Raw genomic sequence first — 111,557 nt, forward strand, 5'->3', positions numbered from 1 at the left:
GATGCCCCTCGGCAGCTCGGGGATCGGGAACACCTTCGGCGGCAACCAGCGGTGCACGCGCACGTGCACCGCGTCGTCGACGAGGAACACGTTGAGCGGCAGCCACTTCCACCGCTGCAACGCGGGCACGTCCGAAGCGGCGACCTTGCACGTGAACTCGACCGGCGACGCGACGATCGTCGCGGGCGGGTTCACGTGCACGTCGTGGAACACGAGCGTCGCGGACAAGGCCCGGTAGGACGCCCACCGGATGTCCTCCAACTCGACGCGGACGTCGTCGAACTGGCCGAGCGCCACACCCACGGCACCCAGCCGGGCGTCGAGCCCGACGACGGTCATGGAGGCGTCGTGTTCGCCGACCCGAACCGTTAAGGCGTATCTCACTCGGCAGAGAGTGCCACGAGTTCGTCGAAGCCGGTGCGGACACCATCCGCTAGCACCTGCACGTCCGGCACGCCGTCGAAGTCCGCGTTGATGCCGAAGGTGAACTTGTCCAGGTAGGAGAAGATGCCGACGGTGATCCGGACGGTCGAGGCGACCGGCACGTACGGGAACATCTCCACCAGCGGACGGCCGAGCATGTAGAGCGGCACGCGCGGGCCGGGCACGTTCGTCGTGATGGTCTGCAGGACCTGCTGTGGGAACCGCATCGCGGTGCGCGAGCCCAGCGCCATCAGCGTGGGGGCGGCGAAGTTGCTGAGGTTGGTCAGCACGTCCGCGCCCGCGGCCTGGCGCGACGACTTCAGGTCGTCCATCTGCTCGCGGATGATCCGCAGCCGCTCGACGGGGTTCGACTCGCCGACCGGCAGGTTGACGAGGACCGCGCTGACCCGGTTGTTCAGCTCGTTGTGCTGGTCCGCCTTGCGCATCGACACCGGCACCATGGTGCGCACGACCATGTCGTCGGCGAGCTCGCCGCGCTTCTCCAGCAGGTCGCGGAAGCCGCGGGTGATGGCGGCCAGGATGACGTCGTTGACCGTGCCGCCGGTGACCTTGCGGATCTGCTTGATCTCGGCGAGGTTCGCGCGGGCCCAGACCCAGCGGCGGTGCGGGCCGATCGGGCCGTTCAGCGACGTCGCGGCGCGCGTGAACAGGCGGCGCGCGGTGCCGGGGAGGCTGCCGAGCACGGACTTGCCGAAGTCCAGGATCTCGCTAAAGCTGCGCAGGTTGCGGGCCAGCGCGGGCAGCGCGGACAGGTGCTGGACGGGCGTCAGCACGGCGTCGCGCACGCCGTCGACCATCAGGTCGAGCGTGCTGGGCGTCGGCGCGGGCGTCCACTCCTTCGGCTCCGGCAGCTTGCTCTCCTGCTCGGTGCCCAGCAGGAGCTGCAGCATGTCCGTGCCGGAGACGCCGTCGATCATGCAGTGGTGGACCTTCGAGATGATGGCCCAGCGGCCGCCCTCGAGGCCCTCGACGAGCCACGCCTCCCACATCGGCTTCTTGTCGTCCAGCTTCTGGGCGAAGATGCGGCCCGCGAGGTTGCGCAGCTGGTCCTCACCGCCCGGCGAGGGAACGGCGGTGTGCCGCACGTGGTAGAGGATCTGGAAGTGGTCGTCGTCCACCCACACCGGACGTCCGACGTGGAACGGCAGGGCCTTCACCTTCTGCCGGTAGCGGGGAACCTGCTCCAGGCGCGACACGAAGAGACGGATCACGTCCCCGTACGACGGCGCCGGACCGTCGAAAACCAGAACCGAGCCCACGTGCATGGGCACGTTCTCGTCCTCGATGAAGTAGAAACCTGCGTCCAAAGAACTCATCCGATCCACCCACCAAGGGTAGGGCACAGATTGGTTCTGAATCGACGTCCATGCAGGTGAGAGGCAGTGCACACCTGTGAGGTTGCCAACGTGTTACCGGACACATGCGAATCGAGACATGAAAACGCTGGCGAAATGATCGTCCGCGAAACATCATGGATACATCTGGACAACGTGGTCCAGGCGCCGGCTCGGGGTTGTCGACGTTGCGGGGAGGCTCTCATGTCTGCCGTTCCTTCAGAGTTCCGTGAAACGCCTCCCACACGCTTGCACTTGGTCAGAGGGTCGGCGCCGAGCCTCTTCTGGCACCTCACCGAGCCCACCCGCTGCGCGGTCGACGTCGCCCAGTTCGTGGCCTCGCGGGCCATGCTGCGCGGAGCTCCCGCGGGTGACGAGCATCCGGTGCTGGTCCTGCCCGGCCTCGGCGCGGCCGACAGCTCGACGGCGCTGCTGCGGCGGTTCCTGACCGGCCTGGGCTACCAGGTCCACAAGTGGGGCCTCGGCCGCAACATCGGCCCGACGCGCAAGGCCGTCGACGGCATCCACTCGCTGATCCAGCGCGTCTCGGACGCCTACGGCGGGCCGGTCAGCCTGGTCGGCTGGTCGCTCGGCGGCATCTTCGCCCGCGAGCTCGCGCGTGACCACCCGCACCGCGTGCGCCAGGTGATCACGCTGGGCAGCCCGTACAACATGACGGACCCCAGGCAGTCCCGCGCGCTGCCGGCGTTCGAGCTGTTCTCGCGGCTGCACATCCCGAAGGACGAGTTCCCGCCGCCGGAGCACATGCGGCCACCGATCCCGGTGCCCGCGACGTCGATCTACTCCAAGACCGACGGCATCGTGGCGTGGGAGTCGTGTGTGGAGGAACCGGGTCACCGCCGGGAGAACGTCCAGGTGTCCTCTTCGCACCTCGGTTACGGCTACAACGCCACCGTGCTGTGGGTGGTCGCGGACCGGCTGGCGCAGGCGGAGGGCACGTGGCGGCCGTTCGTGGCGCCGCCCGGCATGGCCGCGATGTTCCCCAAAGCTGCGTGAACGGTTAACTCCGCTCGGTAGCGCCCGAGGGACGGTGATCCCTACCGTCCCTCGGTATGAAAATTGTTCACGCGGTACTCGCCGCTGTCGTTACCACCGTGCTAGTGGCGCCGCCGGCCTCGGCCGCCACGGATGCCGAGCTCGCCGCGCACTGGGCTCCGGTGCACATGCAGGACACCGACTCGTCCGACTACGACGCCGACTATCTGTCCACAGTGGACTTCGACGGCGACTGGAACGCGCTCAACAACTGGGAGTCCGAATCCGGGCCGCTCTCCCGGTTAACGGGTGCCGCCTACTACTCCGTGGTGGAGACGTCCACGCACTGGTTCCTCGTCTACAGCTTCTACCACCCGCGCGACTGGGAGGACTTCCCCGACCCGTTCGGCCAGTACACGCACGAGAACGACATGGAGGGCGTGCTCTTCGCCGTGCGCCGGGACGGCTCGGCGTTCGGCAAGCTCGAGGCCGCGGTCACCGTGGCGCACAACGACTTCTACTCCTACGTGCCGGCCGGGTCGCCGTACACGGGCGGTCAGGAGAACGTCGACGGCACGCTGGCGCTCGTCGACGGCCACCCCGCCACGCGGCAGGAGGCCAAGGGGCACGGGCTCTACAACTGGGACACGGTGACCTTCCCGGGTGGTGATGGCGTCGTGTACTTCCCGACCGGGGTCGGCGAGGTGCCTTCGTCGGGCAACGACCGCTCGGTCGGGTACCGGCTCGTGAACACCTTCGCCACCGGCGGATTGTGGGCGCGGCGCAACAACTCCGAGACCTACGCGTCGTTCGGCACGTTCCGCGGCGACAACGGCAAGGACAACGCGGCGAACACGGCGTGGGGCTGGGACGACCAGAACGACGGGTCGATCCTGCGCGGGTACATGGCGACCGACCCGGCGTTGCTGATCAACACCTACTTCTCGAACAAGGGCACCTTCAGCCTGCAATACACCCGCAACGCCTATCGGTGATCTCTAGGATCCGCCTCATGGGGGGATCCAGAGTTCTTGTGCTGTGCGCGCTTCTGGCTGTGGGCGGGTGTACCGCGGAGCCCGGTGCACCCGTTCATGGCCCGCGGCAGCAGATTCCGCGCACCAAGGTGTTCCTAGAGGTGCCCGCGGGCATGCAGGTCGACGAGAACCTGCCCGGCCTGACCAGGCCAGGCACCCGGACGAACGTGCTGGTCAGCATGGTGCGCGCCCTCGGGATGCCGCCCGACGTGCGGATCGACGGCGCGGCGTCCGAGTACGACAGCGTCAACGCCCCGCGGTACGGCCTGGAGGTCCGGGAGACGCAGCGGCTGACCGTGGCGGGCAGCCCGGCGGTCGCGGCGAGCGGACGCCGGACCCAGGACAACACCTCGTTCGTCTCCGTCTCCGTGGCGGTGGACGACTACACGGTGCTGATGAAGGGGACGCTCGAGCCGAACGACCCGGTCTCGGTCGACGACCTGCGGGCTCTGCTTCTCGACGTCGTGTGGAAAGCCGATGCGGATCCCGGCGGTCGCGGCCTCGACATCACCCCGGCAGCGGGGTACCAACGGGCCGGCGGGCTGGTGTTCACGCTGGGCGGCAAGCCCGGTCCGGGAGTGCCCGAACTGGTCGTCACCACGACCGACGACAAGGTGTACACGCCTGCGTTCGAGAGCTTCGCCGTCGACCGGTTCCAGAAGCTCGCCTCGAAGCCGGTGGTGGACAAGGTGACGATGGTGGACCTGGCGGCATTGAACGGATACGAGGTCACCGGTGGCGGGAGCTACCTGATGGTCCTGTTCAAGGACGACGGGTGCATCATGATCGCCGGGACCTCCGACCCGGTGAAGTACCCCGACCAGGTGCCGGCCTTCCGCGAGATGGCGCGTTCGCTGAAGATCTCGTAGCCGCCCTGGACGAGGACAGCGAAAACGTTTACGGTCTTTTCTGTAACACAGCTCACAAACCCGCCGCCGCCCACGTTTTCCTTCACTGCGGAAGAGGAACGTCCATGGACGGCAGGATCAACCGGCGGCTGTTGCTGAAGTCAACCCTGGTCGCGGCGGTCGGGACCCCGCTGCTCGCGCAGGCGGCCGTCGCCGTACCCAAGGCACGCGTCCAGGCGGTGCCGACGCTGCCGTGGCCGGAAGCCAACGAGATCGTCAAGAACACGAAGCTCCCGTCGTTCCCGGACAAGAACTTCAACGTCATGCAGTACGGCGCGAAGAACGACGGGAAGACCGACAACACCGACGCGTTCCGCAAGGCCATCGGCGCGTGCAACGAGGCGGGCGGCGGACACGTGATCGTGCCGTCGGGCACCTACGTGACGGGTGCGGTGCACCTGCTGAGCAACGTCGACTTCCACCTCGAGGCCGGCGCGGTGCTCAAGTTCTCCGGCGACGCCTCGAAGTTCCCGGTCGTGCTGACGCGGTACGAGGGCATCGAGTGCATGAACCGCTCGCCGATGGTCTACGCGTACAAGCAGACCAACATCGCGATCACCGGCAAGGGCACCCTCGACGCGGGCGCGACCGGCAGCTGGAACAAGGGCAGCGACCGGAAGTGGCTGGAAGGTCAGGTGTCCAAGCCGCCGCAGCAGCGGGTCGTGCCGGGCAACGCGCAGATGCGGTCCACGTTCGTCGAGCCGTACAGCTGCGACACCGTGCTGATCCAGGGCATCACGCTGAAGAACCCGAAGTTCTGGCAGATCCACCCCACGCTGTGCAAGAACGTCACGGTCGACGACGTGCACACCGACCCGTCGACGGCGTCGTCCAACACCGACGCGTGCGACCCCGAGTCGTGCGACCACGTCGTCATCTCCAACTCGGACCTCGGCGCACACGACGACAACGTGGCGATCAAGTCCGGGCGCGACGAGGACGGGCGGCGGATCAACGTGCCGTGCCAGAACCTCGTCGTGGTCAACTGCCGGATGAACGGCAACTGGGGCGCCATCACGTGCGGCTCCGAGCAGACCGGCGGCATCCGCAACGTCTACGCGTACAAGCTGAACTGCGTCGGTGCCACGAAGTTCGCGCTCTACGTCAAGTCGAACACCAAGCGCGGCGGGTTCTCCGAGAACATCAACCTGGACAGCGTGTCCGGGGTGTTCGAGCGGTCGATCATCTACGTCACGACGACCTACAACAGCCAGACCGGCAACTACGTGCCGAAGTTCGGGCCGTTCACGCTGTCGAACTCCAGCTGTACCAAGGCTTCGAAGGTGCTGGACGTCAGCGGGCTGTCCAACTCGCACGTCAAGGGGCTGGCGCTGAGCAACTGCAAGTTCACCGGTGTCGGCAGCACGTCCAACACCGTGAAGAACGTCGACGGGCTGAAGTTCACCAACGTGACCGTGAACGGAAAACCCGTTCAGGCGTAGACCGTGACTGACAGCCGCGGGTTGGTTCGCCAGTCCACTGGCTCGTAGGCGATCCGGGCCAGCGGCATCGAACCGGCCGCGGCTGTCAGCGTGGTCTCGATCTCGTCGCGTTCGGAGTCGGTCAGGTAGTTCCAGAACGAGCTGTGCCAGACGACCGTGAGCGTCGCCGGGTTCTCCGGCGGGACGAGCATCTCCCGCAACCAGCGGCCCGCCGGGGAGCACTGCACCGGCACGCCGACCTTCGCGGCGAGCGCGATGGCGTCGTCGAGGTCCCAGCGCAGCGCGTCGTGTTCGGGCGGAATGAAGCTGCGCAGGATCATCGCGTGCCGCGGGTCCTTCGGGTCGCGCGGCTGCAGGTCGCAGCCCGCCCGTTCGATGATCTCCAGCTGGTGCGGGCGCGGTCCGACGGCGGCCAGGCGCACGGGTGAGGCGATGTCGCCCCACTCCCAGCCGAGCCCGAACCAGCGGTACCGGTCGAGGATCAGGTTGAGCCCCGCGCACGCGCCGAGCTCCAGCAACCGGATGCGGGGCGCGCCCAGCATGGTCAGGCCGCGCAGCAGGAACCCGGCGGTCTTCGGCTGGTGCTGCTGCACGGTCCGGTCGAGCGCGGCGAGGATGTCGCCTGGGTTGTCCACGATCGCGCGGCGCGCGGCGAGCCACGCCAGCAGTGACGTGCTGTCGCCCTCACCGGACATGGCGGCGGCGTGCGCGGCGTTGAAGCGGTCGGTGAGCTCGGGAGCCTTGCCGTTGAGCATCAGCAGCCGCACGCCGGCCAGCGCCTGGATGCCGAACAACGGGCTGTGCACGGCGTGATGCGAGCACAGCAGGTCGGCCACCGGGCCGCCGCGGTCGATCTCGCCGGCGAGCTCGGACAGGATCCGCGCCGACACCGGCGCGCTGTTGCGCAGCCGCACCGCGAAGGTCCGCAACGTCGACGCACCGCTCCTCGGCCCGGTCACGCACGGCTCCCTTCACAGGTTCGTAAAAGAACTTTACAAGCAGGTGGCCTGCCCGAGGCCCATTTGAGATCGGTCTCTTGTTGACCCCGGCCACGCCGGTCGGGCGTTAGCGTGTTCGCCGTGAGCGAGTTCCTCGAACTGACGACCGCGGGCCCGGTCGCGACCGTGACGATCAACCGGCCGGCCAAGCGCAACGCGATGAGCCACGAGATGTGGTCCGCGCTGCCGGGCCTGATGGACGCCGTGGCGCAGGACGACTCCGTGCGCGTCCTGGTGATCCGTGGCGGCGACCACTTCTCGGCGGGCGCCGACATCGCCGAGTTCTCCACGTTGCGGCGCGGCGCGGAGGGCGCGGCGAAGTACGGCGCGGCCGTGCACGCGGGGGAGCGGGCCATCGCCGAGCTGGGGAAGCCGACGATCGCGGCGGTGCACGGGTTCTGCGTCGGCGGCGGCTGCGAGATCGCGCTCGCGTGCGACCTGCGGCTCGCGGCGGACGACGCGCGGTTCGGGATCACGCCCGCGAAGCTCGGGATCGTCTACAACTTCACGTCCACCAAGCAGCTGGTCGACGTCGTGGGACCGGCGTGGGCCAAGCAGATCCTGTTCAGCGCGGACCTGATCGACGCGGCGACCGCGCTGCGGATCGGGCTGGTGAACGAGGTGCACCCGCCGGCCGAGCTGGACGGGCGGGTGAAGGAGCTGGCCGAGACGATCGCGTCGCGCGCGCAGGTGTCCGTGCGCGGGGCCAAGGAGATCGTCAACCGGATCACCGACGGCGGGCACGAGGACCTGGCCGTGGAGGCGCTCTACGCGGAGGCGGCTCATAGTGCGGACTACGCGGAGGGCGTGACCGCGTTCCTGGAGAAGCGGCCGCCGCGGTTCTAATTCGGTCGTCGCCCGAGCGCGGCGCCGCTAGCATCCGGGAAAACGCGAAAGGAGAACGGTGTGAGGTGCGCTGTCGAGTTCCCCAGCCCTGTGGACCTCTTGACAGCCCTGGAGCCGTTCTCCCTTGGAACACTTGAACATCGGCATTCTCGCGCACGTAGACGCGGGTAAGACCAGCCTCACCGAGCAGCTGCTGCACCACGCCGGGGTGATAGACCGGGTCGGCCGGGTCGACACCGGCGACACCCAGACCGACTCGCTGGCGACCGAACGCCGGCGCGGCATCACCATCCGGTCGGCCGTCGTGTCGTTCGTCGTCGGCGACACGCGGATCAACCTCATCGACACCCCCGGCCACCCCGACTTCATCTCCGAGGTCGAACGCGCCCTGCGCGTGCTCGACGGCGTGGTGCTGGTCGTCTCGGCCGTCGAGGGCGTGCAGGCGCAGACGCGGGTGCTGATGCGTGCCCTGGCGCGTGAACGCATCCCGGTCGTGCTGTTCGCGAACAAGATCGATCGGGCGGGCGCCCGGTACGACGGGCTATTCACCGAGCTGGCCGACCGGCTCGGCGTGGCGTGCGTACCCCTGTCGGACGTCGACGACATCGGTACCGCGGCCGCGCGGAGCAGGCCGGTCGAACCGTCCGCCGAACTGCTCGCCGAACACGACGATGAGTTCCTCGCGGCGTACCTGGACGACGCGGCGGACTGCCGTGCCGAACTGGTGCGGCAGACCCGCCGCGGCGTCGTCTCACCGGTGTTCTTCGGCTCCGCGCGGACCGGTGACGGCGTCGCCGAACTGGCCGCCGGCCTGAGCGATTTCCTCGGTGGCACAAGGGAGAACACGAACGAGCTGTGCGCGAGCGTGTTCAAGATCGAGCGCGGTCCCGCTCGCGAGAAGATCGCCTACGTGCGGGTGTTCTCGGGTGAGATCGGAGCACGTGACCAGGTCGAGGTGCACGGCGTCACCGCGAAGGTGACCGCGGTGCGCGTCTTCCACCACGGCGTGGACACCGTCGAGGCGCGCGCGTCGGCCGGGCAGATCGCCAAGGTCACGGGACTGAGGAGATCCGGATCGGTGACCACATCGGTGTGCGCGACCAGCCCGCCGACACCGCTCACTTCCCACCGCCCGCTCTGGAAACGGTGGTGCGCCCGGTGAGAACCACTGACGCGCCGGCGTTGTTCGCGGCACTGCAGGAGCTTGCCGAGCAGGATCCGCTGATCACCGTGCGGCAGGACGAGACCCGCCGGATCACCGTGCGCCTCTACGGCGAGGTGCAGAAGGAGGTGCTGCAGGAGACGCTCACCGACCAGCACGGCATCGCGGTGGAGTTCAGCGGCACGCAGACCGTCTGCGTCGAGCGGCCGGTCGGCACCGGCGAGTCGGTGTGGGAGATCGGCGACGGCCACAACCCGTTCTGCGCCACGCTCGGCCTGCGTGTCTCGCCCGGTGTGCCGGGCTCCGGGCTGACGTTCGGCCTGGAGGTCGAGCTGGGCTCGTTGCCGCTGGCGTTCCACAAGGCGATCGAGGAGACCGTCGAAGCCGCTCTGGCACGGGGTCTGTCCGGCTGGGAGGTCGTGGACGTCGCGGTCACGGTGACGCGGACCGGCTACTCGAGTCCGGTCACCGTGGCCGGCGACTTCCGCGGCGTCACCCCGCTCGTCCTGCGCAAGGCACTGCGGCAGGCGGGCACGGAGGTGCTCGAGCCGGTCAGCGGTTTCGAGCTGGAACTGCCCGCCGACGCGGTCAGCGCGACCCTGTCCCGCCTGGTCGAGCTGGGCGCCCTGGTCACCGAGTCGGCCATCTGCGGCGACCGGGCCGAGCTAGGCGGCACCCTTCCAACCGCGCGCGTGCACGGATTCGACCAGCAACTCCCCGCCCTGTCCCACGGCGAGGGCCTCCTGACCACCCGCCCCTCCGGCTACCAGCCGATCTAGTGCCGTTAAGGCCACCTTTGCTGCGTCCTGCGCAGTGAAGGTGGCCTTAACGGTCGTTCTAGAAGAGCTCGGCGCCGATCGTCGTGCTCGGGCCGTGTCCGGTGTGGACGATGGTGTCGTGGGGGAGCGTGAACAGGCGCTCCTTGATCGACTTCTCGATCGTCGAGCGGTCGGAGTACGACCGTCCGGTCGCGCCCGGTCCGCCCTGGAACAGGGTGTCGCCGGTGAACACGATCCCCATCTCGGGCACGTGGAAACAGCACGCGCCGGGTGCGTGGCCCGGCGTGTGCAGCACGTGGACCTCGGTCGACCCCACCGGGATGACCTGGCCGTCGGACAGTTCACCCGGCTGCTCGCCGGGATGCGTCATCGTCCACAGCACGAGGTCGTCGGGGTGCAGCAGGATCGGCGCCCCGGTCGCGTCGGACAACGCCGGCGCCACGCGCACGTGGTCGTCGTGCGCGTGGGTGGCCAGGATGGCGACGACCCGGCGGTCGCCGACCACCTCGAGGATCGCGGCGACCGAGTGCGGCGCGTCGATCACGACGCACTCGTGGTCGTCGCCGAGCACCCAGACGTTGTTGTCCACGTCGAAGGTCTCGCCGTCCAGCGAGAACGTGCCGGACGTGACGGTGTGATCCACTCTCATCAGAAGACCACTACGGACCGCAGCACGTCGCCGTGGTGCATCTTCTCGAACGCCGCCTCGACCCCTTCCAGCGCGATCTCCTCGCTGACGAACGCGTCGAGGTCGAACCGGCCCTGCCGGTACAGGTCGACGAGCATCGGGAAGTCGCGCGTGGGCAGGCAGTCGCCGTACCAGGACGACTTCAAAGAGCCGCCGCGGCTGAAGAAGTCGATCAGCGGCATCTCCAGCTTCATGTCCGGAGTCGGCACGCCGACGAGCACGACCGTGCCCGCGAGGTCGCGGGCGTAGAAGGCCTGCTTCCAGGTCTCCGGGCGGCCGACCGCGTCGATCACGACGTCCGCGCCGAAGCCGTCGGTCAGCTCCTGGATGGCCTCGACGACGTCACCCTCACGCGCGTTGATCGTGTGCGTCGCGCCGAAACCCTTGGCCCACTCCAGCTTCCGCGGGTCGGTGTCCACCGCGATGATCTTCGAGGCGCCGACGATCCGGGCGCCCGCGATGGCGCCGTCACCCACGCCGCCGCAGCCGATCACGGCCACGGAGTCGCCGCGCGCCACGCCACCGGTGTTGATCGCGGCGCCGACGCCCGCCATGACGCCGCAGCCGAGCAGGCCGACCGCGGCCGCGCGCGCGGCCGGGTCGACCTTCGTGCACTGTCCCGAGTGGACCAGCGTCTTCTCGGCGAACGCGCCGATTCCCAGCGCGGGGGAGAGTTTCGTGCCGTCCTGCAACGTCATCGGCTGCGCGGCGTTGAACGTCGAGAAGCAGTACCAGGGCTTGCCGCGACGGCACGCGCGGCAGGAGCCGCACACGGCGCGCCAGTTCAGCACCACGAAGTCACCGGGGGCCAGGTCGGTCACGCCGGCACCGACGGACTCGACGACGCCCGCGGCCTCGTGGCCCAGCAGGAAGGGGAACTCGTCGTTGATGCCGCCCTCGCGGTAGTGGAGGTCGGTGTGGCAGACCCCGCAGGCCTGGATCTTCACCACGGCCTCGCCCGGCCCGGGATCCGGCACGACCACCGTGGTGAGCTCGACCGGCTGCCCCTTGCCACGGGCGATGACGCCCTTGACCTCCTGCGCCACGTGCGACTCCGTTCAGTTGGTCAGGTGCTCGCCTTCGAACACCCCGAGCTCCTCGCGGTAGAACTCAACACCTACACCGTTGGGGTCGCGGATGTACAGGCTGTCCTCGACGCCCCGATCGGGGCCCAGGTAGTCGATGCCCGCTTCGTCCAACTTCTTCTTGATCTCGGCGAAACTCTCGGGCGTTACCGACAGCGCGAGGTGCTGCACGGCGCCGATCGTCTCGGTGAAGTCGGGGTGGTCGTGGCCGGGGAAGTCGAAGAACCCCAGCAGGTTCCGGTTGCCGATGTCGAAGAAGAAGTGGCTGGAACCCTGGTAGTCGCGGTTCTCCACCAGCTCGACCAGCGGGAAGCCGAGGAACTCGTGGTAGAACCGGATGGTCTGCTCCACGTCGCGGCAGATCAGCGCGAGGTGGTGCACGCCCCGGACCGGCGTCGCGGGCCGGTCGGCGCGGGGCTTCAAGTACTTGTCCTTGAGCTCGGCGCGGCGGGCCCGGATGGCGTCGAGGTCAGCACCCTCTGGCTGTGGCATGGCACCACATTAGTTGCACTTTCAACCGGCCACACCTTCGAACTCAGCCGTCCGGTTGGAATGCAGCAGTCCTGCGTGGAGATATGCGACGTCGGTCTCGGCGAGCAGCCGCGACTCGCAGTCGTACTGCACCGAGGCCATCAGCCCGGGGTGGCGCACATAGACCTTCAACGACGTCAGGTCGCTCAGCTCGTACCCGCGGTCGATGCCCCAGTCGGCGAGGTTCGCCTTGCTGATGAGGTGCTCGACGTCGTCCAGCGACGAGGCCGAGAAGTACAACCGGTCGTGCAGGAACGTGCCGCGCGCCCCGGTCGGCGCGATGATCGTGACCGGCACACCGGTGCGGCACGCGAGCAGGTGGAACGCCGTGCCACCACCGCGTGACTTGATCGCGGTCGCGGTCGGCAGCCCGCTCCACGTGACGGGCCGCTTGGCGAACGCCTCGGCCTGGCCGAGCAGGAACTCCTGGTACGTGCGGGGCGTCAGGTCCTCGAGGAAGTTCCACATCCGGAACACGTGGTGGTAGCCGAGCGTGCCGGCGAGCTCCAGCGCGGCGCGGAAGGCGAGGCGCCCGGCGTAGGTGTGCTCGGTGCAGGGCGGGATGCGCCCGGCGCAGAACAGGTACTCGCCGTCGTGGGAGTACGCGATCGCCTTGTGTTCACCGGACTCCACCAGCCGGGGACTGGTCCACACCTCCGCGAACCCGCTCGCGGCGTCGTCGACCAGGTGCACGTTGAGCACCGCGTGGCCGCCGCGCGAATCGGGGTTGAAAGTCGTGTTCGTGTAGTTGACGACACCCAATGCGCCGGGAACGGTGACGGAAAGCGGCTCGAATCTCGAGGACAGCGCGCGAGCGTTCAGTTGACGCGTCATCACTGGCCTCCCGGACGTCGGTGAGAGCAGCGTATGTCGCGAAACGATTGGTGTGTACCTTTGCGTCTCGTTTGGCCGCCGTCCGCCCCGGACTCAATCCTCCTCGTCGCCCGGCCACTCGCCTGTCAACTTGTTGAAACCCTTGGCCCCACCACGATCAATCGCGGCCTTGACCAGGCCGAATATCGCTCCCTGCAACGTCGCGGCGAACAGCACCTCGCTCCAGCGGCGGTTACGCATCGTGGCGCTCGGCGCTTCTTTTTCACCGGTTATGAATTTCCACACCTGCCCGAAAAGGGCGGACGCGACAAGGCCGCCGAGTGCGCCGAACAACAGACCAAGCGGTCGGTACAACAGCTTCGTCATCGAGTCCTCCTGGAATAGATCCAGAGAAGTGCGACGAGCGCGGCGAGGATCGCCCCGACGGTCGCCGGATGCCTGCGCGCCTTCTCCACTTGCTTCGCGACGGGCACCGGCAGCGCCTGCACGGCGTGGTCGGTGGCTTCCGTGAGCCGGACGGTCGTCTCGTGCGCCTTGTCCTTGACGCGGCCGGGCACGTCCAGCTTGTGCGTCAGTGCCTCGACCGTCTCGCCGAGCTCCCGGCGGGTCCGTTCGATGTCCTCGCGGAGCTCGTTCTCCGGTGTCGTCATCGGTGTGCTCCCTCGCGGATCGTGGCGATGTCCTGTTTCACGCTCGCCATCGCCTGCTCCGGCACCGGCGGCACGCCCCGCTTGATCTGGGCGCGCCCGATCAACGCGAGGATCCCGGCGATGACCAGGAGTGCGGCGGCGATGATGAACGCCGCGGCCCACGGTTCCAGCACCTGGGCCAGCAGCAGAATGAGTCCGGCGACCACGCTGAGGCCGCCCCACCACGCGAAGACGCCGGCACCGCCGAAGAGACCTGCGCCGACGCCCGCGTGTTTGCCCTTGTCGCGCAGCTCGGCGGAGGCGAGCCGCATCTCGTCGCGGACGAGGTGACTGACCTGCTCGGACAGCCGGCTGACGAGCTGCGCGGTCGACGGTTCGTTGTCCATGTTCACCGGCTACCCCCGGTAGCCGACGTTTACTCAGCCCGGCCGGGGGCTAGCGAACGTGACGTTCATGGACATCTATGTCCCCGAACGTCACGTTCGCTAGCCCGAAACAGCGCAGGGGCACCCCCTGGTCTCCCGAGGGGTGCCCCTGAACCTTTGGTTACTGGGCCTCTTGGGCCTGCTTGACCTTTTCGTGGACCTCAGTCATGTCCACGTCACGGGCCTGCTTGATCAGATCCTCCAGCGCGGGCGCGGGCAACGCACCAGGCTGCGAGTAGAGCACAACACCCTCGCGCACGATCATCAGCGTGGGGATCGAGCGGATGCCGAAGGCCGCCGCGAGCTGCTGCTGGTCCTCGGTGTCGACCTTGCCGAACACCAGGTCCTCGTGCTGCTCCGACGCGTCCTCGAAGACGGGCGCGAACGCACGGCACGGACCGCACCACGACGCCCAGAAGTCGACCAGGACGATGCCGGACCCGCCGACCACCTCGTCGAAGTTCTCCGTGGTCAGCTCGACCGTGGCCATCTGCACTCCTTCACGTTTGGGGCTGTCCGGTCCAACGCACAGCCTCCGGAAGGAATTCCCCGGAGTCACGCGCTCGAAGCCATGTCGGTCGGAAGATCGGTGCGATCCTTCACGTTGAGCTTGCGATACACGCGCGTGAGGTGCTGTTCGACGGTGCTGGGCGTGATGAACAGCTTGTCCGCGATCTCCCGGTTGGTGTGGCCGGTCGCGGCGAGCGCGGCGACCCGGCGTTCGGCCCCGGAGAGCGCGTCCGTGTGGCACGGCGAGTGCGGGTGTTCGTCGGGGAGGAGTTCGCGGCACAACGGCAGGGCGTCGCACTCGCGGGCGACGTGCCAGGCGCGGCGCAGGACCATGCGGGCCCGGCGCTGGTCGCCGAGGGCGTGCTGGGCCCGCGACAGCTCGCCCAGCGCCTTGGCCAGCTCGTACCGGTCGCCGCAGCGTTCCAGCACCTCGGTGGCCTCGGCCAGCAGCGCCAGCCGGCGCGGGGGTTCCTCGCACGCCGCGAGGATGCGCAGCGCGATGCCGCGGGCGCGGCCGTCGGGGGTCAGCGACAGCTGTTCCTCGGCCAAAAACCGGGCCCGTTCCGGCGAGCACTGGCGCAGCCACGCCTCCGCCGCGCCGGTGCGCCACGGCACGAACGCGGGCGCGTCGAGCCGCCACGACGTGACCAGCTCGCCGATCACCAGGAAGTCGGCGAGCGCGGCGTGGTGGCGGCCGGTGGCGAGGTGGTGCTGGCCGCGCGCGTAGAGGTAGTGGACGCCCGCGCGGGTTTCGAACATCGCTTCCGGGACCGGCAGTTCGACCAGGCGGGCCGCGTCGTCGAGGCGGCCCGACAACGTCGCGGCCTGCAGGGCGCAGGACAGGGGAAAGCCGAGGTTGGTGCCCCAGCCCTGGTGGGCCAGCAGCCCGAGTGCCGTGTCGGCGCGCTGGGCGGCGTCGCGCAGGTCGCCCTGCCGCAGCGAGATCTCGGCGCGGGTGCCGGCCAGCAGGGCGAGCAACGTCTCCGCGCGCCGGCCCGACGCCGCGGCGAGCAGGCGGTCGCACCACGTGGCCGCGGTGTCGAGGTGGTCGGCGTAGACCAGGGCCAGCAGGGCGGCGACGCGGTAGTCGGACACGCCGTTGGCCCGTGCGCCCTGCAGGATCTGCTCGGCCGTCACGACCGCCTCGCCGCTGCAGCGCCCGGTGAGCACCTGCGCCAGCGCGGTCGTCGCGCGCGCCCACGGGTCGGCGGTCAGCGTGCTCGGTGTATCCAAAGGACAACCGTCCTCGGCCAGCCGCGGGTAGCAGGTGGCCAGCCACAGCTCGACCGTCCGCGGAAGTGACCCGGACGCACGAACCCGTTCGAGTGCTTCTTCCGCTTCGTCGAGCCGGCCGTGCCACAACAGCTGCCGCAGCAACGAAACGTTGTCCCAGCACCCCAGCAACCCCTCACGAGAGGCGGTGAGCAGCGCCGGGAAGTGCCGCGCCGCGGTCGCCGGGCTGGTGCGCCACTCCACCCTGGCCAGCCGCGACCGGGTCGCGGCGCGCCGCCGGTCGTCCGCGCCCGTGCGCACGGCCCGTTCGAGGTGCCGCACGGCCTCGTCGACGTCACCCTCACGCAGCGCGTGTTCGGCCGCGTCGTGCAGCACTGGCGCCGCCCACGCGGCGAGCGGACGGTCTGCGGCGGCCAGGTGCCGGGCCACGTCGACCGCGGGGGCGCCCTGGTCGTGCAGCAGCCGCGCGGCCCGCAGGTGCAGCTCGCCGAGGTCGCGCTGGGGCAGGTCGTCGCGGATCACCGACGCCGCGGCCGGGTGCCGGAACCAGCCGTCGCACAACAGGCCCGCGTTCTCCATGCCGCGCAACAGGTACGGCACGTCCACGCCGGTCAACCGGCCGAGCAGCGCTGGGGAGGTGTCCTCGCCGAGCACGGCGAGCCCGGCGGCGAGCGCCGCGACTCCGGGATCGGCGCGTTGCAGGCACGCCAGCAGGACCTCACGGAACGCGGGCCCGGTGAGCCCGCCGGTCGCCGCGTGATCTTCCAGCAACGCGTGGGCCAGCAACGGGTTTCCGCCGCTCAACCGGTGCAGGTCCTCGCCGAGCGCGCCGGACAGGACGCCGATCTCGCGGCGCGTCAGCGTGCCGAGGCGGACCCGCCGGCAATGTCGTTCCCGCAGCAGCTCGCCGTGGAACGGCGACCGCGGCCGGTCGTTCTCCGAGAGCACCAGCAGGATCCGGGCCGTCCCGATGCGGCGAGCCAGGAACAGCAGGCAGTCCAACGACGGGGCGTCGGCGTGCTGGAGGTCGTCCACGCCAACGAGCAGCGGTCCCTCGGCGGCGAGGTCGGTGAAGGCGTGGCACACGTCGTTCAACATCATCACGTGCTCGGGCACGCGCGGATCGATCACGGAGAGCCCGCTGGCGACGAGCCGGGCCATCCGCCCTGGTGCGGAGGGGAGGAGCTGGCCGATGACCCCGAACGGGAGCAACCGCTCGGCCGGTGCGCAGGTGGCCTTGAGAAACCGAACGCCCGCCTTTGACGCTATCTCCGCAAAGATGTGAATCAACTCGGTCTTTCCGCAACCGACCGGGCCGCTCACGAGAGCGACCCGGCCGTTTCCGGAAAGGCTGTCCGCCAGCATGCGGTCAAGTTGGGCAAGTTGGTCCGCTCGTCCGATCAAGGTCACGCAGTTGCGCACGGACAATCACCGACCGCGGGTTCGAACGGGTATCCGAGTTCACTCGATCGGACGCGGCCGGAATCTGTTGTGGAATAGCTGTTCACGGAGGTCATCCACCAGTTCGGCGAGATCGTGCGGATCGTGTGCGGTGCCGAACAGGTAGAAGTCGGGACGAACGAGTGCGCCGATCTCGCCGGCCGCCGCGAAGTACGGCAGATACACGTCGTCGACGTCCACGACCGCGTCTTCGCCCACCGTGTCGAGCGGTGTCCCCGCTGGTAGCAACTGCACCATGTGCGCGTCGATGTCCTCGAGGAACGCGCGCAGCCGGTCGCTCAGCACCCGGCGCGGTTCCTCGGTCGACACGAGCACGAATCCGCGCCCGACGACGTCGTCGAACGGGCCGCGCTCGTCGGTGCTCGCGACGCTGGCCTGCGGCAACAGGTGCCCGGTGTGGCTGCATCGGCGGCCCTCGCTCCGGTGCAGCACCCCGGCGGAGAGCCGGCGCGGGGTCTGGCGTTCGAGCGCGTAGCTGTCCAGCAGCGTCTCGCCCGCCCGGCCACGTAACACCAGGTCGAGCTTCCACGCGAGGTTCGCGGCGTCCCGGATGCCGCCGCACAGACCGGGCCCGCCGAACACCGACACCGGCTGCATCGCGTCCCCGACCAGCAGGATCCGGCCGGACCGCCAGCGGCTGGCCTCGTGGTGGAAGCTGTGCATCCCGTCGCACCCGACGACCCAGGACGACGTGACCACGTCGCCGCCCGCGACGACCTCGGCGTGCAGCCCGCGGTCCACCAGCAGTGTCGCGTCGACCCCGCGCAGCACGTTGAGGTTCGGCAGCCGCGTGGCGCGGTCGGCGAGCGCGGCTTCCAGCGCGCCCTGGTGCAACATCGTCAACTCCGGCCAGCACTTCTGCCTGGAGAATCGCAGGGTTTCATTCTCGAATTCAAGACTGGTGCCGGGTACACCAATTTGCCGCAACTTTTGTCCTAATCCTGCGGTGGTGAGCACGCGCATCGTCTCCGCATCGAACCCGACCACTCTCGGAATGCTGGTGGAGCGTGGTGTCGGGTCGACGACGGTGGTGAGCCAGCCCCGTTGTGCGAGAAGTGTGCCGAGCACCTGTCCTACTGGCCCGTGGCCCACGACCAGCACATCGGTGTCAGGACAGGAGTGCGCGGAGGGTGTGGGCATCGCCATCGCCTACTTCCCCTTCTCGTTTGGCGGTTTTCTCCATTTCTGCATCGGCCGCGATGTGCGACAACCCGTGTTGACTGAAAAAGCTTTCAAGGCGAAGTTAGGGAGGGGGTAGGGGCTGCCGTAGGGGGTCGGTTCAACTTTTTGTGGACTCCTTCAACGTCCTGTTGTAGCGTCCGCGCCATGCAGCCCCGCTCGCTCATCGCGACCGTGCTCGCCGCGGCGTCACTGCTCGTCGCCTGCGGCTCGAAGCAGGAGAACTCCGCCGCGCCCACGTCGGCACCGGCTCAGGTCGTCGCCAAGGACGACGCGCTCGCGGCCAAGGTGCCGCCCGCCATCGCATCGACCGGCAAGCTGCGGGTCGGGTCGAACATCCAGAACCCGCCGAACAACTTCTACGACAAGGACGGCCGGACCCCGATGGGGTCCGAGGTCGACCTGGCGAACGCGATCGCGGGCAAGCTCGGCCTGAAGACCGACTACTCGGACATGGCGTTCAGCTCGCTGATCACGTCACTGCAGTCCGGGCGCATCGACATCACGATGGCCGCGATGAACGACACCGCGGAACGCCAGCAGAAGATCGACTTCGTCGACTACTTCACGTCCGGCATCACGATCATGGTGCAGAAGGGCAACCCGTCGGGCGTCAAGGGCCCGGACGACCTGTGCGGCAAGAGCGTCGCGGTCAACCTCGGCACCAGCCAGGAGGCGTTCGCCAAGGAGCAGAGCGGCAAGTGCACCGCGGCCGGCAAGGGCGAGGTCACGTTGACCGTCACGGACAACGACACCGGCAACCAGACCCAGCTGCGCACCGGCCGTGTCGCCGCGATCCTCAACGACCTGCCGACCGCCGTGTACCTGGCGAAGACCGCGGGTGACGGCAAGTACTTCGAGGTCGTGCCCGGTGCGCCGATCAACGGCGGCCCGTACGGCATCGGCGTCAACAAGGACAACGCCCAGCTCAGGGACGCGATCGCGGCCGCGTTGCAGGCGCTGATCGACGACGGCACGTACGGCAAGATCATGAAGAACTGGGACGTCGAGCAGGGTGCGATCAAGAAGGCCACGGTCAATGGCAAGTAGTGACCTGGAGGTCGTCCCGCTGCGGCACTGGGGCCGCTGGGTCGGCGCGGCGGCGATCGTCGCGGTGCTCGGCGGCCTGTTCGCCGCCTTCGTCGACGCGAAGATCATCTGGGCGGACGTCCCGGAGTTCTTCCTGCACGAGACGATGCTGGAGGGCCTGCTCAACACGATCGTGCTCGCCGTCTGCGCGCAGGCGGGCGCGATCGTGCTCGGTGTGGTCATCGCGCTGATGCGGCTGTCGGCCAACCCGGTGGCCCGCTGGTTCGCGGTCGGCTACATCTGGCTGTTCCGCGGGCTGCCGGTGCTGCTGCAGATCCTCGTGTGGTTCAACCTCGCGCTGGTGTTCGAGCACATCTCGATCCCGATGCTGTTCGAGGCGAAGACGAACGTGCTGGTCACGGCGTTCGTCGCGGCCCTGCTCGGCCTCGGGCTCAACGAGAGCGCCTACATGGCCGAGATCGTCCGCGCCGGCCTGACCAGCGTCGACCCCGGCCAGGTGGAGGCGGCGAAGTCGATCGGCATGACGCCGTCGCTGACCCTGCGGCGCGTGGTGCTGCCGCAGGCCATGCGCGTGATCATCCCGCCGACGGGCAACAACTTCATCAACATGCTCAAGGGCACCTCGATGGCCTCGGTGATCGGGTTCCTGGAGCTGGTGCACGCGGCGAACAACATCGCGTCGCGCAACCTCGAGGTGATGGAGACCCTGCTCGCCGCGGCCGCCTGGTACATGGTGCTGGTCAGCATCGCGTCCGTCGGACAGCACTACCTGGAGCGACGTTATGGCCGTGGTTGAGGCGATCGGTGTCCGCAAGTCGTTCGGGCACACCGAGGTGCTGCGCGGCGTCGACCTGACGGTCGAGCAGGGGCAGGTGGTGTGCATGCTCGGTCCGTCCGGCGCGGGGAAGAGCACGTTCCTGAGGTGCGTGAACCACCTGGAGACGATCGACTCCGGCCGCATCTGGGTCGACGGCGTGCCCGTCGGGTTCCGGCAGCACAACGGCAAGCTCCACGAGCTGCGCGAGAAGGACGTCGCCGCGCAGCGACGGCACATCGGCATGGTGTTCCAGCGGTTCAACCTGTTCCCGCACCGCACGGCGCTGGAGAACATCGTCGAGGGACCGGTGCAGGTGCTCGGTGTTCCGGTCGCCAAGGCGCGTGCGGACGCGCTGGCGTTGCTGGAACGCGTGGGGCTGGCCGAGAAGGCGTCGGCGTACCCGCGCCAACTCTCCGGCGGCCAGCAGCAACGCGTCGCGATCGCGCGTTCGCTCGCGATGAAGCCCAAGCTGATGCTGTTCGACGAACCGACGTCCGCGCTCGACCCCGAGCTGGTCGGCGAGGTGCTCGACGTGATGGTGTCGCTCGCCCGCGAGGGGATGACCATGATCGTGGTGACACACGAGGTCGGGTTCGCCCGCTCGGTCGCGGACCAGGTGGTGTTCATGGTGGACGGCGCGATCGTCGAGTCCGGGCCGCCCGAGCAGGTGTTGGACAATCCACAGCAGCCGCGCACCCGACAGTTCCTCGCAAAGGTGTTCTGAGTTGATCCCACCGTCCTACCTCGGCCAGTTCCGCGAACCCGAGGGATACCTGGACTTCGCCCGCTTCGGCCCGCCGTCGCACGCCGTCGTCTCGACCACCGCCCGGCTGCTGGAACAGGCCTCGCTCGCCGGTCCGTCCACTGTGGACACTCTGATGCGCGAGGAGCAGCGGGTCAAGGCGGCGGTGGCGCGACTGTGCGCGACCGACACCGACCACGTGGTGCTGACACCGAACACCAGCACCGGCCTCTTCCAGGCCGCGCTGGGCCTGACCGGCACGGTCATGTACTCGGTCGGCGAGTTCCCCTCGAACACCTACCCGTGGGTGCGCGCGGGCCTGCCGTCCGTCCGGCTGCCCGCGGGCCCGGTGACGGCGGACGTGGTGCGTTCGGCGTTGACCCCCGCGGTGACCGCGCTCTCGGTGTCCGCCGTCGACTTCCGCACCGGCTACCGCGCGGACCTGGCGGCACTGCGCGAGGCGGTCGGTGACCGGCTGCTGATCGTGGACGGCATCCAGGGCTTCGGCGTGGTCGACGAGCCGTGGGACGTGGCCGACGTACTGGTCGTCGGCGGTCAGAAGTGGCTGCGCGGCGGCTGGTCCACCGGGTTCGTCGTGCTGTCCGACCGCGCTCTGGAACGCCTCACGCCCACGTTGTCCGGGTGGACGGGCGCGGTCGACGCCGGTCTGTTCGACAACTCCGTGCACGCCGCGGCGCCGGACGCCGCGTCGTGGTCGATCACGAACCTCTCGCCGATCGCCTCCGCGGCCTTCGCGCAGGCCCTGGAGCTCGTCGAACTGGCGGGCGTGCCCGCGCTGGAGTCGCGGATCGCGGAGCACGTGGGGGAGCTGGGCGAGATTGTCCGGTCGTGCGGCGGCGTCGTCGAGTCACTCGGCGGCTCCGGCATCTTCACGTTCTCCATCCCCGGCGTGTCGTCGTCTCTGGTCGGCACCGCGCTGGCCGACGAGGGCGTGACCGCCACCGTCCGGCCGGAACACGTCCGCCTGTCGCCCCACGCGTCGACGACCGTGGCGACCCTGGAACGCGTGCGCACGGCGTTGCGCTCGCTCGTCCCGAAACCAGCGGTCTCGGGCGCGCTGTCGGCGTTGATCCCGACGGTGAACTCGCTGGCCGCGGCGTTGGGACCGGGCACCGAGGTCGTGCTGCACGACCTGTCGCGCCTGCCGAACTCGATCGTCGCGATCGCCGGGGCGCTGACCGGCCGTGAGGTCGACGGCCCGATGACCGACCTGCTGCTCGGCCTCGTCCGCCGCGGCACCACCCAGGACCTGACCGACTACGAGACCTACGCGCCGGACGGCCGGGCGATCCGCTCCTCGACGGTGTTCGTGCGCGACTCCGCCGGTGTAGCGGTGGGGTGTCTCTGCGTGAACCGGCTCGCCGAGCACTCGGTGTCCGAGCCCGTCGAGTCGTTCCCGCAGGACGTCGACACGCTGCAACGGGTGCTCGTCGAGAAGGCGATCGCCGACGTGGGCGTGCCGGTGCCGTTGATGAAGAAGGTGCACAAGTCGCAGGTGGTGCGGGTGCTGGACGAGGCGGGGTTCTTCCTGATCCGTGACTCGGTCGACCACCTCGCGGGTGTGTTGGACGTGACGCGCTACACGATCTACAACTACCTCAACGAGGTGCGAGACTCGTCCGCGTGATCGATCGCGGCCCCGAGTTCGGCTCGTTCTGGACGGAACGGCATCTGTGCACCCTGACCACGCTGCGTCCGGACGGGACGCCGCACGTCGTGCCCGTCGGCGTGACGCTCGACCAGGTGGACGGGGTCGCGCGCATCATCACCGACGCCTCGTCGTCGAAGGTGCGCAACGTGCGGGCGTCCGGGTACGCGTCGGTGTGCCAGGTGGACGGTCGCCGGTGGTCGACCCTGGAGGGGCCCGCGATCGTGACGGACGAACCGGGTGCCGTGCGCTCGGCAGAGGCCCGGTACGCGGCCCGGTACCGGACGCCTCGGGTGAACCCCACCCGCGTGGTCATCGAGATCAAGGTGCAGCGTGTCCTCGGCACCGTCTGAGCTGCTGGTCGTCGGCATCGGGGCGGACGGGTGGGCCGGCCTGTCACCTCTGGCCCAGCAGGCGGTGTCCGCTCACCGCGTGCTGATGGGGGCGCGGCGACAGCTCGACCTGGTGCCGGGCGACTTCGTCCGCGTGGAGTGGCCCTCACCGTTGCTGCCCGCGCTGCCTTCGTTGCTGGAGCGGTATCCGGATGCTTGTGTGCTGGCCAGCGGCGATCCCATGTTCCATGGCATCGGGTCCACTTTGGTCCGGTTGGTCGGCCCCGACCGGGTGCGGGTGATTCCGCATCCGTCGTCGGTGTCGCTCGCCTGTGCCCGCCTCGGGTGGGCCTTGAACGACGTCGAGGTCGTCTCGCTGGTCGGCCGCCCGGCCGACCTCCTGCGCGCGGCTCTGCAGCCGGGCCGCAGGATTCTGGTGCTCGGCGGCGACCCGGCCGAGGTGGCGGCGCTGGCGGGTGAGATCACCGTGCTCGAACAGCTCGGCGGTCCGGCGGAACGCGTCGGCCCGTGGACCGGTGCCCCCGTCGACCCGTTGAACGTCATCGCGATCGACTACCGGGGTACCGGCCTGCCACGGGTCCCCGGTCTGCCGGACGAGGTGTTCGAGCACGACGGTCAGCTCACCAAACGTGAGATCCGCGCCGTGTCCCTGTCGGCGCTCGCGCCACTGCCCGGCCAGTTGCTGTGGGACGTCGGCGGGGGAGCGGGCTCGATCGCGATCGAGTGGGCCCGCACGCACCCGTCGTGCCGGGCGATCACCATCGAACAGCACGCCGAACGGGCCGCCCGGATCACTACGAACGCCGCCGCCTTGGGTGTGCCCGGTGTCGTTGTCCACATCGGACGCGCACCGGAGGCGTTGGCGGGACTGGAAACGCCGGACGCGGTGTTCATCGGTGGCGGCGTGACCGTGCCGGGTGTGGTGGAAACCTGTTGGGAAGCCTTGTCCTCCGGCGGACGGCTGGTGGTGAACGCCGTGACGCTGGAGTCCGAAGCCGTGGTCGCCGCGTGGTACGCGAAGCTCGGCGGTGAGCTGACCCGGATCTCGGTGTCGCGCGGCTCGCCGGTCGGTGGGTTCACCGGGTGGCGGACGGCGATGCCCGTGACGACTTGGAGCGTGGTCAAGTGACGGTCCACTTCATCGGCGCCGGACCGGGTGCCGCCGACCTGATCACGGTGCGGGGGCGCGACATCATCGCGTCTTCGCCGGTGTGCCTGTACGCGGGCGCGCTGGTGCCCGCCGAGGTGCTGACCTGGTGTCCCGCGGGTGCGCGGCTCGTCGACACGGCGTCGCTCACGTTGGACGAGATCCTTGCGGAGATCGTCACGGCCCATTCGGCGGGGCACGACGTGGCGCGGCTGCACTCCGGCGACCCGTCGGTGTTCAGTGCGATGGCCGAGCAGATGCGTCGGCTGGAAGCCCTGGGGATTCCCTACGACGTGACGCCCGGCGTGCCCGCTTTCGCGGCGGCCGCGGCGTCGTTGAAACGCGAACTGACCGTGCCCGGTGTCGGGCAGACCGTCGTGCTGACGCGGACCTCGCAGCGCGCCACGCCCATGCCGCCGGGTGAGGATCTCGGCACGCTGGGCGCGTCGCGATCGACGATGGTGCTGCACCTGGCCGTGCAGCGGATCGCGTCGGTCGTGGAGGAGCTGATCCCGAACTACGGCGCTGACTGCCCGGTGGCCGTGGTCGCGTACGCCAGCCGTGCGGACGAGGTGATCCTGCGCGGGACGCTCGCGGACATCGCCTCGCAGGTGAACGCCGCCGGGATCAAGCGGACCGCGGTGATCGTCGTCGGGAAGGTGCTGACCGCGCACGACTTCCCGGACAGCCACCTGTACTCGGCCGACCGATGCCGGGCTCACGACTGACGCGGACGGACCTTCCAGTCGCCGGTGTTCCCCACGCGGGTCTGCATCGGCACCACGTCCTCGATCTTCGCCACCTCGGTGGCCAGCGTGTCCATGGTCTTCTTGAACTCCCGGAGCTTGTCCATGCACGTGGCGATCAGCTGACCCGCCTCGGTGAGGAAAACGCCCAGCAGCCGGTACATCTCCTTCTTGATGGCGCCGGCCGCCGCCGCGGCCGCGCCGTCGGCACCGGCCAGGCCGCCGACGATGATGTCGGTGATGTTCGACTCGATGACGGCCCAGGTGTTGGTGAGCTCGGCCGCGATCCGGGTGATCAGCTTGATGAGCTCCCCGTAGCTGTTCGTGATGTTGCTCGCGCACTCGGACAGGGCCACCTGTGCCTTGCCGAACGTCTCCTTGAACTGGCCGACGCCGCCCTTGTACTTGGTCAGCCAGTCCTGGTAGCCCGAGGCGGCGTCGCCGGTCCAGTAGTTGTCGACGTCGCTCGCCTGTTTCGTGAGCATTTCGTCCACATCGGACAGAGTTCGGATCGATGTGGGTGCCCACACCTCGGCGTACCGGTCCAGGGACGTGACGTCACCGACGATCATCTGGCGGATCCGGTCGAGCGTGGCGACGGGTTCGCTGAGGCCCAGAATGCTCGACCACTTGCGGATCTCGCCGTCCTGTTCCTGCGGATAGGGCACGGTGTCCATGGGATCCTCAGTAGTCGGCTTTCGGGTTGGGACGGGGTAGCGGCGCGCCCCGCGGAGCCTCGCGTTGGGCGTCGATGTGCCCGAACTGCCGGTACTGCTCGTCGTCGGCGTTGACGTAGTGCTGAGCGACCGACTGCATGATCACCGCGGCGTCCTCGGCGGCCTGGACCAGCTTGTCGAGGTGGTCGAGCACCTGGGTCACGCTGTCGTTGTAGCTGCCGCGCGCACCCGACTCCTCGCCGAGGATGCCCATCCCGTAGTTGTTGAGGAACGTGCGGGAGAGCCCTTGTTTCGTCTGCCGGATCTCGATCGCCGCGTCCTGCAGGCCGTTGGCGGTGAGATACAGCTGTCTGGGCACCACGTGGTAGGTGCCGGCGTTGTGGGCGCGTTCGCGAGCCTTGCGCTGCGCCGGGTTGTCGGGGTTGATGAAACCGCTTGTCATCGCATCGATTCCTGGAATGCCCTGCGTTGTTGTTCGACCGCGTCGCGGACGCGGTGTTCGGCTTCGCGCACGGCGGCCACGATCTTGTCCGCGAGCGCGCGTTCGCTGAGGAACCGCACGTCGTCGTTCAGCTGAACGCCGACGACCTGCCCGGAGGGCGTGATGGTGACCGAGCCGTAGCGTTCGATCTCGACGGTGAACCGCTGTCTGCCGAGGGCCTCGACGCGGGACTTGTGCGCCCGGTACTTGTGGTTCAGGTCGGCGACGAGGTTCTCGAGCTCACTCGAGGACGCCACGGCTGTTCATCCTGTCGAAGTACTCCTCGTCGTCGGGGTCCGCGGCACGTCTCGCAGGTTCGTCGCCGGGCAGCCGGGCCAGGGCCGTGCGGGCCACGCCGATCGCCTCCACCAGATCGCGCTCGACCTGGCGCAGCACATGACCGCGCTGCCGCAGCGCGCCGTCGGCGATCCGCAGGCTCAGCAGCTCGCCGGTCCCGCTCACCACGGCGTGGACGCCGCCGTTGCCGGACGTGCCGGACGCCGTCCGCGGCCGCAGCTCCTCCTCGGCTCTGGTCAGCTCGTCGATCGCCGTGCTGATCCGCACCATGTCGCTCGTCATCCATTCCCCCTCGCCGACGAGTGTGTTGGGACGCCCCGGTCGCATCCAGCCTTTCGTTCGATTTGGAAACGTCTAGGTTGGGCGGTGTGACTGTGCTGGTACTCGGCGGAACGGGCGAGGCCCGGCGCCTGGCTGCGCTGGTTCCCGTGATCTCGTCGCTCGCCGGGCGGGTGAGCGATCCACGCCTGCCCGACGGTGACGTGCGCGTCGGCGGGTTCGGCGGCGTCGACGGACTCGTGACCTGGTTGCGCGACAACGACATCAGCGCGGTCGTCGACGCCACGCACCCGTTCGCCCGCAAGATCACCGCGAACGCCTTCGAGGCCACCTCACGGTTGGGTCTGCCGTTCCTGATCCTGCGCCGGCCGGGGTTCGTCCAGGAGCCGGGTGACGACTGGCGGTGGGTGTCCTCCGTTGCCGAAGCCGCCGCTTCCCTGCCGGGCGAGCGCGTCTTTCTCACGACCGGGCGTCAGGACATCTCGGCGTTCGCCTCGTGCTCGCAGTGGTTCCTGGCGCGCATGGTCGAGCCGCCTGCTTCGCCGCTGCCGCAACGGATCCAGGTGCTGCTCGACCGCGGGCCGTTCACCGTGGACGGTGAGCTGGCGTTGCTGCGCGAGCACCGGATCGACGTGCTCGTCACCAAGGACAGCGGCGGCGAGATGACGTCCGCGAAGCTCGTCGCCGCTCGGAGGCTCGGGGTTCCGGTCGTGATCGTGCGACGGCCGCCACTGCCGGACGCGCCCGTGGTGGCGACCGTCGAGGAGGCCGTCAGCTGGCTGGGTACCGCCGGGGCGTGAACACGACGCCCTGATCGGTCACCTGCGTCTGTGACGACCCGATGATCAGCAGGCACCGCATGTCGACCGTGCCCGGATCCAGCGACCCGAGCGTGACCACCCGGACCTCTTCCTGCTCCGATCCGACCGCGCGACCGACCACCACGGTGGTGTCCGGAGAGCGGTGGCGCAGCAACAGGTCGCGCATCTCGGCGACCTGGGTCGTGCGGACCGTGGACGCCGGGTTGTAGATCGCGATCACGAGGTCGGCGCGAGCCGCCGCTTCCAGCCGGTCGGCGATGACGTCCCACGGCTTCAGGCGATCGGAGAGCGACAGCACGCAGTAGTCATGCCCGAGCGGCGCGCCCACGCGGCTGGCCACGGCGTTGGCGGCGGTCACGCCCGGCAGGACGCGCACCCTGATGTCCGGGAACGCGGCGGCGACTTCGAGGACCGCGGTGGCCATCGCGAACACGCCCGGATCGCCCGATGACACCACGGCGACCTTCTGGCCGCGTCGCGCCAGGTCGAGCGCGAACTCGGCCCGCTCGGACTCGACCTGGTTGTGCGACGCGTGCCGTGCCTGACCGGGCTTTGCCGGAACGCGCTTCAGATAGGTGGTGTAGCCGACGAGCGTGTCCGCTTCGTCGAGCGCTTGGCGCGCTTCGGGGGTGAGCCACTCCGGCCCGCCCGGTCCGAGACCCACCACCACAACGGAACCCGGCTGGTCGCACACCAACTCCACCATGTGCGGCAGTTCACGCGACCGGCTCGGCACCATCGCCAGCGAGAAGTAAGGCACGGATTCGGCATCGACTTCGGCGAGCGGTGATGTCCGCTGCTTGCCGGTCGTGGCGCGCTCGACGTACCACGCCTCGTCCAACCGCCCGGCTTCGTCGAGCGCGGCGCGCACACCCTCGAAAGTGCGGCCCAGCTTGAGGATCGCGGCCGAGTCGGTCTGCCGCAGCCGGCTCGCCAACTGCTCCTTCGGCAGCGTGCCCGGCAGGATCGTGAGCACCTCGTCGCGTTCGACCAACGGTGTGCCCAGCACGGCCGACGCGCCGCTCACCGACGTCACACCCGGCACGACCTCCCAGGGATACTTGTCCGCCAGGCGCTTGTGCATGTGCATGTACGAGCCGTAGAAGAACGGGTCGCCCGCGGCGAGCACGACGACGTCGCGGCCCGCGTCGAGGTGCGCGGCCAACCGGCCGGCCGCCTCCTCGTAGAAGGCGTCGATCTCGCCCTGGTAGTCGTCGGTGTCCTCGGTCGTCACCGGGTAGACGAGCTGTTCCTCGATCACCCCGTCGCGGAAGTACTGCGCCGCAATGGATCGCGCCACCGAACGCCCGTGGCGCGCCGAATGGTAGGCGACCACGGAAGCCGAGGAGATGAGCCGGGCCGCCTTGACGGTCACCAGTTCCGGATCGCCCGGACCGAGGCCGACCCCGTACAACTTGCCCGTCATTCGTCCTCGCTCGCGATCGCGTTGATGGCGGCGACCGTCATGGCGCTGCCGCCCCGACGGCCGTGCACGACCAGGTACTCCAAGCCCAAATCGTTGGCGGCCAGGGCTTCCTTCGACTCCGCCGCGCCGATGAAGCCGACCGGGATGCCGAGCACAGCGGCCGGTTTCGGCGCTCCACCGGCGATCAGGTCGAGCAGGTGGAACAACGCGGTCGGCGCGTTGCCGATCGCGACCACGGCCCCCTCGAACCGATCGGCCAGCAACTCCAGTGCCGCAGCGCTCCGGGTGTTACCCAAAGCGGAAGCCAGCGACGACGTGCGCGGATCACCAAGGAAACAGAGGACTTCGTTGTCCGCGGGCAGCCGGCGGCGCGTCACACCGGCCGCGACCATGTTGGCGTCACAGAGGATCGGGGCGCCGTCGAGCAACGCCTTGCGGGCGTTGCGCACGACGTCGGGGGAGTACGCGATGTCGCGCACCAGGTCGACCATGCCGCACGAGTGGATCATCCGCACGGCGACCCGCGCGACGTCGGTGGGCAGGCCGGACAGGTCCGCCTCCGCGCGGATGGTGGCGAAGGACTGGCGGTAGATCTCCTGCCCGTCCTTGATGTACTCCGTCACCTGATCTCCTCGTAGCCGTCGCCGGTCGCGACGAACTCCACCACATCGCCGGCCGGGCGTCCGCATCGGCGCGAACATCCCGACCAGTGCACGAGCCCCTCATGCGGGGTTCCGATCCAGGCCGCGGCGTCCGCACGGACGTCCGACAACGACTTCGCGCATCCCGGCATTCCGGTGCACGCCGACACACCGTGCCAGGGCGAGTCGGGCGACGTGAAGAGGCCAGTGGTGTCCGTTCCGGGGGGCACCACGAGGCTCCGCCATGGCGTGATCCGCACCGGAACGCCTGGCAGCAGCCGGGCGTCCAGCCGACCCAGCGGCACCCCGGCGACCGTCGGGCCGGGTATGGCGGGTGTCACACCAACGGCGAGGCGCTCGTCCGCGGGAGTGCCGAGCGCCTCGGTGATCTTGCGCACACCGTCGTCCACTTCGGACAGCCGCCACGCGCTGCCGCGGATGCGCTGGAACAACAGCGCGGCCTCGATCACGGCGCCGACCGGGTCCGTCACGCGCAGTCCGGAGTCCCGCCCGGCCAGCAACAACGCGTCGCCGACGAGACCGATGTCGGCACCCAGCCCGCTCACCGCGGCGCCGACCGTGACCAGGAACCGTCCGGGCAGGTCGGCGAGCTCCGGACGCGCGCAGATGGCCTGGTCGATGGCGTCGACGAGCGCCTGGTTGTCCTCCAGGGGAGCGGCCACGATGTTGCGCACCCGTTCGTGCGTGTCGGACGGCAGCAACCCCGCGGCCCGGAGTCGCCCGCTCAGTTCCAAGCCCGACGAAAGGCCTCTGATCTGCAGGTTCGCTCGCGAAGTGAGTTCCAGGAACCCGCTGCCGAGCTCCAAAGCAGCGTTACGCAGGACGTCCCACTGAGCACCGGTCAACGTGCCACCGGGGACCCGGATGCGCGCCAGCCCGCCGTCCGCCGCCTGGTGCAGGTCGACGGCGCCGGGGCAGGCATCCGGGTGAGCGCGCATGGCCACACACTAAACGCCGGTTAGGGTGTCCTCCGAACGGCGAAGCATGGGAGGAAGCCGGTGTGAATCCGGCGCGGTCCCGCCACTGTGACCAGGCATGCCCTGGGAGTCAGGAACTCCGCGATGCCGTGCCCAACAACAGGGGCGAGGACCCCCGAGGGATGGAGCCCGCGCGTGATCCTGCTGCTGTCGACCTCCGACACAGACCTGCTGTCCGCCCGTTCCAGCGGCGCCGAGTTCCGGCTCGGCAACCCCGCGCGGCTCACGGCCGAGGACCTGCCCGAGCTGGTGGAGGGCACCGACCTGGTGGTCGTCCGCATCCTCGGCGGCCGCCGGATGTGGGAAGAGGGCCTCGACCACCTGCTCGCCGGGCCCCGCCCGGTCGTCGTGCTCGGTGGTGAGCAGGCGCCGGACGCGCAGCTCATGGAGCTCTCGACGGTGCCGAAGGGCGTGGTCTCCGAGGCGCACGCCTACCTCGCGCACGGCGGCCCGGCGAACCTCGAGCAGCTGCACAAGTTCCTCAGCGACACCGTCCTGCTGACCGGCGAGGGCTTCGAACCGCCCAAGCCGACGCCCACCTGGGGCCTGCTCGAACGCGAGCCCAAGGACGGGCCGACCGTCGCCGTTCTCTACTACCGCGCGCACCACGTCGCCGGGAACACCGCGTTCGTGCACGCGCTGTGCGATGCGATCGAGGAACGCGGCGGCAACCCGCTGCCCGTCTACTGCTCCAGCCTGCGCACCGCCGAGCCCGAGCTGCTGGAGACCCTCGAGCAGGCCGACGCGTTGATCGTCACGGTCCTCGCCGCGGGCGGCACCACGCCGTCCCAGGCGAGCGCCGGCGGCGACGAGGACGCATGGGACGTGGCCGCGCTCGCCGCGCTGGACGTGCCGATCCTGCAGGGCCTGTGCCTGACCAGCAGCCGCGAGTCGTGGGACGAGAACGACGACGGCCTCAGCCCGCTCGACACGGCGACGCAGGTCGCGATCCCCGAGTTCGACGGCCGGATCATCACGGTTCCGTTCTCCTTCAAGGAGATCGACGCCGACGGCCTCACGGTCTACGTCGCCGACCCCGAACGCGCCCTGCGCGTCGCGGGCATCGCGGTCCGGCACGCGCGGCTCAGCCACATTCCGACGAAGGACCGCCGGATCGTCGTGATGCTGAGCGCGTACCCGACGAAGCACTCGCGCATCGGCAACGCCGTCGGCCTCGACACCCCGGCGAGCACCGTGCGCCTGCTGCGGGCGATGCAGGACCGCGGTTACGACATCGGCGACGCGCTGCCGGGCGTATCCACTTTGGATGGTGATGCGCTCATTCACGCGCTGATCGCCGCCGGTGGCCAGGACGCGGACTGGCTGACGCAGGAGCAGTTCGAGACGAACCCCGTGCGGATCAGTGCCGCGAAGTACCGGGAGTTCTACGAGACGCTGCCGGACGACTTCCGTGAGGCGATGGAGCAGCACTGGGGTCCCGCACCCGGTGAGCTGTTCGTCGATCGCTCGCAGAACCCCGAGGGCGACATCGTGCTGGCCGCGCTGCGGTCCGGCAACGTCGTCGTCGTGGTCCAGCCGCCGCGCGGGTTCGGCGAGAACCCGATCGCGATCTACCACGACCCGGACCTGCCGCCGTCGCACCACTACCTGGCCGCGTACCAGTGGCTGCAGGCCGAGTTCCGGGCGGACGCGGTCGTGCACGTCGGCAAGCACGGCAACCTGGAATGGCTGCCCGGCAAGACGGTCGGCATGTCCGCGTCGTGCGGCACCGACGCGGCGCTCGGCGACCTGCCGCTGATCTACCCGTTCCTGGTCAACGACCCCGGTGAGGGCACGCAGGCCAAACGACGTGCGCACGCCACGCTCGTCGACCACCTCGTGCCGCCGATGTCGCGCGCCGACAGCTACGGCGACATCGCGCGCCTGGAGCAGCTGCTGGACGAGTACGGCAACATCTCCGCGATGGACCCGGCCAAGCTGCCGGCCATCCGCGCGCAGATCTGGACCCTGATCCAGGCCGCCAAGCTCGACCACGACCTCGGCCTGGACGACCGCCCGCACGACGCCGAATTCGACGAGTTCCTGCTGCACGTCGACGGCTGGCTGTGCGAGGTCAAGGACGTCCAGATCCGCGACGGCCTGCACATCCTCGGCGAGGCCCCGACCGGCGAGGCGCGGGTGAACCTCGTGCTCGCCATGCTGCAGGCCCGCCAGATGTGGGGCGGCCAGGTCGCCGCACTGCCCGGCCTGCGGGAGGCCCTGGGTCTGAATGACGGGTCTCGAGTCGCCACCGACGACATCGAGGCTCAGGCGCGCACTCTCGTGCAGGCCATGGAGGACGCGGGCTGGGACGCCGGGCACGCGAAGTCGTTGAGCTCGAACGCCGACGTGGTCAAGATCCTGGAGTTCGCGGCAACCGAGGTCGTTCCGCGTCTCGCCCGCACGACCGACGAGATGACGAACCTGCTGCACGCCCTCGACGGCGGTTATGTGCCCGCGGGCCCGTCCGGCTCGCCGTTGCGCGGCCTGGTGAACGTCCTGCCGACCGGCCGCAACTTCTACTCGGTCGACCCGAAGGCGATCCCGTCGCGCCTCGCATGGGAGACCGGCCAGGCGATGGCCGACTCGCTGCTGCAGCGCTACCGCGACGACAACGACGGCGAGTGGCCGCCTTCGGTGGGGCTCTCGGTGTGGGGCACGTCCGCCATGCGCACCGCGGGTGACGACATCGCCGAAGTGCTGGCGTTGCTGGGTGTTCGCCCGGTGTGGGACGACCAGTCCCGCCGCGTGACGGGCCTGGAGGTCATCTCCACCGAGGAACTCGGCCGACCGCGCATCGACGTGACGGTCCGCATCTCCGGCTTCTTCCGCGACGCCTTCCCGCACGTCGTGGCGTTGATCGACGACGCCGTACAGCTCGTGGCGAAGCTCGACGAACCGGACAACTTCGTGCGCGCCCACGCGGTTTCCGACTCGTCGTCGCATGTGCGGCGGATCTTCGGCTCCAAGCCCGGCGCGTACGGCGCGGGCGTGCTGCCGTTGATCGACAGCCGGAACTGGCGTGACGACAAGGACATCGCCGAGGTCTACGCGGTCTGGGGCGGCTACGCCTACGGTCGTGGCCTGGACGGCGTCGAGGCACGCGCCGACATGGAGTCCGCGTACCGCCGCATCGCCGTGGCCGCCAAGAACATCGACACGCGTGAGCACGACATCATCGACTCCGACGACTACTACCAGTACCACGGTGGCATGGTCACGATGGTGAAGGCGTTGACGGGCAAGGCCCCCGCGGCCTACGTCGGCGACAGCACGCGCCCCGAGGCCGTCCGCACGCGAACGCTGACCGAGGAGACCTCGCGCATCTTCCGCGCCCGCGTGGTGAACCCGCGCTGGATCAACGCCATGCGCAGGCACGGCTACAAGGGCGCCTTCGAGCTCGCCGCGACGGTCGACTACCTGTTCGGCATCGACGCCACGACCGGGGTCGTGCACGATTGGATGTACGAGGAGCTGACGGCGAAGTACGTGCTGGATCCCGAGACCCGCAAGTTCCTCTCGGAGTCCAACCCTTGGGCGTTGCACGGGATTGCTGAGCGGTTGCTCGAGGCTGCCAACCGTAGTCTTTGGGAGCACCCGGAGCCCGAGACCCTGGACGCGCTCAAGGCCGCCTACCTGGAAACGGAAGGCGACCTCGAAGACGGTCGCTGAGGTTGCGGTCTTTGGTTGGCTGCCGGTTTCGTGCGTGGTCGCCCTTTTGTTGGCTGCTGGTGTCGTGGGGCGCTGCGTCTTCCGGGGGCGCCTTCGGCGCCGCGATTGGGGCTTGACTTGGGACTTCAGGGGCGCTGTGTTCGATCCCTCCGGGCGGCGTGGTGGGCCGGCTCCGCCGGCAGATCACGATCTGCCGGCCCAACAAGGGCTACCACGCCGCACCCCAAGTCAAGCCCCAATCGCGTTCCGTACGTGGTCACCAGACGCGCCCCACTCTGGGTGCGTGGTCGCTTCGTTAGCTGCCGGTTCCGTGCGTGGTTGCTTGGTTGGCTGCCGGTCCCGTGCGTGGTCGGCAGCGTCGCTCGCTTGCCTGGCGGTCCCGTGCGCGCTTGCCAGCCCGGTTGTCGGTGCCCCTCGTTAGCCTGGATACGGGGGCAGCTCACAACCACCGCGCGCCGACACACCCCCAGCCGACCGTAGCGCCAGCCCCCGACAATCCCAGCCGTGCGTGAGCCAGCATCGGCGAGAGCGTCAGTCCGCCACATCCAGAACCTCAGGCAGCTGCAACCGACCCGCCACCCCAAGCTTCCGGCACGCGCCGAGCAACAGCCCTTCGATGGTGTGTGCGGGCACGAGCAACGTCGTCGCGATCTCCTCGTTGGACCGCCCCCGAGCGGCCAGGTTCGCCACCTGGTGCTCGGTGGGCGTCAACGCGGTGGGCCCGGTCTGCCGCATCCGGCGCGGCCCGGACCCGGTCGCGACCAGTTCCGCGTAGGCCCGAGCGGACAACGCCTCCGAGCCGGACTTCTGCGCCAGGTCCAGCGCGTCGCGCAAATGTGTGCGCGCCAACGAGGTGTCGCCCTGGCGCCGCAGCGTGACGCCGAGATCGGTCAACGCCCGAGCCAGCTCCAGCCGGGCCGACGACGCCCGCAGCACCACGACCGCGGCCTCCAGCAACGCCCGGCCCGCGGAACCGGAGTAGACGCGCCCGCCGGCCCGCAACGTCATGCCCAGCAACCGCGGCGCACCCCAGGCGCGGGCGTTCGCCAGCTCCTCGTCGGCGAACTGGCGGGCGCGTTGCCCGTCACTCAGTGCGGCACAGGCCAGTGCGGCGCCGGCGCGCCACGGCAGCAGCGCGGGGTTGCGGAACGGCCAGCGCTGCTCGTGATCACGGGCGGCCAGGAAGTCCTCCAGCGCGGCGGCCGGGTCGCCGCGCACGATGTTCACGCGGCCGCGCGCGGCGTAAAGGGCGGCCATCGACCACGTCGAGCGCAGCCGTTCGTCGGCGCACGCGGACTCGAGCAGTGCGTGCGCGTCGTCGACGCGGCTCGCCTCCATCAGCAGGTCGACGCGCAGCGCGGTGTAGATGGCGGTGATGAGCGGCCAGCGGGTCTCGTTGCGCAGGAACGACTCCGCGGCGTCGGCGTCGGCACGCGCGGCGGTGAGATCGCCCCGGCGGCGCAGGGCGTTGGAGCGCAGCACGAACGCCAGGCCGCGCGTGGCCGGTGTGTGCTTGGTCTGCAGCAGGCGGTCGGTCAGCGCGATGGCTTCGTCGTGGTGGTCGGCGACGCACAACGTGAGCGCGCCCGCGACGCAGCCCAGCGTGTCCGATCGGTTCGCCATCACGCGTGACGTGAGCGCGGCGGCGCTGTGCGCGTCGATCCGGCCGATCGCGGCCTGGTAGAGGATGTTGACCGGCTGGTCCTCGGAGACGAAGTCGCTCGGCACCGCCTCGGCGAACCCGAAGGCGTGCATCAGCCGGTGTTCCCGCACGCGGACCGTCAGCGGACCGGTCACCGTGTTCGAGTCGAGCACCGAGACCAGCTCCGCGGGCCGGCCGTCGGCATGCAATGCCATGGCGAGTGGAATAGCGGTTTGGGCACGTTCCACGGGATCACCGGCCGCTGCCAGCGCCTCACGGAGCCGGGCCGTCGCGCCGGGCAGGCCGCCGGTCAGTTCGGCGACCCCGAGCAGGCGGAACGCGCGGGCCGGGTTGGCGAGCGGTTCGCGCAGTGAGCGCCACAGCAGCCGGGCGGCGGCATCCGGATCACCCCGGCTCACCGCGTCGCGCGCCGCCCGGTCGAGCACCTCGCACGCCCACGCGTCGGCGCCGGGCGGGGTCTCCAGCAGCTGTTCGGCCACGGCGCGGTCGTCGGCGCCGTGGTTGCGCAAGGACCGGGCGGCGCGCGCGTGCAGGTCGGCGCGGGAGGCGGCGGGCATGTCGTCGAGTACGGCCGAACGGACCTGCGGGCCCAGTGCGCCGATGCCGTTCAGGGTGCGCAGCGCGTCGGTGAGCTCGATCGCGCTCATGCCGGTGAGCTCGGCCAGCACGCCCGGATGGGGTTGTGGACCAAGCACCGCCGCGCACTGCGCCGCCGTCACGACGCGCGGAGGTCTTCGCCGCAGCCGGCCGAGCACCACCTGGCCGCGGACGAACGTCCCGTGCTCGGCCGCCTGCCAGGCCGACGCCGCCTCGGGTGGCACCTGGTCGTCCGCCAGCGCGCGGAACAGCCGTGCGGTGAGCTGCGGGTTGCCGTCGGCGGCTTCGAGACACGCCTCGACGAACACCCGGTCCACCGCGCCGCCGAACACGCGCTCGGCCAGTTCGGTCGCCGTGCCGAGGTCCATCTCGCCGAGCACGATCCGTTCGCTCAACGGTTGTGCCACCACCTCGCAGAACGACGGGTCGTCGCACCGCTCGTCCGCGCCGATCGACAGCACCAGGGAGATGGGCTGGCGGCGCATCCGCAACGCGAGGTAGGCGAGCCAGCGCAACGACGGCGCGTCCGCCCAGTGCACGTCGTCCACGACGATGAGCAGTCCGGTGTCGCCGGCGAGCCGCACGGCCAGCCGATATAGGCCCTGCAACACGATGAAGTCCGGTTCGGTCGACGTCAGCCGCAGCGCGCCGAGCGCCTCGGGCGGCACCTCGAGATCGTCGTCGAGCACCGGCTCGAAGAGCTGCGCGACGATGCCGAAGGGCAGCGACCGGTCCAGCTCGCTGCCGTGCGCGCGGATCACTTTGTGCCCGCGTTTTTCCCAGAACCGCGCCGCCTCGTCGAGCGCGGACGTCTTTCCGGTCCCCGCGGCGCCCTCCACGAGGGTCGTACCGCCTGCGCTGATTGACGCGCACCACACTTTTCGCGGGTGTTTCAAGATCTCTCCGCAATCCGTGGGGGAACTGTCCGCGATTTTTATGCTACTGAATGGTCGCCACTTGCTCAGGTAAAGGTAGTTACGCTATGGCGCGTCTCAACAGGGCTGTTCCGCCTATGATCTGCGCGGCAACTACCCAGGTGGGTAGTGCCAATGCTTCGAGGTGCTCACTACGGTCATCCGATTGGCCGAGCTGATCAACGTCGAAGGAAAGGGAAAAATAGTGTCGGGGAATCACGACGGAACGTTCCACGGCCGTGCCGCAGAACGGGACGTCCTGGCGAAGGTGCTGGACGCGGGCTCGGGCGTCGTGCACGTCGAGGGTGACGCGGGCGTCGGCAAGACGTGCCTGCTCACCTGGGCGGCGCGTGACGCCGCGCGCCGCGGGTACGCCGTCGAGACCGCCGCCGACGTGCTCGACCAACCGTTTCTGCTGGCCCGCCTCGCGCAGGACGGGCCCGTCGAGCCGACGGTCATCGTGCTCGACGATCTGCATCTCGCGGATCCGGGCACGCTCGCGGCGTTGCGTTCGTTGCTACCCGGCTGCCACGAGCGGCGCGTCGTCTGGCTGCTCGCCGGTGATCGTGCCGACGACCGGCTGCTGCCCCAGCACGCGACGAGGATCACGCTCGAGCCATTGCCGGACAACGTTGTCTCCGATCTCGTCACCGATTTTCTCGGCGGCAAGCCGGATACCGGTCTGCGCGCCCTCGCGAGCCTCGCACAAGGCAATCCCGCGCGGCTCGTCGCGTTGCTCACGGCGCTGCGCGAGGACGGTCAGGTGCACCTCGAACGCGGCCGCGCGGCGCTGCGCACGGAGGTGCCGCCACGTCGCGTGGAAAAACTGCTGCGCGAGCGCCTCGACCGGTTGTCGGAAAGGGCGCGGCACCTGCTGCAGGTCGCTTCCGTGCTCGGGCAGGCCTTCGAACCCGGTGACGTGGCGCAGATGCTCGGCACGAGCACGGCGATCCTCTTACCCGTGCTCGACGAGACGATCGGCGCGGGCGTCGTCACGTCCGTCGAAGATCGCCTCGCGTTCGGGCACGAGCTGATCTGGCGGCTCGTCTCGGACTCGGTGCCCGCGCCGGTGCGCCGGGCGCTGCACCGCGAGGCGGGGGAGATGCTGCTGGCCCGCGGCGACTCGGCCGTCACCGCCGCGCAGCACCTGCTGCACGGCGCGCAACGCGGTGATGTGCGGTCGATCGAGGGACTCGTGTCCGCGGCGACCGCCGTGCTGCGCCAGGCGCCGGACGCGTCGGCCGAGCTCGCCGTCCGTGCGCTGGAGCTGACCGATCAGACCAGCGAGGCGTTGATCCCGCGCACGGTCGTCGCGGTCCGCGCGCTGGCGGCGTCGGGCAAGCTCACCGCGGCGCAGGCGCTGGCACAGGACGTGCTGGGCCGCCAGGTGCCCGCGCAGGCGTCCGTGCAGCTGCGGCACGTCGTGGCGTTGACGCTGGGCTTGAGCGCCCAGCACGCCGAGGCGATCGCGATCCTCGACGAGCTGCTCGACGAGCCGGACCTGCCCGAGGAAGTGGCCACGTGGGTGGAGATCACGCGACTGCTGAGCCTGCTCGGCCACGACGCCGCGCGCGCCGGTGAGGTCGCCGAGACCGTGGCGCGCGCGCATCGCGGCCCTGCCAACGACCTGCTGGCCAACGCGCTCGCGGTGCTGTCGGTCGTCACGCGCGACACCGGACAGCCGGGTCCGGCCGCCGAACTCGCCAAGGAGGCCGCCAACTCCGCGTCCGGCACCGAGCTGTGCGCGTACCCGCAGGTGCTGTACGCCTCGCAGCTCGGCAGCCTGCGCGAGTTCGCCGAGGCGGACGCCATGGTGCGCCGGGTGCGCAGCACGCCGTGGCGCAACGCCCCGAAGGACACGCACACCGCCGTCGTCCAGTCGCGGATCCTGTTGCAGGCCGGGCGGTTGGAGGACGCGGTCGCCGAGGCGCGCGGCGCGCTGGCGGCCGCCGAGGAGTCCGCGCTGATGTTGTTCGTGCCGCCGGCGCTCGCGGTGCTCGCGACGGCGGCGGTCCACACCGGCGACCTGCCGTCCGCCATCGACCACGTGGATCGCTTCCGCACCAAGCTGCCGCCCGACGGCATCGTCTTCTCCCCGGCGTACTACCAGTGGACCGACCTGCTGGTGTCGTTCGTCGGCTTCGGGCTGGACCGCGTTCTCGGCCTGCTGTCGGACTCCTACGGCGACTTGATCGAAGGTTCGTCGTTGTTGGTGGAGGAACCCCGCTCCGCGGCGTGGTTCGTGCGGCGCGCCCAGGAGGCCGGGGACATCGCGCTGGCGGAGCACACCGTGCGCCGGGTGGAGCAGCTCGCCGACGACAACCCGTCGTTCCGCGCGGTCGCCGTCGCCGCGATCCACGCGCGTGGCCTCATCGACGGCGATGCGAAGCTGCTGGAGCAGGCGGCGGCCCAGCACCGCGACCTGTGGGCGCGTGCGAACGCGGCCGAGGACCTCGGCGCGCTGCTCGCGGCGTCCGACCGGGCGGCCTCGGTGAAGGCACTGGAGAACGCGCTCGGGTTCTACCGGGAGATCGGCGCGATCCGCGACAGCGCGCGCGTCATGGGGCGGCTGCGCAAGCTCGGCCGGCGCAGGCGCACCCAGCCGGTCCGCCCGCTGTCGGGATGGTCCAGTTTGGACGACACGGAACAGGCGATCGCCAACCTGGTGGCGAAGGGGCAGACGAACCGGCAGATCTCCGCGCAGCTGTTCATGTCACCCCACACGGTGAACTTCCACCTGCGCAAGATCTTCCGCAAGCTCGGGATCAGCTCGCGGGTGGAGTTGGTGATGCGGACTCGTCCGGAACAGTAGGGGCGGTCGTCTTCTGCTTCCGTTTGGTATGCCGCCGCAGCTGCATGATGCGCGCGGCGCCGACGAGCGCGACGGTCACGGCACCGGCGATGGCGCCGAAGAGCAGTGCCACGCCGAGGGGGAGCGTCGCCTCGATCCACAGGAAGTGGACCGTCACGTCGGCGAGGTTCTGCAGGATGAAGACGAGAAGGAAGATCAACAGGACGATCGCGACGAGCACCGCGACCCAGGTTCCGCTGATGCGCGTCGGCCGTTGCTTCTCCGGCGTGGTCACGCACCGATTATGGGGTGCGGCTACAGGCGGTGCAGCCCGGCGAGCACCCGTTCGAGCAATCCCATGTCAGGTGCTTCGCGTTCGTGGACGGCGACGAGCCCCGCACCGATGAGGTCGCTCAGCAGGATGCGCGCGACGCCGAGCGGAACGTCCGACAGTGCCGCGATCTCCGCGACCGACCGGGGCTGCATGCACAGCCGCACCATCGGCAGCTGTTCGCTGGTCGCGAAGTGGAACCTGTGCTCGTCGGCCGAGATCAGCGTCTCCAGACCGAGGTCGATCGCGGCCGTGGTGCGGCCGCCGGTACGCGCGTACGGCCGGACCAGCGCGCCGCGTTCCTCGAACACCGGCCACTCGGGGTCGAGGTCGAGCACCACCGTCGGCTCCGGATCGGGCTCCGGCACCGGTTCCGGCTCGGGCTCGGGTTGCTCGCGCAGGCGTTTGCGCAACGAGGGCGGGCCGAACCGCGCGCCCGTCAACGCCGGGAGTTCGTGTTCCGGTTCCGGCTCTGGTTGGACCGCAGGCTCGGGCCGGTGTCTCTGCTTGCGCAGGCGTTTGCGCGTCGACGGCGAACCGAAGCGCGCTCCCGTCAACCCGACCTCGATCTCCTCGTCGTCCACCGGATCACGCTATAACGTCACGACGTTCATTTATTGCGATCAGGTTTCCAGTTCGTTGTTGGCCTGTGACCACGCGAACCTGAGCTGCACCGTCGTGCCGTTCGGTGACGTGTGCAGCCGGACCAGGTCGGCCAGATGGTTGACCACGAGCAGCCCGCGCCCACCCGGCCGGTCCGGCCCGACGGGCAGCCGCCCGGCCAGCGGATCCGAGATGTAGCCGGTGTCCGACACCTGGCACAGATAGCCGTTGTCGTCCGACCACAGGTGCAGCGTGCTCGTGCCGCCGCCGTGCTCGACGCTGTTGGTGACGAGCTCGGTGACCGCGAGCACGAGGTCGTCCAGCCGCCGCGGGTCGAACCCGGCGCGCAGCGCGTGCTCCTTGGTGAACTTCCGGGCGTTCGCGACGGTCCCGGTGATCGTCGTGCTCGCCGCGCCCTCAGGTGGTGGGTTCAGCGGCCGGTTGTACCTGCTGATCAGGCCGTCCGGTCCGAAGTGCTCACTCGGGCGCGGCCCGTGCTCGTCGACGACCAGCGGGTGCGCCGCCTCGGCGTCGCGCAGCACCTCGGCGCTGAGCCGATAGGCATTGAATGGACACAGGATCGTCGCGTCCCGCCCGAGGAACGCGTGGTTGACCAGCGCCTCGTGGATCGCGCACGCCGGGTACTCCTCGTCGGTGCGGCTGGGCCACATCGGCTCGCCGATGATCCGCACGTGCCGGCCGGGGTGCGAGTCGGCGAACCGCCGCAACACACCTGGGATGATCCGCCCGGGGTTGCGCCCCACCAGCGACATGTCGTGGAACACGATCCGATCGGCGAACGTGGCCAGCGCGTCGCGCAGCAGCGCCAGGTTCGGCGGCGGCACGGCGACAGCCACCGGTTCGCCCTCGGCCAGCCCCTCCACGACGAACGGAACCGTCGCGGAGAGGTAGTCCTCGGCGTCGCGGTAGAACAGCGCCGGGTGCACGAATGATTCGGTCATCGGGTTCGCACTTCTGTCGAAGGACTCCCCCCAGCACGATACGTCCCGCTGGAGGCACGCCCCATGGGGTCGGCTCAGTTCGTTGGTGCTAAACATCCAATTTGACCCTCACACGGTGTCAGCCCCTACACAGGACCACGCCATGTTCACCATCGGAGACTTCGCCCAGCTGGGGCTCGTGTCGGTCCGCATGCTGCGTCACTACGACGCCATCGGCCTGCTCCGCCCCGCGCACGTCGACCCGGCCACCGGCTACCGGTTCTACGAGGCCACGCAGCTGGCCAGGCTGAACCGTCTGGTCGCGTTGAAGGACCTAGGGCTCACCCTGGACCAGGTCGGCGTCGTCCTCGACGACAAGATCGGCCTGTCGGAGCTGCAGGGCATGCTGCTGCTCCGGCGCCTGGAACTGCAACAGGAGCTCCAGGCCTCGGCCGACCGGCTGCGCCGGGTCGAGGCGCGTCTCCGTGCGATCGAGAGGGAGGGCGCCGTGCCCGACGTCATCGTGAAACAACTGGGGGCCGTCCGGATCGCCTGTCTGTCGGCGGTCGCGGACTCCTACGAGTCGGCCGACATCAGTCCCGTCATCCAGCCGCTGTACCCGGACATCTGCGCGCGCCTGGAACGCGCCGGCGTGCCGATCGTCGGGCCCGGTGTCGCGTACTACGAGCCTGTCGAGGGCGACCGGGTGCGGGTGTACGCCGGGATGCAGGTCAACGTGTCGCCTTCGTCGTCTTACGACTTCTCGGTGATGGACCTGCCGCCGGTCTCCGAGGCGGCGACCATGATTCACCGCGGGGCGATGGCGCACATCGGATCGTCCTACCAGTCGCTGGCCACGTGGATCGAGGACAACGGGTACCGGCAGAACGGGTTCGCCCGCGAGGTCTACCTCTCCTGCCCTGACAACGAGGACGACTGGGTCACCGAGCTGCAGGTCGCGCTAGTGCATTCGGGTTCGAGTCAAACGAAGTAGCTGTCGCGCGGGGGCAGCGTCGGCTTCGATGTTCCGATGTCCGTCGAAGTGGCGCTGTTCTCGCTCGGCACGGTCGCCGTGCGGACCGCGACGAAGCTGTGGCTGGGTGACAACAAGATCGCCGCCGAGGTCGGCGCGAGCGCGGTCGACGTGGTGTCGGGCAAGCTGGCTTCGTCGCGCGACAAACGCAAGCTCAACCGCCTGCTCGAGAACTTCGCCGAGGCCGTCGCTCTTCGCCTGGAGCCGATCATCGACGCGGAGTTCCGCTCGTTGCCGGAGCACGAGCGACTGGCGGCCCTCACCGCCGTGTCCGACACCTTCGAGCAGGCTTCGTTGCGGGACAAGGACCTCTTCGCCGCCGACCTCGACGCGGGCCACCTCGACCGCTCGATCCGCAAGCGCGTGCCATCCCAGACCTCCCTGCTGTCCGCGGACGGCACGGCGTTGTACGACCTGCTGTTGAAGGAGTGTTGCGGGTACGTCATCGAGATCTCGCGCGGCCTGCCCACGTTCTCCCCGGACGCGTTGACCGAGTTGTTACGCCGCGACCGGGAGATCCTCGACGGCATCCGCGAGGTCCTGGCCCGCCTGCCGCAACGCGACCGCAGCGCCGGCTTCGAGTACGACTACCGCCAGCTCGTGGCCCGCAAGCTCGACCACGTCGAGATGTTCGGCGTGACACTCACCGACGCGTCCCGCCGCTACCCCTTGTCCGTCGCCTACATCAGCCTCACCGCGTCGTCCGACGAGCTCGGCCCCGTGCGCCGCGTCGAGGACCTGCTCGCCGGTTCGCGCAGGCTCTTCATTCGTGGCGAGGCGGGACTCGGCAAGACGACGCTGCTGCACTGGATCGCCGTGCGCAGCGCGTTGGGGGACTTTCCTCCGGCTTTGTCCGACTGGAACTCCACCGTGCCCTTCTTCGTGCCGCTGCGCCGGTACGCGTCGCGCGAACTGCCTTCGCCCGCTGCGTTTCTCGATGAGGTGGGCAGGCACATTTCCGACGACATGCCCCGCGCGTGGGTCGCGGACAAGCTCCGTTCCGGCTCCGGGGTCGTCCTGGTCGACGGTGTGGATGAGCTGGCGCTCGACCGCCGCGACGAGGTACGGACCTGGCTGCGCGACCTCACGGATGCCTTTCCCTCAGCGCGCTTCGTCGTCACGTCACGGCCTGGGGCGGCGCAGCCGGAGTGGTTGAGCGGCTCAGACTTTGCCGTCCTCGATCTGCAGGCGATGGGGCGTGCCGACGTGCGCGAGTTCGTCCGCCGCTGGCACGACGCCATGCGCTCGGTGTGTGCTTCCGACGACGAGCGCGCCGAGATCGACTCGTTCGAAGAGGGCTTGATCGCCCAGCTCAACACCCGCGGGCACCTGCGCAAGCTGGCCGGATATCCGTTGCTGTGCGCGCTTTTGTGCGCGTTGCACAAGGATCGACGGGCTGTGCTGCCCAACAACCGCATGGAGTTGTACGAGGTCGCGCTCCAGATGCTGCTCGAACGCCGCGATGCCGAGCGCCGCATCGCGCCGGTGGCGGGACTCGAACGCACCGAGAAGATCCTGTTGCTGGGGGACTTGGCTTATTGGCTGATCCGCAACGGCAACAGTGATGTCGAGATCCCGCGCGCGATCGCGCGGTTCGAGGAACGTCTCGCAACGATGCCCCAGGTGAAGGCCAGTGGTGCGGATGTGTACCGACACCTGCTCGAACGGTCGGGGTTGTTGCGCGAGCCCGTGGAAGGCCGGATCGACTTCATCCACCGCACCTTTCAGGAGTTCCTGGCCGCCGGTGCCGCGATGAACAACGACGATGTCGGGGTGGTCGTCGAGAACGCTCACCTCGATCAGTGGCACCAGGTCGTCGTCATGGCGGTCGGGCACTCCTCCCGCAGCCAGCGGGAGGAGCTGCTCTCTCGGATGTTGGAGCGGGGAGACCTCGACCTGCTCGCGTTGGCGTGCCTCGAAACCGCGGCCGAGTTGAACTTCCCGCTGCGTCGTGAGATCCAACTGCGGGCCGCGAAGCTACTCCCGCCCAAGTCGGTGACCGCGGCGAAGGTATTCGCATCGGCTGGGGAATTCGTGCTGGATCTACTCGCGAACTGCGAGCCCCGCACGGTGAAGGGGACGGCAGCCACCATCCGCGCGCTCGCCGAGACAGAACTCGAGGAGGCGCTGCCGATCATCGCCAAGTACACGGAGGACCAGCGGATCGGTGTGCTGGAGGAACTGTTCCGCAGCTGGTCACACTTCGACGACCGGATGTACGTGGACGCTGTGCTCAGCAAGCTGAACGTCGACACGATTCGATTCGGCGACACGTACACCCTTGTCCAGTGCGAGTCGGGGTGGCTCTCCGTGCCGCCGATCATGCGCGTTGCAGGGCGTCTGCTCCCCACCATTCGCCACGTGTTGGCGATCATCAACCTCTGGTTCGACCTCGATACCCTCGACGGCTTCCCCGAACTCGAATCACTCGTGCTCGACTTCTGCCCCAAGGTGCGCTCGCTGGCCGGAATCGAGCGCTGGGGTAAGAGCTTGCGCCACCTCACCGTCGCCCAATGTCCGGTCCGGGACCTGGATCGGGTGCGTGACCTGCCGCATCTCGAGCGGCTGACCGTGTCACCGGACCTGATGCCGCAGACCGTCTCGATCCAGCGGCCAGGTTTGGAGATCTTGCGGTATCACGGGTGAACGCGGCGGTGCAGCGACTCCATCCGCTCGTCCAGCTGCGCCGCGATCGCCGCCGTACTCGACAACTCCTCGGCGAAGTCAGCGGGAATCTGGTCGTCGTACTTGTAGAAGAGCTTGTGCTCCAACGTGGCCCAGAAGTCCATGGCGATCGTCCGCAGCTGCACCTCGACCTTGACGTTCTCCACCCGATCGGACAGAAACACGGGAATCGACACGATCAGGTGAAGGCTGCGGTACCCGTTGGGCTTCGGCGAGGCGATGTAGTCCTTCTTGCGCACGATCTCCACGTCGTGCTGGCGGCTGAGCATCTTCTCGACGCGGTACACGTCCGAGACGAACGGGCAGATGACGCGCACACCGGCGACGTCGTCGAGCGTGTCGATGAGGGACGCGTCGGCCGGCAGTCCCTTGCGGCGCAGCTTCTCGAGGATGCCCTCGGGCTTCTTGATGCGGTTGGTGATGTGCTCGATCGGGTCGTGGCGGTGGACGGAGTCGAACTCCTCGCTGAGGATCCGGAGCTTGGTCATCAGCTCCTCGACGGCGAACCTGTAGATCAGCAGACGCCGTTCGAGCTGCCTGAACACACCGAGATCGTCGACAACGTCCGTCACGAGATCCAGGGTAGCTTGGTCGCGTGATCGGCCTCCGGGAGATCCAGACCGCGGCGCAGCGCATCGAGCCGTACGTGCGGCGCACGCCGTTGCTGGAGTGCGCGGAGCTCGGCGTGACCGTCAAGGCGGAGAACCTGCAGCCCACCGGCAGTTTCAAGGTGCGCGGTGTGTTCAACGCGCTGCTGTGTCACGAAGAGCTGCCGCGCGGCGTGGCCACGTTCAGCGCGGGCAACGCGGGCGCGGCCGTCGCGTATGCCGCCAAGCGGCTCGGAATTCCCTCGATCGTGGTCATGCGGCCAGGTTCGGTGCCGGAGAAGGTCGCCGCGATCCGGTCGCACGGCGGCGAGATCGTCTTCACGGAGGACCTGTTCGGCACGTGCTCGGCGTTGTGCGAGGAGCGCGGTTTCGCGCTGCTGCACCCGTTCGACGACCTGGACCTCATCGCCGGGCACGGCACGATCGGCCTGGAGATCGGCGCGGCGGACCTGGTGGTCGTACCGGTGGGCGGGGGCGGGCTGATCAGCGGTATCGCCGCCGCGATGCCCGGCACGCGGGTCGTCGGCGTCGAGCCCGCCACGGCGAACAACATGACGTACGCGCTCGCGGCCGGGCGGCCCGATCCGTTGCCGCACAAGCCTGTGTCCATCGCCGACGGCCTCACGCCGCCGTTCTCCGGCGAGCACACGCTGGAGCATGTGCGTGCGCTCGTGGCGGACGTCGTCGAGGTGAGCGAGCAGAGCATTCGCGACGCGTGGTGGCCGTTGATGCGGGCGACGCGCCTGCTGCTCGAACCGTCGGCCGTGGTCGGGCTGGCCGCGTTGCGGGACGGGCTGATCGAGCCGGGGGAGCGCACGGTGCTGGTGCTGTCCGGCGGCAACTCGGCCGAGCTCAGCCCACGAGCATCGCTCTGACCGCGGCCAGCGCGTCCGGTGCCGCGTTGTAGCGCAGGATCACCTGGTCGACTCCGGTCACGCTGAGTGGTCGCAGGATTGCGCGTTGTGCTGCCGCGACCACGAAGACGGTGCCGTTGCGTTCCGCCGCCTGTTGGGTCTCGACCAGTAGCGCGAGGCCCGCGGAACCGAAGAACGTCACCGCACATAGGTCGAGGACGACGGCCGGGCGGCTGAGGTCGAGTGCGGACTTGATCGGGTCGATGTTGTACTCGTCGATCTCGCCGGCGACAGTGACCACCTGCACGCCGTCGCAGACGGTGACCGTGACGGAGTCCGGCAGATCGGGAAGTAGGTAGCTCATCGCTTCCTCGGTGCGCGATATGAGTGTCGAGCACACTGCTGAACTCGTTGGCATCCTCACCGTAGGTCCGATGCTTCGCAATGACAAGCGGGACTCACCCGGTCGTCGGCAACCAGAACTCGACCGTGGTTCCGGTCTCACCCGATGAGATGGTCCACCAGCCGCCCGCGGTCTCCGCGCGTTCCCGCATCTCGATCAAGCCGAAGTGGTCGCGGCCGCTCGACCAGTCGAGCGTCGTGACGGCGAATCCGGTGCCGTCGTCCGTGATGCGCACCCGGACGCCTTCGTCCATTGTGGACAGATCGATGTGAACTGCCTTCGCGTTGGCGTGTTTGAGGACGTTGGTGAGTGCCTCCTGGCAGATGCGGAAGATCGTCGTGGCGGTCTCGGGTTCCGGCTCGTGATCGAGCTCCGGCCGGAGGGTCACGTCCAGTCCGCGGCGGGGCAGCACCACGCCGGCGTAGCTGGAAAGCGCTTCCACCAGTCCGCGCTGGTCGATGCCGGGCGGTCGGAGGCGGAAGACCAGGTCGCGCAGCCGGTTGACGGTGCCGTTGACCGCCTCGTCGAGCTCACGCGCCACCGACGCGTACTTCGGAGGCAGCTCGTCGGCGAGCAGCTGCAGCCGCATCCCCAGGGCGATCATCGACTGCAGGGAGTCATCGTGGACGTCCCAGGCGATGCGTCGCCGTTCGATCTCCTGTGCCTCCACCAGGTGCGATAGCAGCCGGCGGCGTTCGGACAGGCGCAGCTCGGCGTTGCGCCGCTCGGTCAGGTCGCGGGTGACCTTGCCGAATCCGCGCAGCTCGCCGGAGCTGTCGTACAGGGCGGTGATGACGACGTTGGCCCAGAACCGGGTGCCGTCCTTGCGAAGCCGCCAGCCCTCGTCCTCCAGGCGTCCGTCGACGGCCGCGACTTCCAGCTCACGGGCCGGTTTGTCGGCGTCCTCCGGCGGATAGAAGATCGAGAAGTGCTTGCCGATGATCTCGTCGGCGGAGTAGCCCTTGATCCGTTCGGCGCCGATGTTCCAGGTGGTGATGCGCCCCTGCGGATCGAGCATGAAGATCGCGTAGTCGATGACGCTCTGCACCAGCAGCCGGAAGTGTTCCTCGCTGGCGTGTTCGGGAGTCGAGCGGTCGGTCACGTCTCCGTGACTAGCACGTCTCCGGGCATCGCGCGCAGTTCGGACCACAGGACCTTGCCGGTGTCGCGGTCGTCGACGCCCCAGACGGTGCTCAACGCGGCGATCAGCTTCATGCCCCAGCCGCCGTGCCGCCGCTCGCCGGCGCCGGTCACCTCGATCCGCACCCGGCTCGCGTCGCCCGCGATCCGGAGCACGACGTCACCGTGCTGCAGGGCGTTGGCGACCAGCTCGGAGGCGACGAGAATGACGTCCTCGCGCGACCCCGTGTAGCCGCTCCTGGTGAGGAACATGTGAGCGAACTCCCTGGCCAGGCCGACGCCACCCGCGTCGCGGGCCACGCTGAATTCGCCCTGGATGCTCACGATCGCACTGTGCGACATTCGCCGACGGCTCGCGAGACACAGGAACACCACTCCATCTAGTGCAATTGCACTAGTCGATCACGCCCTGGCGCCGTGCGATGGAGACGGCCTCGAGCTTCGACCGGGCGCCCAGCTTCTGCAGCAGGTTGCGGATGTGGTTGCGCACGGTGTTGTGCGCGATGCCGAGCCTGGCGCCGATGTCGCGGGTGCTCGCACCGTCCGCGAGCAGGGACAACGTCTGCTGCTCGCGTTCGGTGAGCGCGGGCCCGCGGCCGGTGAGCTGGTCGAGCACGCCGGCGAGCAGCCGTGAGTCGAACACCGCTTCGCCGTCGGCCACGCGCTGCACCGCGAGCACGAGTTCGGTGAGCTTCGACGACTTGAGCAGCAAGCCAGAACCACCCACCTCAGCGACCCTGGTGGCCACCGCGGGAGTCGCCTCGGCGGTGAGCACGAGGACCCTCGCGTCGAGCGCGGCGAGCTCCGCGATCAGCTCGACGCCGTCGCCATCGGGCAGCCTGCGGTCCAGGACGACGACGTCCGGCCGATGCTTGCGCACCTCGACAAGTGCCATCGCGACGGAGTTGGCGCGCGCGGCGACGTGGACCCGGTCCGACCGCTCGAGCGCGAGGGCGATCGCCTCGGCCACCATGTCGTGATCTTCGACGATGACCACCCGTATCGGCGGTTCGGTCATACGATCAAGAGTAGTCCGGTGGCAGCGCCGCGCGACTTTGGGCAGCACCACCACCGGCTTCTCAGATCGCGATGACACTGCCCTGATGGTCGACGTAGTCGGCCGTAGCGTCATCCAGCCACCTGCCGTGCTCGGCGAGGTAGCGGAACTTGTGCTCGCCCGGCGGCAATGTCACCGACACCGTGCGCCTGCCACCCCGTCGGGGCAGCAGTTCGTGCACTCCAGGCACCCACCCGTTGAAACTGCCGACAACGCTCACCCGGCCGGGCGGCTCGTCGTGCGGCAGCTCGAACGTGATCCTCATTTTCGTACCGAAGAGTCGTGTTCGCCGAAGCATCGATCTCCTCACTCGGATCGGTTGCAGCGAGCAGGGTAGTGCGCGGGACCTGTCAGGCGGCGGAGGCGCGACGACAGCAAATTGTCAGACCCCCTGCGTAACGTCGAACCCACTCGAACAAGGGGAGACCAATGACGTTGGACCGCAGGAAAATGCTCGCGCTCGGAGCCGGAGCGGCGGTGTTCGTCACCACCACCGCTGGCGTCGCCTCCGCCGCTTCCGTTCCGTCCGATGAGGAACTGGCCCGTTCGCTGGGCTTCCGCAGTGCCTACGCGCGAGTCAACGGAGTGCGCCTGCACTACGTGATCGGCGGCAAGGGCGCGCCCCTGTTGCTGTTGCCGGGCTGGCCGCAAACATGGTGGCAGTACAACAAGATCCTGCCGGCGCTGGCGCGCCGCTATCGGGTGATCGTGCCGGACCTGCGCGGCATGAACCTGTCGGAGAAGCCTCTTGCCGGCTTCGACAAGAAAACCATGGCCCGCGATGTCCTGGAGCTGACCCGAGCCCTGGGGCACCAGTCCGTCTTCGTGGCGGGCCACGACATCGGCTCGCAGGTGGCGTTCAGCTTCGCCGCGAACCACCCCACGGCCACCCGCAAAGTCGCTCTCCTGGACATCGCGCACCCGGACGACGACTACTACAAGCTCCCACTGTTACCCCCGCCGGGCGGCTTCGCGTTGTGGTGGTTCGCGTTCAACCAGGTGCGCGGCCTACCGGAACAGCTGCTGGCGGGCCGATTCCGCCACCTGCACGACTGGCTGTTCGACAACTCCCTGGCCGACCCGGCGTCCATCCCGGACCGAGACCGTGCCATCTACGCGCGCGCCTACAACGCCCCCGAAGCCATCCGCGCGAGCAACGGCTGGTACCAGAGCTTCCACCAGGACATCGCCGACCTGAAGACGTACGCCAAAATCCCGTCACCCCTGCTAGCCATCGCCACCGACTTCTCCTACGACGGCTTCCTGCAGAAGCTGCCCTCACAGGCGATCGACTTCAGGGTCGAGAAGGTGCAGTCCGGCCACTGGCTGGCGGAGGAGAAGCCGGAGGAGGTGACGCGCCTACTGACGGACTTCTTCGCGTGACCCGCCGCCGGGTCTGACCATGCCTGGGGCGGGGTCCGCCACGGATTCCGCCCCGTGGTCCGCATGCGCTCGCTCCGAGTCCGACGTTCCGGGCGAGCAATTCAAGGCTGAGCTCCGCTGAGCGCTGCTCGGGGCTGGGGCTTGCTTGCTGGCTGCCGCGTACTGCCCGCTACCCGCGGCCCCCGCCGATGCGCCCGAACCGCCGATGTGTGCTCCAGAACTGTCGGACCGCTTCGCTAGCCTGGATGCGGGGGCAGCTGGCCGCGGCGCCGCATCGACGGGCCCCCAGCCGACCGTAGCGCGCGGGTCTGACAATCCACGGGCCCGATCAATCCCGAACCCCGATCCGGTTTTCGCCGCCCCAACGTGTGCACCCCCAACCCATGCGCCGGAACCGCCGACGCGCTCCCAACCGCCGACGCGAACCCCGAAACTGCCGACGCGAACCCAGAACTGCCGACGCGAACCCCAGAACTGTCGGACCGCTTCGCTAGCCTGGATACGGGGGCCAGCTCGCCGCGGCGACGCATCGACGGGCCCCCAGCCGACCGTAGCGCCCAGGTCTGACAATCCCCGTCAGTCCTCCGCAACCGAGAGCCGCGCCAAAGACCGCTCCAAAGCCTTGGCGACATCCCGAGACCCGGCCTTCATCAGCCATCCCTTGAACCGGCTGGCAGGTTCCTGCCGCGACCGCAACCGCACAATCGTCCCACCGCCATCAGCCTCGAGCTCAATGCTGAACTCGGTCGAAGCCGCGAACTTAGGCGCCGGCCGACCGTTCAACCGCTCCTCGACGTGCCGCCACCGCAGCAGCCGCCCAGGCTCGAACGCGATGACCTCCTGGTCGACCTCGGCCGCCTTGCCGCCCCACCGCCCGTGCTGGGTGCGCAGCTCCCCAAGGCCCGAGCCCGAGCGCACCTCGACCCGTTCCGCGAAGGCGAACCACGAAGGCGTCCGCGCCGCGTCCGACACCCGCGCCCACACGGCATCGACCGGCGCGTCGACGTGTGCCTGCCGCACGATCTCGATCACGACGACCACCTCGCGCTATGATGTTCATATCATGAACAGTTCAGACGCTGAACGGTTCGAGCAACTGTACCGCCGCATCTGGGGTGCGCTCAACCGTCAGGACGACCCGGAGCTGAGCCAGCACGAACGCCAGCTGCTGCACCACATCGCCCCCGCAGAGGGCGTCGCCCTGACGTGGCTGGCCAACCACCTGGGCCTGCCGAAAAGCACCACCTCGGTCATGGTGAAGGCGCTAGCCGCCCGCGGCTTCGTCGAACGAACCCGCGACCCGTCAGACGAACGCCGCCTGGCGCTCCGCCTGACCGAGCAGGGCCGCGAGGTCGTAGCCGCAGACACAGTGCTCCGCCCAACCGACCTGGCAAAAGCAATGTCACAACTAGACCCAGCCACGCGAAAGGCAATGCTCGAGGGCCTAACCCAATTGGCGAACGCAGCAGAAAGCTGAAAGCGAAGCCCCGGTTACATCAAAGCGGGTTGCCCATTCCAACCACGGTCCACTGGAAGCCAACGTTTCGTGCAACCACGGACGGGGTCCGGGGCGGTGAGCCGACCCCCACAAACACGTGGAGCGGGGTGTGTCTGCGCTTTCCGCAGACACACCCCGCCCCAAGCGGAACCATGGACGATACTGGGATTGAACCAGTGACCCCTACCGTGTCAAGGTAGTGCTCTCCCGCTGAGCTAATCGTCCGAGGCGGAGACGGGAATCGAACCCGTGTACAGGGCTTTGCAGGCCCTTGCCTAAGCCACTCGGCCACTCCGCCAGATCATGAGCCGTTGGCTCATTCAGAGCGGATGACGAGACTCGAACTCGCGACCCTCACCTTGGCAAGGTGATGCGCTACCAACTGCGCTACATCCGCATGCATCACGTTTGTGTTCGTGATGTTGGAAACCCTATACGACCGGTTCAACCCGGTTCAAACCGGGGGTCCCCCACCGCCACGTGGGCCCCCGGACCTCGGGTTTCTCAGCTCAGGTCGTTCGAGATGAGGTGCGTGAGTGCCTCGTCCACGTTGACCCAGAGGTGCTCGTTGCCGGGAACGACGACGTCGTAGGTCCGGTCGAGGAAGTCGGCGAGCTCCTGTGCGGACGCTTCGAACATCGCGTGGCCGGAGGGAGAGCTCAGCTCGATGACGACGACTTCGGGGTCGTCGGCGGCAGGACGGATCCGGACGTCGCCATCGCCGGCGTCGGCGATGAGCCCGTCGGCGAGCAGGTCGCGGGCGAACACCCACTCGACCCAGCCGGCGCGTCCGGTGCGGAACGCGGCGACGACCGCGTACGGGTCCTTCGTGTCGTATCGAAGCTCCACCTGGACCGGGACCGCCGGTGTCCTCGGCGCCAGCAGGTCGAAGACCGCTGTCGAGCGGAGCGTCACGTGGTCGTTGCGCATCGTCGTTACCCTCTTCTCCCTTCCCGGTCATGGAAACGACCGAGCACCTTAGTTGTGACGTGCATGTGGCGAGGAACGCTCAAGATTAGGTCGCAGATCACCCGTCCGGGCCATCATGACTTCGTACGGCGATCGATCGTGCGCGTTCCGTGTCCACGACGCTCCTTCCACGTTTCTCCGGCAACCCACATCTTGCTGGGTCTAACCTGAACCCGGTACCGGCTGTTGCGCGAATGTTGGACGTGAGGACATCTCTGGTGGCTGACTCGCCTGCCCAACCCGGTGCGCCGAGCGACGACAGACCGACCGATGCCGAGCTGGTCAACCGGCTCGCGATGGGCGATCGTGGCGCGTTCGGCGAGCTGTATGACAGGTACGGCACGCCAGCTTATTCGCTGGCCCGGCGCATCTGCGTCGACCCCGAGCTGGCGGAGGACGTCGTCCAGGAGGCGTTCCTCGCGTTGTGGCGTCATCCCAGCAGGTTCGACCCCGCCCGCGGCGGTTTCGGCAGCTGGCTGATGACCGTGGTGCATCACCGTGCCGTCGACACCGTCCGCAGGGAGAACACCCAGCGCAGGCGGAATGTTCCGCTCACGGACGAGGTGTCCGAGCGCACAGTTCCGCCCGCGGAGGGATCCGACCACGAGGCCCTGACGAACGTTGTCGGGGCGGAGGTCAGGGCGGCGCTGCGGACGTTGCCCGAGGAGCAACGGCAGGTGATCGCGCTCGCCTACCTCGGCGGCTACACGCAGTGCGAGGTGGCGAAGCTGACGGGCGTCCCGCTGGGCACTGTGAAATCGCGCACGTTCGCGGCGATCAGGCGGCTGCGCGGCACGCTCGGTGGATTGTGGGCCGGCGAGACCGGTGAGACGACAGGAGCGCAACGGTGACCGGGGAGCGGAGGGGCGAGATGTGCCCCTATGACGAGCTCGCGGTCGGGTGGGCGATGCACGCGCTGGAGCCGGACGAGGAAGCGCAAGTGCGCGACCATCTGCCCGGCTGCGCGCGTTGCCAGCGGACCGTGCGCTCAACGCACGAGGTGATGGCCGTCATGGGCGGGTCCGTCCGGCGCGAGGAGCCACCGCCGCGACTGCGGGCGCGGCTGATGGACGCGATCGAGCACACGCCGCAGGAACCGTTGCCGCGCAACCGAAGTCCCCGCCACGCCCGGCCGGACGACGAGCCGATCCAGCTGGCGCCGCGCAGGCGCCGAGCCAAGATCCTGCTGGCGGCCGCCGCGATCTTCGCGGTGCTGGGGCTGGGCGGAGCGGCCGGCATCTGGATCAACCAGCTGTCCAACGAACGAGCCCAGTACGCCTACGCGTTGCAACTGCAGGCCGACCCGAACGCGAGCGTCGCGCTGCTCCGCAACGAGGCCAACGAGCCCGTCGCAATGGTCGTCCAAACCGAGAAGGACGCGGCAGTCGTGCCGATGAACCTGTCGCCCAACGACTCCGGGCACATCTACACCCTGTGGGGCACCAGCGGCGACAAGCCGGTGGCGCTGGCCACGTTCGACGTGGGCAAGGGCGCCGTTCCCAGCAAGCTGGCCTGGTCGGCCGACGCCCACAAGCACCTCGGCTTCGCGGTGTCGATCGAACCCGGACGCACCGCTCCCACCAAACCTTCCACGGTGCTGGGCAGTGGCCAGGTAGCGTAGAGACGTGGTCCAACAGGATGATTCGGCCAAGACGGAACACCACCACGGCCCCCGTCACTGGTTCCGCCGCAACCCGGCCCTGAACCTCGCCTACCGCATCGGCGTGGGCGTGGTCGGCGGCCTCGTGCTGATCGCGGGCATCCTGATGATCCCGTACCCCGGCCCAGGCTGGCTGGTGGTGTTCTTCGGCCTGGCGATCCTCGCCACGGAGTTCGAGTGGGCCGGCCGAGTCCTGAAGTTCGCCAAGCGCTACTACGACGCCTGGGTCGACTGGCTGAAGCGCCAGCCGTTGTGGCTGCGCCTGGTCGTGCTGGCGGGCACCGGCCTCGTCGTACTGGCAACCCTCTACCTGCTGAACGTGTTCTCGCTGGTGGGCGGCTGGTTCGGCGTCCACGAACCCTGGTTGGAGAGCCCGATTTTTGGGTCGCGTACGTGATGTTGTAAGCTATGACCACACCGCGAGAGCGGGTAGCAAGAACAACAGAACAAGGGCGTTTAGCTCAGCGGGAGAGCGCTTCGTTCACACCGAAGAGGTCACTGGTTCGATCCCAGTATCGCCCATTTCAGCCGGAGAGCCCCTGACCAGCAAAGGTCAGGGGCTCTCCGGTTTTTCGCGCACGCCAACGACTCCGGAAGCCGCCGGTGACTTACCGGGGCACGTGGACTGGTGTCTGCCTTCGGCAGGAATAGGCCACCGATGTCCTCTGCGGCTTGCAGATCAAGCTCACCTTCAAGGGTGTGGTTACGGCGTCAACGCGGTCCGCGCCAGATCGCGTAGCCAGACGTGTGCGGGATCGGTGTCATAGCGCTGATGCCATGACAGGTACACCGCGGCCGGCGGCAGTTCGAACGGCAGGGGGAGCAGGGTCAGACCGAGAACCGTGGCCGCTGAACGCGTCGTGGACTCGGGGGCTGTGACGAGGAGGTCGGAGCCGCGCACGAACTCGAACGCGGCGGCTTCGGTGGGCACGGTTGCCACTACCCGGCGCGTGAGGCCGAGCCGCGCGAGAGCGTCGTCGAGGGCGTTGCCGAGCCTTCCGCGCCGCGACACGGTGATGTGCTCGGCCGCGGCGTACTGCGCGGCGGTGACTGCCTTGACTTGGGTGAGTGGGTGCCCCCGCCGCACGACGATGACGTGCTGGGTCTCTGTTACCCGATCGGCGCGGATGTCGGGTGCGGTCGGGCGGTTCGCGTTCGCCTCCAGGTCGACCTCGCCGCGACGCAGCTCGGGCGTGTCGATGCTCGATTCCGCGATGAAGCGCAGACGCACACCCGGCGCCTGCTTGCGCACGGCCGCGAGAAGCGTGGGGCCGCCGAGGGCGACCAGTGAGTCGTGCCAGCGGAGTGTGAAGGTGCGCTCCAGCGTCGTGAGGTCGAGTTCGCGGCTCGGTGCCAGCACGGCCTGGACCTGCTGCAGCAGCTCGTGCACCTGTTCCCGGACGGCGATCGCGTACGGCGTCGGCGTCATCGTGCGCCCGGTACGCACCAGGATCTGATCTCCCGTCGTGCGCCGGATCCGGCCGAGGCTTCGGCTCATCGCTGGGGCGGTGACGTGCAGGCGCTCAGCGGCTCCGGCCACGCTGCCTTCCTCCAGGAGCGCGTCGAGCGCGGCGAGCAGGTTCAGGTCCAATTGCATGTGAGTCATCCTAGGCGTGCTTTACATGCACTTGCTGTTAATGATCGGCCTCCCTACCTTCGAGATGCGGGACGCGAAAGAACGCCTCATCACCCCCTCCTCGAATGGGAGCACTGCCATGCCCGAGACCGGAATTGCTGCAACCGACACCGACCTGCTCGCGCAGACCGAGATCGCCGTGCGCGCGGCGGGTTCGGTGCTGCGGGAGCGGTTCGGCGAGGTGGTCCGCTACCAGACCCGCGAAGAGCTGATGCGCGCGCTCGCCGCCAACGACGACGCGGCCCTCGACGTCCTGCGCCCCCGCCTCGCCTTACTGCGCCCGCATGCCCGCTTCGTGGAGGACGAACTCGCGGGCGGGGCGCTGCCCTCCGGCGAATGGTGGGTGCTGGATCCGGCCGAGGGCAACGTCAACCACCTGCACGCCCTGCCGGAGTGGGCGGTGACGGCCACTCTCGTGCGCGACAACCAGCCGGTGCTCACCGCGGTTCACGTGCCGTTGACCGGTGAGACGTACACCGCGCTCGCCGGCGGCGGCGCTCACCTCGATGGCCGCCCGCTGCACGTGTCCGGGACCGCGGACCTCGGCCTGAGCCTCGTGGCCACGAGTCAGGCCAGGCCGGACGAGGACGAGAAGGTCGTGCGGCGCATCGGTTCCTCGATCACCGCGATGCTCTCCGATGCGCTCGTGGTGCGGACATCGGTGCCCGCCACCCTGCACCTGCTGAACGTGGCCGCCGGCCGGATCGACGCCTTCTGGCAGTTCGCGGGGGCCCGCGCGGACCTGCTTCCCGGGGCGCTGCTCGTCGCCGAGGCCGGCGGGCGGATATCCGACGCCGCGGGTCGCCCCTGGACCCCGGAGAGCGAGAGCTTCCTGGCCGCCGCGCCCGGCGTGCACGCCGAAGCCGTCACCACGCTCTCCCGCTGACTCCCACGAGAACCACCAGCACCGGAAGGACCACACCATGATCGCCGTTCTCGGAAACGGCCGCGTCGGCGGCAGCCTCGCCCTGGCCCTCACCAGGGCCGGGCATGAGGTAACCGTGGCGGACCGCGCACCAGGCTCTGCCGCCGACGCCGCCCGGACAGCGCAGATCGTCGTCAACGCCACCCCGGGCGCCGGCTCGCTGGAGCGGCTCAGCGCGCTGCGCGAGGAACTGCGGGGCAAGATCCTCGTCGACGTCTCCAACGCCACCGTCGACGGACCGGACGGACTGCCGGCCGACCTGCTCTACCCCGGCTCGAGCCTCGCGGAGCAACTGCAAAATGCGCTCCCCGACACGCGCGTCGTCAAGACGCTCAACACGATGCTCTACACGGTGATGACCGCGCCCTCCGCGCTCACCCAGACACCGACCGTTTTCCTCTCCGGCGAGGACCCGCAGGCCAAGCAGGTGGTACGCGGGCTGCTCGCCGACCTCGGCTGGCACCAGGAGTGGATCACGGACCTCGGCGGGATCGAGACCGCGCGGGCCGCCGAGGCCGCGGTCCTGTTCGTACCGCACGTGATCCGATCCGGCGGATTAGCGCCCTTCGCAATCTCGATCACCCGCTGAGAGCCCGACCGCCGCATTGATCGTTGCATGATGCAAGATTTATTGCCGAATGGTGTTTGGAATTCGCCTTCTCCGGATATCTGTGGAGGGGCGAGCGAGAGCCGGAACCCGCTCACTTCGACCGGACTAGCTCCACACGGGAGCTACATCGGCGGGGAGGTGACCGGGAATGAAGATCGCGATGGTGTCGGTGCACGCCAGTCCGCTCACGCCGGACAGTGGTCAGAGCCTGCACGTCGCTTCATTGTCCGCCGCCCTGGTGCGGCTCGGGCACGAAGTGACCGTGTACACCCGGCGCGACGCCGAGGGGTTGCTCTCCGAAATCACTACACCGGACGGTTACCAGGTGGTGCATGTGCCCGCCGGGCCGGCGCGGCAGGTGAAGCCGGACGCGCGGATGGGCGATTTCGCCCAGTTCCTCCTTGACGACTGGGGTGTGCGGCGGCCGGATCTGGTGCACGCGCATTACTGGACGTCCGGGCTCGTCTCGCTGCTTGCGGCGCAGCGTCACGGCATTCCCGTCGTGCAGTCATATCACGGGCTCGGCGCCAGGTCGCGCGGCGAGGAGATGGTGCGGCGCATCAGCACCGAGCGGCTGGTTGGGCGTGAGGCCGAGTTGGTCGTGGCCACCTGCGAGGACGAGGTGCACGAGCTCGTCGGGATGGGGATCGCCCGCGCGAAGATCGAGATTGTGCCTCGCGGAGTCGACCCCGAGTTGTTCGGATCACGTGGGGCCGCGGCCCAGAAGACTGCTCCGCAGCGGATTGTGTCGGTGGGAAAACTGTTGCCGCACAACGGGTTTGCGGACCTTGTCGCCGCCCTCCCCAGGCTGCTCGACACCGAGTTGGTGATTGCCGGGCGCGGGACCAGGGCTGAAGAGCGCAGGTTGCAGGGGTGGGCGCGCAAGCTCGGGGTGGCGGATCGGATGATGCTCGCCGGACATGTGGCCAGGAAGGACATGCCCGCGTTGTTGCGGTCCGCGGACGTCGTGGCCTGCGTGCCGTGGGTCGAGTCGTACGGCGTGGTGCCGTTGGAAGCCATGGCTTGTGGCGTGCCGGTGGTGGCCTCCGCCGTTGGCGGGCTTACGGACATCGTCATCGACCACGTGACCGGTGTGCTCGTGCCGCCACGTGACCTGAAGCGGTTGATCCGGGCTCTGCGGGTGATGCTGAGCGACTCGACGTTGCGGGGCACCTGTGGCGTCGCGGGCGAGGATCGGATCAGGGCTCGGCACACGTGGAGCGAGGTCGCCAAACGCGTCGAGCGGCTGTACCAGCGCGTGGAACAGCCGGTGGCGGCCCGATCATGACGATGAAGGTGACTTCTGCGGTCGCGGAACAAGCCTTGGTGCTCAGGCTGTCGGGCGTGTTCGAGCCGGACGCCGCCGGCACGCTGGCGGACGCCACCGCGACGCTTCCGCCACCCGCGCTGGTGGTGCTGGACCTGCGGGAGCTCGAGCAGCTTCCGGCCGCGGGGGTTCGGACTCTCGACGCGTTCGTCCAGTCGCACCTGACCCGTGGCGTGCGGTGCGCGCTTGTGGTCGAACCCGTGGGTGCGGTGGCGTGTGTCCTCGACACCGCGGATCCCGGCGGCGCCCTGCCGCGGTACGCCGACCTCGAATCGGCGCTCATCGCACGGGCTGAACGGGCCACAGTGGACGCCGACGAGCTCGTGGCACAGTTCGAGTCGTTGACGCGCACGCTGTTGACCGCCACGACCGTCGCCGACGCACTGGACCAGATCGTGACCGCCGCCTTGCACGTGGTGCCCGCGGCGGAGGTGGTCAGCGTGACGTTGCGCGCCCCGGACGGCACGTTCACCACGCCGGTCGAGACCCACCACATCGCCAGCGAGCTCGACCAGGTGCAGTACCGCAGCGGGCTGGGGCCGTGCATCGACGCCGCCCATCCCTCCGGTCCCGGTTACACGATCAGCATCGACCTGCGCGCCGAACGGAGGTGGCCGCAGTTCGCCGAGGCGGCCGTCGCCCACGGGCTGCGCGCGGTCCTGTCGACCGAGCTCATCCCGGCGAGCGGGCGGCATCTCGTCACCGGCGCGCTCAACATGTACGCGCGCACGTCGCTCGGCTTCACCGACGCCGATCGGCACGCCGCGCTGCTGCTGGCCACGCACGCGTCGCTCGCGCTGGCGCACATGCAGACCGCGGAGATCGCCACCCTGCACCGCGCCCAGCTGCGGCGCGCGATCGACTCACGCGACATCATCGGCCAGGCCAAGGGCATTCTGATGAACCGCCAGGGCATCACCGCCGACGAGGCGTTCGACCTGCTCAGGCGCACTTCGCAGGAGCTCAACGTCAAGCTCGTGGACGTCGCCGCCGAGCTCATCACCAGGCGCACCGACCCCGAGCCGATTTAAGGGTTTGGCGCCGTGACACGATCGGGTACCTGACGCCAATGCGACTTCGCAGGCCGGTGTTCAGTCATCCGGCCTTGCTCTACCACGACACCGACGAGTACGTGTCCGCGATCCTGCCGTTCATCACCGTCGGCCTGGCCGCCGGAGAACCCGTGGCCGTGGCCGTTCCCGACCACAACGGCGTGCTGCTGCGGGCCGCGCTCGGCCGCGCCTCCGAACGGGTGCAGTGGGCCGACATGACCGTGGTGGGCCGCAATCCCGGCCGGATCATCCCCTTCGTCCTGCGGGCGTTCGCCGACCGGTACACCTCACGCCGGGTGCGCATCGTCGGCGAACCGATCTGGGCCGGTCGCAGCGAGGAGGAGTACCCGGCCTGCGCGCAGCACGAGGCGTTGATCAATCTGGCGTTCGTGGGGCGTGCGGTGACCATCCTGTGTCCGTACGACGCGACGCGGCTCCCCAAGGACGTGCTGCTCGATGCCGAGATCACGCACCCGGTCGTGACCGACGGCCCGACCACGCGGATCAGTGCGCCGTACGCGCCGGATGCCGTGGTGCGCAAGTACAACCGCGCGCTGGCCGCCGCGCCCGCCGCGGGCCGTGAGGTCCGGCTGGCCGGTCTGCCCGGAGCCCGGCATCAGGTCACGGCACAGGCCGCCGCCGCGGGGTTCTCGGCGGCGCGGACGGCGGAGATCGCGCTCGTGGTGACCGAACTGCTGTCGAACCCGATCGAGCACGACCGCGGCGTCGCGACGCTGCGCACCTGGTTCACCGGGGGTGTGTTCCACTGCGAGGTCGAGAACACCGGCCGGCTCACCGATCCGCTCGCCGGACGCATCCCGGCGCCCGTGCGTCAGCACCGCGGCCGGGGCCTGTTGCTCGTCAACCACTTCGCCGACCTGGTGCGCACCCACACCGGCGACCACGGCACCACCATCCGGGCGTACTTCTACCGGTGAGCCACAGGGTTTGATCGACGTGGCGGTGGGTAGACAAATCTGAAGGCCGACCGTCGGGAGGAATGGCCGTCAGATGTCAGACCGGTCAGACGACGATCTGGTGCGGCGGGCGGGAGACCCGTCGGTGATCTACCAGGTGTTCGAGCAGATGCCCCTGATGGTGTGTGCGCTGGAGGGCCCAGACCATCGGTTCGTGGCGGCCAGCCACCAGTACCGGGCGTTCACCGCTCGGGAGAACGTTGTCGGGATGCTGCTCGCGGAAGCGTTTCCCGAGGCGATGGGGCAGCAGATCAAGCCGATCTTGGACCGGGTCTACGCGACGGGACAGCCCGAGCACCTGCGGGACTTCCGGGCCCAGATGGACCTGCCGGACCAGGGCGGCTACACCGAGGTCTTCGTCGAGTTCACCGCGGACCCGCGCCGGGGGCACGACGGCGAGATCGTCGGGGTGACGGTGACCGCGGTGGACGTGACCGAGCAGGTGCGCGACCGGAGGACGGCGCAGCGACGGACGGCCGAGGCCGAGCTGCGCTACGAGCAGGCCCGCGACGTGATCGACGCGCTGCAGCGTGAGCTGCTGCCGGACGGGGTGCCGGTGTTGCCGCGGATGCAGATCGCGGCGAGCTACCTGCTGGCCGATGCCGACACCGCCGCCGGCGGCGACTGGTTCGACGCGCTGCACCTCTCCGACGGCCGGGTCGCCCTGGTCGTCGGGGACGTGGTCGGGCACGGCGTGACCGCGTCGGCCACGATGGGACAGCTGCGGATCCTGCTGCACGAGTGGCTGGCGACCACCCGCGACATCGTCGCCGCGCTCAGGGCGCTCGACGCGGCCGCCGACCGGATCCGCGGCGCCCGTGCGGCGACCGTGTGCGTGGTGATGGTGGACCCGGCGACCGGCGCTTTGGAGTACTGCACCGCCGGTCATCCACCGCCGCTCGTGCTGTCCACGGCGGGTGAAGGTCGTTATCTGGCAGCCACCGCGGCCGGTCCGGTCGGGGTCGGCGGCGAGTTCACGGCCGAGTCGGTCCGTGCGGACCGGCTGGCGCCGGACGAGCTCGTGCTGCTGTACACCGACGGGATCCTGGAGCGGCCGGGACGCGAGCTGGCGGAGTGCTCGGTCGAGCTGTTGCAGGCCGCGGCCGACATCGCCGCCGACCGCGCGCTGCGGGGTGACAGCGCGTTCCCGGCCGAACGGGTGTGCACGCAGACACTGGAGCTGCTGACCAGGGTCACCGGGCACGACGACGACATCACCCTGCTCGCCGGTCAACGCCTCGCACCACCGCCGGACCTGGAGTTGCGGCTCGAGGCCGTCCCCGAGGCACTCGCCCTCGTCCACGAACGCCTGGAGGCCTGGCTGGCCGACGCGCGGATCTTCCAGCACGACGCCGAGGCGGTGCGGCACGCGGCCGGTGAACTGGCCACCAACGCGATCGAACACGCCTACATCGACTCCGCCGACCCGCATTCGTTCACCGTCGCCGCGACCCTCGACGACACCGGCCACGTGCGCATCCAGGTCAGCGACCAGGGCCGCTGGCGGGAACCTGCGCCGTCGGCCGATCGCGGACTCGGGCTGCAGGTCGCCGAGCACATGGTCGACACGCTGCGCATCGAACACGACGGGCACGGCACCACCGCCACCGCGTCGCTCCGGCTGAGCGGTCCGGCCAGGCTGCTGACCAAGGAGGACCTGATCTGGACGCCGATGGTCCGGCCAACGGCACTGACCGTTCCCCTGGTGGTCCGCAACGAACGGTCGGAGTCGTCTCCGCGCATCCGCGTCGAGGGACCGGTGCACGCGGGTACGGCGGCCGAGTTCGACCGAGCCGTCCGCACCGCCGGCTCCACGGGCACCAGCCCGCTGACCGTGGACCTGACCGGGGTGACGCATCTGGCCAGTGCCGGCGTCGCGGCCCTGCACGAGCTGACCGCCCTGCACCGCGGCAACGACACCGAACTCCGGCTGTACGCGCCGGCCGGGACACCGGCCGACGTGATCATGTCGCTGGTCCGGCTTCCGCATGACACGTGATCAGGCTCGTGCGGGCCCTTATGGTTGATCCATGTCTCTGGTGAGCCACCTTTTCCACGGCGAGTTGGGCGACTGGTGCGCGGACCGGCTCACCGGTTCGGCGTCCGTCGCGGACGACCTGTTCGCGCTGATCAAGGACCGGTCGCCCATCCGCCCGGCCGGGACGGTGGACCGGCAGCACTGGGATCGGGCGAGCCGCACGTTCGCGATCCGATTAGCCACCGCGGTACAGGCCGCCCCGCCGTACTCGTCGTTGCTCGGCCTGGTGCGCACCGGATTCGTGACCAGGGCCTGGGCGGACGAGCAGGCGATCCGTTACCCGACCCACGCACGGCTTTCCGCGGCACAGCGCGGCCGGGCGCTGGACCTGCGGCCGGCGATCGACGGCTGGGTGGACCTCGGGGCCGCCCGCGAGCGTGGATCGGCGGTCATGCCCGCGGGCTCGCTGGAACAGGCCGAGCGCTGGAAGATGCGGCCCGGCCTGCCGGACCAGCCGGTGCTGGCCGAGTTGTTCGACCGCATGCGCGCCTACTTCTGGGCGCACGCACCGCACGGGCAGCTCGGTGAGATCGGCCCGGAGACGGGCCTGGCGCGGTTGTGCTGGCTGCTGGCGGCGTTCGAGTACGTCTACCGCAACGACAGCTCGCGCCACCCGCTGTTCCAGCTCTTCCGCGACGAGCCGCCGACCGTGCGCCAACTGCACGCGGCGGCGGACGACGAGGCGATCGCCGACCCCGTCGCACTCGTGCGGCACGTACGGGAGTGTGGTGCCTTCGACGAGCTGCGACGCCTGGCGGGCGACCCGCCGGTGGGCACGCCGCTGGGCATCGCCGCGCCCGCCATTTTCGACCACTGGGACGACGCGACGTTCGTGCTCGGCGGCCCCGACGGCACGACGCTCGCGGAGGTGACCGCGGCCGTCGCGGTCGACAAGGGGGACCGGAGCACCAGGCGGATCTGGAAACTGCTCGCGAGCGCGTGGCTGGACACCGACGACGCGTACCGGATCCGCAATGTCGCCATCTACTTCGCCCGGTACGGCGCGCTCGTCACGTGGCCCGTCGAGGAGCTCGAACAGCGGCTGCTGGAGAACGGCCACGCTGGCGACGCGCGGCGGGCGTTCGTCGAGCTCGCGAAGCGGCTGCGGGCCGACGACTACGCCCGGCGGCTCGCGTACCGGGAGACGGTCGAGGCTTGACCTGCGTTGTTCGTGGGTAACCGGAGTGCATGGCCAGGGCGATCTGGAGCGGGTCGATCAGTTTCGGGCTGGTGAACATCCCGGTGGAGCTCTACAGCGCCACCGAGGACCACACCGTGCACTTCAACCAGTTCCAACGCGGCACGTCCGACCGCATCCGGTACAAGCGCGTCAACGAGCGCACCGGGCGTGAGGTGCCCTACGAGAAGATCGTCAAGGGGCACGAGGTGTCCGGCGGCGAATACGTCGTGCTCGAACCGGAGGAGCTCGACGACATCGCGCCCGGCCGGTCGAAGACGATCGAGATCGAGGCGTTCGTCGACCTCGACGAGATCGACCCGATCTACTTCCAGAAGACCTACTGGCTCGGCCCGGCGAAGCCGGAGTTCAGCCGGCCGTATCTGCTGCTCGCGCAGGCGATGAAGAAGACGAACCGCGCGGGCGTCGCCATGTTCGTCATGCGCGGCAAGCAGTACCTCACCGCGGTGCGGCCGGACAACGGGGTGCTCGCGCTGGAGACGATGTTCTTCGCCGACGAGATCCGCGACCCCGCCGACGTGCTGCGCGAGATGCCCGAGGGCCGGGCGCCGCGCGGCAAGGAGCTCGACATGGCCGTGTCGCTGGTCGAGTCGATGGCCGACGACTGGCGGCCGAAGGACTATCGCGACACCTACACCGAGCGGGTCAACAAGCTCATCGAGGACAAGCGCAAGGGGCGCGAGATCGTCTACGAGGAGCAGGCGCCGGAGGCGACCGAGGTCGTCGACCTCATGGACGCGCTGGAGCGCAGCGTGCAGGCCAAGAAGAAGGGGCGTCGCAAGAAGGCCTCCTGATCTACCGTTGCGCAATGGTCTCGCTCGCACCCCGCCCGTGGGTTCCGGAAGCGTCTGAGCAGCGGGTTCGTTCGATCGCCTCGGCCACGGCCGGTGCCACGCCGCCGGCGCTGCTCGCCGAGCTGGACCGGCTCGTCGCCGAGAACCGGCGGATCCACGACGCCGACTGCGTCAACCTCAACCCCGCGACCAACGTCATGAACCCGAGGGCCGAGGCGATGCTGTCGGCGAACCTCGGGTCGCGGCCGTCGCTCGGGTATCCGGGGGACAAGTACGAGATGGGGCTCGAGGCGATCGAGCAGATCGAGGTCATCGCGGCCGAGCTGGTCGCTTCGGTGTTCGGTGCGAGGTACGCCGAGGTGCGGGTGCCGTCCGGCGCCATCGCGAACCTGTACGCGTTCATGGCCACGTGCGAGCCCGGCGACACGATCATCGCGCCGCCGCCGGCCATCGGCGGGCACGTCACCCACCACGCGGGCGGGTCGGCCGGGCGGTTCCGGCTCACCACCGTGCCCGCGCCGGTGCGGGGCTACACGGTCGACGTCGAGGCGCTGCGGTCACTCGCGCACGAGGTCCGCCCGAAGCTGATCACGCTCGGTTCGAGCCTGAACCTGCATCCGCACCCGGTCGGGCAGGTCCGGGAGATCGCGGACGAGGTGGGCGCGAAGGTGCTGTTCGACGCCGCCCACCTCTGCGGCCTCATCGCGGGCAAGGCGTGGCCGCACCCGCTCGACGAGGGCGCGCACCTCATGACGTTCAGCACCTACAAGAGCCTCGGCGGCCCGCCTGGTGGCGTGGTCGTCACCAACGACGCGGCGCTCGCCGAGCGGATCGACCGGATCGCCTTTCCCGGGCTCACCGCGAACTTCGACGCGGGCAAGGTGGCCGCTCTGGCGGTGACCATGGTCGACTGGAAGGTTGCTGGTGCGGAGTATGCGGCCGCGATGGTCGAGACGGCCCGGACGCTGGCCTCCGAGTTGGCACGTCTCGGCCTTCCGCTCTTCGCGCCGACCGAGTCGCACCAGTTCGCGTTGCGCGCCGAACAGTGGGGTGGCGGGCAGGCCGCCGCGAAACTGTTGCGGCGGGCCAACTTGCTCGCGTGCGGTATCGGACTGCCGGACGCTCCCGTGGATGGCGGGCTGCGCATCGGCACGCCCGAGCTGGTGCGGCTGGGCATGGGGCCGGGCGACATGGCCGACCTGGCCGGGTTGATCAGCCGGGGGTTCACCGATCCGGGTGTCGCGGCCGAGGTCTCCGCGTGGCGCAAGGGGTTCAGCGGCGTGCACTACACGGCGGATCAGCGGTGAACCCGCGTAGTTGTGCCGACGCGGCGACGTTCGCGGCCGACGTTGCGCTCGAAGGGCCGCCCGAGGTCGAGTTCAACCCCGGCATCGCCGGGCGCATCGCGGCGAAACCCGTCGCGGCCGGGGTGCTGCTGCGCGACGGGCGCGGGCACGTCGCGTTCGTCGTGCCGCGGTACAAGCCGTTCCTGGAGATCCCCGGCGGCATGGTCGACGCCAACGAGTCGCCCAAGGCCGCGTGCGTGCGTGAGGTGCGCGAGGAGCTCGGCCTGGACCTCGCGGTCGGCGCGCTGCTCGTCGTCGACTGGGTGCCGCGCAACGGTGTGTGGCGCGACAGCCAGCAGTTCGTGTTCGACGGCGGGGTGCTCGACCAGCCGCTGACCGCGCGCGACTCGGAGTTGAGCGGGGTCGACTTCTTGTCGTTGGACGCGGCCGAACCTCGGATCCACCCGTCGCTGCACCGCAGGCTGCTGCTCGCCGTGCGCGCGGCTTCGTCGGGGGAGACCGTGTACGCGGAGTTCGGGCGACCGGTCTAGCGGAACTGCTGGGCGGTGTCCTCGAGCCGCTCGCGGTAGTCGGCCCAATACCGCTGGTCGTCGGTCGGCATGTTGTCGTTGCCGTTCTGCATGCCGACGGCGCCGTCGATGGTCTCGCGGACGATGTCGGCCTGGCCCGCGTGCCGGTGGGTCTCGGCGATCATGTGCACGAGGATGCGATGCAGCGTCACCTCATCGCGGCCCTCCGGCCACCATTCGACCCGGCCGAGGGCGTCGAGGTCGAGCGCCTCGATCGTGGCGTCGGCGTGCGCGCAGGCCCGGTGGTAGAGGCCGATGATGTGCTCGCGCGACTCGTCGGCCGTCGCCCACATGTCGGCGTTGCGGTCCGCGTCACCGTCGGGCAGCTCGTCCTGGCCTGGGAACGGCCGGCCGAAAGTGTCGCCGAAGTAACCCGCCTCCATGGCCGCCAGGTGCTTCACCAGTCCGAGCAGGTTCGTGCCGGTGGGCGTCATCGGGCGGCGGATGTCGTACTCGGAGAGGCCCTCGAGCTTCCAGAGGATCGCGTCCCGGCCGGCCTTCAGGTACCGCTGAAGATCTGCTTTCACGCAGGCAGCTTGCCACGTGGTCTCGGCTCGGTCTTACCGATTTGGAGCTTGGCGCGACCGTCCGTTAAAGTTCCGTCTGCGCCTGGGAAACCGGGAGCACGCGGATGTAGCGCAGTTGGTAGCGCATCACCTTGCCAAGGTGAGGGTCGCGAGTTCGAGTCTCGTCATCCGCTCGGACGATTAGCTCAGCGGGAGAGCACTACCTTGACACGGTAGGGGTCACTGGTTCAATCCCAGTATCGTCCATATCCGAAAGAAGCCCGGCGGCAGCGCTGGGCTTCTTTTGTTTTATCGGGCGCGGCGTGCCTGTGTCGAGACTGTGTAGCGGTCCGCCCGGTACAGCGAACGCCCGGACTCGATCACGCCGCCCTCGGTGTCGTGCAGGGTGCCCTGCAGCACCAGACACGGTTGGGTGGCCTGGATCTCCAGCAGCGCGGCGTCCTGTGGCTCCGGCAGCACGGCTGTGATCAACATGTCGTTCCACTCAGGACGGACGCCCCAGCGCTCCTCGAGCGTCTTGTGCAGTGAACGGGTCTCCCAGTCGTACTCGTCGAGTCCGGGAAAACGGTCCACCGAAAGGTTCGTGCGTTCGATCGCGAGCGGTTCGTCCTCGACCAGGCGGAGGCGTTCCAGGTGGAACATGCGCGCACCGGGTGGAATGTTCAGCTTGGCGGCGATGCGCGGGCCCGCCGATTCCACGCTCGCGTGCAGCACTTTCGTCTTCGGCTGTACGCCGCGGCCGCGCATGTCCTCGGTGAACGACGTCAGCATGTCGATGTGACTCGCCGGCCGCTGCGCCGCGAACGTGGCGTTTCCGTGCTGCCGGTACAGGATCCCGTCCGACACCAGGCGGTTGATCTCGGCCCGCACGGTGCCGCGCGCGACGCCGAAGTGCTCGGCCAGGAAACGTTCGGACGGCATCAGCCTGCCGGGACCCGCGTCGCCCGCCGCGTTCTCCAGGATCTCGCGCAGCTGGTCGCCCTTCGGCCGGTCCGGGTCCAGCGCGTCGGGCAGCTTGAGGTCGGCCGCCGGGACGTGTTTGGGACGAGGCACCAGCCAAGTATGTCAGGGTTGCGGGCTGCGCCTCTTGCGGCGCACCAGCACCACGATCAGCACGATGCCGCCGAGCAGCAACAGCATGACGCCCGCGATGATGCCCGCGACGAGCATGACGACGCGCTTCGCGGCGGCCGCGTCGTCGTCCGGCTTCAACGCGATCTTGCGCTCGCCGTACGCCTCCTTGAGCTGCGCCTCGGTCGCCACGGCGGACTTTCCGTTGAGCACCAGGCGAAGCTCGTCGATGTGCTCGGGGTAGTTGTCCCAGACGATGCGGCCGATGTCGTCCGGCTTGGCGTCGGCGGGGCCGTTCGCGGAGATGCTCAGCGAGTCGAACTCGTTGCTGGTGTTGTGGTTGACCGACACGTCCGTGAAGCCGGCGTGCTTGATCTTGCCGGACAGGCTCATCACGTCGCCCAGCGACGCGCAGCCGCCGACCAGCAGCAGGCTCAGCAGGACGGCCAGCAGGCCCCGGTCAGCAGCCCTGTTCACGAACGCTCCCCTTCGGCGAGAACTCCAGCCGCACGTCGGCGGACTTGGGCAGCAGCACGGCGACCCCGTCCTGCCGGTTCCACTCACGCGGCAGCAGCAGGTAGGACCCGCCCGACTGGAGCACCAGGACCAGACCGTCGTACCGGAAGCGGTACGCGGCCGCCTCGTCACACATGGTGGACGTTACTCCGCGTGCGCGCAGCCCGAGATCCTTTCCGGCGAACACGACGGCGTCCGGTTGGCCCGCCAGCTCGGTCTCGTACTGGTAGCCGCGGTTCTCGCCGACCGCGGCCGAGTAGTCCGTGACCGCCCAGAACAACCCGATCGTGACGAGCACGAACGTGAACGTCCATTGGGCGACCGCGTGCTGCTGCTTCTCGTTGTGCAGGCGATCGGCCAGCGGGAACAGCAGGAATCCCGCCGCCAGGCACAGGCCGGGCAGGCCGGCCAGGTCGTACAGCCACCTCGGCGCGACGAACGCGCTCACGGCGAGACCGACGAGGGTGATACCGGTCGCGGTCGCCGCGGGCACGGCGCGTCTCCGCAGCGTGCGCCAGCTCCTCGGGGACAGCCTGGCTTTCAGCAGCCGCGTTCCCCACAGCGCCGCGAGCCCGGCCGCCGCTACCGCGATGATCGGCACGAACATGCCGTCCGACGCGCGGATCAGGTAGTCGGACGCGGTCAGGCCGAGCGTCGTGTACTCGACGCCGAACCAGCGGCAGAACCAGTTCGCGTGCTGGGTGCCGAAGTAGAACAGCAGGGCGGTCAGCACCGTGGTCGGGGCGAGGATCGACCCGAAGATCCGCAGCGCCCGTGAGACGGCGTCAGGTGGTGGGTTCGGCATTGCTCTTGAACACGTACGTGACCGTGCCGCCGACGAGCAGCGGGTCCGGGATGACGACCTCGGCGATGTAGCCGTTGCGCACGTCGTCGAGGCCGGGGGACAGCTGGTAGGCGATCCGCACGCACGGTGGTGACTCCAGGCAGAACCGCGTCCAGTACGCCTCCGGATCGAAGGTCTCCAGCGTGGTGCCCAGGACGGACTTGGCGTCGCGGCGGTCCTGGGCGCTCAGGGCGATGCGGTCCGGCGGCTTCGGTGGCGGCGGTGGTTTCGTCGTGGTCGTGGTCATCCGGACAGGTGGCGGGGGAGCGGGTGGCTGCGTGGTCACCGGTGGCGGTGCAACCGAAGTCGTCGTGGTCGCGTCGACAGATGTGGTGACGTTGTCGAGGGCCACGGGTGCGCCGGGGGTCGGGTGCGCGCAGGCCGCGGTGGTCAGCAGCATCAGCAGGATTCGGGCCTTCATCCGAATCACCTCCGGTATGTCGAGGAGGCGGTCCGGTGCTGAGATACGGGGGACGACGAAGTGCGGCCGTTGGTGTTGCTCGACGTGGACGGCCCGCTCAACCCGTGGGCGGGTGAGGCGAGGCCGCCCGGCTACGTGCCGCACGACCTGCGGCTGAGCGGCCGCTGGTGGGCATGTCGCACGCTGCGGGTTCACCTCAACCCCGAGCACGGGCGGCGGTTGCTGGACTTCGCCGCGCGCACGGGCGCCGAGCTGGCGTGGGCGAGCACGTGGGAGCACCGCGCGAACACGATGATCGGGCCCGCGCTGGGCCTGCCGACGCTCGAGGTCGTCGAGTTCGCCGCGTCGGACACCTGGAAGTACGGCCCGGTCGCCCGCTACGCGTACGGCCGCCCGCTGGCCTGGTTCGACGACGACTTCGCGCTGCACGAAACGGCCCGCGAGGCGTTCCTCGAACGGCGCCGCGGCCTGCCCACCGAGCTGATCCACGTCGACCCGGCGACGGGTCTCACCGAGGCCCACTGGGCGGCGCTGGAGGCGTTCGCAGGCCACCTCCGGATCACCTGATATTCACCCGAAGAGTCGAACCGGTCACGGTCGGCGCGCCCAGCTTGACAGGGATCTTCCACAGCGCGAAAGCTCCCGTTTCGTGCTTCGAGGAGGAAGGTGCGGCCAGTGACACGTGTTGGCAGGCTGATCGGTATCGGTGCTCTGGCTGTGGCGCTCGCCGCGTGCGGCACGCCGCCCGCCAAGGACGGCGGCTCGACCGGCGCCGCCGCGACCGCCAAGTCGGCGGCCGACTTCGGCGGTATGGACAAGCTCGTCGAGGCGGCCAAGAAGGAGGGCAAGCTCAACGTCATCGCCCTCCCGCCGGACTGGGCCAACTACGGCGAGATCATCAAGAAGTTCGAGGAGAAGTACTCCATCAAGATCGACTCCGCGCAGCCGGACGGCTCCAGCCAGGACGAGATCAACGCCGCCAAGCAGCTCAAGGGGCAGGACCGCGCGCCGGACGTGTTCGACCTCGGGTTGAACGTCGCCGCGGCCAACAAGGACCTCTTCGCGCCCTACAAGGTCAGCACGTGGGGCGACATCCCCGACGCGCTGAAGGACGCCGATGGCGCCTACTACGGCGACTACGGCGGCTTCATGTCGATCGGCTACGACGCGGGCAAGGTGCCGGCTCCGACCAGCGTGAAGGACCTGCTCAAGCCCGAGTACAAGGGCAAGGTCGCGCTCAACGGCGACCCGACGCAGGCCGGTGCCGCCTACAACGGCGTGGTCATGGCGTCGCTCGGCAACGGCGGTAGCGCCGACGACATCGCGCCCGGCGTCGAGTTCTTCAAGCAGCTCAAGCAGGCCGGCAACTTCCTGCCGGTCGACCCGTCGCCCGCGACGATCGAGTCCGGTCAGACGCCCGTCGTGATCGACTGGGACTACACCAACGCCGCGCAGACCGACAAGCTCAAGGGCAAGCTCGACTGGAAGGTCGTCGTGCCGCAGGAGGCCCAGATCGGCGGCTACTACAACCAGGCGATCAACAAGGAAGCCCCGCACCCGGCCGCCGCGCGGCTGTGGCAGGAGTTCCTCTACTCCGACGAGGGCCAGAACCTGTACCTGAAGGGGCTGTCCCGCCCGGTGCGCCTGGACAAGATGGGTGACAAGGCCGACAAGGACGCAAAGGCCAAGCTGCCCAAGACCGAGGGCAAGCAGGTGTTCCAGACCCTGGCGCAGGCCGACAAGGCCAAGCAGGTCCTGACCGCCACGTGGGCACAGGCAGTGGGATGACCGCTGTAGCACCCATTTCGACCAAGCCCGGCGGTCCCACCAGGGGTGGGGCCGCCGGCCGGTCTTCGGCGCTGTCGTACCTCGTCGCCGTGCCGTTCCTGGCGTTCGTCGGGATCTTCCTGGTATATCCCACGATTCTCGTGCTGGCGGGGTCCTTTCAGGACTCGAACGGCGCCTTCACGCTGGGCAACCTGACGGACCTGACCAAGGGCGTCTACCTGCAGGCGTTCATCCGCAGCGTCGAGCTGTCCGCGCTCACCGCGGTGATCGGTGCCGTGTTCGGCGCCCTGCTCGCGTGGGCCGTGGCCGTCGGCAAGCCGGAAGGGTTGCTGCGCCGCGTCGTCGTCGCGGCGTCCGGTGTGCTCGCGCAGTTCGGTGGTGTGCCGCTGGCGTTCGCCTTCCTGGCGACGGTCGGCTTCCAGGGGTTCGTGACGCAGTTCCTGCGTGACAACGTTGGCATCGACCTGTTCGCGGGCAGCGCGTGGCTGTTCGAGCTGCCGGGCCTGACGTTGGTGTACACGTTCTTCCAGATCCCGTTGATGGTCATCGTCTTCCTGCCCGCGCTGGACGGTCTTCGTCCACAGTGGAGGGAAGCGACCGCGAGCCTCGGCGGCACCAGCTGGACGTACTGGCGGCACGTCGGCGGACCGATCCTGGTGCCGCCGTTCCTCGGCGCGCTGCTTCTGTTGTTCGCCAACGCCTTCAGCGCGTACGCGACGGCGGCGGCGCTGGTGTCGCAGGGCAGCCCGATCGTGCCGCTGCAGATCCGCGGGTTCCTCACCGGTGAGGTCGTGCTCGGTCAGGAGAACCTCGGCAAGGCGCTCGGCCTGGGCATGGTCGTGATCGTCAGCATCGCGATGGGCGTCAACGTCCTCATGCAGCGAAGGATGTCGAAGTGGGTTCGGTAGTCAAACGCCGCGTCCTGCGGACGATCATCCTGCTGGTGCTGGGGTTCTACTTCGTCCTGCCGCTGTTCGCGATGGGCGAGTTCTCCACCCGTGGCGTGAACGACACGCGCAGCTTCGACTCGTGGACGCAGATCGTCAGCGACCCGGACCTGGTCGACGCGATCCTCGTGTCGGTCGAGCTCGCGATCACCAGCTCGGTGCTGATGCTCGTGCTGCTGGTGCCGACGATGGCGTGGATCCGGCTCAGGTTGCCGAAGCTGCAACGGCTCGTCGAGTTCCTGTGCCTGCTGCCGCTGGCGATCCCGGCGATCGTGCTGGTGGTCGGCATGGCGCCGCTGTACGCGTGGGTGAACTACTTCTTCGGCGACTCGCCGCTGACGCTCACCTTCGCCTACACGATCCTCGTGCTGCCGTTCGCGTACCGCGCGATCGACGCCGGCTTGTCGGCGATCGACCTGAAGACGCTGGCGGAGGCGGCACGCAGCCTCGGCGCGTCGTGGGCGACCGTGCTGTGGCGGGTCGTCGTGCCGAACATCCGCACGGCGCTGATCGGCGCCTCGCTGTTGTCGGTCGCGTTGGTGCTCGGCGAGTTCACCATCGCGTCACTGCTGAACTTCGACACGTTGCAGGTGCAGGTGAACCTGCTCGGCAAGCGCAACGCCGGTGTCTCGATCGCGGTGTCGTTGCTGGTGCTCGTGTTCGCGTTCGTTCTGTTGTTCGCTTTGTCTTATGTCGGCCAGCGGCGCCGTCAGACCGTGGTCGAGGAGTAGGTCATGGGCTATCTGGAACTCAAGGGGCTGCGCAAGTCGTTCGGCGGCAACGTCGCCCTCGACGGCCTCGACCTGGACCTCGCCGAGGGCGAGCTGGTCAGCCTGCTCGGCCCGTCCGGGTGCGGCAAGACGACCGCGCTGCGCATCGTCGCCGGGTTCGAGACGTCGGACTCGGGCACGGTCACGGTGGGCGGCAAGGAGATCACGGGCACGCCCGCGAACAAGCGGGACATGGGCATGGTCTTCCAGGCCTACAGCCTGTTCCCGAACATGACCGCGGCGCAGAACATCGCGTTCGGGCTCAAGCTGCGCAAGACCGGCAACCGGGACAAGCGCGTCGGCGAACTGCTGGAGCTGGTCGGTCTCAGCCACCTCGGCAACCGGTTCCCGCACCAGCTGTCCGGCGGCCAGCAGCAGCGTGTCGCGCTGGCCAGGGCGTTGGCGATCGAACCGCGGGTGCTGCTGCTCGACGAGCCACTGTCGGCTTTGGACGCCAAGGTGCGCGTCACCCTGCGGGACGAGATCCGCCGCATCCAGACCGAACTGGGCATGACGACGTTGTTCGTCACGCACGACCAGGAGGAGGCACTCGCCGTCTCCGACCGCGTCGGCGTCATGTCGCAGGGACGGCTGGAGCAGCTGGACGTGCCGTCGGTGGTGTACCGCTCGCCCGCGACGGCGTTCGTCGCGCAGTTCGTCGGCGTCACGAACTCCGTGTCGGCCAAGGCGGACAACGGCAAGGTGCTCGTCGGTTCGGTGACCGTGCCGGCGTCGACCGACCTGCCCAACGGTGACGTGCGGATCATCGTGCGGCCCGAGGACATCGCGATCTCGGCGTCCGAGGGTGACGGCCTGGTCGGCGATGTGCTGACGCACTCGTTCCTCGGCCCGGTCACGCGCATCTCGGTGAAGGTCGACGACCAGATCCTGCGCGTCGACCAGCCGTCCAACCAGGCGGCGGACTACCAGCCGGGTACGCGGGTGTCGCTGGACCTGCGCGAGTCCCGGATGATGGTGGTGCCGGCGTGAGACGCATGGTCGCGCGCGACTCCGCCGAAGCGCACCGGGTGGCGACACCCCTGGAGTTGCTGTTCGACCTGAGCTTCGTCGTGGCGGTCGCGCAGGCCGCCTCCTCGTTGCACCACGCCGTGTCCGAGAACCACCTCGGGCACGGCGTGCTCGCGTACTTCATGCTGTTCTTCGCGCTCTGGCTGCCGTGGCTGAACTTCACGTGGTTCGCGAGCGCGTTCGACACCGACGACGTCTTCTACCGCGTCACGACGATGGTGCAGATCGGCGGCGTGCTGCTGGTCGCGGCCGGCATCCCGCGGGCGTTCGAGCACAGCGACTTCCGCGTCGTCGTCGCCGGCTACGTGATCATCCGTCTCGCGATGGTCGTGCACTGGCTGCGGGCCGCGCACGGCGACGAGGAACACCGCGGCTGTGCGCTGCGGTACGCGGCCGGTATCGGCGGGCTCCAGACCCTCTGGGTGCTGTGGCTCGCGGCGCCGCAGCACCTGGTTGTGCCGCTCTGGGCGCTCGGCGTGCTGCTGGAGATGGTGGTGCCGGTCTGGGCGGAACGCGCGGCGCCGACGTCGTGGCACCCGCACCACATCGTCGAACGGCACGGCCTCTTCACGTTGATCGTGATCGGCGAATCGATCCTGGCCGCCACGATGGCGTTCCAGCAGGGCATCGACTCCGGCCACAACCTGTGGACGCTCGCGGTCGCCGCGCTGGTCATCGTGTTCTCGGTGTGGTGGCTGTACTTCGAGAGCCCGGCCTCGATCGGTGACAACCTGCGGCGGTCGTTCATCTGGGGCTACGCCCACTTCTTCATCCTGGGGTCGATCGCGGCCGTCGGTGCGGGGCTGTCCGCCGCGGTGGACTACGACCTGCACACCTCGCACGCGTCGGGCGTCGCGGTCGCGGCGGTGACGACCGTGCCGCTCGCGATCTTCCTGATGTGCGTCTGGTACGTGCAGGACTGTCCGCGGGAGAGCGGGCTGCGGGCCGCGTTGCTGCCGATCGGCGCCGGGGTGGTGCTGGCCGCGACGTTCGCTCCCGCGCCGATCCACGTGACCGCCGGGATTCTCGGACTTCTCGTGGTGCTGACACGCGCGGTGCGATGATCGGCACATGACCGGTGTTCGTGAGCTCCGACTGTGCGTGACCGCTTCCGACTACGACGAGGCGTTGCGCTTCTACCGTGACGTCCTGGGCCTCGAGGAACGCGAGGCGTTCACCTCGGAGGACGGTCGCGTGACGATCCTGGAGGCGGGCCGGGCGACGCTGGAGATCATCGACCCGAACCACTCCGAGTTCATCGACCGGGTCGAGGTCGGCAAGCGCGTCGCCGGGCACATCCGGGTGGCGTTCGAGGTCGACGACTCGAAGGAGGCCACCGAACGGCTGGAGGCCGCGGGCGCCGAGGTCATCGCGGAGCCGACGCGCACCCCGTGGAACTCCCTCAACGCCAGGTTGTCGGCGCCCGCCGGACTGCAGCTGACGCTCTTCCAAGAGCTGTGACCACCCTCCGGTACCGCGAGTTCGTCGACCGGGACGTGCTCGCGTGTGTCGTCGTGACCATGGCCGCGAAGCTGCCGCTGGCGATGGCGCCGCTGGTCATGGTGTTCCTGACCAGGGAGCTGCCCGGCGGGTACGCGCTGGGCGCGACGCTCGCAGCGGTCTACGTCACCGGTGAGGTGCTGGGCGCGCAGCTGATCGGGCTGATGCTCGACCCGTCGCGGATCCGCGGGCAGCTGTCCGTCGGGCTCGCGATCGGGGCGGTCGCGTTCGGGGTGCTCGCGGCGAGCCAGACCACGTGGGTGCTCGTCGCCGCGGCGTTCGTGGCGGGCGCCGCGCCGTCGACGACGCCGGGCGGGCTGCGGGCGGTGCTGATCGGGTTGCTGCCCGACGACCAGGTGCCGAAGGCGATGAGCTTCGACGCGCTGCTCACGCAGATCATGTGGGTGCTCTCGCCCGCGCTGGTCACCATCGTGGCGCTGTTCGTCGCGCCGCAGGCGCCGGCCGTGGTGGCGGCGAGCCTGACGGCGATTGCGGCGTGGCTCGTGTTCATCCTGCCGCGCGGGCACGTGACGTCGCGCGCGGGCACGGTCCGGGTGAGCGTGATCTGGAGCGCGTGGCCGATCTACCTCGTCAGCGCGGCCGCGCTGGCTCAGCTCGCGGTCGTCGAACTCGTGCTGCCCGCGTTGCTGGTGCACCGCGGCATCGGGATCGGGTGGACCGGTGTGCTGCTGACCGGGTTCGCCGCGTGCGGGATGTTCGGTGCCGTCGTCTACGGATGGCGGCGGTGGCCCGGGAACCTGCGTGCACAGGGGTTCGTGCTGCTCGGGCTGACGGCGTTGTGCGTGACGATCGTGGCCGTGGCTCCGGGTCTGCCGGGGATCGCGGTGGCGTTGCTCGCGGCCGGGGTGTTCCAGTCCGGTGTGCTGGTGACGCGGAGCCTGGCGTTGCGCGAACGGCTTCCCGTTGGGGCACACGCACTCGGGTTCTCGACGATGTACGCGGTGACGGGCGTCGGCTACGGCGTGACGGCCGCCGCGGCCGCCTGGATGCTCGCGCACAGCACGCCGCAGTGGGCGGCGGTCGCCGGTGTCGTCGTGACCATCGTGCTCACCACGGTCAGTGCGGTGGCGGACGGTAAAACTCAAGGGGCCGGAGCGTAAGACACGAGGGGCCGGAAGGTAAAACTCGCGCGAGTTTTACCTTCCGGCCCTGTGTGTCTTACGTTCCTACCAGCCGCGGTAGTGCTGCTGGGTCTGGACGTTCAGCTCGTCGAAGCGGACGAACTTCGCCGGGAACGCCCTCGGGTCGCGGAAGTCGATCACGTCGAGTCCGCGGCCGATTTCCGAGGAGTAGATGTAGCCGTTGTAGTAGTACGACGACCACGTGCCGCCACCGCGCTTGTCGGGCATGGGGCCGTACTCGAAGAAGCCGATCTCACGCGGCTTGCTCGAGTCGGTGAAGTCCCACACCGACACGCCGCCCTGGTACCAGGACTGGACCATGATGTCCTTGCCCTTGACCGGGATCAGCGAGCCGTTGTGCGCCACGCAGTTCTCGGTCTCGGTCTGGTACCGCGGGATCTTGTAGTAGCTGCGGAACACCAGCTTGCGCTGGTCGCCCTTGCCCACGATGTCGTAGATGCCGTTGGCACCGCGGTTCGGGCCGATCTGCTCGTTGCAGGTCGCCGCGCCGCCGCCACCGAGCTCGTCGGTGAAGATGACCTTCGTGCCCTCGTTGTTGAACGTCGCCGAGTGCCAGAACGCGAAGTTCACGTCGTCGGCCTGCCGGCTGAGCTCACGCGGCTTGAGCCGGTCGGAGATGTCCCACAGCACGCCGTCACCCATGCAGGCGCCCGCCGCGAGGTCGAGCTTCGGGTAGACGGTGATGTCGTGGCAACCGGTGGTCGCCGAGCGCTTGCCGGGCTCACCGGCGTCGCCGCCGTCCGGGAACACGACCGGCGCCGAGTGCAGCTTCGCCTGCTCCGGGTGCCTCAACGGCACCTGGACGATCGAGATCTTGTCGTGCGGCGGCTGGCAGTCCGGGAACGTCGGGCTCGGCGAGTACGAGGAGACGTAGAGGAACACGTCCTTCCCGTCCTTGCCCGGCACCAGCGTGTGGGTGTGCGAGCCGCAGTCCGTCTCGACCGCCGCGACGTAGCGCGGGTTGCGCTTGTCGCTGATGTCGAAGATCTTGATGCCCTCCCACGACTCCTTGATCGTCGCGGGCTGGGCCACGTTGGTGCAGGTGTTGTTGTTGCGCGACGAGTCGGTCGACAGGAACAGCAGGTCCCCGTGGACCGTCACGTCGTTCTGCGCGCCGGGGCAGAGCACCTGGCTCACGAGCTTCGGGTGGCGCGGGTTGCGCACGTTGTAGATCGAGAAGCCCAGGTAGTTGCCGACGATCACGTGGTTGTCCGTGAACGCCATGTCGCTCTGCGTGCCCTCCGGAGCCGCGAACGGTTCCGGCTTGTCGAGGTGGGCGATCCGCTTCATGTTCCGGCTGTGGCTGATCTCGTCCACACCGGGGGTGCCGGGGACCGCGGGTGCCTCGAGCTGGGCCTCGGAGAGACCCGCGATGTCCGCGTCCGGGTTGTCGGGCTGTCCCATGGCCTGAGGTGCTGTCAACGTTGACAGGCCAAGCGCGAGCGCCCCCAGGACTGCCAACGACGATCTGCGTCGTCGAGCCGAATCGCGTTTGATCACGACCGTGCCCCTCTCACGTCGAGGTGGATGCGCGCGCAGTATGTACCGTTCGCCTAGCTAATGACCAGCTCCTTTCGGCGGGTATTGTGCGGTCAGTCGCGGAAGGGGAGCGCTGTGCGAACGGGTATGGTCGCGGCCGCCATTGGGCTGGTCATCGTTGTCACCGGGTGTTCGTCGTCGGACCAGGACGCGGCCCCGATCATCGTGCCCAACGGGCCGGGCGAACAGGCTCAGACCATTTCCCCTGGTGAGGCGTCCAATCACCTGCCCGCGCCGCCCAACGAGGCTGATCAGACCTACGTGACGATGATGATCGTCCACCACCAGCAGGCGCTCACCATGACGGAACTCGTGCCATCGCGGTCGGCGAACGAGACCGTCAAGGGGCTCGCGAGCCGGATCGCCGACTCGCAGAAGCCCGAGATCGGCGCCATGCAGCAGTGGCAGAAGCAGTTCGGCGGCGGCGCGCCCGCGCACACCGGGCACGATCACGCGGCTATGCCCGGCATGGCGTCGCAGGCGCAGCTCGACGCGCTCGCCGCGGCCCGCGGGGGCGACTTCGACCGGATGTTCCTCCAGCTGATGATCGCCCACCACGAGGGCGCGCTGAAGATGGCGACCGACCTGAAGAGCAACGGGCGCAACGTGCAGGCCGAGGAGATGGCCGACGACGTGATCGCCGTTCAGACCGACGAGATCAAGCGCATGCGGGATCTGCTGCCTCAGCTGTAGCCGATTGCCATGGGGGGAGCTTTCCCAGCGCTGACCGCTGGGAAAGCTCCCCCCATAGCACTTCAGTCAGACCCAGAGGTCCCGTTCGGAGTCCGTCGCCTCGGTCCGCGGCTGCGGCAGCACCAGGTCCTCGGCGGGGTTGAACGTCTCCACGGCGTTGCCGGTCACGTGCCGCGCGATGCCGCGGTTGCGGGCGTGCGCCTGCTTGAACGAGTCGGACGCGACCCAGGCGCGGAACGCCTCCTCGGACTCAAACTCGTTGACCGACACGTACGGCTGGTCCTCGCGCGTCGGCTTGAGCAGCGTGCTGCGCAGCAGGCCTGGGACGCCGGGCAGGAAGGTGCGCATGTTGTCGCGGAAGTGCGCCTCGAACTCCTCCGCTCGTTCGGCCGGGACGAACAGGCGGTTGGTGGCGATGAACACGGCGACCCCCTTGATTCCGACGCTCTGTAGGTAACTATCCCAACACCGCGTCGGGAAGGCAAGGCGATACGATCGGCCCGTGCCCAGGATCAGCGCCGACACCTTGGCGGAGCACCGTGCCAACCGACTGCGCGCGTTGCTGGACGCCGGGCGCGAGATCGTGGCCGAGGGTGGCGCGGAAGCGCTCACACTCGCGGCGCTGGCCAGGCGGGTCGGGCTGAGCCGGCCGAGCCTCTACGAGTACTTCCGCTCCCGCGAGGAGCTGGTCGCCGCGATCGTGTCCGACGCGTTGCCCGAGTGGGCGCAGAAGCTCGAAGCGGCGGTGGCCCAGGCGGACACCGTGCCCGCCAAGATCGAGGCCTACCTGCGGGCCGAGCTGGAGATCATCGCGGACGGCAGCCACGGCGCCGTCGTCGCGCTGTCCGCGCACACGTTGCCGGACAGCAGCCGCGAGGAGATCCGCGCCGAGCACGAACGCCTGCTCGCTCCACTGGTGGGGGTGTTCCGCGAGGCCGGGGTCCGCTGGCCCGAGACCCGCGCGATGCTCGTGCACGGCATGGTCGAGTCGGCTTCACGCCTGCTCGCGCCGGGGCGGGGTGACCACAACGAGACCGTCATCGCGGCCCTGCTCGACCAGGTGGTGCACGGGTTGCATCAACCGATCGGTTGATCGCGGTCTGACAGCTCGTTCGATGAGCCGGAAGCGTCGCGAGTAGACGCTGGGCGCATGGCAATCATCGAAGTGAGCGGCCTCCGCAAGAGGTACGGGGACAAGGTCGCGGTCGACGGCGTGAGCTTCGCCGTCGAAGCGGGGGAGATCTTCGGGATCCTCGGCCCGAACGGCGCCGGCAAGACCACGACCGTCGAGTGCGTCGCGGGGTTGCGCTCGCCGGACGCGGGCACGATCACGGTCGCGGGCAGGCACCCGCGCGAATCCCGTGAGCTGCTCGGCGTGCAGCTGCAGGAGAGCGAGCTGCCGGAACGCATCCGCGTGCGCGAGGCGATCGAGCTGTTCTCCAGCTTCTACCGCGACCCGCGGGACTGGACCGAGCGGCTCGGGCTCGCCGAACATCGCGACGTCGAGTTCGGCAAGCTCTCCGGCGGCCAGAAGCAGCGGTTGAACATCGCTCTGGCGCTGGTCGGCAACCCGCGCGTCGCGATTCTCGACGAGCTGACCACCGGGCTGGACCCACAGGCGCGCCGCGACACGTGGCGGGTCGTCGAGGACGTCCGCGCGTCCGGCGTCACGATCGTGCTCGTCACGCACTTCATGGCGGAGGCCGAACGCCTCTGCGACCGGCTCGCGGTCGTGAACGCGGGCCGGGTCGTCGCGCTCGACACACCTTCCGGGCTGGTGTCGCGTGTGGACGGTTCGCAACGGGTGCGGTTCCGGGCGTCCGGCTTGGACCCTTCGCTACTGCGGGCGCTGCCCGAGGTCATCGAGGTGGACGCCAACGGCGACCACCTGACCGTCACCGGCGAGGGCAACCTGCTGCACGCCGTCACGTCCCTGTTGGCCCGCAAGCACATCGTGGCCGCCGAGCTCCGCGTCGACCAGGTCAGCCTGGACGACGCCTACGTCGAACTCACCGGAGGAACCCGTGCGCAGGATCGTTGAAATCGAGGCCCGGCTGTTCCTCCGCGAACGGCGCAACGCCGTTTTCTCGCTGCTGTTCTCCACTCTTCTGCTGCTGGTGCTCGGTTCGATACCGGGGCTGCGCACGCCGGACTCGCAGTTCGGCGGACTGCGGTTCGTCGACGTGTACGCCCCCACGCTGATCGTGATCACGCTGGCGTTCCTGGGGCTCCAGCGGGTGCCGCAGGTCGTCGCCACCTACCGGGAGAGCGGCGTGCTGCGCCGGTTCGCCACGACCCCGGTGGATCCCGCGCGGTTGCTGGTGGCGCAGATGATCGTCAACATGGTGGCGGCGCTGGTGTCGATCGCGATCACCGTGGCGGTGGGCCACCTGGTGTTCGGCATCGACCTGCCGCACCACCCGGTCTGGATGGTCCTGGCGGTCGCGCTGGGCGCGGCGGCGCTGTTCGGGGTAGGCCTGGTCATCGCCGCGCTTGCACCGACCGCGCGTGCGGCAGGTGGCATCGCGACGGTCGTGTTCATGCTGATCATGTTCTTCGGCGGCGCGTACCTGCCGCGCAAGATGCTGCCCGAGGTGGTCAACCGGATCGGCGAGCACCTGCCACCGGGTGTCCAGGCGTTGCAGGACGGCTGGCTCGGCGGCACGCCCCAGCCGCTGCATCTCGCGATCATGGCACTCGTGACGATCGTGGCGGGTACCGTCGCCGCCAGGACCTTCCGCTGGGGGTAGGGCGTGAACGAAGCGGCGTTGAACTCGTGGGAGCGCAGGCTCAGAACCGTCGGTTTCGCCATCCCGTTCTTCGTACTGGCCATGACAACGGTCCTCTACCTGACGTTCACCGAGCAGTCCGCCGCGCAGCAGGCGGTCACGGTGGCGATCGTGGCCGTCGGGCTGGGGTGGATGGCGTTGTTCCCCCGGCTGCGCGGGCATCCCGAGGTGTTCGTGCTCGGGATGCTCGTGTTCGACGGCGTGCTGGGCATGCGGGAACAGTGGTTCGGCATCGCGTCCTACGCCGTGTACGCGTACGCGGCGGAACTGCCCGGCGCGCGGAAGTTCGTGGCGGTCGCGCTCACCGCGGTCCTGGCGACGTTCTCACTGTTCGGCGGCTGGCCGTCCGGGGCGGACCGCACCAAGTTCGTCCTGTTCATGCTGCTGTTCGTGACCATTGCCTGCGTGTTCACGATGATGAGTCACGTCACCTCCGAGCAGAACCGCAAGCGCAAGGAACTGCTGGAGGAGAACCGCGGCCTGCAGGAGCAGCTGCTCGTACAGGCCCGCGAGGCCGGCGTGATGGACGAACGCCAGCGCATGGCGCGCGAGATCCACGACACGCTGGCGCAGGGGTTCACCGGGATCATCACGCAGCTGGAGGCCGCCGCGTCCTCGGGTGAGTGGCGGCCGCGGCTCGACACCGCGATGCGGCTGGCGCGGGAGAACCTCGCCGAGGCGCGCCGATCGGTGCACGCGTTGCGGCCGCCGCAACTGGAGAACGCGGACCTGCCCGAGGCGCTCGCCGAGGTCGTGGACGGCTGGTCCTCGGCATCCGGTGTGCCCGCTTCGGTCACCACGACGGGTGTTGCGCGGGCGATGCACCCCGAGGTGGAGGTCGCGTTGTTGCGGACCGCCCAGGAGGCCCTGGCGAACGTCGCGAAGCACGCGGGGGCGTCGCGGGTCGGGTTGACGTTGTCGTACATGGAGGACCTGGTGACGCTGGACGTGCGGGACGACGGGGTCGGGTTCGACGCGGCCGGCTCGTTCGACGGGTTCGGGCTGACGACGATGCGCCAACGCGTGCAGCGGCTGGCCGGTGCGCTGGAGGTCGAGTCCTCGCCCGGTGACGGCACCGCGATCTCGGCGTCGGTCCCGGCGGTGGCGCCGTGATAAGGCTGGTGATCGTGGACGACCACCCCGTCGTGCGGGACGGGCTGCGCGGCATGTTCTCTGACGCGGAGTTCTCCGTCATCGGTGAGGCCGCCAACGGCGAGGAGGCCGTCACGGTCGTCGAGGCGCTGCGTCCGGACGTGGTCCTGATGGACCTGCGGATGCCTGGTGTCGACGGCGTCACGGCCATCAACCGCCTGCGGGACTTGGGGAATCCAGCTCGAGTGCTGGTGCTGACGACGTACGACACCGACCGGGACGTGCTGCCCGCGATCAAGGCGGGCGCGACCGGATACCTGTTGAAGGACACGCCACGCGACTCGTTGTACGCGGCGGTCCGGGCCGCCGCCCGCGGTGAGGCGGTGCTGTCGCCCGCGGTCGCGACCAAACTGATCGGCCAGGTGCGCGAACCGGCCGAGGAACCGTTGTCACAGCGGGAACTCGACGTGCTGACATTGGTCGCCCGTGGGTCGACCAACCGCGAGGCGGCGGCCCGGTTGTTCATCTCTGAGGCCACCGTGAAGACGCACTTGTTGCACGTCTACGCGAAGCTCGGGGTGAAGGACCGGGCCGCCGCGGTCGCGGTCGCCTACGAACGCGGGCTGTTGCGTTCGTAGACCGAGACGCAGGTGGGTGGGGCGAACGGCTGTTTCTCCCAGCCACCCCAACGGTGTTTGAGCTTCAGACCCGCGATGCGGGCCATCAGGTCCAGCTCGGACGGCCACGCGAGCCGTTGCACGACCGGGAAGAACCGGATGCCCTGTGGCGTCAGGTGCACGTGGTTCTCCTCGAGCACCTGCGTCGCCGGGTCGTAGCGTTCCAGGTCCAGCCACACGTCCGCCTTGTTCACCTGCTCGGCGCGGACGTGCTGGTCCGTGTCACCGAAGTTCGGCACGCCCGCCTCGACCAGGAACAGGCCGTCCTCGGTCAGGTGCTTCGCCACGTTCTCGAAGCAACGCACCTGGTCGTCCTGGGTGAGCAGGTTGAACAGCGTGTTGTACACGACGTAGATCAGTTTGTATTCGCCGTCCACACCGACGTCGGCGAAGTCGCCCATGGTGACGGCGAGGTCCTCGCCGCCCGGTTTCTTGCGGAGCTGCGCGACCATGTCGGGGGACAGGTCGATGCCGTCGACCCGGATTCCCTTGGCGGCCAGCGGAAGCGCGATGCGGCCGGTGCCGATCGCGAGCTCCAGCGCCGGTCCTGGACCGGCCAGTTCGGCGAGCAGGGCGACGGCCACACCTTCGTCGCCCCTGGGGTTGTCGTCGTAGGTCTCGGCGCTGTCGGCGCCGAAGCTGTCCATCGGGTGGTAGCCCTTCACTCGGCCGATCGTGCACCCAAGTACGTCCGCCAGCTACCGATTTTCGTGATGTCGATCAGCTCGGGGCTGTCCAGATAGGACTCACGCAGCACGGTGGCCAGACAGGCCGAGCCGTCCTCCAGCTCGATCACCCCGATCTCCAGCTCGGGCGGTTCGGCCGGCAGCAGGTGGTCGCGCAGCACGGTCAACGGCAGGTCGTACACCTCGCCGACGACGGACCCGGTGCCCGAGGCGTGCATCGCGGGGAAGCGGTCGCCGACCGAGAAGTACCGGTAGCGGGGAGCACTACGGGCGGCACACACCAGCGGGGTCCCCTGCAGCTGCGAGTGCAGCGGGCCGCCCTTCATCCCGCCGCCGTTGAGGAAGATCAACGCCACGTGGAGCCTCCCTGGATGATCGAGTGGGGTGAATGGGGGAGTCGATGTCGGTCAACGGCGCCCCGGTGCCGCCGTGACGCAGTGCGATCAACTCGGCCGCGATCGACACGGCCGTCTCCTCGGGGGACCGGCCGCCGAGGTCGAGACCGATGGGGGAGCGCAGCCGCGAAAGTTCCGCCTGCGACAACCCCGCTTCACGCAGCCGCTCCAGCCGTTCGCGATGCGTGCGCCGGGAGCCGAGCGCGCCGACGAACGCCAGCGGCATCCGCAGTGCTTCCAGCAGCACCGGCACGTCGAACTTGGGATCGTGCGTCAGGACGACGACGGCGGTCCGTGAGTCGGTGTAGGTCGATGCCAGGTAGCGATGCGGCCAGTCGACGACGACCTCGTGCGCTGCCGGGAACCGTTGCGGCGTCGCGAAAACCGGCCGCGCATCGCACACGGTCACCCGGTAGCCCAGGAACCGGCCGATGTCCGCGACCGCGGCCGCGTAGTCGATGGCGCCGAACACGAGCAGCCGCGGCGGCGAGTCCCAGTGCTCGACGAACTCGCCGCCGCCCGGCAACGGATGCCGCACCATCACGGGACGTCCCTCCTGAGCCGCGCGCAGGCAAGCGCGCAACGAGGGAGAGTCCCGCTGCACCAGCACGTCGAGCTCACCACCGCAGGTGAGCCCGACGGCGAAGGCATCGGAGTCCGAGTAACCGAAGGACTCCAGCACCGGCTGACCGGTTGCCAGCACCCGCAGCGCGAGCTCGTACACCGCGCCCTCGACGCAGCCACCGGACACGCTGCCGATGACCTCACCGGTCGAGGAGACGGCCATCGCCGCACCGAGGTCACGTGGTGCGCTGCCCCGGACCCCGACGACGCTGGCCACCGCGAAGGTGTCCCAGGCGAGCAACCGGTCAGCCAGATCACGCACCGCCGAACGCCCCCACTCCGAAGTAGGCGACGAAGATCGCCGCGAGGATGGACATCAGTACGCCGGCCTCACGCCACCGGCCCTTGCACACCTTCAGCACCACGTACGACACGAGACCCGCGCCGATGCCGTTGGTGATCGAGTAGGTGAACGGGATGACCGCCGCGGTCAGGAACACCGGGATGGTGAAGTCCGTGTCACCCCAGGGAATCCGGCGGATCTGCGTCATCATCAGACCACCGATCACCACCAGTGCGGGAGCCGCCGCCTGCGCCGGAACGACCGCCGCCAGTGGCGTGAAGAGCAGCGTCAACGTGAACAGCCCGCCCGTCACCACCGAGGCCAGACCCGTCCGCGCGCCTTCGCCCACGCCCGCGGCCGACTCCAGGAACACCGTGTTGGGCGCGGAACCCGTGACTCCACCGGCGATCGCGCCCGCGCCGTCCACCAGCAGGATCCGGCCCATGCCCTCGACCTTGCCGTCCCGCGTCAGGCCGGCCTCGTCCGAGACGCTGGTGATCGTGCCCATCGCGTCGAAGAACCCGGACAGCACCAGCGTGAACAGGAACGTCGTCGCGGCCACGACACCGGCCGAGCCGAACCCGCCGAGCAGGTCGATGTCACCGAACAACCCGAAGTCCGGCGCCGCCACGACGCTGTCCGGCACCTTGGGCGTCACCAGACCCCAGTTCTCCACGTGGAAAACCGAGTTCGCCGCGATCGCCAGCACGGTCGCCGCACCGATCGAGATCAGCACCGCGCCCGGAACACCCCGCGCCATCAGCACGATCATCAGCAGCAGCCCGAAGATGAACACCGCGATCGGCCAGCCGTGCAGGTGTCCGCTGACGCCCAGCTGCACCGGAACCGGCGAGTGCGCGGCGTCCGGGACGCGCGTCACGAACCCGGCGCTCACCAACCCCACCAGCGCGATGTAGAGGCCGATGCCGACCGTGATCGCGACCTTCAGCGGTGCCGGGATGGCGTTGATGATCCGTTCCCGCACGCCGGACACGGCCATCAGGACGATGCAGAACCCTTCCAGGACAACGAGTCCGAACGCCTGCGCCCACGTCATCTCCGGCGCCATCTGGAACGCGACGATGCCGTTGACGCCGAGACCGGCGGCCAGCGCGAGGGGTGCGTTGCCGACGAGTCCCATGAGGACGGTCATCACGCCGGCCGCCAAGGCGGTCGCGGTCGTGACCTGTTCGACGCTCAGCTTCGCGCCGGTGATGTCCGCGGAAGCACTGAGGATCAACGGATTGAGCAGCACGATGTACGACATCGCGACGAACGTCGTGATGCCGCCGCGCACTTCACGGCCGAGCGTGCTACCTCGTTCCGTGATGCGGAAGAACTGGTCTAATGTGGATCCTTGGCGGGTCCTGAGCTGGATCATGGTGGACGGCCTTTCCCATGCCGGTGGGCGCGTTCCATCGCCGGAACGCGTTTCAGATGAAAGCTCCGGTCAGCTGGCGGCTTGTGGCCGTCTAGTAGTCGATACGGGTGGCGGAGGACAACCACGCGGTGAACGGGGCGTTGTCCTCGCCGGTGGAGATCTGTTCGACCGGCAGGGACCACTCCTCCCGCGGCCGGCCGAAAAGCTCGTAGAACTCGCGGTCGTCGAACCCGGCCGCCGCCGCGTCGTGGCGGTCGGCGGCGTAGACGACGCGGTCGACGCGCGCCCAGAGGGCGGCGGACAGGCACAGTGGGCACGGCTCGCACGACGAGATCAGCGTGCAGCCGGTCAGCTTGAAGTCGCCGAGAGCCTGGCAGGCGTTGCGGATCGCGACGATCTCGGCGTGTGCCGTGGGGTCGAGCGTGGGCGTCACCTGGTTGACGCCGGTGGCGATGACCTCGCCGTTGCGCACGATCATCGCGCCGAACGGGCCACCGCCGTTCGAGACGTTCGTTGTGGCGAGGTCGATGGTGGCGAGCAGGTGGGCGTTCATGGTGGGGACTCCAGAGATCATGTGTTGGTCAGGTGTTCCGGGCGGACCGGGACGCGGGTGAGCGCCAGTCCGGTCGCCGCGCGGATCGCCGCCACGATCGCCGGGGTGGACGAGATGGTGGGCGGTTCGCCGACCCCGCGGATGCCGTACGGGGCATGGGGATCGGCGAGCTCGAGCACGTCGATATTCATCGGCGGCATGTCGAGCACGGTGGGAATGAGGTAGTCGGTGAACGACGGGTTGCGCACCTTGCCGTCCGCGGTCTGGATCTCCTCCATGACCGCGAGGCCGAGGCCCTGCGCGGATCCGCCCTGGATCTGGCCGACCACGGCCTGCGGGTTCAGGGCCTTTCCGACGTCCTGCGCGCAGTCCAGCTGCACGACCTTGACCAGGCCCAGCTCGGTGTCGACGTCGACGACCGCGCGGTGCGCCGCGAAGCCGTACTGCACGTGCGCGTTGCCCTGGCCGGTCTCGGGGTCGAGCGGCTCGGTCGCGCGGTGCCGCCACTCGACGGTCTCGTCGATGACCTCGTCGCCGATGTCGGTGCGGTCGCCCAGCTTCGCCCGGACGGCGGCGCACGCGGCCTTCACCGCGCCACCGGTGACATAGGTCTGTCGCGATGCCGACGTCGACCCGCCGTTGCCGATCGAGGTGTCCATCGGCAGCACGGTGACGCGTTCCACGCCCAGCTCGGTGCGGACGATCTGCTGCATGATCGTCACGAGCCCCTGGCCGACCTCGCAGGCGGCGGTGTGCACCATGGCCGTCAGCTCGCCACCCACCATCTGCAGCCGCACGCGGGCCGTCGAGTAGTCGTCGTACCCCTCGGAGAAGCAGATGTTCTTGATACCCACGGCGTAGCCGACGCCGCGGACCACGCCCTCGCCGTGCGTCGTGTTCGACACACCGCCGGGCATGTGGCGCAGGTCGTTCACCGCGGGAGGCGGCATGGGTTTGTCCTGTACGAGCTTCAGCAGCTGCGCGACGGGTGCGGCGGAGTCGACCTTCTGACCGGTGGGCATCAGCGAACCCTCGGTCATCGCGTTGCGGATCCGCACGTCCACCGGTGACATGTTCAACGCCTCGGCGAGCTTGTCCATCTGCGACTCGTAGGCGAAACCCGCCTGCACCGCACCGAATCCGCGCATGGCACCGCACGGCGGGTTGTTGGTGTAGACGCCGTAGCAGTCGATCGTCACGTTGTCGGCCTCGTACGGCCCCACGCCGAGCGTCGCGGCGTTCGCGACGACCGCGGGCGTGCTGGACGCGTACGCGCCACCGTCGAGGTAGATGCGAGCCTTGACGTACACGAGCTTGCCGGTGTGGTCCGCGCCGTGCTCGTAGTACAGCACCGCGGGATGCCGGTGCACGTGGCCGTAGAACGACTCCTCGCGGTTGTAGACCATCTTGGTCGGCTTGCCGGTGTGCAACGCGAGCATGCACGCGTGCACCTGCATCGACAGGTCCTCGCGCCCGCCGAACGCACCGCCGACGCCGGACAGCGTGAGCCGCACCTTCTCCTCGGGCAGCCCGAGCGCGGCCGCCGTCTGCGCGCGGTCGACGTGCAGCCACTGCGTCGCGATGTACAGGTCGACGCCGCCGTCCTCCGCGGGCAGCGCGAGGCCCGACTCGGGGCCGAGGAACGCCTGGTCCTGCATGCCGACCTCGTACCGGCCGGTGATCACGACCTCGGCCTCGGCGTTCTGGTCGCCGCGCCGGATGTGGACGTGGCGCACCAGGTTGCCGCCGGGGTGCAACGGGGTGTCGTCGGCCGCGGTCTCCATGTCGGTGACCGGGGTGAGCACCTCGAACTCGACCTTGATGCGCTTCACGGCGCGGTTCGCGGTCTCCGGGTGGTCGGCGCCGACCAGCGCGATCGGTTCGCCCTGGTAACGCACGATGTCGACGGCGAGGACCGGCTGGTCCTTGTGCTCCAGGCCGTAGAGGTTGCGGCCCGGCACGTCCTCGTGGGTGAGCACCGCGTAGACGCCGGGGATCTTCAACGCCTCGGTGATGTCGATGCTCTTGATGCGGGCGTACGGGTGTGGGGAACGCAGCGTGGCGCCCCAGATCATGTCCTCGTGCCACAGATCCGACGCGTACGCGAACTCGCCGCGCACCTTGAGGTTGCCGTCGGGACGTTGTGGGCTGGTGCCGATGCCGCCCGAGACCGCCGAGGTGAGCTCAGCTGGCGTCAGGGTCATGGCGACACCTCCGGAATTGTCGGTGCTGACTGGAACAATGGAAATGGGGGGACCCCCTGGCGGGGACGCCTGCGTGAGCGTGTCATCGCGCCGCCTCCGCGAGCCGGGCGCTGGCGGTGCGCAGTTCGCCGGCCAGGGCGGTGGTGTCGGCCGAGCGCAGCTCGCCGTCCTCGACCACCGTCCTCCCGCCGACCAGTAGCAGCTTGAGCGGCGGGGTGGTCCCCAGCACCAAGGCGGCCACGGGGTCCTCGATGCCCGCGTAGTCCAGCCCGTTCAGGTTCCACACCGCGAGGTCGGCGAGCTTGCCGGGTTCGATCGAACCCAGGTGGTCGGCGCGGCCGAGGCAACGGGCGCCGCCCATCGTGCCGAGCCACAACGCCTGGCGGACGTCCAGCGCCTTGGGTCCGCCGCGCTGCCGCGCCTGGTGCAACGCCGAGCGCAGCTCGACCACCAGCCCACCGTCCTCATTGGACGCGGCGCCGTCGACCCCCAGGCCGACCGGCGAACCGGCGTCCAGGAGGTCCCGCACCGGCGCGATGCCCGTGCCGAGCCGGCCGTTGGACGTGGGGCAGTGCGCGGACCCGGTCCGCGTGGAGCCGAGGCGCTTCACGGCCGAGTCGGACAGGTGCACGGTGTGCGCGAGCCACACGTCGTCGCCGAGCCAGCCCAGCTGTTCGGCGTACTCGGTGGGCGTGCAGCCGTTCTCACGCAGGCACTGCTCCTCCTCGTCGATCGTCTCGGCGAGGTGGGTGTGCAGGCGGACGCCGTGGCGGCGGGCCAGCTCGGCCGCACCCGTCATGAGCTCACGGCTCACCGAGAACGGCGAGCAGGGGCCGACCGCGACCCTGACCAGGGCGTTCGGTTCCGACGAGTGGTAGTCGCCGATGGCGTCCTCGGTGGCGCGCAGCGCGGCGTCGGTGTCCTCGACCAGGTTGTCCGGCGGCAGGCCGCCGTGGGACTGGCCGCGGTCCATCGAACCCCGGATCGCCTCCAGCCGGATGCCGACCCGGCGGCCGGCCCCGACGAGCGCGTCGAAGACGTCACCGCCGCCGGAGGGAAAGACGTAGTGGTGGTCGGCGGCGGTCGTGCACCCGGTCAGCGCCAGCTTCGCCAGTCCGGCGGAAGCCGCCGCATGCGTGACCGTGTCGTCCAGGCCGCGCCAGATCGGGTACAGCGTCGTCAACCACTCGAACAGCGTCGCGTCCTGCGCCAGGCCGCGCGTCGCCCACTGGTAGAGGTGGTGGTGCGTGTTGACCAGACCGGGCGTGACGAGGCAGCCCGACCCGTCGATGTAGGTGACAGGCTGGGCCGGGATCGGCGCCTTGCCCGCGCCGACCGCCAGGATCCGTTCGCCGTCGATGATCACGTGGCCGGTGCGGTGTTCGGTACCCGCACTGTCCACAGTGGCCACCGCGACGTTGTCGAGGATGATCACTTGCGACTCGCCGCCAATCGGACCGCGTCCAGGATCTTCTCGTAACCCGTGCAGCGGCACAGGTTTCCGGCCAGCGCCTCGCGGATCTCCGGATCCGACGGGTTGTCCACCCGGTTGAGCAGGTCGTGTGCCGCGACGACGAGACCCGGCGTGCAGAACCCGCACTGCACAGCTCCCGCCTCGACGAACGCCTCCTGCACCGGGTCGAGGGACTCACCCTCGGCCAGCCCTTCGACGGTGCGCACCTCGCGGTCCTGCGCCTGCCCCGCGGCGACGAGGCACGAGCACACGGGCACGTCGTCCAGGTAGACCGTGCAAGACCCGCACTCGCCCTGTTCGCAGGCGTTCTTCGACCCCGGCAGGCCGAGGCGTTCGCGGAGCATGTAGAGCAGCGACTCGCCCTCCCAGACGTCGTCGGCCTGACGCTGCTCGCCGTTGACCGTCACGTTCACGCGCATGCCTGCTCACCTTCCAGGTATTCCTGCCAGGCCCAGCCGAGCGTTCGCCGGGCCATGACCGCCAGTGCGTGCCTGCGGTACGCGGCCGACCCGCGCACGTCGTCGATCGGGGACGCCGCCTGCGAGACCAGCTCGCCGAACTCGCGCTTCACCGAGTCCAGCAACGGTTTCGGTGCCTCCCAGGTGAGCGCGGCGCTCAGGAAGTCCTCGGCGTCGCGTGCCCGCCGCGGTGTCGGCGCCGCCGAACCCACGGCAGCGCCGACACGCTTCTCGTTGGGGTGCAACGAGATCGCGAACGAGCACACCGCGATCACCATGGCGTTGCGCGTGCCGATCTTGGCGAACTGCTGCGGTCCCGGCGCGGGCGGCAGGTGGATCGCGACGATCAGCTCGTCGGGTTCCAGGGCGTTGCGCTTCACACCGGTGTAGAAGTCGTCGACCGGGATCATCCGCGTGCCGCGTACGGACGCGACCTCGATGACGGCGTCGGACGCGATCAGCACGGGGTGCGTGTCACCGGCGGGCGAGGCCGCGCCGAGGTTGCCGCCGACCGTGCCGCGGTTGCGGATCTGCGGCGACCCGACCGTTCGCGACGCCATCGCCAGGCCCGGCAGCTGTGCGCCCAGCTCGTCGATGATCCGCACATACGGCACGCCCGCGCCGATCCTGAGGCCCGGAGTCCACGTCCGCAGCTCCTCGATCCGCGTCAGGTCGAGCAGCGCGGCGGGCCTGCGGTGGTCGAAGTTCAGTTCCACCATCACGTCCGTGCCACCGGCGATCGGCACGGCGTCGGGCCGCTCGGCCTTCACGGCCAGCGCCTCCGCGAGGGTGGAGGGGCGTAGGAAGTCCATCAGCTACCTCGATAGGTGGAGTAGGCGAACGGCGAGAGGAGCAGCGGCACGTGGTAGTGCTGTGCCGGGTCCTCGTAGTGGAACGTGAGCACGACCTCGGGGAAGAACGGCGCGATGTCGACTGTGTGAAACACCAACCGGTAGACCCCGGCCTCCAGGCCGTCGCCCCAGCCGGTGACCCGGCCGTCGGCGTTGGTCTCGGCCGTGGCCACGACCGTCCCGTCCTGACGCTGCAAGTCGACGGTCACGCCGCTGGCCGGCCTGCCGCGCTGCGCGTCGAGCACGTGGGTGGAGATCGTCACTCGTCCTCCAATCGCTGTGTGAGCCAGTACACAGAGCGTGGTCCCGCTTGGGCTAGAGCGGGGACGCATGAATCCCCAGGCTCCTACAGACAGTGAATTTGTGCTTTCCTACAAACACCAATGGAGGAAGGTGATCAGCCATGCTTCTGCGTTCCCTCCTGCAGATGCCCGAGCTGCGCCTCACCCTCCAGACGGGCTCCGAACTGCTCGACCGCCAGGTCACGCGCGTCTACGGAACGGAGCTGCCCGACCCCAGCCGGTACCTGTCGGGCGGCGAGCTCGTGCTGTCCGGCCTGCTCTGGCACTCCGGCCCCACCTCGTCGGACGTGTTCGTCTCGGCGTTGTCGGCCGCTGGCGTCGCCGGCCTCGCCGCGTCCGAGACGGAATCGCGCGTGCTGCCGTCGGACCTGGTCGACGCCTGCGCGCGTTATCGGGTGCCGCTGCTGGAGGTGCCCGTCGACCTGTCGTTCGCGACGATCACCGAGCGGGTGTCGCTGGAGCTCGTCGGCCTGAGCAGGCACCGGCGGCTCCTGAGCGTCGTCGCCGAGGGCGCCGGGCTGAACGTGTTGCTGGAGGCGGGCGCCGCCGAGCTGGGGACCCGCTGCTGGGTGCTGTCGACCACCGGCCGCGTGGTCGCCGGCGGTGACCTGCCGGGCCGGGTCGACCTCGTCCGCGAGTTCCTGCTCGCGACCCGGCTTCCGTTGACCACAAGGGGTTTCTCGTTGCTGCCGGTGGCCGAACGCGGCGGCGCGCGGTTGACGAACTGGATCCTCGTCGTCGCCGGAGCGGTGCCCGACGAGGCCGCCGTCGAACTGGCGTCGCTGGTCGCTCTGGAACGGTCCCGGCTGTCGCAGGGCCGTCAGATCGAGAACCGCGCGGCGGGCCCGTTGCTGAACCTGCTGCTGTCCGGCTCCGCGACCGCCGCCGAGATCGAGTCACGGGTGGCGGCGGCCGGTCTGTCCGCCGATGATCGGCTACGGGTGCTCACCGCGTCGTCTGCACGGGTGGAGCTCACCGCGTCGGTGCTGGAGGAACTGCTGCCGTCGGCCTTGGTCGCCCCGGTCGGCACCGAGGTCTACGCCCTGGCCCGCGCCGACGACGCCGTACCCGAGGGCGTCCGCGAGTCGTTGCGCGTCCTGGAACCCGGCCTCGGTTCCTCGCGCGTGCTCGTCGGCATCTCGTCCCCAGTGCGTGTGCCGGGCCTGCGCGGCGCCACCGAGGAGGCCGCCCACGCGCGCCGGCTGGGGGAGCGGCGCGGTGGCCGCACGTGCGTCGTGGCCGGCGACGAGATCGCGCTGCACCAGCTGCTGCTCGCCGGAGTGCCGTCCGAGCTGCGGGACTCGTTGCGGCGCAGACTGCTCGGGCCGGTGCTGGACTACGACGCCGAGCACGGCTCCGATCTCGTCGGGACGCTGCGGGTGTTCCTCGACTGCTCCGGGTCGTGGACCGTGGCGGCTTCGAGGCTGCACGTTCACGTCAACACGTTGCGGTACCGGGTGGGGCGGGTCGAGGAGCTGCTCGACGTGGACCTGTCGGACTTCGCGTCCCGCGTGGACCTCTACTTGGCGCTACAAGCTGGCTAGCATGAGCTATGGCCGAAACTCCTTTCGGCAACTTCCTCCTGTACGTCATCGCGGCGGTGGCGCCCAGCGTTCTCTTCTGGCTGCTACTCCGCCTCCCGCGCCTGGTCAGGCGCCTGCGTCACCCGAAGGTCATGGCCGAGGGTCCACCGGTCGAGGCGATCGCGGCCGACCTGCGGCGCGTCCGGCGGGTACTGCGCTTCTACGAACCAGGCACACCCGCGCTGCGCCGAGTCAGCGCGCGTCAGGCATACGACGAACTGCTGAAGCAGGCCTGCCGTGCCGTCCAGGTCGAGCACCAGCTGGACGTGCTGCCCGAAGGGGTGGACAAGGACATCGAACGGCTGCGTGTGGAGGAGTCGTTGCGGTGCGCCGGGCTGCGGTTGTCAGACTGACGGCTGATCCGGGTTGAGCCTTTGGGCTGATGTCCGCGCACCGGCCCGTTTCTTACTGTCACGCCATGAGAGTGGTGCTGGTTCTCGCGTTGCTCGCCGCCGGCTGCGCGGTGCCGCCCGACATCCGATTACGCGTCGAGGGCACCGGTACGACGGACCAACTGACCTACGTCTTCCCCGGACAGGAGGAGAAGACGCTGCGCAACCCCGACATGCCGTGGGAACGGTCCGGCGCGAAGCACGGCAAGGTGAGCCTGCGGCTGGAGGGCGTGCACGGCACGCTCACGTGCAAGATCATCATCAACGGACGGCAGGTGCGCGCCGAGACGAGCAGTTCGGGGGAAGCCGTCAACTGCACGCACGTGATGGCCGACTAACGGGCGCGCCGACGGGTTAACGGTTATCCCCACACGATCGCGCGAACAAGGTGCCGTTGGAACCGTTCCATCTGACCGTCCACAGTGGCGCGGATCGCATACGCGCGTTACGGGTATCTAATAAGACTCCTTGCTGTATAACAGAAATCCACACCATGCGGTGTGCTTCAGCGGTCACGGCACCGCTTAAGCTGATCTCATGGCAAAGGAGTTCCGGGCGACCGTTCTCGAGCGGGCCATCGGCAGGGCGCTGGGCGAGTGGCGGCGCGACCGCGAGTTCAGCCTGTCCGAGGCGGGACGGCGGGTCGGCTTCTCGACGGCGAAGCTGTCGATGATGGAGAACGCCCTGCAGCCGTCGACTCCCGTCGACGTGCTCGCACTCGGCTTCGTGTACCAGGTCGCGTCGCCCGAGCGGCAGCAGCTCGTGACGAACTCCGAGCACGCCCGGCAGCTGCGCACGACCGGTGAGGCGAAGGTGCTCTTCGACGCCGTCGGCGAGTACTGCCGGCTCGAGGTCGAGGCGAACGCGTTGCGCGCCTTCAGGATCGACGTCGTGCCGGTGTTCCTGCAGATCCCGGACTACATCACCGCGCTGGCGCTCGCGGACGACCCGGTGCGCGGCAGCGTGATCGCCGAGCAGCAGATCGCGATGCGCGACGGGCGCAGGCAGCGGTTGCGCGGCAAGAACCCGCCGAAGGTCGAGGTCGTGCTGTGCGAGGCGGCGGTGCGGCAGCTGGTCGGCGGCCCGCAGGTGATGCGCGCGCAGCTGTTGCACCTCATGGAGCTCGCCGAGCTGCCGAACGTCACCATCCAGCTCATCCCGTTCGACGCGGGCGCGTACCCGGCGCACGGCTCACCGTTCACCATCCTGTCGTTCCCGCACGAGCAGCACGACGACGTGGTGTACCTGCAGTCGGTGCAGCGCGGTTCGTATGTCGAACGACCCGAGGAGCGCGAGCCTTATACGCTGAGGTTCGCGGCGCTGCAGGCGGTCGCGTTGAGTCCGGGGGAGTCGTTGGAGCTGATCGCCGAGGTGCTCAGTTCCATGTGAGGGGGCGTTGTGCTGGAAGGGGCCGTTCAACTGCCGGACGGGGCATGGGTGCGGGGGCGCGGTCTGCGCAACCCCATGCCGGCGGGCCCGGAGCCCGAGTTCGGGCTGTACCTCGCGAAGGGGCCCGCGCCCGCGTGGCCGCATGAGCGGATCGACTGGCCGGACTTCTGGGTGCCCAGGGACGACGCCGACGCGATAGCCAAGATCCGTGACCTGCACGCGCGAGCCGTTGCGGGACAACGGGTCGAGGTCGCGTGCGCGGGCGGCAAGGGACGCACCGGCACGGTCTTCGCGTGTCTGGCGATCGTGGCAGGCGTGGCGCCCGAGAACGCCGTTGCGTGGGCACGGGAGCACTACGACCGGCACGCCGTCGAGACGCCGTGGCAGAAGCGCTGGGTCCTGCGGAAGTTCCGTTAACTGTTCATCCGCTGTCGATGTGGCGCATGTGCCCGGCCCCTGCGAAAGACTCGGGACCGCAACCCGAATCCACGAGGAGGCGGCACATGCAGGCCAGAATCGGTGTCCTGGTCGCGGCTCTGCTCGGGCTCACGCTCGGCGTCGCGGCACCGGCCACCGCAGGCTCCAGCTTTCCGACCGAGATCGCGTTACCGGCGGGCTGGCAGCCCGAAGGCATCGCGATCAGCGGCACGACGGCCTACTTCGGGTCGCGGGTCGACGGGTCCATCTACGCGGCCGACCTGCGGACCGGCAAGGGCGAGGTGTTCGCCAAGGGCACGGTCGCGAACTCGCTCGGCATGAAGGTCGACGCCCGCAAGCGGCTGTGGGTCGCGGGCGGGCCGTCCGGGCAGGGACGCGTGTACGACACCCGGACGGGGAAGCTGCTCGCCACCTACCAGTTCGCCACCGCCGACACGTTCGTCAACGATGTCATCATCCGCGACGGCGAGGCGTGGTTCACCGACTCACGCCAAGCCGTGCTGTACCACGTGGGCCTGAACCTTCCGAAGGACCACAAGGTCCTGAAGCTCACCGGAGACCTCCAGGTCACGCCGGGCGCCACGAACCTGAACGGCATTGAAACATTCGAAAACAGTTTGCTCAGCGTGCAGAGCAACACGGGGAAGCTGTTCCTGATCGACCCGTGCACCGGCGTCACCAAGAACGTGAGCCTCAACGGAGAAACGCTCACAAATGGTGACGGCCTGCTGCGTCGCGGTCACACGCTGTACGTTGTGCAGAACCGGTTGAACACCGTCGCCAAGTACCGGCTCACCCCAGAGGGTGCAACTTTGGTCTCCAAGACGACGGACCCGCGGTTCGACGTGCCGACGACCGTCGCGGCGTTCGGCAACCGGCTCTACCTGCCGAATGCCCGTTTCAGCACCCCTCCCACGCCTACGACCCCCTACAACGCGGTCGCCATCGGGCGGTTCTGAATCGTGCTGCCAGGGGTCGCTGCTAGCAACGTGACCCCTGGACCGGGTATCGCATCTGTCACACGACTAGGTACCCTGCCAGTCGCGTTACGCGCGTGATCGATGCCGTATGGTGACATTGATCTTGTGGCGTGATCGGGTCCGTAGCCAATCGGGTGATCGTGGGGCGTTTGTGAGTAAGACGAAGGCTCAGGAGACCGACCACCGGACCATTCGATCCAGGCTCACCGGCATCGTGGTCGTTCCGAGTGTCGTCCTGTTGGTCATGTGGCTGACGTTCTCGTCGTACACGGTTTTCGACGGCTTCTATGTGCGAGCCGTCGCCGTTGGCGTAAAGGACGCGAGCATTCCGGCGGTCAACACGTTTGTGGCGATCCAGAAGGAACGCCAGCTCACGATGACCGTGCTCAGCGAGAAGAATCCCAGGCGCGAGGCGCTGCGGGACCAGCAGCGGCAGGTCGACGAGGATGTCAAGACCATGAAGGCCGCGTTCGACAAGCTGGCGTCGAACGCGCCCGCCGAGGTCGTCGACAAGATCACCGCGCTGGACGGGGTGCTGGCCGAACTGCCGCAGCGCCGGGCGCAGGTCGAGGGCGGCAACGTAGCCAGGAACGAGATCTACGCGTACTACAACAGCCTGATCGACGCGGGATCCGCATTGTTCGGCACGCAGGCGCGCATCGTGCCGGACGCCGAGGCGGGCCAGGGCGGTCTCAACGCCACGGACCTGTTCCGCGCGGCGGACTGGATGTCGCGATCGTCTTCGGTGGTCTCCGGCGCGCTGGCCGGGTCGGAGCTGTCGGCGCAGGACCACCTCGAGTACGTCAACCTGGTCGGCGCCTACCACTCGCTGCTCAAGTCGACGACGCCGTTCGCCGACCCGAAGGTGCAGGCGTCGTACCAACAGCTGACGTCGTCGGACAACTGGCGCAAGCTCACGACGTACGAGAGCGCGTTCATCGGGTCGCGCACCTACCGCATCTCGCCCGCCGAGTGGTCGGCCGTGGTCGGGCCGGTGTCCGAGCAGCTCGTCAAGCTGGGGGTCGACCAGGCCGTCGCCGCGTCGGACACCGGGCTAGCCAACGGCAACCGCAAGTTCCTCACCGTGCTCATCGGCAGCATCATCGCGCTGCTGGTCGTGCTCGGCGGCATCATCACCGCGGTCCGGGTCTCCAGCCGGTTGGTCAACCGGGCGCTGATCACCCGGCTGAGCAACCTGCGCCAGGACGCGCTGACGCTCGCGCACGAACGGCTGCCGCACATCGTCGGTCGCCTGCGCAAGGGCGAGCAGGTCGACGTGCGCTCCGAGGTGCCGCCGCTCGACTACGGCAACGACGAGATCGGCCAGGTGGCCGACGCGTTCAACGCGGCGCAGTACACCGCGGTGGCCGCGGCCGTGAAGGAGAGTCAGGCGCGCGAGGGCGTCAACCGGGTCTTCCTCGACATCGCGCACCGCAACCAGGGGCTGGTGCACCGCCAGCTGAAGCTGCTGGACCACCTGGAGCGCGAGGAGGAGAACCCCGAGCAGCTCGACTCGCTGTTCCAGCTCGACCACCTCGCGACTCGCGCGCGCCGCAATGCCGAGAACCTGATCATCCTCGCGGGCGAGCAGCCTGGCAGGCAGTGGCGCAAACCCGTGCGGTTGAGCGATGTTCTGCGCTCAGCGGTCGCTGAGACCGAGCAATACGCACGCGTTCGCGTGCACCCGGTGCCGGACCGCGCACTCGCCGGCGTGGCTGTCGCCGACACCATCCACCTCATCGCCGAGCTCGTCGACAACGCCACCGCGTTCTCGTCACCGCGCTCCGAGGTGCAGGTGCACAGCAGCGTCGTGCCGCACGGCATCGTCGTCGAGATCGAGGACCATGGTCTCGGGATGACGCTGGACGAGCGCAACCGCGCCAACGCGACACTCGCGTTCCCGCCGGACTTCGAGGCCATGGCGTTCAAGGGCGAGTCACGGCTCGGCCTGTTCGTGGTCGCCCGGCTCGCCGCCAAGCGCGGAATCAAGGTGGAGCTGCGTGAGTCGCCGTACGGCGGCACTGTCGCACTGATCGTGCTGCCGCAGGCGATCATCGCGGAGAGCGTGGCGTCCGCGGGCGATGTCAGCGAGACGACCCAGATGCCGACGCGCTCAGTGAAGGAGCAGCAGCACGGGCAGTCGGCCCCAGCCGACACCGGTGGCTTCCCGGTGCCCGCGACGGAGGAGGCGGCGTTGCGCTTCGACCCGCGCCCCGCGGAACACGACGTGAACGCGAACACCCCCGCCCCGCCGCGGGCGAACGAGAAGCCAGCGCTGCCCCGCAGGCGCAAGCAGCAGAACCTGGCACCGCAGCTCGCGAACGAGGATCAGCCGCAGCAGGCGGATCCGGTGCCGGACCTCATCACCGATCAGTCCGCCGAACGCACCCGACGTGGCCTGACCGCCTTCCAACAGGGCACCCGCGATGCTCGAGCAGAAGGAGCACCCTCCGCATGACCGAGAACACCAACCAGCACCGCGAGCTCAACTGGTTGCTCGACGATCTCGTCCACCGCGTCGTGGGCGCGCGCCACGCGGTGGTGCTCTCCGCGGACGGGCTCCTGCTCGGCCGCTCCGCGCAGCTGTCCAAAGAGGACTCAGAGCACCTGTCCGCGATGGCGTCGGCGTTCCAGAGCCTCGCGCGCGGCACCGGACGGCACTTCGGCGGCGGTGCGGTGCGGCAGACCATCGTGGAGATGGAACACGCTTACCTGTTCGTCACGGCCGCCGGTCACGGCGCGTGCCTCGCGGCGTTGAGCGAAGAAGACGCCGACATGGGCCAGATCGCCTACGAGATGAACATGCTCGTGAAGCGGGTCGGCACCTACCTGTCCTCGGCGCCGCGCATGGAGGCGATGACGGCGCTGCCCGTGGCGCGGGAGTCGTCCTGATGTCGTCGAGGGAGAACTGGTGGTACGACGAGGCAGCCGGACCGCTCGTCCGGCCGTATGCGATGGTGCGCGGTCGTACGCGGCCCGCTGGCGAGCTGCACCTGATCACCCAGGTGCTCGCCATGCCAACGGTGTCAGACCCGAGTTCGCTGTCGGTTGATCACCGTGAGATTCTCGACCGTTGTGCCCGGCCGACGTCGGTCGCCGAGCTCGCCGCACACCTGAACGTGCCGCTCGTCGTGGTGAAGGTGCTCCTGAGCGACCTGCTGCAGCGCGGTGACATCGTCGTGCACAACCGTCCGCACGCGGACGTCCCCGATCGGAACCTACTCCAGGCGGTACTCGATGGCGTTCGAGGACTCTGACGTCCCCACTGCGGTCAAGATCGTCGTCGCCGGCGGCTTCGGCACCGGCAAGACGACGCTCGTCGGTGCGGTGAGCGAGATTCCTCCGCTGCGGACAGAGGAACTGCTGACCGAGGCGGGTACGTACGTCGACGACCTCGCCGGCATCGAAGGCAAGGAGACCACCACGGTCGCCCTGGACTTCGGTCGCATCACGATCAACCAGCGGATCGTGCTCTACCTGTTCGGCACACCCGGCCAGAACCGGTTCTGGTTCATGTGGGACGAGCTCGCCACTGGTGCGATCGGCGCGGTCGTCCTGGTCGACACCCGCAGGCTCGACAGCAGCTTCCCGTCGATCGACTTCTTCGAACGGCGCAACATCCCGTTCCTGGTGGCGGTCAACATGTTCGACGACTCGTACGACTACTCGATCGACGAGCTGCGCAGCGCCCTGGACCTGGACTCGCGCATCCCGGTGGTCAAGTGCGACGCGCGAGTCCGGCAGTCGGGCAAGGAAGTCCTGGTCGGCCTCATCCAGCACGCGATGAGCCGGCTCGAGCCCGCCGCTCGGTGAGGAGGGTCTCCAGGTACGGAGCGAAGTCGACCTGTACCGAGTCCGTCTCGCTCGGACCGTACCGGCGCAGAGCGCCTTCGAGGTGACGGTCGATCTCTTCGGTCATCTCGGCGGCGTCCGGCAGGATCACGGACCCCTCGACGAGGTCGGCGATCCACTCCGCCTGCCCTTCCAGCAGGCGGGTGATGGATCCGACGGGCCGGATGAACCCGGCGAAGTACAGACCGGGGAGATGTGGCGGGACCACGCGGTGGTACAGGGTGATCTGGCCCGCAGGGTTGCGGTACCACTCGTCGGGCAGGAACGGGACGACGATGCGGTAGCCGGTGCAGTAGACGACGGTGTCGGCTTCGACATGTGAACCATCCGCGAAGACGACCTCTGAGCCGTCGAACCGCTCGATGACCGGCCGCACGGTGATGTCGCCGTGGCTGATTCGGCTGAGCAGTTCGTCGGAAATCGTCACCGGGCTGGAGAAGATCCGGTGGTCCGGTTCCGGAATCCCGTAGTCGGTCAGCCGGCCGCGAACGACCCGTAGCACCAGCTCGACGAAACGGCGCTGCTGCTCGAATCCCATACGGGCCCACCAGCCTGCCGACGCGATTTCATCGATCGGAATGCCGAACATGGTTTTCGGGGTGACATGCAGGCTGCGTCGGATCGAAAGGTACGTCTCTTTCGCCAAACGAGACAGGTCGACCGAGATGTCGGCTGCTGAATTGCCGAACCCTGCGACGACCACGCGTTTACCGACATGGTCGGCGGCCGAGTGGTAGTCGAAGCTGTGCAATTGTTCGCCAGGGAAGTCCTCGGCGCCGGGAATCGCGGGTTCAGGCCATTTGGGGTGCCAGTGGTGCCCGGTTGCCACGACGACGTGCCGGAACGTGCGCACCCGCTCCTGCCCGGACGTGCGTTCACGTGTACGAACATTCCAGGTGGAATCCGCATTGCGTGCGACGTCAACGACTTCCGTCTCGAATTCGACGTGCTCGTTCAGGCCGAACTCGGCACTGAACGAACCAAGGTAGTCGGCTACCAGATCGTGCCGCGGATAGCGCGGGTACGACTCCGGCATTGGGAAGTACGAAAAGGCGCTGACCTTGGCAGACGTGTTCAGGTGGAGGGCGGCGTAGCCGGGCGAGGGGACGCGCTCGGCGGCGCTGCGCCACAGCCCACCGACGCCGCTGGTCTGCTCCAGGACAGTGAAGGTGGAATTGCGTTCGCGAAGAGTTTTCGCCACGGCGAGGCCTGCGAGGCCTGCGCCGATCACACACGTGTGGCCCCGCCTGCTCTGATCGGCGTATTGACTCCGATCATCGCTGATGCGAGGGGGCGCCACCCTCTCGGAGTACAGGGGTGACTGAGCGTGCCGAATTTCCTGTTGTGTCATATAGCCCAGTCCCAGTTCGTCCCATTGCTTTTTCGCAGCTCGCAGAGTACTTCTTTGGGCCGGAGGTGTGGAAGTGTCCAGTTGTGCGACTGTGGCGAGCATCGCCAGACGAGAGGCGCTTTTCTCGACTCCTGACACCACCTACATCGACTTCGTTCTTGACAAATGGGCGAAGGTCTGTGCCGGACTTGGAATTGCGGAGTCCGGAGCTCTTGACGTGATCGGTGATGTGACTTCTGTCATGTCCGCGTGGGGGCATCGTGCTATTGGCGAGCAATGCGATTGTCCATCGTATGTTTCCCGGGACGGTTTTCCGCTCGAGTTCTCCGTAAGTTGGCGAAACAGGGTGCCTGAGATCCGCATCCTGTTCGAGTCGCTCGGCGCCGAGCCGACCCCGGCGGCGTGCCAGCAGGCCGGTCGGAACCTGACGCGCGAGCTCGTGACCAGGCACGGAGCGTCCGCCGCCCGCTACGACCTGGTCGAGGACCTCTTCGTCACGGACAACCCCCGCCGGTACCGGCCGACGGTGTGGCACTCCCTCGCGTGGCTGCCCGGCCGGCGGCCCCACTACAAGGTCTACTTCAACCCGCAGGTGCGCGGGCTCGCCGCGATCGGTGACGTGGTCACCGAGGCCATGGCGCGGCTCGGTCTGTCCGAGGCGTGGGAACCGGTTCGCGAGGAGTACGAGATGCTCGCCACCCGCGGGCACGTGATCGACTTCTTCGCGCTCGACCTGCGCGACGACGCCTCGGCGCGCGTCAAGGTGTACTTCCGCCACCCCGACATCGACCTCGACGAACTGGATCGGATCGCCTCGCTGGCGCGGCGCCACGACTCCGTCCGCGCGAGGCGGACCTATCGCGCGATCTACGGCGACGCCGCGACCACGGCGAACGAACCGATGACGTGCCTGGCCTTCCGGCCGGGGATTTCGGGGCCCGAGCACGCCAACGTCTACCTGCGGCTATCGGGCAACGTCGACTCCGACGCGGAGGCGGCGCGACGGGTCGCGGACGTGATGCGGTCCGAGGGTCTGGATCCCGAGCCCTACCTGGAGACGGTGTCGGCGCTCGCGCCGCACCCCATCGAGTCGACGGCGGGCATGCACGAGCTGCTCAGCTTCCGCACGCGCGGTTCCGGACCTGCGGATCTCGGGGTGTACTTCCGGTTCAGTGTGTACGAGCGGGCGCTCGCCGGCCACGTCTGAGCGAGTTCACGCGTGGGACGTGCTCTGGTGACGCGCGACCCACGCGGCGACCTCCGCGCGGTTGGTCATCCCGAGCGTGCGCAGGATGTCGCGCACGTGGTTCTCGACGGTCGACAGCGACAGGTGCAGTTCGTCCGCGATCTGCTTGTTCTGCCTGCCGCGCGCGATGAGCACGGCGACCTGCCTGCGCCGGTCCGACAGGCCGTCCAGCGGCACGTCGCCGTGCGGGCGCAGGGCGAGCGCGTGAATCTCGTCGGCGGACATCGCCGCGCCGCGCGCGTAGGCCTCGCGGTACGCGGTCGCGCCGATCTGCCGCACGACGATCTCCGTCGCCCGTTCGCGTTCCCGCACGAACGGGACCAGGCCCGCGATCGCCACGCCTGTCGTCTCCTGCAGCTTGCTCGCGCCACCGAGCAGCTCGGCAGCCGTCGTCGGAGCACCGCCCAGGTCGGCCATGGCCCACGGCAGCGCCTCGACGCACCAGGCCGTGCCCCACTTGTCGCCGAGCGCGGTCTGCCTGCACAGCGCCTCCTGGAAGAGGGTGACGCCCAACTGCGGCTCGCCGGAGCGCACGGTGGCGAGCCCCTTCGCCCACACCGCCCAGGTGATCGCCCACTCGGCGCCGCGCGCCGACGCGTCGGCGAAGCAGTCCTCGCTCGTCGCGGCCGCCGTCTCCGGAGGGCCGGTGAAGCACGCGGCGATCGCACCGACCAGCTTCGCCATCTGCTGGTCGCCCGCGAACGCGGTGCCGAAGAGCTCGGCGGCACGCAGGAAGAAGCCGATGGCCTGCGGGTCCACGAGCACGTCGAGGTGGTACGCGCCTTCGAGGAAGGCGACCGGCGGTGCCTCCTGGCCCCGTGTGAGCTCACGGCAGTGTTCGAGCTGCGCGATACCGGCCTGCTGCGAGCCCTGGCAGAACCTGATCCAGCCGAGCATCGCCGCGCCGCCGATCCGTTCCGGCGTGGGGTCCGGCGGTGCGGCCGCCAGCAGGCGTTCGAACCACTCGCAGAACTCGCCGAGCAACGCGTAGAAGAAGACCATCCGCAGCCGGGCGAGGTTGGTCGCGATCTCCAGGCCGGTCTCCGGGGCGGTGTGCACGCAGTGCTGCAGTGCGGCCCGGAAGTTCGGCATCTCGAGGTGGGCTCGGGCCATCCAGCCGACCTCGTCCGGGCCGAACCACCCGTCTGCGGCGTCCGCGGCGAGCTTGCGGAACCACGCGACGTGGGCGTCCTGGATCGCGCACGCCGAGTCGAGTTTGGTCTGGCCGAACTCGCGCAGCGGCTGCAGCTGGTGGTACCGGCCGTCGGGGCCCGCCGTCACGACGGACTGGTGGACGAGCCCTTCGAGCAGGTCGACGACCTCCCGTTCGGTGATGCCGTCGCCCGAGCACACCGCCTCGACGGCGCTGAGATCGAAACCGCCGGCGAACACGCTGATCCGCGCCCACAACAGGCGTTCACCGGGCGAGCACAGGTCGTAGGACCAGTTCAGGACCTGCTGCAACGTGCGGTGGTGCGGCTGCACGCGGCGGGTGCCCCGCGTGGTCAGCAGCGAGCCGCCCGCGAGCCGGTCGAGGATCGCCTGCGGCGACATCCCGCCGCCGAGCCGCACGGCGATCAGCTCCAGCACGAGGGGCAGTCCGCCGGACCACTCGGCGAGCCGGACCGCGGCGTCGTGGTCGGTGATCGTCCGGCCCGCGGCCGACGCGCGGTCGAGCAGCAGCGCCATCGCGTCGTCCGGCACGGCCAGCGGCGGCACCTGGACGATGTGCTCGCCGTCGAGCTCCAGGTGGCGGCGGCTGGTCGCCAGCACGCGGAGCGTCGGCACCTCGTCGAGCAACGTGGCGAGCAGGTCGCCCACCGGATCGAGCAGGTGCTCGCAGTTGTCCAGCACCAGCAGCGTCCGCGTGCCCCGCAGGTGTTCGACGAGCACGTCGACCGGGTCGTTCGACGACTGGTCGACGATGCCCAGCGCCTCGACGACCGCCCGGTCCACGGAGCCCGTGACGTCCGCGAGGTGCACCACCGTCACGTCCGGGCGTTCGCGCACCACCTCGGAGGCGAGGCGCGTCTTGCCCACGCCGCCGGGGCCGACCAGCGTCACTAGCCGGGCGCGGCCGAGCACCGCGGCCGTGTGTTCGAGCAGGGACGCCCGGCCGACGAACGTGGTCAAGCGCGTGTGCATGAGGTCCTGACTGGGTGGTGGATTGGGTGCTCCGGGCGGGCGGGTTGGGTGGTTGCCCCGATGTGCCCGTGATCGACATCGGCGAGGCTCCTCGCCATGTCATGGATCGGAGCCGCGAGCCGGGGGAGGACCTCCCCCGGCTCGGCGCTCAGCCCGCGTAGTTGTGGAACCCGCGGCCGGACTTCTTGCCCAGCAGGCCCGCGTCCACCATGCGCAGCAGCAGCGGCGGCGGGGAGTACAGGGGCTCCTTGAACTCGTCGTACATCGACTCGGCGATCGCCTTCGTGGTGTCCAGGCCGATCAGGTCGGTCAGGTGCAGCGGGCCCATCGGGTGGGCGCAGCCGAGCACCATGCCTCGGTCGATGTCCTCGGCGGAGGCGAACCCGGACTCGAGCATCCGGATCGCCGACAGCAGGTACGGGATCAGCAGGGCGTTGACCACGAAACCGGCCCGGTCCTGCGAGCGGATCACCTGCTTGGCCAGCCGCGAGGTCACGAACGCCTCGGCGGCCTCCTGCGTGGCGGCGCTGGTCAGCAGCGACGGCACCAGCTCGACGAGCTTCATCACCGGCACCGGGTTGAAGAAGTGCACACCGATGACCTGCTCGGGGCGGGACGTCGCCATGCCCAGCTTCATGATCGGGATGGAGGACGTGTTGGACGCGAAGATCGCGGCCCGGTCCTCGACGACCTTGTCCAGCGCGGTGAACACGTCGGTCTTGATCTGCTCGTTCTCCGCGACCGCCTCGACGAGGAACTGCCGGTCCGCGAAGTCGCCGAGATCGGTCGTGAACCGGATCCGGCCCAGCGCCTCGTCGCGCTCCTCCTCGGTCAGCTTCCCGCTCTTCACACCTCGGCCGAGCGACGCGGCGATCCGCCCGCGCGCGGCCTCGGTCGCGTCCGGGCTGACCTCGGCGACGATGACGTCGAGACCGGCACGGGCGCTCACCTCGGCGATGCCCGAGCCCATGAGCCCGGAACCCACCACACCAACACGTTGAATGTCACTCACGTCCCCGATCCTCTCACCAAATGAGTCGGATCGATTCTGGTGATCGCCCGGTTCGGGGTCCGGCAGAGTCGAACCCATGCGAGACACGATGGCACCGCCCAAGGAACCGCCCCTCGCCCCGGAGGCCTAGCCGGGCATGGGTGCGCCGGCCACGATGTTGCCGACGCACACGCCCTTGGGGATCTGAGTGCTCCAGAGGGTGATCTTGTCGAACGGGTTCTCGACGACCACGTGCAGGTTGTGCACGCCCGACTCCCAGCGGATCGGGATCTGCTGGTCGCCGACACGAAGCACGCCCGTGCCGGTCGCTCCGGTGAAGTAGCCGATCCGGAGCACCTGGCGCGGTGAGCCGACCGGTTTGGACAGCGGGATCTCGACCGGGTTGGGCCCGATCAGATACCCGCACTCCGGTGTCGGTCCCTGCGGGCCCTCCGCGAGCGGGAAGACGTTGAGCGGGCGCAGCCTGCCCTGGTCGTCGACGATGCGCATGTCGTCGGACGGCTCGTCGAACCGCACGCCCTGGCCGTGCATCGTCCGGACCAGTTCGGACACGTTGGCGTTGCGGCCGAACCAGATGCTCATCAGCTCCAGCGGCACCGGCCGGTCGTAGACCACCACGCCGGTGTTGTCACGCAACGACTGCGCCAGCGTCTGCGCATACGCGCGAGCTGTCTGCTGGTCGGTGCGCTGAGTCGCGGTCACCGTGGTCGCCACCGACCCGGCCAGCAGCAGCGCGACGCCCGCCGCCAGCGCGACGTGCTTCTTGGTGAGAACCTCGGCGGATGGTTGATCAAGAGGCAGGAACGCGAAGCACGCGCAGAGGATCGCGACCGGCACGGCGTCCGCGACGTACCGGGGGTCGCCGCCGATCACCTCGCCGATGAACGACAGCCGCGCGACCCCGACCGCGGCGACGGCGAGCGCGAGGTACCCGGCGAGCGTCAGCCACGCGAGCCCGGCGCGGTCCCGGCCGAACCGCAGCCCGACGCCGATGATCACCGCGGCGAGCACCCAGGTGATGATCCGGACCGGCAGCGGCGGCACGGACCACGCGGTCGCACCGTCGATCCCGACGGACCACGGTCCACCCAGGACACCGGGAAGGAACGTGTCCGCGATCATGCGCGCGGTCAGGCGCACCCACTCGTGCGCGGCGGACCGCTCGGCCGCGACGTTGCCGGCGGACAGCAGGGCGTAGCCGATCCCGAGTGCGAGCATCAACGCGATGTGCGCGGTCAGCGACCGCCAGTGCGTCCGGAACGCCCATCTCAGCCGGCCGGGTTCGGGGGAGAGCAGGGCGGTGACGGCGACGAGCACCGGCACGATGACGAGTGCCTTCTGCCAGAACAGCACGCCCGCGAACACCCACAGCAGGCCGGCCCACAGGCCCTTGCCGGTCCGGACGTACCGCACCTGGGCGTCGATCGCGCCGATCATCGCGACGAGCAGCGGGATGAGCTGCAGCGCGAACGCCCACCAGCGCGTGGACACCAGGATCAAGGGGGAGAACGTGAAGGCGGCGAACGGGGCGAGCAGCTCCCAGCGGGCGCCGAAGAGGCGGACGAGCAGCCGCCAGAACATCCACATCGCCAGGCCGTACAACGCCAGCACGGGCAGCGCCGCGACGGTGAAGTTGAGCGGGGCGATGGCCGTGACCAGCCAGACCAGCAGGAACTGGCCGGGCATCAGGTGGCCGTTGTAGTCGTCGAACAGCGTCGACAGCGGCGCTTCGACGGCTCTGGCGACGTAACGGAAGTCGTCCTGCCAGAAGAACCCCTCGCGCAGCATGACAACGCTTTGCCAGATCAGCGGAACGAGTGCGATTCCGAACGCGGCCCACAGCAAAGGTCTTCGCATCGGCTCCCCCAAGAGTCAGGTCAAGGATCCTAGGGGGCTCGTGCTCTATCTCGCCGCACCTTCAATGGGCTAATGTTGGACCATTAGCGGCGACCTTGGGAGGAGCCTCATGCTGACGGTCGAGGAGTTGCGCGAGCTCGTTGACACCGGCGAGATCGACACGGTGCTGGTCGCGATCGTCGACATGCAGGGCCGCCTGCAGGGCAAGCGGTGCGCCGCCCGGTACTTCCTCGACGAGGTCGTCGCGCACGCCGCCGAGGGCTGCAACTACCTGCTCGCCGTGGACGTCGAGATGAACCCGGTCAGCGGCTTCGAGATGTCGTCCTGGGAGCGCGGCTACGGCGACTTCGTGATGAAGCCGGACATGTCCACGTTGCGCCGCGTCCCGTGGCACGAGGGCACGGCGATGGTCATGTGCGACATCCAGTGGGAGAACGGCGAGCCGGTCACCGCGTCGCCCCGCCAGATCCTGCGGCGCCAGCTCGACCGGCTGCACGAGCGCGGGCTGGAGGCGTTCGTCGGCACCGAGCTGGAGTTCATCGTCTTCGACGACACCTACGAGCAGGCGTTCAACGCCGGCTACCGCAACCTCACGCCGTCCAACCAGTACAACGTGGACTACTCGCTGCTCGGCACCGCGCGCATCGAGCCGCTGCTGCGCGCCATCCGCAACGGCATGGCGGGCGCCGGCCTGGTCGTCGAGTCCGCCAAGGGCGAGTGCAACCCCGGTCAGCACGAGATCGCGTTCCGCTACACCGACGCGCTGCGCACGTGCGACAACCACAGCGTCTACAAGACCGGCGCCAAGGAGATCGCC

General features: G+C 69.1%; 114 protein-coding genes, 6 tRNA genes, 1 pseudogene and 1 riboswitch (2 of these 122 cut by a window edge). Of the genes and pseudogenes, 64 read left to right on the plus strand and 57 right to left on the minus strand.

Going from position 1 to position 111,557, the window contains the following annotated elements:
* Positions 1-384, minus strand: partial view of a hypothetical protein gene (locus QSK35_RS27475; protein WP_285750420.1) — the 5' portion only. Its footprint begins 174 nt before the window's first position; 384 of the gene's 558 nt are visible here — the first part of the coding sequence; its start codon is at positions 382-384; the stop codon falls past the left edge of the window.
* The gene (locus QSK35_RS27480; protein WP_285750421.1) at positions 381-1,760 is read right to left on the minus strand and encodes a WS/DGAT/MGAT family O-acyltransferase; all 1,380 of its coding nucleotides are present in this window, start codon (positions 1,758-1,760) and stop codon (positions 381-383) included. Before QSK35_RS27480 ends, QSK35_RS27475 begins: the two co-directional genes overlap by 4 nt.
* Positions 1,761-2,033: 273 nt before the next feature.
* Here QSK35_RS27480 and QSK35_RS27485 point away from each other — a divergent pair, with 273 nt between their 5' ends.
* From QSK35_RS27485 to QSK35_RS27500, 4 genes are all read left to right on the plus strand, one after another.
* Positions 2,034-2,795 carry an alpha/beta fold hydrolase gene (locus tag QSK35_RS27485; RefSeq protein ID WP_285750422.1) on the plus strand — a complete coding sequence of 254 codons (762 nt, stop codon included), beginning with the start codon at positions 2,034-2,036 and terminating at the stop codon, positions 2,793-2,795.
* A 56-nt stretch (positions 2,796-2,851) separates the two neighbouring features.
* Complete coding sequence (locus QSK35_RS27490) at positions 2,852-3,769, plus strand: hypothetical protein (RefSeq protein WP_285750423.1); 918 nt, start codon at positions 2,852-2,854, stop codon at positions 3,767-3,769.
* A 17-nt stretch (positions 3,770-3,786) separates the two neighbouring features.
* A complete protein-coding gene (locus tag QSK35_RS27495) occupies positions 3,787-4,677 on the plus strand; it encodes a hypothetical protein (RefSeq protein WP_285750424.1) in 891 nt (296 codons plus the stop codon).
* 104 nt (positions 4,678-4,781) lie between these two features.
* Positions 4,782-6,158, plus strand: a complete 1,377-nt coding sequence (locus tag QSK35_RS27500) for a glycoside hydrolase family 28 protein (RefSeq protein ID WP_285750425.1) — start codon at positions 4,782-4,784, stop codon at positions 6,156-6,158.
* On the opposite strand, the gene QSK35_RS27505 is transcribed toward QSK35_RS27500, so the two are convergent.
* A complete protein-coding gene (locus QSK35_RS27505; RefSeq protein ID WP_285750426.1) occupies positions 6,149-7,117 on the minus strand; it encodes a DUF2332 family protein in 969 nt (322 codons plus the stop codon). The two genes, QSK35_RS27500 and QSK35_RS27505, sit on opposite strands and share 10 nt — an antisense overlap.
* Before the next feature lie 120 nt (positions 7,118-7,237).
* Here QSK35_RS27505 and QSK35_RS27510 point away from each other — a divergent pair, with 120 nt between their 5' ends.
* The 3 genes from QSK35_RS27510 to QSK35_RS27520 all read left to right on the plus strand — a co-directional run bounded on the left by QSK35_RS27510 (position 7,238) and on the right by QSK35_RS27520 (position 9,943).
* Positions 7,238-8,002 carry an enoyl-CoA hydratase/isomerase family protein gene (locus tag QSK35_RS27510; protein WP_285750427.1) on the plus strand — a complete coding sequence of 255 codons (765 nt, stop codon included), beginning with the start codon at positions 7,238-7,240 and terminating at the stop codon, positions 8,000-8,002.
* Between the two features lie 124 nt (positions 8,003-8,126).
* Positions 8,127-9,164, plus strand: coding sequence for a GTP-binding protein (locus QSK35_RS27515; RefSeq protein WP_285750428.1), 1,038 nt, complete (start codon positions 8,127-8,129; stop codon positions 9,162-9,164).
* Positions 9,161-9,943 (plus strand): hypothetical protein, encoded by a 783-nt coding sequence (locus tag QSK35_RS27520; RefSeq protein ID WP_285750429.1) that lies wholly within the window; start codon positions 9,161-9,163, stop codon positions 9,941-9,943. Before QSK35_RS27515 ends, QSK35_RS27520 begins: the two co-directional genes overlap by 4 nt.
* A 58-nt stretch (positions 9,944-10,001) precedes the next feature.
* On the opposite strand, the gene QSK35_RS27525 is transcribed toward QSK35_RS27520, so the two are convergent.
* From QSK35_RS27525 to QSK35_RS27570, 10 genes are all read right to left on the minus strand, one after another.
* A complete protein-coding gene (locus tag QSK35_RS27525; RefSeq protein ID WP_285750430.1) occupies positions 10,002-10,592 on the minus strand; it encodes an MBL fold metallo-hydrolase in 591 nt (196 codons plus the stop codon).
* Positions 10,592-11,677, minus strand: a complete 1,086-nt coding sequence (locus QSK35_RS27530) for an S-(hydroxymethyl)mycothiol dehydrogenase (RefSeq protein WP_285750431.1) — start codon at positions 11,675-11,677, stop codon at positions 10,592-10,594. Before QSK35_RS27530 ends, QSK35_RS27525 begins: the two co-directional genes overlap by 1 nt.
* Before the next feature lie 12 nt (positions 11,678-11,689).
* Positions 11,690-12,208, minus strand: coding sequence for a VOC family protein (locus QSK35_RS27535; protein ID WP_285750432.1), 519 nt, complete (start codon positions 12,206-12,208; stop codon positions 11,690-11,692).
* 21 nt (positions 12,209-12,229) lie between these two features.
* Positions 12,230-13,081 (minus strand): chorismate transformation FkbO/Hyg5 family protein, encoded by an 852-nt coding sequence (locus QSK35_RS27540; RefSeq protein WP_285750433.1) that lies wholly within the window; start codon positions 13,079-13,081, stop codon positions 12,230-12,232.
* Positions 13,082-13,174: 93 nt separating this feature from the next.
* Positions 13,175-13,447: a DUF4235 domain-containing protein gene (locus QSK35_RS27545; protein WP_285750434.1), complete on the minus strand. Its 273-nt coding sequence runs from the start codon at positions 13,445-13,447 to the stop codon at positions 13,175-13,177.
* A complete protein-coding gene (locus QSK35_RS27550; protein WP_285750435.1) occupies positions 13,444-13,731 on the minus strand; it encodes a DUF3618 domain-containing protein in 288 nt (95 codons plus the stop codon). Before QSK35_RS27550 ends, QSK35_RS27545 begins: the two co-directional genes overlap by 4 nt.
* A complete protein-coding gene (locus QSK35_RS27555) occupies positions 13,728-14,117 on the minus strand; it encodes a phage holin family protein (RefSeq protein ID WP_285750436.1) in 390 nt (129 codons plus the stop codon). Before QSK35_RS27555 ends, QSK35_RS27550 begins: the two co-directional genes overlap by 4 nt.
* A gap of 160 nt (positions 14,118-14,277) precedes the next feature.
* Positions 14,278-14,646 carry a thioredoxin gene (gene trxA, locus QSK35_RS27560; protein ID WP_285750437.1) on the minus strand — a complete coding sequence of 123 codons (369 nt, stop codon included), beginning with the start codon at positions 14,644-14,646 and terminating at the stop codon, positions 14,278-14,280.
* Positions 14,647-14,711: 65 nt separating this feature from the next.
* A complete protein-coding gene (locus QSK35_RS27565; protein WP_352244152.1) occupies positions 14,712-17,321 on the minus strand; it encodes a helix-turn-helix transcriptional regulator in 2,610 nt (869 codons plus the stop codon).
* 39 nt (positions 17,322-17,360) lie between these two features.
* Positions 17,361-18,506 carry an FAD-dependent monooxygenase gene (locus QSK35_RS27570; RefSeq protein WP_352244153.1) on the minus strand — a complete coding sequence of 382 codons (1,146 nt, stop codon included), beginning with the start codon at positions 18,504-18,506 and terminating at the stop codon, positions 17,361-17,363.
* 180 nt (positions 18,507-18,686) lie between these two features.
* On the opposite strand from QSK35_RS27570, the gene QSK35_RS27575 reads away from it, so the two are divergent.
* Genes QSK35_RS27575 through cobM form a run of 7 tightly spaced genes read left to right on the plus strand, consistent with a single transcriptional unit; the run spans position 18,687 to position 25,045 of the window.
* The gene (locus QSK35_RS27575; RefSeq protein WP_285750439.1) at positions 18,687-19,589 is read left to right on the plus strand and encodes an ABC transporter substrate-binding protein; all 903 of its coding nucleotides are present in this window, start codon (positions 18,687-18,689) and stop codon (positions 19,587-19,589) included.
* Entirely contained in the window at positions 19,579-20,385 is an 807-nt protein-coding gene (locus QSK35_RS27580; protein WP_285750440.1) for an amino acid ABC transporter permease, read from the plus strand. The genes QSK35_RS27575 and QSK35_RS27580 overlap by 11 nt, the downstream gene beginning before the upstream one ends.
* Positions 20,372-21,130 (plus strand): amino acid ABC transporter ATP-binding protein, encoded by a 759-nt coding sequence (locus QSK35_RS27585; RefSeq protein ID WP_285750441.1) that lies wholly within the window; start codon positions 20,372-20,374, stop codon positions 21,128-21,130. The genes QSK35_RS27580 and QSK35_RS27585 overlap by 14 nt, the downstream gene beginning before the upstream one ends.
* A gap of 1 nt (position 21,131) precedes the next feature.
* Complete coding sequence (locus QSK35_RS27590) at positions 21,132-22,796, plus strand: aminotransferase class V-fold PLP-dependent enzyme (RefSeq protein WP_285750442.1); 1,665 nt, start codon at positions 21,132-21,134, stop codon at positions 22,794-22,796.
* The gene (locus QSK35_RS27595; RefSeq protein WP_285750443.1) at positions 22,793-23,170 is read left to right on the plus strand and encodes a PPOX class F420-dependent oxidoreductase; all 378 of its coding nucleotides are present in this window, start codon (positions 22,793-22,795) and stop codon (positions 23,168-23,170) included. Before QSK35_RS27590 ends, QSK35_RS27595 begins: the two co-directional genes overlap by 4 nt.
* The gene (gene cbiE / locus QSK35_RS27600) at positions 23,151-24,299 is read left to right on the plus strand and encodes a precorrin-6y C5,15-methyltransferase (decarboxylating) subunit CbiE (RefSeq protein WP_285750444.1); all 1,149 of its coding nucleotides are present in this window, start codon (positions 23,151-23,153) and stop codon (positions 24,297-24,299) included. The genes QSK35_RS27595 and cbiE overlap by 20 nt, the downstream gene beginning before the upstream one ends.
* Positions 24,296-25,045 (plus strand): precorrin-4 C(11)-methyltransferase, encoded by a 750-nt coding sequence (cobM, locus tag QSK35_RS27605; protein ID WP_285750445.1) that lies wholly within the window; start codon positions 24,296-24,298, stop codon positions 25,043-25,045. The genes cbiE and cobM overlap by 4 nt, the downstream gene beginning before the upstream one ends.
* Here the strand turns inward: cobM and QSK35_RS27610 are convergent.
* The 4 genes from QSK35_RS27610 to QSK35_RS27625 are packed head-to-tail and all read right to left on the minus strand — an operon-like array spanning position 25,036 to position 26,800.
* Positions 25,036-25,740, minus strand: coding sequence for a hypothetical protein (locus tag QSK35_RS27610; protein ID WP_285750446.1), 705 nt, complete (start codon positions 25,738-25,740; stop codon positions 25,036-25,038). The two genes, cobM and QSK35_RS27610, sit on opposite strands and share 10 nt — an antisense overlap.
* Positions 25,741-25,747: 7 nt before the next feature.
* Complete coding sequence (locus QSK35_RS27615) at positions 25,748-26,182, minus strand: hypothetical protein (protein WP_285750447.1); 435 nt, start codon at positions 26,180-26,182, stop codon at positions 25,748-25,750.
* A complete protein-coding gene (locus QSK35_RS27620) occupies positions 26,179-26,478 on the minus strand; it encodes a YbaB/EbfC family nucleoid-associated protein (protein ID WP_285750448.1) in 300 nt (99 codons plus the stop codon). Before QSK35_RS27620 ends, QSK35_RS27615 begins: the two co-directional genes overlap by 4 nt.
* Positions 26,462-26,800, minus strand: a complete 339-nt coding sequence (locus tag QSK35_RS27625; RefSeq protein ID WP_285750449.1) for a YbaB/EbfC family nucleoid-associated protein — start codon at positions 26,798-26,800, stop codon at positions 26,462-26,464. Before QSK35_RS27625 ends, QSK35_RS27620 begins: the two co-directional genes overlap by 17 nt.
* Before the next feature lie 92 nt (positions 26,801-26,892).
* On the opposite strand from QSK35_RS27625, the gene QSK35_RS27630 reads away from it, so the two are divergent.
* Positions 26,893-27,597 carry a cobalt-precorrin-6A reductase gene (locus QSK35_RS27630; protein ID WP_502881727.1) on the plus strand — a complete coding sequence of 235 codons (705 nt, stop codon included), beginning with the start codon at positions 26,893-26,895 and terminating at the stop codon, positions 27,595-27,597.
* On the opposite strand, the gene QSK35_RS27635 is transcribed toward QSK35_RS27630, so the two are convergent.
* From QSK35_RS27635 to QSK35_RS27645, 3 genes are read right to left on the minus strand one after another with little or no spacing between them, the layout of a single operon-like run.
* The gene (locus QSK35_RS27635; RefSeq protein WP_285750451.1) at positions 27,569-29,044 is read right to left on the minus strand and encodes a precorrin-2 C(20)-methyltransferase; all 1,476 of its coding nucleotides are present in this window, start codon (positions 29,042-29,044) and stop codon (positions 27,569-27,571) included. The two genes, QSK35_RS27630 and QSK35_RS27635, sit on opposite strands and share 29 nt — an antisense overlap.
* On the minus strand, positions 29,041-29,667 hold the full coding sequence (locus QSK35_RS27640; protein ID WP_285750452.1) for a precorrin-8X methylmutase: 627 nt from the start codon (positions 29,665-29,667) through the stop codon (positions 29,041-29,043). Before QSK35_RS27640 ends, QSK35_RS27635 begins: the two co-directional genes overlap by 4 nt.
* Positions 29,664-30,644, minus strand: a complete 981-nt coding sequence (locus QSK35_RS27645) for a ferredoxin-like domain-containing protein (RefSeq protein WP_285750453.1) — start codon at positions 30,642-30,644, stop codon at positions 29,664-29,666. Before QSK35_RS27645 ends, QSK35_RS27640 begins: the two co-directional genes overlap by 4 nt.
* A 6-nt stretch (positions 30,645-30,650) precedes the next feature.
* A riboswitch (cobalamin riboswitch) is annotated at positions 30,651-30,784 on the plus strand.
* Positions 30,785-30,818: 34 nt separating this feature from the next.
* On the opposite strand from QSK35_RS27645, the gene cobN reads away from it, so the two are divergent.
* Positions 30,819-34,355: a cobaltochelatase subunit CobN gene (gene cobN / locus QSK35_RS27650; RefSeq protein WP_285750454.1), complete on the plus strand. Its 3,537-nt coding sequence runs from the start codon at positions 30,819-30,821 to the stop codon at positions 34,353-34,355.
* 531 nt (positions 34,356-34,886) lie between these two features.
* Here cobN and QSK35_RS27655 read toward each other — a convergent pair.
* On the minus strand, positions 34,887-37,493 hold the full coding sequence (locus QSK35_RS27655; RefSeq protein ID WP_285750629.1) for an AAA family ATPase: 2,607 nt from the start codon (positions 37,491-37,493) through the stop codon (positions 34,887-34,889).
* Positions 37,494-37,695: 202 nt separating this feature from the next.
* Here QSK35_RS27655 and QSK35_RS27660 point away from each other — a divergent pair, with 202 nt between their 5' ends.
* Positions 37,696-40,341, plus strand: a complete 2,646-nt coding sequence (locus QSK35_RS27660; protein WP_285750455.1) for a helix-turn-helix transcriptional regulator — start codon at positions 37,696-37,698, stop codon at positions 40,339-40,341.
* Here the strand turns inward: QSK35_RS27660 and QSK35_RS27665 are convergent.
* The 3 genes from QSK35_RS27665 to QSK35_RS27675 are packed head-to-tail and all read right to left on the minus strand — an operon-like array spanning position 40,295 to position 42,216.
* Positions 40,295-40,615, minus strand: a complete 321-nt coding sequence (locus QSK35_RS27665; protein WP_285750456.1) for a LapA family protein — start codon at positions 40,613-40,615, stop codon at positions 40,295-40,297. The genes QSK35_RS27660 and QSK35_RS27665 overlap by 47 nt on opposite strands.
* Positions 40,616-40,635: 20 nt before the next feature.
* Positions 40,636-41,235 carry a DUF742 domain-containing protein gene (locus QSK35_RS27670; RefSeq protein ID WP_285750457.1) on the minus strand — a complete coding sequence of 200 codons (600 nt, stop codon included), beginning with the start codon at positions 41,233-41,235 and terminating at the stop codon, positions 40,636-40,638.
* A gap of 39 nt (positions 41,236-41,274) precedes the next feature.
* Positions 41,275-42,216 carry an anti-sigma factor RsbA family regulatory protein gene (locus tag QSK35_RS27675; RefSeq protein ID WP_285750458.1) on the minus strand — a complete coding sequence of 314 codons (942 nt, stop codon included), beginning with the start codon at positions 42,214-42,216 and terminating at the stop codon, positions 41,275-41,277.
* Positions 42,217-42,358: 142 nt separating this feature from the next.
* Between QSK35_RS27675 and QSK35_RS27680 the strand changes: the two genes are divergently transcribed.
* Positions 42,359-43,189, plus strand: coding sequence for a MerR family transcriptional regulator (locus QSK35_RS27680; RefSeq protein ID WP_285750459.1), 831 nt, complete (start codon positions 42,359-42,361; stop codon positions 43,187-43,189).
* Positions 43,190-43,225: 36 nt separating this feature from the next.
* Positions 43,226-45,874 carry an NACHT domain-containing protein gene (locus tag QSK35_RS27685; protein ID WP_285750460.1) on the plus strand — a complete coding sequence of 883 codons (2,649 nt, stop codon included), beginning with the start codon at positions 43,226-43,228 and terminating at the stop codon, positions 45,872-45,874.
* Here QSK35_RS27685 and QSK35_RS27690 read toward each other — a convergent pair.
* On the minus strand, positions 45,865-46,485 hold the full coding sequence (locus tag QSK35_RS27690) for a GTP pyrophosphokinase (RefSeq protein ID WP_285750461.1): 621 nt from the start codon (positions 46,483-46,485) through the stop codon (positions 45,865-45,867). The genes QSK35_RS27685 and QSK35_RS27690 overlap by 10 nt on opposite strands.
* A 23-nt stretch (positions 46,486-46,508) precedes the next feature.
* Here QSK35_RS27690 and QSK35_RS27695 point away from each other — a divergent pair, with 23 nt between their 5' ends.
* Entirely contained in the window at positions 46,509-47,396 is an 888-nt protein-coding gene (locus tag QSK35_RS27695) for a pyridoxal-phosphate dependent enzyme (protein ID WP_285750462.1), read from the plus strand.
* Here the strand turns inward: QSK35_RS27695 and QSK35_RS27700 are convergent.
* The 5 genes from QSK35_RS27700 to QSK35_RS27720 form a co-directional block, all read right to left on the minus strand.
* A complete protein-coding gene (locus QSK35_RS27700; RefSeq protein ID WP_285750463.1) occupies positions 47,374-47,739 on the minus strand; it encodes an STAS domain-containing protein in 366 nt (121 codons plus the stop codon). The genes QSK35_RS27695 and QSK35_RS27700 overlap by 23 nt on opposite strands.
* A gap of 94 nt (positions 47,740-47,833) precedes the next feature.
* Entirely contained in the window at positions 47,834-48,880 is a 1,047-nt protein-coding gene (locus QSK35_RS27705) for a PAS domain-containing sensor histidine kinase (protein ID WP_285750464.1), read from the minus strand.
* Entirely contained in the window at positions 48,877-49,242 is a 366-nt protein-coding gene (locus QSK35_RS27710; protein WP_285750465.1) for an ATP-binding protein, read from the minus strand. Before QSK35_RS27710 ends, QSK35_RS27705 begins: the two co-directional genes overlap by 4 nt.
* 70 nt (positions 49,243-49,312) lie before the next feature.
* On the minus strand, positions 49,313-49,936 hold the full coding sequence (locus tag QSK35_RS27715) for a response regulator transcription factor (protein WP_285750466.1): 624 nt from the start codon (positions 49,934-49,936) through the stop codon (positions 49,313-49,315).
* 61 nt (positions 49,937-49,997) lie between these two features.
* On the minus strand, positions 49,998-50,240 hold the full coding sequence (locus tag QSK35_RS27720; RefSeq protein ID WP_352244154.1) for an early set domain-containing protein: 243 nt from the start codon (positions 50,238-50,240) through the stop codon (positions 49,998-50,000).
* A 164-nt stretch (positions 50,241-50,404) separates the two neighbouring features.
* Between QSK35_RS27720 and QSK35_RS27725 the strand changes: the two genes are divergently transcribed.
* Positions 50,405-51,358: an alpha/beta fold hydrolase gene (locus QSK35_RS27725; RefSeq protein WP_285750468.1), complete on the plus strand. Its 954-nt coding sequence runs from the start codon at positions 50,405-50,407 to the stop codon at positions 51,356-51,358.
* Positions 51,359-51,934: 576 nt separating this feature from the next.
* Here the strand turns inward: QSK35_RS27725 and QSK35_RS27730 are convergent.
* Positions 51,935-52,390: an SRPBCC family protein gene (locus tag QSK35_RS27730; protein ID WP_285750469.1), complete on the minus strand. Its 456-nt coding sequence runs from the start codon at positions 52,388-52,390 to the stop codon at positions 51,935-51,937.
* A gap of 31 nt (positions 52,391-52,421) precedes the next feature.
* Between QSK35_RS27730 and QSK35_RS27735 the strand changes: the two genes are divergently transcribed.
* Positions 52,422-52,835 (plus strand): MarR family winged helix-turn-helix transcriptional regulator, encoded by a 414-nt coding sequence (locus QSK35_RS27735; protein ID WP_285750471.1) that lies wholly within the window; start codon positions 52,422-52,424, stop codon positions 52,833-52,835.
* Positions 52,836-53,009: 174 nt separating this feature from the next.
* Here QSK35_RS27735 and QSK35_RS27740 read toward each other — a convergent pair.
* From QSK35_RS27740 to QSK35_RS27755, 4 genes are all read right to left on the minus strand, one after another.
* Positions 53,010-53,081: transfer RNA gene (locus tag QSK35_RS27740), tRNA-Val, on the minus strand.
* 1 nt (position 53,082) lies between these two features.
* Positions 53,083-53,154, minus strand: a tRNA-Cys gene (locus tag QSK35_RS27745).
* Positions 53,155-53,180: 26 nt separating this feature from the next.
* Positions 53,181-53,253: transfer RNA gene (locus QSK35_RS27750), tRNA-Gly, on the minus strand.
* A gap of 107 nt (positions 53,254-53,360) precedes the next feature.
* Positions 53,361-53,786: an SsgA family sporulation/cell division regulator gene (locus QSK35_RS27755; RefSeq protein WP_030466274.1), complete on the minus strand. Its 426-nt coding sequence runs from the start codon at positions 53,784-53,786 to the stop codon at positions 53,361-53,363.
* A gap of 257 nt (positions 53,787-54,043) precedes the next feature.
* Between QSK35_RS27755 and QSK35_RS27760 the strand changes: the two genes are divergently transcribed.
* The 4 genes from QSK35_RS27760 to QSK35_RS27775 all read left to right on the plus strand — a co-directional run bounded on the left by QSK35_RS27760 (position 54,044) and on the right by QSK35_RS27775 (position 56,007).
* Positions 54,044-54,676 carry an RNA polymerase sigma factor gene (locus QSK35_RS27760; RefSeq protein ID WP_285750472.1) on the plus strand — a complete coding sequence of 211 codons (633 nt, stop codon included), beginning with the start codon at positions 54,044-54,046 and terminating at the stop codon, positions 54,674-54,676.
* Positions 54,673-55,446, plus strand: coding sequence for an anti-sigma factor (locus QSK35_RS27765; protein WP_285750473.1), 774 nt, complete (start codon positions 54,673-54,675; stop codon positions 55,444-55,446). Before QSK35_RS27760 ends, QSK35_RS27765 begins: the two co-directional genes overlap by 4 nt.
* Positions 55,447-55,450: 4 nt before the next feature.
* Positions 55,451-55,882, plus strand: coding sequence for a TIGR02611 family protein (locus QSK35_RS27770; RefSeq protein WP_285750474.1), 432 nt, complete (start codon positions 55,451-55,453; stop codon positions 55,880-55,882).
* A gap of 53 nt (positions 55,883-55,935) precedes the next feature.
* A tRNA-Val gene (locus QSK35_RS27775) sits at positions 55,936-56,007 on the plus strand.
* A gap of 181 nt (positions 56,008-56,188) precedes the next feature.
* On the opposite strand, the gene QSK35_RS27780 is transcribed toward QSK35_RS27775, so the two are convergent.
* Positions 56,189-57,082: a LysR family transcriptional regulator gene (locus QSK35_RS27780; protein ID WP_285750475.1), complete on the minus strand. Its 894-nt coding sequence runs from the start codon at positions 57,080-57,082 to the stop codon at positions 56,189-56,191.
* A gap of 118 nt (positions 57,083-57,200) precedes the next feature.
* Between QSK35_RS27780 and QSK35_RS27785 the strand changes: the two genes are divergently transcribed.
* From QSK35_RS27785 to QSK35_RS27830, 10 genes and pseudogenes are all read left to right on the plus strand, one after another.
* Entirely contained in the window at positions 57,201-58,007 is an 807-nt protein-coding gene (locus QSK35_RS27785; protein ID WP_285750476.1) for an inositol monophosphatase family protein, read from the plus strand.
* Between the two features lie 37 nt (positions 58,008-58,044).
* Positions 58,045-58,635: an NADPH-dependent F420 reductase gene (locus tag QSK35_RS27790; protein ID WP_285750477.1), complete on the plus strand. Its 591-nt coding sequence runs from the start codon at positions 58,045-58,047 to the stop codon at positions 58,633-58,635.
* 169 nt (positions 58,636-58,804) lie between these two features.
* Positions 58,805-59,944 carry a glycosyltransferase gene (locus QSK35_RS27795; RefSeq protein WP_285750478.1) on the plus strand — a complete coding sequence of 380 codons (1,140 nt, stop codon included), beginning with the start codon at positions 58,805-58,807 and terminating at the stop codon, positions 59,942-59,944.
* 2 nt (positions 59,945-59,946) lie between these two features.
* The gene (locus tag QSK35_RS27800; RefSeq protein ID WP_285750479.1) at positions 59,947-61,014 is read left to right on the plus strand and encodes an ANTAR domain-containing protein; all 1,068 of its coding nucleotides are present in this window, start codon (positions 59,947-59,949) and stop codon (positions 61,012-61,014) included.
* A 38-nt stretch (positions 61,015-61,052) separates the two neighbouring features.
* A complete protein-coding gene (locus QSK35_RS27805) occupies positions 61,053-61,973 on the plus strand; it encodes an anti-sigma factor RsbA family regulatory protein (protein WP_285750480.1) in 921 nt (306 codons plus the stop codon).
* Between the two features lie 73 nt (positions 61,974-62,046).
* Positions 62,047-64,011 (plus strand): SpoIIE family protein phosphatase, encoded by a 1,965-nt coding sequence (locus QSK35_RS27810; protein ID WP_285750481.1) that lies wholly within the window; start codon positions 62,047-62,049, stop codon positions 64,009-64,011.
* Positions 64,012-64,042: 31 nt separating this feature from the next.
* The gene (locus QSK35_RS27815) at positions 64,043-65,209 is read left to right on the plus strand and encodes a hypothetical protein (protein ID WP_285750482.1); all 1,167 of its coding nucleotides are present in this window, start codon (positions 64,043-64,045) and stop codon (positions 65,207-65,209) included.
* 29 nt (positions 65,210-65,238) lie between these two features.
* Positions 65,239-66,033, plus strand: a pseudogene (ku, locus tag QSK35_RS27820) (non-homologous end joining protein Ku); the annotation flags it as partial.
* Positions 66,034-66,056: 23 nt separating this feature from the next.
* A complete protein-coding gene (gene glyA, locus QSK35_RS27825) occupies positions 66,057-67,349 on the plus strand; it encodes a serine hydroxymethyltransferase (RefSeq protein WP_285750484.1) in 1,293 nt (430 codons plus the stop codon).
* Positions 67,346-67,879 carry an NUDIX domain-containing protein gene (locus QSK35_RS27830; RefSeq protein ID WP_285750485.1) on the plus strand — a complete coding sequence of 178 codons (534 nt, stop codon included), beginning with the start codon at positions 67,346-67,348 and terminating at the stop codon, positions 67,877-67,879. Before glyA ends, QSK35_RS27830 begins: the two co-directional genes overlap by 4 nt.
* Here the strand turns inward: QSK35_RS27830 and QSK35_RS27835 are convergent.
* Positions 67,876-68,445, minus strand: a complete 570-nt coding sequence (locus QSK35_RS27835) for a DinB family protein (protein ID WP_285750486.1) — start codon at positions 68,443-68,445, stop codon at positions 67,876-67,878. The two genes, QSK35_RS27830 and QSK35_RS27835, sit on opposite strands and share 4 nt — an antisense overlap.
* 100 nt (positions 68,446-68,545) lie before the next feature.
* Between QSK35_RS27835 and QSK35_RS27840 the strand changes: the two genes are divergently transcribed.
* Positions 68,546-68,618 (plus strand) — tRNA-Gly (locus tag QSK35_RS27840).
* A gap of 1 nt (position 68,619) precedes the next feature.
* Positions 68,620-68,691: transfer RNA gene (locus tag QSK35_RS27845), tRNA-Val, on the plus strand.
* Positions 68,692-68,733: 42 nt separating this feature from the next.
* Here the strand turns inward: QSK35_RS27845 and QSK35_RS27850 are convergent.
* From QSK35_RS27850 to QSK35_RS27865, 4 genes are read right to left on the minus strand one after another with little or no spacing between them, the layout of a single operon-like run.
* Positions 68,734-69,498, minus strand: a complete 765-nt coding sequence (locus QSK35_RS27850) for a GntR family transcriptional regulator (protein WP_285750487.1) — start codon at positions 69,496-69,498, stop codon at positions 68,734-68,736.
* Positions 69,499-69,510: 12 nt separating this feature from the next.
* Positions 69,511-69,993: a hypothetical protein gene (locus QSK35_RS27855; RefSeq protein ID WP_285750488.1), complete on the minus strand. Its 483-nt coding sequence runs from the start codon at positions 69,991-69,993 to the stop codon at positions 69,511-69,513.
* Positions 69,977-70,837: a hypothetical protein gene (locus QSK35_RS27860; RefSeq protein WP_285750489.1), complete on the minus strand. Its 861-nt coding sequence runs from the start codon at positions 70,835-70,837 to the stop codon at positions 69,977-69,979. Before QSK35_RS27860 ends, QSK35_RS27855 begins: the two co-directional genes overlap by 17 nt.
* A complete protein-coding gene (locus QSK35_RS27865) occupies positions 70,818-71,297 on the minus strand; it encodes a hypothetical protein (protein ID WP_285750490.1) in 480 nt (159 codons plus the stop codon). Before QSK35_RS27865 ends, QSK35_RS27860 begins: the two co-directional genes overlap by 20 nt.
* A gap of 60 nt (positions 71,298-71,357) precedes the next feature.
* Here QSK35_RS27865 and QSK35_RS27870 point away from each other — a divergent pair, with 60 nt between their 5' ends.
* From QSK35_RS27870 to QSK35_RS27905, 8 genes are all read left to right on the plus strand, one after another.
* Positions 71,358-71,864 carry an HAD domain-containing protein gene (locus tag QSK35_RS27870; RefSeq protein WP_285750491.1) on the plus strand — a complete coding sequence of 169 codons (507 nt, stop codon included), beginning with the start codon at positions 71,358-71,360 and terminating at the stop codon, positions 71,862-71,864.
* A gap of 108 nt (positions 71,865-71,972) precedes the next feature.
* A complete protein-coding gene (locus QSK35_RS27875) occupies positions 71,973-73,085 on the plus strand; it encodes an ABC transporter substrate-binding protein (RefSeq protein ID WP_285750492.1) in 1,113 nt (370 codons plus the stop codon).
* The gene (locus QSK35_RS27880; RefSeq protein ID WP_285750493.1) at positions 73,082-73,993 is read left to right on the plus strand and encodes an ABC transporter permease; all 912 of its coding nucleotides are present in this window, start codon (positions 73,082-73,084) and stop codon (positions 73,991-73,993) included. Before QSK35_RS27875 ends, QSK35_RS27880 begins: the two co-directional genes overlap by 4 nt.
* On the plus strand, positions 73,981-74,763 hold the full coding sequence (locus QSK35_RS27885; protein ID WP_285750494.1) for an ABC transporter permease: 783 nt from the start codon (positions 73,981-73,983) through the stop codon (positions 74,761-74,763). The genes QSK35_RS27880 and QSK35_RS27885 overlap by 13 nt, the downstream gene beginning before the upstream one ends.
* Positions 74,764-74,766: 3 nt before the next feature.
* Complete coding sequence (locus QSK35_RS27890; protein ID WP_285750495.1) at positions 74,767-75,792, plus strand: ABC transporter ATP-binding protein; 1,026 nt, start codon at positions 74,767-74,769, stop codon at positions 75,790-75,792.
* Between the two features lie 5 nt (positions 75,793-75,797).
* Complete coding sequence (locus QSK35_RS27895) at positions 75,798-76,895, plus strand: low temperature requirement protein A (RefSeq protein WP_285750630.1); 1,098 nt, start codon at positions 75,798-75,800, stop codon at positions 76,893-76,895.
* A gap of 7 nt (positions 76,896-76,902) precedes the next feature.
* Positions 76,903-77,292, plus strand: a complete 390-nt coding sequence (locus QSK35_RS27900) for a VOC family protein (protein ID WP_285750496.1) — start codon at positions 76,903-76,905, stop codon at positions 77,290-77,292.
* Positions 77,289-78,452 (plus strand): MFS transporter, encoded by a 1,164-nt coding sequence (locus QSK35_RS27905; protein WP_285750497.1) that lies wholly within the window; start codon positions 77,289-77,291, stop codon positions 78,450-78,452. The genes QSK35_RS27900 and QSK35_RS27905 overlap by 4 nt, the downstream gene beginning before the upstream one ends.
* Before the next feature lie 66 nt (positions 78,453-78,518).
* Here the strand turns inward: QSK35_RS27905 and QSK35_RS27910 are convergent, their stop codons facing one another.
* Entirely contained in the window at positions 78,519-79,898 is a 1,380-nt protein-coding gene (locus tag QSK35_RS27910) for an LVIVD repeat-containing protein (RefSeq protein WP_285750498.1), read from the minus strand.
* A gap of 210 nt (positions 79,899-80,108) precedes the next feature.
* Between QSK35_RS27910 and QSK35_RS27915 the strand changes: the two genes are divergently transcribed.
* A complete protein-coding gene (locus QSK35_RS27915; protein WP_285750499.1) occupies positions 80,109-80,726 on the plus strand; it encodes a DUF305 domain-containing protein in 618 nt (205 codons plus the stop codon).
* Between the two features lie 66 nt (positions 80,727-80,792).
* Here the strand turns inward: QSK35_RS27915 and QSK35_RS27920 are convergent, their stop codons facing one another.
* A complete protein-coding gene (locus QSK35_RS27920) occupies positions 80,793-81,149 on the minus strand; it encodes an antibiotic biosynthesis monooxygenase family protein (RefSeq protein WP_285750500.1) in 357 nt (118 codons plus the stop codon).
* A 79-nt stretch (positions 81,150-81,228) separates the two neighbouring features.
* On the opposite strand from QSK35_RS27920, the gene QSK35_RS27925 reads away from it, so the two are divergent.
* Genes QSK35_RS27925 through QSK35_RS27945 form a run of 5 tightly spaced genes read left to right on the plus strand, consistent with a single transcriptional unit; the run spans position 81,229 to position 85,245 of the window.
* Positions 81,229-81,819: a TetR/AcrR family transcriptional regulator gene (locus QSK35_RS27925; RefSeq protein WP_285750501.1), complete on the plus strand. Its 591-nt coding sequence runs from the start codon at positions 81,229-81,231 to the stop codon at positions 81,817-81,819.
* A 57-nt stretch (positions 81,820-81,876) separates the two neighbouring features.
* On the plus strand, positions 81,877-82,767 hold the full coding sequence (locus QSK35_RS27930) for an ABC transporter ATP-binding protein (protein WP_285750502.1): 891 nt from the start codon (positions 81,877-81,879) through the stop codon (positions 82,765-82,767).
* The gene (locus QSK35_RS27935) at positions 82,751-83,476 is read left to right on the plus strand and encodes an ABC transporter permease (protein ID WP_285750503.1); all 726 of its coding nucleotides are present in this window, start codon (positions 82,751-82,753) and stop codon (positions 83,474-83,476) included. The genes QSK35_RS27930 and QSK35_RS27935 overlap by 17 nt, the downstream gene beginning before the upstream one ends.
* Before the next feature lie 3 nt (positions 83,477-83,479).
* On the plus strand, positions 83,480-84,628 hold the full coding sequence (locus QSK35_RS27940; protein WP_285750504.1) for a sensor histidine kinase: 1,149 nt from the start codon (positions 83,480-83,482) through the stop codon (positions 84,626-84,628).
* The gene (locus tag QSK35_RS27945) at positions 84,625-85,245 is read left to right on the plus strand and encodes a response regulator (RefSeq protein WP_285750505.1); all 621 of its coding nucleotides are present in this window, start codon (positions 84,625-84,627) and stop codon (positions 85,243-85,245) included. The genes QSK35_RS27940 and QSK35_RS27945 overlap by 4 nt, the downstream gene beginning before the upstream one ends.
* On the opposite strand, the gene QSK35_RS27950 is transcribed toward QSK35_RS27945, so the two are convergent.
* From QSK35_RS27950 to uraH, 10 genes are all read right to left on the minus strand, one after another.
* Positions 85,218-85,949, minus strand: a complete 732-nt coding sequence (locus QSK35_RS27950) for a class I SAM-dependent DNA methyltransferase (RefSeq protein ID WP_285750506.1) — start codon at positions 85,947-85,949, stop codon at positions 85,218-85,220. The two genes, QSK35_RS27945 and QSK35_RS27950, sit on opposite strands and share 28 nt — an antisense overlap.
* Positions 85,946-86,326 carry an allophanate hydrolase-related protein gene (locus QSK35_RS27955; RefSeq protein ID WP_285750507.1) on the minus strand — a complete coding sequence of 127 codons (381 nt, stop codon included), beginning with the start codon at positions 86,324-86,326 and terminating at the stop codon, positions 85,946-85,948. The genes QSK35_RS27950 and QSK35_RS27955 overlap by 4 nt, the downstream gene beginning before the upstream one ends.
* Positions 86,235-87,251 (minus strand): XdhC family protein, encoded by a 1,017-nt coding sequence (locus tag QSK35_RS27960; protein ID WP_285750508.1) that lies wholly within the window; start codon positions 87,249-87,251, stop codon positions 86,235-86,237. Before QSK35_RS27960 ends, QSK35_RS27955 begins: the two co-directional genes overlap by 92 nt.
* Positions 87,244-88,653 carry an NCS2 family permease gene (locus QSK35_RS27965; RefSeq protein ID WP_285750509.1) on the minus strand — a complete coding sequence of 470 codons (1,410 nt, stop codon included), beginning with the start codon at positions 88,651-88,653 and terminating at the stop codon, positions 87,244-87,246. The genes QSK35_RS27960 and QSK35_RS27965 overlap by 8 nt, the downstream gene beginning before the upstream one ends.
* Positions 88,654-88,744: 91 nt before the next feature.
* Positions 88,745-89,206, minus strand: coding sequence for a nucleoside deaminase (locus QSK35_RS27970; protein ID WP_285750510.1), 462 nt, complete (start codon positions 89,204-89,206; stop codon positions 88,745-88,747).
* Positions 89,207-89,223: 17 nt separating this feature from the next.
* On the minus strand, positions 89,224-91,410 hold the full coding sequence (locus QSK35_RS27975; RefSeq protein WP_285750511.1) for a molybdopterin cofactor-binding domain-containing protein: 2,187 nt from the start codon (positions 91,408-91,410) through the stop codon (positions 89,224-89,226).
* 82 nt (positions 91,411-91,492) lie between these two features.
* Positions 91,493-92,845 (minus strand): 8-oxoguanine deaminase, encoded by a 1,353-nt coding sequence (locus tag QSK35_RS27980; RefSeq protein WP_285750512.1) that lies wholly within the window; start codon positions 92,843-92,845, stop codon positions 91,493-91,495.
* Entirely contained in the window at positions 92,842-93,303 is a 462-nt protein-coding gene (locus QSK35_RS27985) for a (2Fe-2S)-binding protein (RefSeq protein WP_285750513.1), read from the minus strand. Before QSK35_RS27985 ends, QSK35_RS27980 begins: the two co-directional genes overlap by 4 nt.
* Positions 93,294-94,154, minus strand: coding sequence for an FAD binding domain-containing protein (locus QSK35_RS27990; protein WP_285750514.1), 861 nt, complete (start codon positions 94,152-94,154; stop codon positions 93,294-93,296). Before QSK35_RS27990 ends, QSK35_RS27985 begins: the two co-directional genes overlap by 10 nt.
* Entirely contained in the window at positions 94,154-94,456 is a 303-nt protein-coding gene (gene uraH, locus QSK35_RS27995) for a hydroxyisourate hydrolase (protein ID WP_285750515.1), read from the minus strand. The genes QSK35_RS27990 and uraH overlap by 1 nt, the downstream gene beginning before the upstream one ends.
* Before the next feature lie 140 nt (positions 94,457-94,596).
* On the opposite strand from uraH, the gene QSK35_RS28000 reads away from it, so the two are divergent.
* The 10 genes from QSK35_RS28000 to QSK35_RS28045 all read left to right on the plus strand — a co-directional run bounded on the left by QSK35_RS28000 (position 94,597) and on the right by QSK35_RS28045 (position 103,090).
* The gene (locus QSK35_RS28000) at positions 94,597-96,039 is read left to right on the plus strand and encodes a PucR family transcriptional regulator (RefSeq protein ID WP_285750516.1); all 1,443 of its coding nucleotides are present in this window, start codon (positions 94,597-94,599) and stop codon (positions 96,037-96,039) included.
* A gap of 8 nt (positions 96,040-96,047) precedes the next feature.
* Complete coding sequence (locus QSK35_RS28005; RefSeq protein WP_285750517.1) at positions 96,048-96,431, plus strand: hypothetical protein; 384 nt, start codon at positions 96,048-96,050, stop codon at positions 96,429-96,431.
* 65 nt (positions 96,432-96,496) lie between these two features.
* The gene (locus QSK35_RS28010) at positions 96,497-96,808 is read left to right on the plus strand and encodes a hypothetical protein (RefSeq protein WP_285750518.1); all 312 of its coding nucleotides are present in this window, start codon (positions 96,497-96,499) and stop codon (positions 96,806-96,808) included.
* Positions 96,809-97,007: 199 nt separating this feature from the next.
* A complete protein-coding gene (locus tag QSK35_RS28015) occupies positions 97,008-97,859 on the plus strand; it encodes a helix-turn-helix domain-containing protein (RefSeq protein WP_285750519.1) in 852 nt (283 codons plus the stop codon).
* 9 nt (positions 97,860-97,868) lie between these two features.
* A complete protein-coding gene (locus tag QSK35_RS28020) occupies positions 97,869-98,276 on the plus strand; it encodes a protein-tyrosine phosphatase family protein (protein ID WP_285750520.1) in 408 nt (135 codons plus the stop codon).
* A gap of 86 nt (positions 98,277-98,362) precedes the next feature.
* Complete coding sequence (locus QSK35_RS28025) at positions 98,363-99,256, plus strand: SMP-30/gluconolactonase/LRE family protein (RefSeq protein ID WP_285750521.1); 894 nt, start codon at positions 98,363-98,365, stop codon at positions 99,254-99,256.
* 172 nt (positions 99,257-99,428) lie between these two features.
* Positions 99,429-101,735: a sensor histidine kinase gene (locus QSK35_RS28030; protein WP_285750522.1), complete on the plus strand. Its 2,307-nt coding sequence runs from the start codon at positions 99,429-99,431 to the stop codon at positions 101,733-101,735.
* A complete protein-coding gene (locus QSK35_RS28035; RefSeq protein ID WP_285750523.1) occupies positions 101,732-102,169 on the plus strand; it encodes a roadblock/LC7 domain-containing protein in 438 nt (145 codons plus the stop codon). The genes QSK35_RS28030 and QSK35_RS28035 overlap by 4 nt, the downstream gene beginning before the upstream one ends.
* Entirely contained in the window at positions 102,169-102,534 is a 366-nt protein-coding gene (locus QSK35_RS28040; protein ID WP_285750524.1) for a DUF742 domain-containing protein, read from the plus strand. The genes QSK35_RS28035 and QSK35_RS28040 overlap by 1 nt, the downstream gene beginning before the upstream one ends.
* Positions 102,515-103,090: a GTP-binding protein gene (locus QSK35_RS28045; protein ID WP_285750525.1), complete on the plus strand. Its 576-nt coding sequence runs from the start codon at positions 102,515-102,517 to the stop codon at positions 103,088-103,090. The genes QSK35_RS28040 and QSK35_RS28045 overlap by 20 nt, the downstream gene beginning before the upstream one ends.
* Here the strand turns inward: QSK35_RS28045 and QSK35_RS28050 are convergent.
* A complete protein-coding gene (locus QSK35_RS28050; protein WP_285750526.1) occupies positions 103,047-104,360 on the minus strand; it encodes a flavin-containing monooxygenase in 1,314 nt (437 codons plus the stop codon). The genes QSK35_RS28045 and QSK35_RS28050 overlap by 44 nt on opposite strands.
* Positions 104,361-104,721: 361 nt before the next feature.
* Between QSK35_RS28050 and QSK35_RS28055 the strand changes: the two genes are divergently transcribed.
* Positions 104,722-105,687, plus strand: a complete 966-nt coding sequence (locus tag QSK35_RS28055) for a tryptophan dimethylallyltransferase family protein (RefSeq protein ID WP_285750631.1) — start codon at positions 104,722-104,724, stop codon at positions 105,685-105,687.
* 6 nt (positions 105,688-105,693) lie between these two features.
* Here the strand turns inward: QSK35_RS28055 and QSK35_RS28060 are convergent, their stop codons facing one another.
* From QSK35_RS28060 to QSK35_RS28070, 3 genes are all read right to left on the minus strand, one after another.
* Positions 105,694-107,871, minus strand: coding sequence for an ATP-binding protein (locus tag QSK35_RS28060; protein WP_285750527.1), 2,178 nt, complete (start codon positions 107,869-107,871; stop codon positions 105,694-105,696).
* Between the two features lie 148 nt (positions 107,872-108,019).
* Positions 108,020-108,883: a 3-hydroxybutyryl-CoA dehydrogenase gene (locus QSK35_RS28065; RefSeq protein WP_285750528.1), complete on the minus strand. Its 864-nt coding sequence runs from the start codon at positions 108,881-108,883 to the stop codon at positions 108,020-108,022.
* Positions 108,884-109,009: 126 nt separating this feature from the next.
* A complete protein-coding gene (locus QSK35_RS28070; RefSeq protein ID WP_285750529.1) occupies positions 109,010-110,740 on the minus strand; it encodes an ArnT family glycosyltransferase in 1,731 nt (576 codons plus the stop codon).
* Between the two features lie 109 nt (positions 110,741-110,849).
* Here QSK35_RS28070 and QSK35_RS28075 point away from each other — a divergent pair, with 109 nt between their 5' ends.
* Positions 110,850-111,557: the 5' portion of a glutamine synthetase family protein gene (locus QSK35_RS28075; protein ID WP_285750530.1), read on the plus strand. It continues 633 nt past the right edge of the window; only the first 708 of its 1,341 coding nucleotides appear in the window; it begins with the start codon at positions 110,850-110,852; its stop codon lies off the right edge, out of view.

Origin of the sequence: Lentzea sp. NBRC 105346 (assembly GCF_030269605.1) — a bacterium.
GTDB lineage: Bacteria > Actinomycetota > Actinomycetes > Mycobacteriales > Pseudonocardiaceae > Lentzea.

Excerpts from the sequence above, each read along its gene's own strand:
- QSK35_RS27480 (WP_285750421.1), bottom strand. The coding sequence starts at position 1,760 with ATGAGTTCTTTGGACGCAGGTTTCTACTTCATCGAGGACGAGAACGTG.
- QSK35_RS27490 (WP_285750423.1), top strand. The coding sequence starts at position 2,852 with ATGAAAATTGTTCACGCGGTACTCGCCGCTGTCGTTACCACCGTGCTA.
- QSK35_RS27495 (WP_285750424.1), top strand. The coding sequence starts at position 3,787 with ATGGGGGGATCCAGAGTTCTTGTGCTGTGCGCGCTTCTGGCTGTGGGC.
- QSK35_RS27500 (WP_285750425.1), top strand. The coding sequence starts at position 4,782 with ATGGACGGCAGGATCAACCGGCGGCTGTTGCTGAAGTCAACCCTGGTC.
- QSK35_RS27525 (WP_285750430.1), bottom strand. The coding sequence starts at position 10,592 with ATGAGAGTGGATCACACCGTCACGTCCGGCACGTTCTCGCTGGACGGC.
- QSK35_RS27535 (WP_285750432.1), bottom strand. The coding sequence starts at position 12,208 with ATGCCACAGCCAGAGGGTGCTGACCTCGACGCCATCCGGGCCCGCCGC.
- QSK35_RS27540 (WP_285750433.1), bottom strand. The coding sequence starts at position 13,081 with ATGACGCGTCAACTGAACGCTCGCGCGCTGTCCTCGAGATTCGAGCCG.
- QSK35_RS27545 (WP_285750434.1), bottom strand. The coding sequence starts at position 13,447 with ATGACGAAGCTGTTGTACCGACCGCTTGGTCTGTTGTTCGGCGCACTC.
- QSK35_RS27550 (WP_285750435.1), bottom strand. The coding sequence starts at position 13,731 with ATGACGACACCGGAGAACGAGCTCCGCGAGGACATCGAACGGACCCGC.
- QSK35_RS27555 (WP_285750436.1), bottom strand. The coding sequence starts at position 14,117 with ATGGACAACGAACCGTCGACCGCGCAGCTCGTCAGCCGGCTGTCCGAG.
- trxA (WP_285750437.1), bottom strand. The coding sequence starts at position 14,646 with ATGGCCACGGTCGAGCTGACCACGGAGAACTTCGACGAGGTGGTCGGC.
- QSK35_RS27570 (WP_352244153.1), bottom strand. The coding sequence starts at position 18,506 with ATGGCGATGCCCACACCCTCCGCGCACTCCTGTCCTGACACCGATGTG.
- QSK35_RS27575 (WP_285750439.1), top strand. The coding sequence starts at position 18,687 with ATGCAGCCCCGCTCGCTCATCGCGACCGTGCTCGCCGCGGCGTCACTG.
- QSK35_RS27580 (WP_285750440.1), top strand. The coding sequence starts at position 19,579 with ATGGCAAGTAGTGACCTGGAGGTCGTCCCGCTGCGGCACTGGGGCCGC.
- QSK35_RS27585 (WP_285750441.1), top strand. The coding sequence starts at position 20,372 with ATGGCCGTGGTTGAGGCGATCGGTGTCCGCAAGTCGTTCGGGCACACC.
- QSK35_RS27610 (WP_285750446.1), bottom strand. The coding sequence starts at position 25,740 with ATGGACACCGTGCCCTATCCGCAGGAACAGGACGGCGAGATCCGCAAG.
- QSK35_RS27615 (WP_285750447.1), bottom strand. The coding sequence starts at position 26,182 with ATGACAAGCGGTTTCATCAACCCCGACAACCCGGCGCAGCGCAAGGCT.
- QSK35_RS27625 (WP_285750449.1), bottom strand. The coding sequence starts at position 26,800 with ATGACGAGCGACATGGTGCGGATCAGCACGGCGATCGACGAGCTGACC.
- QSK35_RS27635 (WP_285750451.1), bottom strand. The coding sequence starts at position 29,044 with ATGACGGGCAAGTTGTACGGGGTCGGCCTCGGTCCGGGCGATCCGGAA.
- QSK35_RS27645 (WP_285750453.1), bottom strand. The coding sequence starts at position 30,644 with ATGCGCGCTCACCCGGATGCCTGCCCCGGCGCCGTCGACCTGCACCAG.
- QSK35_RS27675 (WP_285750458.1), bottom strand. The coding sequence starts at position 42,216 with ATGACCGAATCATTCGTGCACCCGGCGCTGTTCTACCGCGACGCCGAG.
- QSK35_RS27680 (WP_285750459.1), top strand. The coding sequence starts at position 42,359 with ATGTTCACCATCGGAGACTTCGCCCAGCTGGGGCTCGTGTCGGTCCGC.
- QSK35_RS27685 (WP_285750460.1), top strand. The coding sequence starts at position 43,226 with ATGTCCGTCGAAGTGGCGCTGTTCTCGCTCGGCACGGTCGCCGTGCGG.
- QSK35_RS27700 (WP_285750463.1), bottom strand. The coding sequence starts at position 47,739 with ATGAGCTACCTACTTCCCGATCTGCCGGACTCCGTCACGGTCACCGTC.
- QSK35_RS27715 (WP_285750466.1), bottom strand. The coding sequence starts at position 49,936 with ATGACCGAACCGCCGATACGGGTGGTCATCGTCGAAGATCACGACATG.
- QSK35_RS27720 (WP_352244154.1), bottom strand. The coding sequence starts at position 50,240 with ATGAGGATCACGTTCGAGCTGCCGCACGACGAGCCGCCCGGCCGGGTG.
- QSK35_RS27725 (WP_285750468.1), top strand. The coding sequence starts at position 50,405 with ATGACGTTGGACCGCAGGAAAATGCTCGCGCTCGGAGCCGGAGCGGCG.
- QSK35_RS27735 (WP_285750471.1), top strand. The coding sequence starts at position 52,422 with ATGAACAGTTCAGACGCTGAACGGTTCGAGCAACTGTACCGCCGCATC.
- QSK35_RS27755 (WP_030466274.1), bottom strand. The coding sequence starts at position 53,786 with ATGCGCAACGACCACGTGACGCTCCGCTCGACAGCGGTCTTCGACCTG.
- QSK35_RS27780 (WP_285750475.1), bottom strand. The coding sequence starts at position 57,082 with ATGCAATTGGACCTGAACCTGCTCGCCGCGCTCGACGCGCTCCTGGAG.
- QSK35_RS27785 (WP_285750476.1), top strand. The coding sequence starts at position 57,201 with ATGCCCGAGACCGGAATTGCTGCAACCGACACCGACCTGCTCGCGCAG.
- QSK35_RS27790 (WP_285750477.1), top strand. The coding sequence starts at position 58,045 with ATGATCGCCGTTCTCGGAAACGGCCGCGTCGGCGGCAGCCTCGCCCTG.
- QSK35_RS27795 (WP_285750478.1), top strand. The coding sequence starts at position 58,805 with ATGAAGATCGCGATGGTGTCGGTGCACGCCAGTCCGCTCACGCCGGAC.
- QSK35_RS27800 (WP_285750479.1), top strand. The coding sequence starts at position 59,947 with ATGAAGGTGACTTCTGCGGTCGCGGAACAAGCCTTGGTGCTCAGGCTG.
- QSK35_RS27805 (WP_285750480.1), top strand. The coding sequence starts at position 61,053 with ATGCGACTTCGCAGGCCGGTGTTCAGTCATCCGGCCTTGCTCTACCAC.
- QSK35_RS27810 (WP_285750481.1), top strand. The coding sequence starts at position 62,047 with ATGTCAGACCGGTCAGACGACGATCTGGTGCGGCGGGCGGGAGACCCG.
- QSK35_RS27815 (WP_285750482.1), top strand. The coding sequence starts at position 64,043 with ATGTCTCTGGTGAGCCACCTTTTCCACGGCGAGTTGGGCGACTGGTGC.
- glyA (WP_285750484.1), top strand. The coding sequence starts at position 66,057 with ATGGTCTCGCTCGCACCCCGCCCGTGGGTTCCGGAAGCGTCTGAGCAG.
- QSK35_RS27860 (WP_285750489.1), bottom strand. The coding sequence starts at position 70,837 with ATGCCGAACCCACCACCTGACGCCGTCTCACGGGCGCTGCGGATCTTC.
- QSK35_RS27865 (WP_285750490.1), bottom strand. The coding sequence starts at position 71,297 with ATGAAGGCCCGAATCCTGCTGATGCTGCTGACCACCGCGGCCTGCGCG.
- QSK35_RS27880 (WP_285750493.1), top strand. The coding sequence starts at position 73,082 with ATGACCGCTGTAGCACCCATTTCGACCAAGCCCGGCGGTCCCACCAGG.
- QSK35_RS27890 (WP_285750495.1), top strand. The coding sequence starts at position 74,767 with ATGGGCTATCTGGAACTCAAGGGGCTGCGCAAGTCGTTCGGCGGCAAC.
- QSK35_RS27895 (WP_285750630.1), top strand. The coding sequence starts at position 75,798 with ATGGTCGCGCGCGACTCCGCCGAAGCGCACCGGGTGGCGACACCCCTG.
- QSK35_RS27900 (WP_285750496.1), top strand. The coding sequence starts at position 76,903 with ATGACCGGTGTTCGTGAGCTCCGACTGTGCGTGACCGCTTCCGACTAC.
- QSK35_RS27910 (WP_285750498.1), bottom strand. The coding sequence starts at position 79,898 with ATGGGACAGCCCGACAACCCGGACGCGGACATCGCGGGTCTCTCCGAG.
- QSK35_RS27930 (WP_285750502.1), top strand. The coding sequence starts at position 81,877 with ATGGCAATCATCGAAGTGAGCGGCCTCCGCAAGAGGTACGGGGACAAG.
- QSK35_RS27965 (WP_285750509.1), bottom strand. The coding sequence starts at position 88,653 with ATGATCCAGCTCAGGACCCGCCAAGGATCCACATTAGACCAGTTCTTC.
- QSK35_RS27970 (WP_285750510.1), bottom strand. The coding sequence starts at position 89,206 with ATGAACGCCCACCTGCTCGCCACCATCGACCTCGCCACAACGAACGTC.
- QSK35_RS27975 (WP_285750511.1), bottom strand. The coding sequence starts at position 91,410 with ATGACCCTGACGCCAGCTGAGCTCACCTCGGCGGTCTCGGGCGGCATC.
- QSK35_RS27985 (WP_285750513.1), bottom strand. The coding sequence starts at position 93,303 with ATGCGCGTGAACGTGACGGTCAACGGCGAGCAGCGTCAGGCCGACGAC.
- QSK35_RS27990 (WP_285750514.1), bottom strand. The coding sequence starts at position 94,154 with ATGGACTTCCTACGCCCCTCCACCCTCGCGGAGGCGCTGGCCGTGAAG.
- QSK35_RS28000 (WP_285750516.1), top strand. The coding sequence starts at position 94,597 with ATGCTTCTGCGTTCCCTCCTGCAGATGCCCGAGCTGCGCCTCACCCTC.
- QSK35_RS28005 (WP_285750517.1), top strand. The coding sequence starts at position 96,048 with ATGGCCGAAACTCCTTTCGGCAACTTCCTCCTGTACGTCATCGCGGCG.
- QSK35_RS28010 (WP_285750518.1), top strand. The coding sequence starts at position 96,497 with ATGAGAGTGGTGCTGGTTCTCGCGTTGCTCGCCGCCGGCTGCGCGGTG.
- QSK35_RS28015 (WP_285750519.1), top strand. The coding sequence starts at position 97,008 with ATGGCAAAGGAGTTCCGGGCGACCGTTCTCGAGCGGGCCATCGGCAGG.
- QSK35_RS28025 (WP_285750521.1), top strand. The coding sequence starts at position 98,363 with ATGCAGGCCAGAATCGGTGTCCTGGTCGCGGCTCTGCTCGGGCTCACG.
- QSK35_RS28035 (WP_285750523.1), top strand. The coding sequence starts at position 101,732 with ATGACCGAGAACACCAACCAGCACCGCGAGCTCAACTGGTTGCTCGAC.
- QSK35_RS28040 (WP_285750524.1), top strand. The coding sequence starts at position 102,169 with ATGTCGTCGAGGGAGAACTGGTGGTACGACGAGGCAGCCGGACCGCTC.
- QSK35_RS28045 (WP_285750525.1), top strand. The coding sequence starts at position 102,515 with ATGGCGTTCGAGGACTCTGACGTCCCCACTGCGGTCAAGATCGTCGTC.
- QSK35_RS28055 (WP_285750631.1), top strand. The coding sequence starts at position 104,722 with ATGTCCGCGTGGGGGCATCGTGCTATTGGCGAGCAATGCGATTGTCCA.
- QSK35_RS28060 (WP_285750527.1), bottom strand. The coding sequence starts at position 107,871 with ATGCACACGCGCTTGACCACGTTCGTCGGCCGGGCGTCCCTGCTCGAA.
- QSK35_RS28070 (WP_285750529.1), bottom strand. The coding sequence starts at position 110,740 with ATGCGAAGACCTTTGCTGTGGGCCGCGTTCGGAATCGCACTCGTTCCG.